The 115,343-nt window shown below is 55.2% G+C and carries 112 protein-coding genes, 1 tRNA gene, 1 pseudogene and 1 riboswitch (1 of these 115 cut by a window edge); of the genes and pseudogenes, 36 read left to right on the top strand and 78 right to left on the bottom strand.

Going from position 1 to position 115,343, the window contains the following annotated elements; translation table 11 throughout:
• The 10 genes from MID00_RS18480 to MID00_RS18525 form a co-directional block, all read right to left on the bottom strand.
• Positions 1-819, bottom strand: partial view of an N-carbamoyl-D-amino-acid hydrolase gene (locus MID00_RS18480; protein WP_060185009.1) — the 5' portion only. 117 nt of this gene lie to the left of the window's left edge; the window shows 819 of its 936 coding nt (coding positions 1-819); the start codon lies at positions 817-819; the stop codon falls past the left edge of the window.
• Between the two features lie 150 nt (positions 820-969).
• Complete coding sequence (locus tag MID00_RS18485) at positions 970-2,613, bottom strand: ABC transporter ATP-binding protein (protein WP_254499293.1); 1,644 nt, start codon at positions 2,611-2,613, stop codon at positions 970-972.
• Between the two features lie 24 nt (positions 2,614-2,637).
• Positions 2,638-3,477, bottom strand: a complete 840-nt coding sequence (locus tag MID00_RS18490; RefSeq protein ID WP_009454332.1) for an ABC transporter permease — start codon at positions 3,475-3,477, stop codon at positions 2,638-2,640.
• 27 nt (positions 3,478-3,504) lie between these two features.
• A complete protein-coding gene (locus MID00_RS18495; RefSeq protein ID WP_254499294.1) occupies positions 3,505-4,446 on the bottom strand; it encodes an ABC transporter permease in 942 nt (313 codons plus the stop codon).
• Entirely contained in the window at positions 4,443-6,041 is a 1,599-nt protein-coding gene (locus MID00_RS18500) for an ABC transporter substrate-binding protein (protein ID WP_254499295.1), read from the bottom strand. The genes MID00_RS18495 and MID00_RS18500 overlap by 4 nt, the downstream gene beginning before the upstream one ends.
• Before the next feature lie 77 nt (positions 6,042-6,118).
• On the bottom strand, positions 6,119-7,363 hold the full coding sequence (locus tag MID00_RS18505) for a Zn-dependent hydrolase (RefSeq protein WP_254499296.1): 1,245 nt from the start codon (positions 7,361-7,363) through the stop codon (positions 6,119-6,121).
• Entirely contained in the window at positions 7,360-8,607 is a 1,248-nt protein-coding gene (locus MID00_RS18510) for a diaminopropionate ammonia-lyase (RefSeq protein ID WP_083053577.1), read from the bottom strand. Before MID00_RS18510 ends, MID00_RS18505 begins: the two co-directional genes overlap by 4 nt.
• A 21-nt stretch (positions 8,608-8,628) precedes the next feature.
• Positions 8,629-9,474 carry a MurR/RpiR family transcriptional regulator gene (locus tag MID00_RS18515; protein ID WP_009454338.1) on the bottom strand — a complete coding sequence of 282 codons (846 nt, stop codon included), beginning with the start codon at positions 9,472-9,474 and terminating at the stop codon, positions 8,629-8,631.
• 526 nt (positions 9,475-10,000) lie between these two features.
• Positions 10,001-10,375 carry a hypothetical protein gene (locus MID00_RS18520; protein ID WP_254499298.1) on the bottom strand — a complete coding sequence of 125 codons (375 nt, stop codon included), beginning with the start codon at positions 10,373-10,375 and terminating at the stop codon, positions 10,001-10,003.
• A 328-nt stretch (positions 10,376-10,703) separates the two neighbouring features.
• Positions 10,704-10,871 carry a hypothetical protein gene (locus tag MID00_RS18525; protein ID WP_254499300.1) on the bottom strand — a complete coding sequence of 56 codons (168 nt, stop codon included), beginning with the start codon at positions 10,869-10,871 and terminating at the stop codon, positions 10,704-10,706.
• 990 nt (positions 10,872-11,861) lie between these two features.
• On the opposite strand from MID00_RS18525, the gene pgaA reads away from it, so the two are divergent.
• The 9 genes from pgaA (at position 11,862) to MID00_RS18570 (ending at position 22,621) form a co-directional block, all read left to right on the top strand.
• The gene (pgaA, locus tag MID00_RS18530; protein WP_250757207.1) at positions 11,862-14,345 is read left to right on the top strand and encodes a poly-beta-1,6 N-acetyl-D-glucosamine export porin PgaA; all 2,484 of its coding nucleotides are present in this window, start codon (positions 11,862-11,864) and stop codon (positions 14,343-14,345) included.
• Between the two features lie 12 nt (positions 14,346-14,357).
• On the top strand, positions 14,358-16,379 hold the full coding sequence (gene pgaB, locus MID00_RS18535; protein WP_254499302.1) for a poly-beta-1,6-N-acetyl-D-glucosamine N-deacetylase PgaB: 2,022 nt from the start codon (positions 14,358-14,360) through the stop codon (positions 16,377-16,379).
• Positions 16,372-17,700: a poly-beta-1,6-N-acetyl-D-glucosamine synthase gene (gene pgaC, locus MID00_RS18540; RefSeq protein WP_021446639.1), complete on the top strand. Its 1,329-nt coding sequence runs from the start codon at positions 16,372-16,374 to the stop codon at positions 17,698-17,700. The genes pgaB and pgaC overlap by 8 nt, the downstream gene beginning before the upstream one ends.
• The gene (pgaD, locus tag MID00_RS18545) at positions 17,697-18,230 is read left to right on the top strand and encodes a poly-beta-1,6-N-acetyl-D-glucosamine biosynthesis protein PgaD (RefSeq protein ID WP_254499304.1); all 534 of its coding nucleotides are present in this window, start codon (positions 17,697-17,699) and stop codon (positions 18,228-18,230) included. The genes pgaC and pgaD overlap by 4 nt, the downstream gene beginning before the upstream one ends.
• A gap of 137 nt (positions 18,231-18,367) precedes the next feature.
• Entirely contained in the window at positions 18,368-18,853 is a 486-nt protein-coding gene (locus MID00_RS18550; protein ID WP_009454353.1) for a curli production assembly/transport protein CsgE, read from the top strand.
• 15 nt (positions 18,854-18,868) lie between these two features.
• Positions 18,869-19,303, top strand: a complete 435-nt coding sequence (locus MID00_RS18555; protein WP_009454355.1) for a curli assembly protein CsgF — start codon at positions 18,869-18,871, stop codon at positions 19,301-19,303.
• Complete coding sequence (locus tag MID00_RS18560; protein WP_031232101.1) at positions 19,300-20,268, top strand: CsgG/HfaB family protein; 969 nt, start codon at positions 19,300-19,302, stop codon at positions 20,266-20,268. Before MID00_RS18555 ends, MID00_RS18560 begins: the two co-directional genes overlap by 4 nt.
• Positions 20,269-20,357: 89 nt before the next feature.
• Positions 20,358-21,467 carry a hypothetical protein gene (locus MID00_RS18565; RefSeq protein WP_009454359.1) on the top strand — a complete coding sequence of 370 codons (1,110 nt, stop codon included), beginning with the start codon at positions 20,358-20,360 and terminating at the stop codon, positions 21,465-21,467.
• A gap of 389 nt (positions 21,468-21,856) precedes the next feature.
• Positions 21,857-22,621, top strand: coding sequence for a response regulator transcription factor (locus MID00_RS18570; protein ID WP_254499305.1), 765 nt, complete (start codon positions 21,857-21,859; stop codon positions 22,619-22,621).
• A 15-nt stretch (positions 22,622-22,636) separates the two neighbouring features.
• On the opposite strand, the gene sufT is transcribed toward MID00_RS18570, so the two are convergent.
• The 9 genes from sufT to MID00_RS18615 all read right to left on the bottom strand — a co-directional run bounded on the left by sufT (position 22,637) and on the right by MID00_RS18615 (position 31,203).
• On the bottom strand, positions 22,637-23,197 hold the full coding sequence (sufT, locus tag MID00_RS18575; RefSeq protein WP_254499306.1) for a putative Fe-S cluster assembly protein SufT: 561 nt from the start codon (positions 23,195-23,197) through the stop codon (positions 22,637-22,639).
• Positions 23,198-23,212: 15 nt separating this feature from the next.
• Positions 23,213-23,665 carry a Fe-S cluster assembly sulfur transfer protein SufU gene (sufU, locus tag MID00_RS18580; protein ID WP_009454366.1) on the bottom strand — a complete coding sequence of 151 codons (453 nt, stop codon included), beginning with the start codon at positions 23,663-23,665 and terminating at the stop codon, positions 23,213-23,215.
• On the bottom strand, positions 23,666-24,913 hold the full coding sequence (locus MID00_RS18585) for a cysteine desulfurase (protein WP_009454368.1): 1,248 nt from the start codon (positions 24,911-24,913) through the stop codon (positions 23,666-23,668). It abuts the gene before it with no gap.
• On the bottom strand, positions 24,910-26,217 hold the full coding sequence (gene sufD, locus MID00_RS18590) for a Fe-S cluster assembly protein SufD (RefSeq protein WP_254499308.1): 1,308 nt from the start codon (positions 26,215-26,217) through the stop codon (positions 24,910-24,912). The genes MID00_RS18585 and sufD overlap by 4 nt, the downstream gene beginning before the upstream one ends.
• Positions 26,214-26,993, bottom strand: a complete 780-nt coding sequence (gene sufC, locus MID00_RS18595) for a Fe-S cluster assembly ATPase SufC (RefSeq protein WP_009454372.1) — start codon at positions 26,991-26,993, stop codon at positions 26,214-26,216. Before sufC ends, sufD begins: the two co-directional genes overlap by 4 nt.
• Before the next feature lie 13 nt (positions 26,994-27,006).
• The gene (sufB, locus tag MID00_RS18600) at positions 27,007-28,455 is read right to left on the bottom strand and encodes a Fe-S cluster assembly protein SufB (RefSeq protein ID WP_009454374.1); all 1,449 of its coding nucleotides are present in this window, start codon (positions 28,453-28,455) and stop codon (positions 27,007-27,009) included.
• Positions 28,452-28,946: an SUF system Fe-S cluster assembly regulator gene (locus MID00_RS18605; protein ID WP_003800349.1), complete on the bottom strand. Its 495-nt coding sequence runs from the start codon at positions 28,944-28,946 to the stop codon at positions 28,452-28,454. The genes sufB and MID00_RS18605 overlap by 4 nt, the downstream gene beginning before the upstream one ends.
• A gap of 60 nt (positions 28,947-29,006) precedes the next feature.
• Positions 29,007-30,788, bottom strand: a complete 1,782-nt coding sequence (locus tag MID00_RS18610; protein ID WP_254500312.1) for an ABC transporter ATP-binding protein/permease — start codon at positions 30,786-30,788, stop codon at positions 29,007-29,009.
• A 172-nt stretch (positions 30,789-30,960) separates the two neighbouring features.
• Positions 30,961-31,203, bottom strand: coding sequence for a hypothetical protein (locus MID00_RS18615; protein ID WP_128831580.1), 243 nt, complete (start codon positions 31,201-31,203; stop codon positions 30,961-30,963).
• Positions 31,204-31,272: 69 nt separating this feature from the next.
• Between MID00_RS18615 and MID00_RS18620 the strand changes: the two genes are divergently transcribed.
• Positions 31,273-32,985 carry an anti-sigma factor gene (locus tag MID00_RS18620; protein WP_254499310.1) on the top strand — a complete coding sequence of 571 codons (1,713 nt, stop codon included), beginning with the start codon at positions 31,273-31,275 and terminating at the stop codon, positions 32,983-32,985.
• Here the strand turns inward: MID00_RS18620 and MID00_RS18625 are convergent.
• The 7 genes from MID00_RS18625 to rpmI all read right to left on the bottom strand — a co-directional run bounded on the left by MID00_RS18625 (position 32,960) and on the right by rpmI (position 38,805).
• On the bottom strand, positions 32,960-33,772 hold the full coding sequence (locus MID00_RS18625) for a ferritin-like domain-containing protein (protein WP_254499311.1): 813 nt from the start codon (positions 33,770-33,772) through the stop codon (positions 32,960-32,962). The genes MID00_RS18620 and MID00_RS18625 overlap by 26 nt on opposite strands.
• A gap of 68 nt (positions 33,773-33,840) precedes the next feature.
• Positions 33,841-34,245, bottom strand: a complete 405-nt coding sequence (locus MID00_RS18630) for a MerR family transcriptional regulator (protein WP_021446644.1) — start codon at positions 34,243-34,245, stop codon at positions 33,841-33,843.
• A 77-nt stretch (positions 34,246-34,322) separates the two neighbouring features.
• On the bottom strand, positions 34,323-34,646 hold the full coding sequence (locus tag MID00_RS18635; protein ID WP_009454385.1) for an integration host factor subunit alpha: 324 nt from the start codon (positions 34,644-34,646) through the stop codon (positions 34,323-34,325).
• Positions 34,647-34,655: 9 nt separating this feature from the next.
• A complete protein-coding gene (pheT, locus tag MID00_RS18640) occupies positions 34,656-37,061 on the bottom strand; it encodes a phenylalanine--tRNA ligase subunit beta (protein ID WP_254499313.1) in 2,406 nt (801 codons plus the stop codon).
• A gap of 77 nt (positions 37,062-37,138) precedes the next feature.
• Positions 37,139-38,161: a phenylalanine--tRNA ligase subunit alpha gene (gene pheS / locus MID00_RS18645; protein ID WP_009454388.1), complete on the bottom strand. Its 1,023-nt coding sequence runs from the start codon at positions 38,159-38,161 to the stop codon at positions 37,139-37,141.
• A 70-nt stretch (positions 38,162-38,231) separates the two neighbouring features.
• A complete protein-coding gene (gene rplT, locus MID00_RS18650) occupies positions 38,232-38,591 on the bottom strand; it encodes a 50S ribosomal protein L20 (RefSeq protein ID WP_009454390.1) in 360 nt (119 codons plus the stop codon).
• A 16-nt stretch (positions 38,592-38,607) separates the two neighbouring features.
• Positions 38,608-38,805: a 50S ribosomal protein L35 gene (rpmI, locus tag MID00_RS18655; protein WP_003800367.1), complete on the bottom strand. Its 198-nt coding sequence runs from the start codon at positions 38,803-38,805 to the stop codon at positions 38,608-38,610.
• An 866-nt stretch (positions 38,806-39,671) separates the two neighbouring features.
• Between rpmI and MID00_RS18660 the strand changes: the two genes are divergently transcribed.
• Together MID00_RS18660 and MID00_RS18665 are read left to right on the top strand one after the other, a co-directional pair.
• Positions 39,672-40,439 (top strand): hypothetical protein, encoded by a 768-nt coding sequence (locus tag MID00_RS18660; RefSeq protein WP_254499314.1) that lies wholly within the window; start codon positions 39,672-39,674, stop codon positions 40,437-40,439.
• A 74-nt stretch (positions 40,440-40,513) separates the two neighbouring features.
• Positions 40,514-41,293 (top strand): hypothetical protein, encoded by a 780-nt coding sequence (locus MID00_RS18665; RefSeq protein ID WP_009454394.1) that lies wholly within the window; start codon positions 40,514-40,516, stop codon positions 41,291-41,293.
• Between the two features lie 111 nt (positions 41,294-41,404).
• On the opposite strand, the gene MID00_RS18670 is transcribed toward MID00_RS18665, so the two are convergent.
• The 12 genes from MID00_RS18670 to MID00_RS18725 form a co-directional block, all read right to left on the bottom strand.
• Positions 41,405-42,928, bottom strand: a complete 1,524-nt coding sequence (locus MID00_RS18670) for a YifB family Mg chelatase-like AAA ATPase (RefSeq protein WP_254499316.1) — start codon at positions 42,926-42,928, stop codon at positions 41,405-41,407.
• A 107-nt stretch (positions 42,929-43,035) separates the two neighbouring features.
• The gene (locus MID00_RS18675) at positions 43,036-43,713 is read right to left on the bottom strand and encodes a pentapeptide repeat-containing protein (RefSeq protein ID WP_254499318.1); all 678 of its coding nucleotides are present in this window, start codon (positions 43,711-43,713) and stop codon (positions 43,036-43,038) included.
• A 93-nt stretch (positions 43,714-43,806) separates the two neighbouring features.
• Positions 43,807-44,943: a CynX/NimT family MFS transporter gene (locus MID00_RS18680; protein WP_254499319.1), complete on the bottom strand. Its 1,137-nt coding sequence runs from the start codon at positions 44,941-44,943 to the stop codon at positions 43,807-43,809.
• 105 nt (positions 44,944-45,048) lie between these two features.
• Positions 45,049-45,336, bottom strand: coding sequence for an accessory factor UbiK family protein (locus MID00_RS18685; RefSeq protein ID WP_009454398.1), 288 nt, complete (start codon positions 45,334-45,336; stop codon positions 45,049-45,051).
• A gap of 107 nt (positions 45,337-45,443) precedes the next feature.
• Positions 45,444-45,929: a hypothetical protein gene (locus tag MID00_RS18690; RefSeq protein ID WP_254499320.1), complete on the bottom strand. Its 486-nt coding sequence runs from the start codon at positions 45,927-45,929 to the stop codon at positions 45,444-45,446.
• Positions 45,930-46,247: 318 nt separating this feature from the next.
• A complete protein-coding gene (ptsP, locus tag MID00_RS18695; protein WP_021446646.1) occupies positions 46,248-47,960 on the bottom strand; it encodes a phosphoenolpyruvate--protein phosphotransferase in 1,713 nt (570 codons plus the stop codon).
• A 60-nt stretch (positions 47,961-48,020) separates the two neighbouring features.
• Positions 48,021-48,290, bottom strand: a complete 270-nt coding sequence (locus tag MID00_RS18700) for an HPr family phosphocarrier protein (RefSeq protein WP_003800381.1) — start codon at positions 48,288-48,290, stop codon at positions 48,021-48,023.
• A 35-nt stretch (positions 48,291-48,325) separates the two neighbouring features.
• Positions 48,326-48,733 carry a PTS sugar transporter subunit IIA gene (locus MID00_RS18705; RefSeq protein ID WP_009454402.1) on the bottom strand — a complete coding sequence of 136 codons (408 nt, stop codon included), beginning with the start codon at positions 48,731-48,733 and terminating at the stop codon, positions 48,326-48,328.
• Positions 48,730-49,692, bottom strand: a complete 963-nt coding sequence (gshB, locus tag MID00_RS18710) for a glutathione synthase (RefSeq protein ID WP_009454403.1) — start codon at positions 49,690-49,692, stop codon at positions 48,730-48,732. The genes MID00_RS18705 and gshB overlap by 4 nt, the downstream gene beginning before the upstream one ends.
• A gap of 128 nt (positions 49,693-49,820) precedes the next feature.
• Entirely contained in the window at positions 49,821-50,345 is a 525-nt protein-coding gene (gene infC / locus MID00_RS18715) for a translation initiation factor IF-3 (protein WP_080584954.1), read from the bottom strand.
• Between the two features lie 46 nt (positions 50,346-50,391).
• A complete protein-coding gene (gene thrS / locus MID00_RS18720; protein WP_009454405.1) occupies positions 50,392-52,314 on the bottom strand; it encodes a threonine--tRNA ligase in 1,923 nt (640 codons plus the stop codon).
• A 231-nt stretch (positions 52,315-52,545) separates the two neighbouring features.
• Positions 52,546-52,791, bottom strand: coding sequence for a DUF333 domain-containing protein (locus tag MID00_RS18725; RefSeq protein ID WP_009454406.1), 246 nt, complete (start codon positions 52,789-52,791; stop codon positions 52,546-52,548).
• Positions 52,792-52,952: 161 nt separating this feature from the next.
• Here MID00_RS18725 and MID00_RS18730 point away from each other — a divergent pair, with 161 nt between their 5' ends.
• Positions 52,953-53,129 carry a hypothetical protein gene (locus tag MID00_RS18730; protein WP_250757196.1) on the top strand — a complete coding sequence of 59 codons (177 nt, stop codon included), beginning with the start codon at positions 52,953-52,955 and terminating at the stop codon, positions 53,127-53,129.
• A 253-nt stretch (positions 53,130-53,382) separates the two neighbouring features.
• On the opposite strand, the gene MID00_RS18735 is transcribed toward MID00_RS18730, so the two are convergent.
• Both MID00_RS18735 and MID00_RS18740 read right to left on the bottom strand, forming a co-directional pair.
• Positions 53,383-53,553: a hypothetical protein gene (locus MID00_RS18735; RefSeq protein ID WP_250757195.1), complete on the bottom strand. Its 171-nt coding sequence runs from the start codon at positions 53,551-53,553 to the stop codon at positions 53,383-53,385.
• Positions 53,554-53,595: 42 nt separating this feature from the next.
• Positions 53,596-54,534, bottom strand: coding sequence for a carbohydrate kinase family protein (locus MID00_RS18740; RefSeq protein ID WP_021446651.1), 939 nt, complete (start codon positions 54,532-54,534; stop codon positions 53,596-53,598).
• Between the two features lie 259 nt (positions 54,535-54,793).
• Between MID00_RS18740 and MID00_RS18745 the strand changes: the two genes are divergently transcribed.
• The gene (locus MID00_RS18745) at positions 54,794-55,087 is read left to right on the top strand and encodes a hypothetical protein (RefSeq protein ID WP_003800394.1); all 294 of its coding nucleotides are present in this window, start codon (positions 54,794-54,796) and stop codon (positions 55,085-55,087) included.
• Between the two features lie 39 nt (positions 55,088-55,126).
• Here the strand turns inward: MID00_RS18745 and MID00_RS18750 are convergent, their stop codons facing one another.
• From MID00_RS18750 to MID00_RS18780, 7 genes are all read right to left on the bottom strand, one after another.
• Positions 55,127-55,366 (bottom strand): DUF333 domain-containing protein, encoded by a 240-nt coding sequence (locus MID00_RS18750; protein ID WP_254499321.1) that lies wholly within the window; start codon positions 55,364-55,366, stop codon positions 55,127-55,129.
• Positions 55,367-55,411: 45 nt separating this feature from the next.
• On the bottom strand, positions 55,412-55,954 hold the full coding sequence (locus MID00_RS18755) for a WG repeat-containing protein (RefSeq protein WP_254499322.1): 543 nt from the start codon (positions 55,952-55,954) through the stop codon (positions 55,412-55,414).
• A 49-nt stretch (positions 55,955-56,003) separates the two neighbouring features.
• A complete protein-coding gene (locus MID00_RS18760) occupies positions 56,004-56,762 on the bottom strand; it encodes a bifunctional 2-polyprenyl-6-hydroxyphenol methylase/3-demethylubiquinol 3-O-methyltransferase UbiG (protein WP_009454410.1) in 759 nt (252 codons plus the stop codon).
• 23 nt (positions 56,763-56,785) lie between these two features.
• A complete protein-coding gene (locus tag MID00_RS18765) occupies positions 56,786-57,238 on the bottom strand; it encodes an NfeD family protein (protein WP_009454411.1) in 453 nt (150 codons plus the stop codon).
• Between the two features lie 14 nt (positions 57,239-57,252).
• Positions 57,253-58,179, bottom strand: a complete 927-nt coding sequence (locus MID00_RS18770) for an SPFH domain-containing protein (RefSeq protein WP_009454414.1) — start codon at positions 58,177-58,179, stop codon at positions 57,253-57,255.
• Between the two features lie 223 nt (positions 58,180-58,402).
• A complete protein-coding gene (locus MID00_RS18775) occupies positions 58,403-59,008 on the bottom strand; it encodes a hypothetical protein (protein WP_250757191.1) in 606 nt (201 codons plus the stop codon).
• A 146-nt stretch (positions 59,009-59,154) separates the two neighbouring features.
• Positions 59,155-59,949 carry a hypothetical protein gene (locus tag MID00_RS18780; protein ID WP_254499323.1) on the bottom strand — a complete coding sequence of 265 codons (795 nt, stop codon included), beginning with the start codon at positions 59,947-59,949 and terminating at the stop codon, positions 59,155-59,157.
• Positions 59,950-60,145: 196 nt separating this feature from the next.
• Between MID00_RS18780 and MID00_RS18785 the strand changes: the two genes are divergently transcribed.
• The 4 genes from MID00_RS18785 to MID00_RS18800 all read left to right on the top strand — a co-directional run bounded on the left by MID00_RS18785 (position 60,146) and on the right by MID00_RS18800 (position 64,411).
• Entirely contained in the window at positions 60,146-60,475 is a 330-nt protein-coding gene (locus MID00_RS18785) for a DHCW motif cupin fold protein (RefSeq protein WP_254499324.1), read from the top strand.
• Between the two features lie 467 nt (positions 60,476-60,942).
• Positions 60,943-62,280 (top strand): uracil-xanthine permease family protein, encoded by a 1,338-nt coding sequence (locus MID00_RS18790; protein ID WP_251197024.1) that lies wholly within the window; start codon positions 60,943-60,945, stop codon positions 62,278-62,280.
• An 11-nt stretch (positions 62,281-62,291) separates the two neighbouring features.
• Positions 62,292-63,710 (top strand): amidohydrolase family protein, encoded by a 1,419-nt coding sequence (locus MID00_RS18795; RefSeq protein WP_009454433.1) that lies wholly within the window; start codon positions 62,292-62,294, stop codon positions 63,708-63,710.
• On the top strand, positions 63,707-64,411 hold the full coding sequence (locus tag MID00_RS18800; protein WP_254499325.1) for a sulfite exporter TauE/SafE family protein: 705 nt from the start codon (positions 63,707-63,709) through the stop codon (positions 64,409-64,411). Before MID00_RS18795 ends, MID00_RS18800 begins: the two co-directional genes overlap by 4 nt.
• On the opposite strand, the gene MID00_RS18805 is transcribed toward MID00_RS18800, so the two are convergent.
• From MID00_RS18805 to MID00_RS18840, 8 genes are all read right to left on the bottom strand, one after another.
• Entirely contained in the window at positions 64,408-65,445 is a 1,038-nt protein-coding gene (locus MID00_RS18805; protein WP_031232111.1) for a LacI family DNA-binding transcriptional regulator, read from the bottom strand. The two genes, MID00_RS18800 and MID00_RS18805, sit on opposite strands and share 4 nt — an antisense overlap.
• A gap of 183 nt (positions 65,446-65,628) precedes the next feature.
• Complete coding sequence (locus tag MID00_RS18810; RefSeq protein WP_009454439.1) at positions 65,629-65,808, bottom strand: PEGA domain-containing protein; 180 nt, start codon at positions 65,806-65,808, stop codon at positions 65,629-65,631.
• A gap of 488 nt (positions 65,809-66,296) precedes the next feature.
• Positions 66,297-66,917 carry a LysE family translocator gene (locus tag MID00_RS18815; protein ID WP_031232112.1) on the bottom strand — a complete coding sequence of 207 codons (621 nt, stop codon included), beginning with the start codon at positions 66,915-66,917 and terminating at the stop codon, positions 66,297-66,299.
• A 114-nt stretch (positions 66,918-67,031) separates the two neighbouring features.
• Complete coding sequence (locus tag MID00_RS18820; RefSeq protein WP_254499326.1) at positions 67,032-68,366, bottom strand: MFS transporter; 1,335 nt, start codon at positions 68,364-68,366, stop codon at positions 67,032-67,034.
• Positions 68,367-68,436: 70 nt separating this feature from the next.
• The gene (locus tag MID00_RS18825) at positions 68,437-69,207 is read right to left on the bottom strand and encodes a 1,6-dihydroxycyclohexa-2,4-diene-1-carboxylate dehydrogenase (RefSeq protein ID WP_254499327.1); all 771 of its coding nucleotides are present in this window, start codon (positions 69,205-69,207) and stop codon (positions 68,437-68,439) included.
• 64 nt (positions 69,208-69,271) lie between these two features.
• Complete coding sequence (gene benC, locus MID00_RS18830; RefSeq protein ID WP_254499328.1) at positions 69,272-70,279, bottom strand: benzoate 1,2-dioxygenase electron transfer component BenC; 1,008 nt, start codon at positions 70,277-70,279, stop codon at positions 69,272-69,274.
• Between the two features lie 15 nt (positions 70,280-70,294).
• Positions 70,295-70,783, bottom strand: a complete 489-nt coding sequence (gene benB / locus MID00_RS18835; RefSeq protein ID WP_009454444.1) for a benzoate 1,2-dioxygenase small subunit — start codon at positions 70,781-70,783, stop codon at positions 70,295-70,297.
• A gap of 3 nt (positions 70,784-70,786) precedes the next feature.
• A complete protein-coding gene (locus MID00_RS18840) occupies positions 70,787-72,139 on the bottom strand; it encodes a Rieske 2Fe-2S domain-containing protein (protein WP_250757180.1) in 1,353 nt (450 codons plus the stop codon).
• A 453-nt stretch (positions 72,140-72,592) separates the two neighbouring features.
• Here MID00_RS18840 and MID00_RS18845 point away from each other — a divergent pair, with 453 nt between their 5' ends.
• Positions 72,593-73,531 (top strand): LysR family transcriptional regulator, encoded by a 939-nt coding sequence (locus tag MID00_RS18845; RefSeq protein ID WP_009454446.1) that lies wholly within the window; start codon positions 72,593-72,595, stop codon positions 73,529-73,531.
• A gap of 125 nt (positions 73,532-73,656) precedes the next feature.
• Here the strand turns inward: MID00_RS18845 and MID00_RS18850 are convergent, their stop codons facing one another.
• The 6 genes from MID00_RS18850 to MID00_RS18875 all read right to left on the bottom strand — a co-directional run bounded on the left by MID00_RS18850 (position 73,657) and on the right by MID00_RS18875 (position 78,261).
• Positions 73,657-74,718, bottom strand: a complete 1,062-nt coding sequence (locus tag MID00_RS18850; protein ID WP_009454447.1) for an NADH:ubiquinone reductase (Na(+)-transporting) subunit F — start codon at positions 74,716-74,718, stop codon at positions 73,657-73,659.
• A 15-nt stretch (positions 74,719-74,733) separates the two neighbouring features.
• On the bottom strand, positions 74,734-75,096 hold the full coding sequence (locus tag MID00_RS18855; RefSeq protein ID WP_009454448.1) for a phenol hydroxylase subunit P4: 363 nt from the start codon (positions 75,094-75,096) through the stop codon (positions 74,734-74,736).
• A 65-nt stretch (positions 75,097-75,161) separates the two neighbouring features.
• Entirely contained in the window at positions 75,162-76,667 is a 1,506-nt protein-coding gene (locus MID00_RS18860) for an aromatic/alkene/methane monooxygenase hydroxylase/oxygenase subunit alpha (protein ID WP_021446663.1), read from the bottom strand.
• An 18-nt stretch (positions 76,668-76,685) separates the two neighbouring features.
• A complete protein-coding gene (locus MID00_RS18865; protein ID WP_003800437.1) occupies positions 76,686-76,958 on the bottom strand; it encodes an MmoB/DmpM family protein in 273 nt (90 codons plus the stop codon).
• On the bottom strand, positions 76,958-77,965 hold the full coding sequence (locus tag MID00_RS18870) for an aromatic/alkene monooxygenase hydroxylase subunit beta (protein ID WP_026482706.1): 1,008 nt from the start codon (positions 77,963-77,965) through the stop codon (positions 76,958-76,960). The genes MID00_RS18865 and MID00_RS18870 overlap by 1 nt, the downstream gene beginning before the upstream one ends.
• A gap of 23 nt (positions 77,966-77,988) precedes the next feature.
• Entirely contained in the window at positions 77,989-78,261 is a 273-nt protein-coding gene (locus tag MID00_RS18875) for a phenol hydroxylase subunit (RefSeq protein ID WP_009454452.1), read from the bottom strand.
• A 351-nt stretch (positions 78,262-78,612) separates the two neighbouring features.
• Between MID00_RS18875 and MID00_RS18880 the strand changes: the two genes are divergently transcribed.
• Entirely contained in the window at positions 78,613-80,316 is a 1,704-nt protein-coding gene (locus tag MID00_RS18880; RefSeq protein ID WP_009454454.1) for a sigma-54-dependent Fis family transcriptional regulator, read from the top strand.
• 76 nt (positions 80,317-80,392) lie between these two features.
• On the opposite strand, the gene MID00_RS18885 is transcribed toward MID00_RS18880, so the two are convergent.
• Together MID00_RS18885 and MID00_RS18890 are read right to left on the bottom strand one after the other, a co-directional pair.
• Positions 80,393-80,755 carry a hypothetical protein gene (locus MID00_RS18885; protein WP_021446664.1) on the bottom strand — a complete coding sequence of 121 codons (363 nt, stop codon included), beginning with the start codon at positions 80,753-80,755 and terminating at the stop codon, positions 80,393-80,395.
• A gap of 47 nt (positions 80,756-80,802) precedes the next feature.
• Complete coding sequence (locus MID00_RS18890; RefSeq protein WP_250757179.1) at positions 80,803-81,294, bottom strand: hypothetical protein; 492 nt, start codon at positions 81,292-81,294, stop codon at positions 80,803-80,805.
• 156 nt (positions 81,295-81,450) lie between these two features.
• Here MID00_RS18890 and MID00_RS18895 point away from each other — a divergent pair, with 156 nt between their 5' ends.
• A complete protein-coding gene (locus MID00_RS18895; protein WP_009454468.1) occupies positions 81,451-81,729 on the top strand; it encodes a hypothetical protein in 279 nt (92 codons plus the stop codon).
• A gap of 252 nt (positions 81,730-81,981) precedes the next feature.
• Here MID00_RS18895 and MID00_RS18900 read toward each other — a convergent pair whose 3' ends face one another.
• The 7 genes from MID00_RS18900 to MID00_RS18930 form a co-directional block, all read right to left on the bottom strand.
• Positions 81,982-82,716 carry an amino acid ABC transporter ATP-binding protein gene (locus MID00_RS18900; protein WP_254499329.1) on the bottom strand — a complete coding sequence of 245 codons (735 nt, stop codon included), beginning with the start codon at positions 82,714-82,716 and terminating at the stop codon, positions 81,982-81,984.
• Entirely contained in the window at positions 82,713-83,411 is a 699-nt protein-coding gene (locus tag MID00_RS18905; protein WP_254499330.1) for an amino acid ABC transporter permease, read from the bottom strand. Before MID00_RS18905 ends, MID00_RS18900 begins: the two co-directional genes overlap by 4 nt.
• A complete protein-coding gene (locus MID00_RS18910) occupies positions 83,411-84,145 on the bottom strand; it encodes an amino acid ABC transporter permease (RefSeq protein WP_254499331.1) in 735 nt (244 codons plus the stop codon). The genes MID00_RS18905 and MID00_RS18910 overlap by 1 nt, the downstream gene beginning before the upstream one ends.
• Positions 84,146-84,247: 102 nt before the next feature.
• Entirely contained in the window at positions 84,248-85,057 is an 810-nt protein-coding gene (locus MID00_RS18915; protein WP_009454490.1) for an ABC transporter substrate-binding protein, read from the bottom strand.
• A 170-nt stretch (positions 85,058-85,227) separates the two neighbouring features.
• Positions 85,228-85,767, bottom strand: coding sequence for a lipocalin family protein (locus MID00_RS18920; RefSeq protein WP_009454491.1), 540 nt, complete (start codon positions 85,765-85,767; stop codon positions 85,228-85,230).
• 125 nt (positions 85,768-85,892) lie between these two features.
• Positions 85,893-86,312, bottom strand: a complete 420-nt coding sequence (locus MID00_RS18925) for a GFA family protein (RefSeq protein WP_009454492.1) — start codon at positions 86,310-86,312, stop codon at positions 85,893-85,895.
• Between the two features lie 176 nt (positions 86,313-86,488).
• Positions 86,489-86,974 (bottom strand): hypothetical protein, encoded by a 486-nt coding sequence (locus tag MID00_RS18930; protein ID WP_009454493.1) that lies wholly within the window; start codon positions 86,972-86,974, stop codon positions 86,489-86,491.
• A gap of 287 nt (positions 86,975-87,261) precedes the next feature.
• Between MID00_RS18930 and MID00_RS18935 the strand changes: the two genes are divergently transcribed.
• Complete coding sequence (locus tag MID00_RS18935) at positions 87,262-87,666, top strand: RidA family protein (RefSeq protein ID WP_254499332.1); 405 nt, start codon at positions 87,262-87,264, stop codon at positions 87,664-87,666.
• Positions 87,667-87,813: 147 nt separating this feature from the next.
• Here MID00_RS18935 and MID00_RS18940 read toward each other — a convergent pair whose 3' ends face one another.
• A complete protein-coding gene (locus tag MID00_RS18940) occupies positions 87,814-87,987 on the bottom strand; it encodes a DUF1508 domain-containing protein (protein ID WP_021446666.1) in 174 nt (57 codons plus the stop codon).
• Positions 87,988-88,359: 372 nt separating this feature from the next.
• Here MID00_RS18940 and MID00_RS18945 point away from each other — a divergent pair, with 372 nt between their 5' ends.
• Positions 88,360-88,980, top strand: coding sequence for a hemolysin III family protein (locus MID00_RS18945; protein ID WP_009454498.1), 621 nt, complete (start codon positions 88,360-88,362; stop codon positions 88,978-88,980).
• Between the two features lie 536 nt (positions 88,981-89,516).
• Here the strand turns inward: MID00_RS18945 and MID00_RS18950 are convergent.
• Positions 89,517-89,593 (bottom strand) — tRNA-Val (locus tag MID00_RS18950).
• A 381-nt stretch (positions 89,594-89,974) separates the two neighbouring features.
• Here MID00_RS18950 and MID00_RS18955 point away from each other — a divergent pair.
• From MID00_RS18955 to MID00_RS18980, 6 genes are all read left to right on the top strand, one after another.
• Positions 89,975-90,469, top strand: coding sequence for a YkgJ family cysteine cluster protein (locus MID00_RS18955; RefSeq protein ID WP_082453570.1), 495 nt, complete (start codon positions 89,975-89,977; stop codon positions 90,467-90,469).
• Between the two features lie 368 nt (positions 90,470-90,837).
• Positions 90,838-92,496, top strand: coding sequence for an amidohydrolase (locus MID00_RS18960; protein WP_254499333.1), 1,659 nt, complete (start codon positions 90,838-90,840; stop codon positions 92,494-92,496).
• Positions 92,497-92,578: 82 nt separating this feature from the next.
• A complete protein-coding gene (locus MID00_RS18965) occupies positions 92,579-93,625 on the top strand; it encodes an NADP(H)-dependent aldo-keto reductase (RefSeq protein WP_250757120.1) in 1,047 nt (348 codons plus the stop codon).
• Between the two features lie 204 nt (positions 93,626-93,829).
• Positions 93,830-94,969 (top strand): quinolinate synthase NadA, encoded by a 1,140-nt coding sequence (gene nadA, locus MID00_RS18970; protein WP_250757119.1) that lies wholly within the window; start codon positions 93,830-93,832, stop codon positions 94,967-94,969.
• Positions 94,969-96,729 (top strand): L-aspartate oxidase, encoded by a 1,761-nt coding sequence (nadB, locus tag MID00_RS18975; RefSeq protein WP_254499334.1) that lies wholly within the window; start codon positions 94,969-94,971, stop codon positions 96,727-96,729. The genes nadA and nadB overlap by 1 nt, the downstream gene beginning before the upstream one ends.
• Before the next feature lie 223 nt (positions 96,730-96,952).
• A riboswitch (glycine riboswitch) is annotated at positions 96,953-97,040 on the top strand.
• Between the two features lie 133 nt (positions 97,041-97,173).
• A complete protein-coding gene (locus tag MID00_RS18980) occupies positions 97,174-98,535 on the top strand; it encodes a D-amino acid dehydrogenase (RefSeq protein WP_031232121.1) in 1,362 nt (453 codons plus the stop codon).
• Here the strand turns inward: MID00_RS18980 and MID00_RS20705 are convergent.
• From MID00_RS20705 to MID00_RS18995, 3 genes and pseudogenes are all read right to left on the bottom strand, one after another.
• Positions 98,480-100,657, bottom strand: a pseudogene (locus MID00_RS20705) (ATP-dependent DNA helicase); the annotation flags it as partial. The gene MID00_RS18980 and the pseudogene MID00_RS20705 overlap by 56 nt on opposite strands.
• Positions 100,654-102,321: a VRR-NUC domain-containing protein gene (locus tag MID00_RS18990; RefSeq protein WP_254499335.1), complete on the bottom strand. Its 1,668-nt coding sequence runs from the start codon at positions 102,319-102,321 to the stop codon at positions 100,654-100,656. The pseudogene MID00_RS20705 and the gene MID00_RS18990, both read right to left, overlap by 4 nt.
• 39 nt (positions 102,322-102,360) lie before the next feature.
• Positions 102,361-102,870, bottom strand: a complete 510-nt coding sequence (locus MID00_RS18995) for a MarR family winged helix-turn-helix transcriptional regulator (RefSeq protein WP_026482726.1) — start codon at positions 102,868-102,870, stop codon at positions 102,361-102,363.
• Positions 102,871-102,955: 85 nt separating this feature from the next.
• Between MID00_RS18995 and MID00_RS19000 the strand changes: the two genes are divergently transcribed.
• Positions 102,956-103,825: a DMT family transporter gene (locus tag MID00_RS19000; RefSeq protein WP_083053673.1), complete on the top strand. Its 870-nt coding sequence runs from the start codon at positions 102,956-102,958 to the stop codon at positions 103,823-103,825.
• A 101-nt stretch (positions 103,826-103,926) separates the two neighbouring features.
• Here the strand turns inward: MID00_RS19000 and MID00_RS19005 are convergent, their stop codons facing one another.
• The gene (locus MID00_RS19005; protein ID WP_254499336.1) at positions 103,927-105,234 is read right to left on the bottom strand and encodes an aminotransferase class I/II-fold pyridoxal phosphate-dependent enzyme; all 1,308 of its coding nucleotides are present in this window, start codon (positions 105,232-105,234) and stop codon (positions 103,927-103,929) included.
• A 77-nt stretch (positions 105,235-105,311) separates the two neighbouring features.
• Between MID00_RS19005 and MID00_RS19010 the strand changes: the two genes are divergently transcribed.
• Complete coding sequence (locus tag MID00_RS19010) at positions 105,312-106,115, top strand: YggS family pyridoxal phosphate-dependent enzyme (RefSeq protein WP_009454526.1); 804 nt, start codon at positions 105,312-105,314, stop codon at positions 106,113-106,115.
• The gene (locus MID00_RS19015; protein ID WP_009454527.1) at positions 106,112-106,381 is read left to right on the top strand and encodes a hypothetical protein; all 270 of its coding nucleotides are present in this window, start codon (positions 106,112-106,114) and stop codon (positions 106,379-106,381) included. Before MID00_RS19010 ends, MID00_RS19015 begins: the two co-directional genes overlap by 4 nt.
• 140 nt (positions 106,382-106,521) lie before the next feature.
• Here MID00_RS19015 and MID00_RS19020 read toward each other — a convergent pair whose 3' ends face one another.
• Entirely contained in the window at positions 106,522-107,838 is a 1,317-nt protein-coding gene (locus tag MID00_RS19020; RefSeq protein WP_035274317.1) for an MFS transporter, read from the bottom strand.
• Between the two features lie 267 nt (positions 107,839-108,105).
• The gene (locus MID00_RS19025; RefSeq protein ID WP_254499337.1) at positions 108,106-109,245 is read right to left on the bottom strand and encodes an FAD-dependent monooxygenase; all 1,140 of its coding nucleotides are present in this window, start codon (positions 109,243-109,245) and stop codon (positions 108,106-108,108) included.
• A gap of 413 nt (positions 109,246-109,658) precedes the next feature.
• Between MID00_RS19025 and MID00_RS19030 the strand changes: the two genes are divergently transcribed.
• The 4 genes from MID00_RS19030 (at position 109,659) to MID00_RS19045 (ending at position 115,150) form a co-directional block, all read left to right on the top strand.
• Positions 109,659-110,138, top strand: a complete 480-nt coding sequence (locus MID00_RS19030; RefSeq protein ID WP_009454533.1) for a MarR family winged helix-turn-helix transcriptional regulator — start codon at positions 109,659-109,661, stop codon at positions 110,136-110,138.
• Between the two features lie 79 nt (positions 110,139-110,217).
• Entirely contained in the window at positions 110,218-111,381 is a 1,164-nt protein-coding gene (locus MID00_RS19035) for an NnrS family protein (protein WP_009454535.1), read from the top strand.
• Positions 111,382-111,548: 167 nt separating this feature from the next.
• Positions 111,549-113,471, top strand: a complete 1,923-nt coding sequence (locus tag MID00_RS19040) for a PIG-L family deacetylase (protein ID WP_254499338.1) — start codon at positions 111,549-111,551, stop codon at positions 113,469-113,471.
• A 245-nt stretch (positions 113,472-113,716) separates the two neighbouring features.
• Entirely contained in the window at positions 113,717-115,150 is a 1,434-nt protein-coding gene (locus MID00_RS19045; RefSeq protein WP_254499339.1) for a hypothetical protein, read from the top strand.
• The last annotated feature ends 193 nt before the right edge of the window (positions 115,151-115,343 follow it).

Consider the following 115,343-nt stretch of genomic DNA (forward strand, 5'->3'; position numbering starts at 1 on the left):
GCAGCGGGCAATGGCCAGCTCGTCACCCTTGGTCGAGCAAGCCGCAACAATCTCCCCAGACGGCGCAATGATGGCGCTGCCGCCAATCATCTCGATGCCCTCTTCGCTACCCGCCTTGGCCACGCCCACCACCCAGGTGCCGTTCTGATAGGCCCCTGCCTGCATCACCAGATGGTTGTGGAACATGGACAGATCGTCGTGCTCCGGGGCGGGCGGGTTGTGAACCGGCGTGTTGTAGCCCAGCATGACCATTTCCACGCCCTTCAAACCCATGACGCGGTAGGTTTCTGACCAGCGGCGGTCGTTGCACAAAGCCATGCCCATCACGCCCCCAAAGGCCGACCACACACCGAACTCGTGGCCGGGTTCAAAGTAATATTTCTCCAGATGCTGGAAAGCACGCCAGGGCTCGTCCTGGCCGTGACCGGGCAAATGCACCTTGCGATACTTGCCCACAATCGTGCCGGTTTTATCGACCAGAATGGATACGTTAAAGCGACGCTTTACGCCGTTTTCAATGACCAGCTCGGCATAGCCCAGGTAGAAACCTATCTGCAATTTGGCAGCGGCATCAAACAAGGGCTGGGTGTCCGGCCCCGGCATCTGGGTTTCGTAAAAACAATCAAAATCGGAAATATCCTCGCTGAACCAACGCGGGAAAAACGTGGTCAGTGCCAGCTCGGGAAACACCACCACATCAACATCCATTTTCTTGGCCTGATACAAATGGGCCAGCAAGCGGTCAACCACCTGCTTCTTGGTTTCGTTGCGCGCGATAGGACCCAGTTGGGCCGCAGCTACATTGACAAACCTGGACATGAAATATGAACTCCATCAACAATTAAGATCCGCCCTGGGCGGGATTCGGAACGCCCGGCCCCTCTCAATCAAGGGCCAGAAATCGAAAACAGACTGCGCGCCGGGCTGCGCACAAGGCTCAGCCCCCAGTTGCGCTGACACGCGCATCAATCAGGCATAAGCACAAAAATTCTGAAAATCCCAATGCACACCGGGTGCGGATTCCACCAGTTCACGGGTGTAAGCCTGACTAGGCTGGCTAATGACACGGCCTGGGTCCCCGGCCTCCACAATCCGGCCTTTTTGCATCACCACAATGCGATCGGAAATCTGGGCCGCCACCCTTAAATCGTGCGTAATAAACAGGATGGCCACACCAGTTTTGCGCTTGATATCGACCAGCAACTTGAGCACTTGCTCTTGCACCAGCACATCCAGCGCCGACACGGATTCGTCCGCAATCAGGACATCCGGCTCCATCACAATGGCGCGGGCCAGACAAAGCCGTTGCCGCTGACCACCCGAAAATTGATGCGGATAACGTTCGAGCACATCCGCATCCAGCCCCACAATGGACAAGACCTCGGTCACGCGCTCGATAGCGACTTTGGGATCGACGCCGATGTTGTGCATGCCCTCTGTCAAAGATTGGCCAATCGTTACGCGGGGATTCAGCGAGCGATACGGATCCTGAAACACGATCTGCACTTTGCGCCGCTGCGCCAGGCTGCGGTCCTTGCAGGCGGCTGGCAAGGTTTCACCGTTCAGGGTGATCTGCCCCGAGCTGGCCTCGACCAGGCCAATAATGCAGCGGGCCAAGGTGGACTTGCCCGAGCCGGACTCCCCCACGACGCCCAGCACTTCATCACGGCGTATATCCAGATTGATGTCGCTAAGCGCGTGCATCTTGCGACCTTTGGAGAACCAGCAGTCCGAGCCATAGACCTTGCCCAAACCACGGGCGCTCAGCACGACCTCATTTTGCACTTCCTCTTTTGCGGGCGGATGCACATTGGGAACAGAAGCAATCAGGGAGCGGGTATAGGCTTCTTTGGGATTGGACAGAATCTGCTGGCACGTCCCCATTTCCACACTATCGCCACGCTTCATGACCAGAATCCGGTCGGCAATATCCGCCACCACACCAAAGTCGTGCGTCACGAAAATGACCGAGGTACCGCATTCGCTTTGCAGTTCCTTGATCAGGCTTAGAATCTGCTTTTGCGTGGTCACGTCCAACGCCGTGGTAGGCTCATCCGCAATCAACAAACGTGGCTGCAAGATCAAGGCCATGGCAATCATGATGCGCTGGCGCTGACCGCCGGACAGCTCATGCGGATAGGCCATGAAGAGTTTTTCTGGCTCCGGCAAACGCACGCGCTCCAGCATATTGATCACACGCTGGCGACGCTCCTGCCGGGAACTGTTCTTTTCGTGGATACGGATCACTTCGTCGATCTGCTCGCCCACCCGCTGCACCGGATTCAGCGCGGTCATGGGCTCCTGAAACACCATGGACATGGCCGAAGCCCGCAAGGACAGCAAATGCTCCTTGTTCATGGTCAGCAGGTTCTCGCCCATCAGCTCGATACTGCCTTGGCTGACACGCAAGGTATCGGGCGGCAACAAGCCCATGATGGCAAAGGAACTCAAGGATTTGCCCGAGCCGGACTCGCCCACAATGCACAGGGTCTCGCCTGCATACACATCAAAGCTGAGCTTGTTCACCAACTGGCGGGGATTAGTCGCTTTAGTTTCGATGCACAAGTCCTTCACCGACAAAACACAGTGGGGCTTGGTCGTAGAGGTATTCATTGTTATGTCTCCTGCCCTCGTCATTTACAGCCGTGTGACCAGCTTGGGATCCAGAGCATCGCGCAAGGCGTCGCCCAGGACGTTGATACTGAGAATGGTGATGGACAGCACAATGCCGGGGTACAGCACGATGCCGGGAATCAGCTGAAAGTACAGGCGACCTTCGGCAATGATGTTGCCCCAGGAGGCCATCTCGGGAGGGATGCCCGCCCCCAGGAAACTCAAGATCGCTTCCAACAACACCGCCGAGGCAAACACATAAGTGCCCTGCACAATCAAGGGTGCGAAAGTATTGGGGAACATATGGCGCGACAAGATCACGTAGGCCGAGGTCCCTACCGTCATGGCCGCTTCCACATAGGGCTCGGAACGCACGCTAAGGATCACGCCCCGCACCAAGCGTGTCATGCGTGGGATCTCCGGGATGGCAATGGCGATCAGTACCGTGGTCAGGCTGGCTCCGGACACCGACACCAGCGCAATGGCCAGCAAGATGCCAGGGATGGCCATGACACCATCCATCACTCGCATGATGACGGCATCCAGACGGCGGAAGTAACCCGCCAGCGAACCCAGAATCACGCCAAAGAACACGCTGATGGCCAGGACACCGAACCCCACCATGAAGGACACTTGCGCCCCATACACCACGCGGGAATACAAATCCCGACCCAGTGCATCCGTCCCCAGCCAGAACTGCTCGGAAGGCGGTTGCAGACGCACGCTAGGGTCCAGTTGGGTAGGATCTTGCGTACCCAGAAACGGGGCAAAGATCGCCATGGCGGCCATCAGGATCAGGAACAGCAAGGCGGCACGGGCCGAATTGCTGGCGACCACTTTCTTCAATTTGTTGAGCTTTTGCATATTGTTCTACCTGTAAAAAGCGAGGGCTCAATAATCGATACGGGGATCGACCAGCATGTAGGAGATATCAATCAGCAGATTCACCCCTACATACACCAGCGAAAACAGCACGATCAGGCTCTGAATCACCGTAAAGTCGCGCGACAGCACCGCATCCAGCACCAAGCGCCCAAGCCCCGGAATGTTGAAGACCGATTCGGTCACCACCACCCCGCCGATCAGCATGGTGATGCTGATGCCGATAATCGTCAGGATGGGAACTGCCGCATTGCCCAGGGCATGACGTGTCAGGACACGACGCTCGTTCAAGCCTTTGGCACGGGCGGTGCGGATGTAGTCCTCGTTCAAGGTATCGATCACACTGGTGCGCACAATGCGGGTAATCAGGGCGATGTACACCGTACCCAGGGACACCGCCGGCAGAATCAAATGCCGCAGGTGTTCCCACAGGCCTTCACTCAAGGGCTTGTAGCCCTGTACCGGCAACCAGCGCAGCTCCAGCGAAAACAGCAGGATCAACAAATAAGCCACGATGAATACCGGCACGGAAAAGCCCGCCACCGACCCTGCCATCACAAAGCGATCCAGCGACTTGCCTCGATACCAGGCCGAGCACACCCCTAGCGGAATGGAAATGGCCAGGGTGTAGGCCAGGGTCAACAAGGTCAGCGAAGCCGTAGGCCCCAGACGATCCAGCACCAGATCCTTGACCGGGCGGCTGGAGATCAGGGACGTGCCAAAGTCCCCTTGCACCATGCTGCCCAGCCATTGCACAAACTGCACCGGCACTGGCTGGTCCAGCCCCATCTGATGACGGATTTCCGCGATCTGTGCATCCGTCGCGTTATCACCCGCCACCAGTACAGCGGCATCGCCATGTGTCATGCGCAGGACCACAAAGATCACCAGCGCCACAATCAGCAATACCGGGATGGTGGCCAGTACGCGCTTGAAAATAAGCCCAATCATCGCTTCTCCACATTCCAGAAGACCGGAACCGGCGTTTGCAGAAAGCCATTCAGGTTCTTGCGCACGGCGCTGACCATCTTGAACTCACCCAGAGGGACGATCACACCTTCATCCATGATGTGTTTTTGCAAGTCCGTGGCCAAACGCACCAGCTCGGACTCACCACTGGCGCGGGCAAATTCCATGCGTGTCTTTTCAATGGCAGGGACATCCGGCCAGCCAAACCAGGCCTTGTCGCCGTTGGAGGCCACCGCCATGAAGCTCAGCGGATTGCTGACATCCACCAGCCCGGAATAGGTGGTGATGATGCTCCAGCCCCCCTCTTGCACGGGACGCTTGGAGGTGCGGCGAGTCTGCACGGTTTGCCAGTCCATGGCTTCCACATTGACGGTGAACCCGGCATTGCGCAGTTGCTGGGCAATCACAGGCACCACGGGCGAAGTCAGGAAGTCGGTGGGATGCAGCAAGACCACGGGCTCGCCCTTGTAGCCGGCCTGCTCCAGCAGCTTTTTCGCACCGGCAGCATCCCCCTTGAAGTAGGCTTCAGAACCGGCTTGTGACGGGAAAACGCTGTGGCATCCAAACACGGCACCACACGTTTCAAAGTATTCCGGGTTGCCCACTTGCGCCTGCATCAAGGGCTTCTGGTTCAGCGCCATCAGGGCGGCCTGACGCACTTGCTTGTTATTGAATGGCGGCTGCAGGAAGTTAAAGCGCATCTCGGTCTGCGCGCCCCGAGCCGTAGAAGCATTCAGAACAATGTCCGACTCGTTTTGCAGCAGGGGCAAGAGGTCCAGCTGAACCTGATCGATCACATCAATCTCGCCACTGCGCAGCGCGTTCACCCCGGTCATGGCATCCGGCATGGCGACCCAACGCACACGGTCTACCTTGACCCGCTTACCACCGGCCAGGCCGCTGGCAGGCTCATTACGGGGTACGTAGTCCGGGTTTTTCTCGAACACGGCCTGCACACCTGGGCGGTATTCCTTCTCCACAAATCGGAATGGGCCCGAACCCACGGTAGAAGTAATCGCCTGGCTGACTGGCGTGCGTGCCACCTCCTTGGGCATGACGAACAACGGCAAGGAGCTGGGCTTGCCCATGGCGCGCAACGCGATGTCGGTCGGGAAAGAGAACTGCATCACAAAGGAGCGGTCATCCACGACCTCCATCTTGGTCAGGAACTCCGTCATGATCTGGCCCATCTTGTCCAGCTGAATCCAGCGCTTGATGGACTCGACCGCATCTTCAGCCGTCACGGGCGAGCCATCATGCCAGCGCAGGTTTTCACGCAAAGTCATGGTGTAGGTCTGACCGTCCTCGGACACTTTCCAGCCTTCCAGCATCTGGGGTTTGACCTGCCCCTGCGCATCTTCCGCCAGCAAGGTGTCGTACACCATATAGCCGTAGTTACGCACAATGTAGGAGGTAGTAATGACTGGATCCAGGGAGCGCAGTGGCGCTTCCATTACGGCGGTCAGCGTGGTTTGCGCACTGACGGCCGCAGGGGCAATCGCCGTGATGGCAAGGGCAGCCCAGACAGCGGCTAACGATTTGGCAGGACGCAAGCGGTCCTTAAGCAGGTTGCTCATGTTTTGTCTCTCCAGGTAGTTAAAAGCGGTCCGCCTTTGCTCTTGTGGCGGCGGTCCCGTCATCAGGGATTTACTGCTTATTCACGGGCCAGCTCCACCAAGGTCGATAGCAGAATCGAACATCCCGCTATCAGGTCTTTATCGCGGGTAAACTCTGCCGGGTTGTGGCTCAAACCACGTACACTCGGTACAAAAATCATGCCTGTGGGGCAGGAGCGAGCCAGCATCTGCGCATCGTGCCCGGCACCGCTGGGCATGCGCTTGACCGAGCAGCCCAGATCCTTGGCGTGTTGCTCGACCTTGCTGATCAAGCGTTCATCAAACTGCACAGGATCAAAGCGGGCCAAATGGCGATGCTTGATCTGCACACCCTCACGCTCGGCCGCCTGCCGGGCGAAATCCAGCACTTCCTGTTCGGCCTGATCCAGGCTGGCCTTGTCCACATTGCGCAAATCCACGGTAAATACGGCTTTGCTGGGGATCACATTGACCAGATTCGGAAACAGCTCGCAGCGCCCTACTGTGCCCAGTTGCGGCGGGCCGTAACGCTCAGTCAACTGGCGCACAAAACTACCAATTTGCTGCGCCACGACACCGGCATCATGACGCAGGTGCATGGGCGTGGTGCCCGCATGGTTGGAGACACCATGCACCTCAAACTCCAGCCAGCAAATCCCTTGCACGCCAGTCACGGCACCAATATCAATGCTTTCATGCTCCAGAACCGGGCCCTGCTCAATATGCAGTTCCATATAGGCATGCACATCAGGTTGGCCGCAAGGCACGGAACCGGCGTAGCCAATACGCTCCAGATTCTCGCGCACGGTGCTGCCATCAATGCCCACGGTGTCCAGTGCTTCCTGCAAGGACAAGCCACCTTGAAACACCAGACTGCCCATCATGTCCGGTGCAAAGCGCGCTCCTTCCTCATTGGTAAAGGCCACCACTTGCAAGGGACGATCCAGTTGCACATCGGCATCATTCAAGCTGGCCACCACTTCCAGCCCCGCCAGCACACCCAGATTGCCATCGTAGCGTCCGCCAGTACGCACGGTATCAATGTGCGAACCCGTCATGACCGGTGCCACATCCAGACGGCCAGCGCGTGTCCCGATAATGTTGCCGATCTGATCAATCTCTACACTCATGCCCAGATCACGCATCCAGCTGACCACCTGATCGCGGCCCGCCTTGTCCTCGTCCGTCAAGGCCAGGCGACAGACACCGCCCCCGTCGATTGCACCAATCTGCGCCAACTGCGCAATACGCTGCAGCAGGCGTTCGCCATTAATGGCTAAACATGTGCTGGCTGGGCTGTTCATACCGGCTCCTGAGCCAGCACTTCTTTGGCGCTCATACCGACAATGCGCTGATACAGCTCTGCATCGGTATCACCTTCGCTGGCAAAAAATAGGATTTGGCTGTTTTCATCAATACCCAATGCCTGACGCCAGTCCGCTTGCTCGCACGCAGCCATGCAAGCCGCCACACCGGCCACGGCAGACTCACCCGCCACAATCGGCGCATCACCTTTATCGGCACGGGCCAGACGGCGCATGGTTTGCAAGGCGGCATCGTCTTCCAGCGTCATATAGGCATAGGTGCCGGGATCCAGAATTTCCCAGGCCAGCAAGGAGATTTCGCCGCAAGCCAGACCGGCCATCACCGTATTCAAATCGCCGGTGACCGTGACGGGCTTACCTTGAACAGCACTTTGGAACAGGCAATCGGCCTTGTTGGGTTCCACCACAATCAAGCGAGGGCGCTGCGCACCCAGACGCTCCCACATATGGGCGCATACGGCCGCCGCCAAACCACCCACACCACCCTGAATAAAGACGTGAGTCACCGGCTTGCCCGAAGCAATCTGATCCAGCGCTTCCTGCACCATCACGGTGTAGCCCTGCATCACATCCTTGGGCACATCCATATAGCCCGGGTAGGACGTATCGGACACCACAAAATAGCCATGCTCTTTGGCATCTTCAGCAGCTTGGCGCACCGAATCATCGTAATTGCCGGGCACGCGTACTACCTTTGCCCCGTAAGAGGCAATGGCCTGCTCACGACCAGTACTGACATGCTCATGGATATAGATCACGCACTGACAACCGGCATTCTTCGCCCCCCAAGCCACCGAGCGGCCATGATTGCCATCGGTCGCGCAGGTCACGGTCAAACCCGCAATAAAGTCCTTGTAGGCAGGACTCTTCAGATCATCCAGCGTCAGGCTGGCATTGCCGGTATGGGCCTGTAGCTGGCGCAACAGCAAACGGTTGACGGCATAAGCACCGCCCAAGGCCTTGAAGCTGCCCAAACCAAAACGACCGGCCTCATCCTTGTAGTACACCCCGCCCACCTTCATCTGCGCAGCCAGACCGGGCAAATGACGCAAAGGGGTCGGCGCATAACCAGGCCACTGCACGATGCTGGCCTGAGCCTGCTCGAAGGCGGCTACCGACAAAATCGATTGCAAGGAAGCGTCGTATTCCTGACTATCCTGAACGCAACGGGGGTTCAGATACAGTTGCACCGCGCCTTGCTCCCGAACGGCATGTTTGTTCATGTCTGCTCCACTTTTATGGGTTTAATTATTGGACTTCAAGTCCTGAAAACTGCGATGAATGGATTCAATCTTCTGTAACTTGCGAGCCACCTGGGTCTCGGCCTGCAGGGCCACCCGGCTGACCAGGTAATTGATCAGGCTGAGCGTGCCGGTATGCGAGTCAAACAAGTACTCCCCGCGTGTCGCCACCGTGAACGCGATGTCTTGCGAACGCAGCAAGGAACTTTCCAGACCATCCGTCAAAAAAGCCATCTGTACCGACTCGCCCCGCAGATGCTCCACCAAGGAAGGCAAGAGCACCGAGCGGCGACGAAAATCCATCACCAGGGCCAGATCCCCTGCTTCCACATCGGCCAGTTGCTCGGTCAGATGGGCCACCGTGCCCACCGCCAGATGCACATCCGGGCGCAGCTGCTGCAGTAAAGAGTGGGCGTAGCACGCCAGGATCTGGCCATTGCGGAAACCAAACACCCAGATGCGTCGTGCTTTCAGGGCGGCTTGGGTGAAGTTGTCCAGATGCTGTTCAGTAATGTTCTGGAAGGTGGTGGAAATGTTCTGTACGTCTGCATTGATAAACGGCGTCATATCGGCCTGAATACCGCTGCTGGACATGGAGTGCAGACGCTTGAAGGGAGCGCCGTCACCCATTTGCTCGCGGGCCGTGACCCGGAATTCGTTAAAGCCGTTAAAACCCAGACGCCGGAAAAAGCGCACCGCGGTAGCCGCCGATACACCTGCTTTCTCGGCCAGTTCCTGGGCGGAGTAAGTCGCCAGCTGCCCCATATGAGACAGGACCACATCGGCCAACCGCCGCTCCGCGCTGGGCAGGACATCGAGAATATCCAGGATCGAATCTTTGATGACCATGACACAACCTAAAATTGAAATTTGTTTTTCATATAATACTTGATAAAATTTTAATTTCAATTATGGATGTAATGATTTGGCTCCGTATTTACCCTTGGGAGCAGAAAAAAAGAAAGAAGATCATGATCTCACGTCCACCAAGAGTGGCTTCAAATAAGGCCCACAGAGAAAAATAAGGGATAAACCCTTATTGGGAAAAATTTCTGTTTCCTGGCAATGAAAGCATAAAGCCCATGATGAAATTTAAATTTCATCATGGGCTTTGGTAAGACAAATTTCAGAACCAAGGCCGCTTGCAGAAGCCAGAAAAACCCCGTCAAGTGGGCCTATTGCGCTGGCAACAAAGACAAACAACGCGCAATCAGAATATCGGCCAAGGACAGACTTCTGGCCACACTCCGGGACCAGAGCGCATACATCTGGCAAGCCAGCATGGCATCCTCAACATCAAGCGCCAACAGTTCACATCGATACGCGGATGCCTCTTGCAAGGCTTGTCGCATCACGCCCCCATTTTTAACGATCGTTAGAAATGGGGGGGATTACCCGATGACAAGTACTGAGACAGCTCACGCCACTCCTTGGCAAAGTAATAGCGCAGGAAACGCTGTTGGGCATGCCAGCGCACCCGTCTGAACAGACCGGCACCGGCACGAGCCTGGCGATGCGCCACAATATCGCGCCAGAGTTGGTCGGGTTCAAACCCGGTCCAGATTGAAGGGATGGGGGCAAGCGCGTTGGAATAGCAAACCGGCGCCACCCACTCGAACAAAGCCCTTTCTACATGGTGGACCGAAAAGTACTTGGCCACGTTCGCAATAGCCTGGTAATTAACCGGCCTATCTACAAACAATTCCGACAAGGCTTCACACAACGCCTTATCGCTTGGCTGATCACTCAAGATGTAACTCCTTCTCTCCAGCCATTTCCCCCTTTGATAATGAAGGGAACTACCATAACATCCAGCGACACACCGTCCGGTGGTCCAGACGATACTGGGCAGCTAAGGATCACGCCCCTATCTGCGTTGATCAATATGTCTGTGCAACTTCTAGCTTGAATGCTTCTGTGTACATCGCCATATAAAACACCCCAAAGCTTGGATGGGTATCAAACTTTTGGGGTGCAGTTCAATTTTTCAACAGGCGGGCATTTTTGCGTGTGGAAATGCTTAATTCTTCCAGCATCCGCCGTTGAAGCCTTGCCAGGTACCAAGCTGTCTCCAGAAATTAACCCGAATGTGCACGCTTGCCGGGATTTTTCTTGCTGCGGGTATGCGCACCGCGCTCCTGGCTAACACGTTGCCCCCGGAATTTCGTGCTGAGGTTCACGCCCTTGGGGGGGGCAGGAGGGGGAGTACGCTTACGGTCGGCTTCAGTAACAATTTTGGTGCCCATGGAAATCTCTCCGGTTTGGTTAAATTTACTCTTGCTTCACATTCGCTCGGTTCATCTTGGCAGCAGGAACTAGGCAGGCGTATGCCCGACAATGCCTGAATGTACATAGGCACGCCTGACAGATCGAATCACCACGGATAACCTGTCAGCCACGCTAGCATAGCAGGCATTGGCCCAACCGACCCCATAACCACGAACGCTCTCGCAAGGCACGATGTATGGACGTACACGCACTTTGGTATGGTTGCAGCAGTAGCCCCTACCCTTTCAAGGCACGAGCCGTATGTGTTTTTCCATACAAGGGTGAACCCATAGCGAAATGGATGCCTCTGGTGGGCTGCCAAGTGACGAGCGGCCCAACCGTGAGAGGATTTGTACCAATGTCCAGCCAATGCCGGTTTCAGCGCAGTGCGAGTACATGACTTAAAGCACACATTTGGGCGACGGCTGCGTGCTGCGGGAATGCATTTGGCAAACAGGCAAGTTCTGCTAGATCCCACGAATGGGTCAATCACAACAGACTATTCAGCCGCTGATTTGTCCAAATTGCTGAACGAAGTTGAGAAGCTTGCCCACAATGCCGAAAAAGCGCCGGCGGTTACGCTTCTGAGAAGACGGGGTGATCGGTGAAAAACGAGTCCCCACAGAATCCCCACAGCAATGAACAAGGGCTTACAGCAATAATGCTGTAAGCCCTTGATAAATATGGTCGGAACGGAAGGATTAGCACCTTCGACCCATTGCACCCCATGCAAGTGCGCTACGCCCCGAAAGAATCAAGCCCCGACCCTGTTTGCTCTGTTGTGCAAGCTTTTTCTTAAGAAGCATCTAGCTTAGGCCGAGTGGCTTACTACAAAAAACCTGGTGGTTTACATCAAAAGGCCAATTACCGCCAGAGGCCCAGACTCCTAGGATACCCCTTAAGACCCTTCTGTTCGCTCAGTAACGAACAGTGGCAGGACGTACACACAAACAACAAGGGGAAGAGAAGTGTCCAGGCGATCAATAAAAAGACAAGCTCTGCAAAACGTCGGTCTCTTCCCAGCCAGAACCTCGTTTCTGCGCCGGTTCTGGCTGGATTCCTTTACCCTGCTGGTACTGACCGCGTGTAGCACCAGCCTGTATGCCGCCTCCTACGAGGATTGGATCAAACAGGCACGCCAAGGCCAATACCAATCCGCCATTGCCGGCTTGCAGCAGTACCGGCAACAGCATCCGCAAGAGACACGTGTCCAGCTTGATCTGATGCGCATTCATGCCTGGGCAGGCCAGCCGCAAGAGGTCATCCGCCTGTACCAAAGCTGGCCGACCAACCTGCCCTTGCCGGCCGATGTATTGCTGCTGACAGCACGCGCCTACAAAGATGCGCGCCAATGGACACCGGCCCAAAACCTGTATCGGGAAGGAATGCGGCGCTTTCCACAACAAGCCGCCTTCACCATGGGCCTGTGCATGAGCCTGGCCGATGCCGGACTGACTGCCCAGGCCTTGAGCTGCGCCCAGCAACTGCAGCCGGCCACACGCCAAAACACCATGTACCTGCTGACGCGCAGCTACATCTACCGCGCTGCCGGCCAGAACTACGAAGCCCTGCGCGTCAGCCAGGACGCTCTGGCTGTCCAGCCAGACAAAACCGATGTTATCCGGGATTATGACCAGTCCCTGCATGCCGCCGGACTGCACCGCCAGGCGATGGAATGGCAAACACAACATCCCGACATCTTCTCGAACGCAGACCTGGCTGACCGTCAAGCCGACTATGCCGCTGAATTGACACGGCTGTCGCCCCAGCCCACACGCACACTACCCGAACGTTTTCTGGTCGCCAATCGAGCCATCGCGTTGCAAGACAAACTGGCTGACAGCGCCAGCTTTCTGGGTAACCCCGCTTTCGCCCGCCGCATCCGTGGTGACCGTCTGATTGCGATGGACACACGCGAAGACGCACCCTCTACAGTAGACATTGCTCCCGAACGGGCGGCCCAATATCCAGGCTATGCCTACGCCTCGCTAGGAGCCCTGCAACTGCGCGCCCGTCACCCCGAACAAGCCGTATCCAGCTACGAGCGGGCGTTGGCCGAACCCTCGCTGGACGCAAAAACACGCACACGCTATCAAACCGGATTGGCCTTTTCCTTGCTGGAGTCTGGCCGCGAAGATCAGGCACTGGCATTGGCCGAGCGCATGGAAAAAGACATGCCCGCCACTCGCTGGCTACGCGGGAATCCAATCCCCCAGCCCAATCCAGGCTATACCGACGCCTTGATTTTGAAAAACTCGCTCTATACCTATACGGGTTTGCTCAAGGAGGCGCGCGAAAATCTGGGCAAGGCCAGCGCACAGGCACCGAGTAACGTCAACCTACGCGTGCCGCTGGCCGATGCCCAGCGCATGTCGGGCATGCCACGGGCGGCGGAACGCAATCTGAAGATCGCCGAAACCTACGCGCCGCGCCAAGAAGACGTCATCATCAGCCAGGCCCAGACCGCCCTGGATCTGCACGAATACCGCCAGGCCGAAGAACTATTGGCGTATGCCAAAGCGCACTACCCCACCAATATGCGGGTCGCGGAACTGGAAAAAGACTGGCAGTCCTACCGCAAGAACGAATTGATCCTGCGCAGCGGTTTTGAAACCAGCAACGGCGGCGATATCTCGGGCAATGACGGCATTCGCACCGAGGCGCAATGGTACAGCGCCCCCATCAACTACAACTGGCGCGCCACCGCCCTGGCCGGTCACCTTGATACCAGCGACGAGCTTGGTCACAACGTGAACTGGCAGGGAGCCGGCCTGGAGTACCGCGGCCGCGACTGGCAATCACAGTTGACAATCAACAACCAGAACTGGGGTCAGGGCAACAAGATGGGAGCCAGCCTGCAGCTTGATCACGAGCTGAGCGATCACTGGAGCATCGGCGGCACCCTGGACTATCGCACCCTGGATATTCCGAATCGCGCCCTGGCCGCAGGCATCACGGCCAACCAGGGACAAGTACGGCTGCGCTGGAAAAACGGCCCCGAACAATGGGTGCAAGCCGCCTATACCGGGACAAAATTCTCTGACAACAACGTACGTCAGAGTCTGCAGATCACAGGTAACCAACGCATCTACACCAGCCCGCGCATCAAGGCCGACGCCCAGCTGGAACTATGGGCTTCCGGCAACAAAGACGAAGACAGACCCTACTACAGCCCACGGCGCGAATACATGGCTGTGCCTGCCCTACGTCTGGAGCACCTGCTTTACCAACACTATGACGAGCGCCTGACCCAAGCCCTCACACTGGGTGTGGGCTTACATCACCAAAGCGGCTATGGCAATGGCACCGTAGGTTCCGTCGCCTACGAACTGAACTACCAGCACGACCGCAATCTGGAAGTCGGCCTGCGCCTGCAGGCCCTGTCCCGCCCCTATGACGGCCAGCGCGAACAGCAGTACAGCGGCATGGTTGAACTCAAGATCAAATTCTAAGCGGCCACGACAATGAGCACACGAATCCTGACCCTTCTGATAGTGGCCTTCAGCGCCCTTTTATCCGCCTGCAGCGCCAGCCCGCCGGCCCTGTATGTACCGCCCGAGCAGCGTCGCCTCGAACAACAAGAGCAGCCCTGGCGCAATGACGAGCTACTCATCATCGCCTACCACGACGTGGAGGACCACGATCCTAACCAGGCGTACCTGAGCGTCAGTACCGAGCACCTGCGCCAGCAGTTTTCCTGGCTACAGGAAAACAACTATGTGCCCGTCAGCGTAGAGCAGATTATGCGCGCCCGCCAAGGTGTGGAGCCTCTGCCTGAAAAGGCAGTGCTGCTGTCATTTGACGACGGGTATCAAAGTTTCTATACCCGCGTGTTCCCGCTGCTAAAAGCCTATCACTGGCCTGCGCTGCTGGCCCCGGTCGGCAAATGGTTGGACACCCCCGACAACGAAAAAGTGGACTTTGGCGGTCTTCCCACCGAACGTTCGCGCTTTTTGCACTGGGCACAAATCGACGAAATGGCCAAATCCGGTTTGGTGGAAATCGGCGCGCACACCCAAAACATGCATTACGGTGCCATCGCCAACCCACAAGGCAATATCCAGCCAGTGGCTGCCGCACATCGCTACCTGACCGATCAGAAACGCTACGAGACCGATGCCGAGTACACCGCCCGCTTTCGCGAGGATGTGCGCGCCATCAGTGCCCGCGTCAAACAGCACGCCGGTAAGCCGCCGCGCGTCTGGGTCTGGCCCTATGGCCGGATCAGCGGCCTGGGCCTGCAAATTCTGGAGCAAGAAGGCTATCAGATGGCCCTGACGCTGAGCGACGGCGTGGCCAATGTCCACGACCCGATGAATATGCCCCGCTATCTGGTGGATAACGACCCGGACATCAGCACCTTTGCAGGCTTTATCACCGCCCGTGAAGACCGTCAGGCCGAGCGCGTGGTGCATGTGGATCTGGATTATGTGTACGACCCCGATCCGGTGCAGATGGAACGCAACTTGAGCGCCCTGGTGCAACGCATCGCAGACCTGAAACCACGTAGTGTCTATCTGCAAGCCTTCGCCGACCCCACAGGCGATGGCCTGGTGCGCGCGGTCTACTTCCCCAACCGCCACCTGCCCATGCGCGCCGACCTGTTCAATCGCACGGCCTGGCAATTAAGTTCGCGCGCCCACGTCAATGTCTTTGCATGGATGCCCGTGCTGGCCATCGAGACGTCCGAGCCGGCGCAACGCGTGCTGCAATGGCATGCCGACGGCAGCCCACCTTCCCTGCCCACACAAGGCTACCGCCGCCTGTCCCCCTTTGACCCTCGCACTCGCCAGATCATGGGCGATCTGTACGAAGACCTGGGACGCAGCGCCATCTTCTTTGGTGTCGTATTCCATGACGATGCCACGCTGACCGACTTTGAAGATGCCTCGCCCGCCGCCCTGGACGCCTACGAAAACGCCGGCTTTGGCAGGGACATCAGAACGATACGAGCCAATCCCGAGCAGTTTGAGCGCTGGACGCGCTTTAAATCACAAACCCTGATCGACTTGACCCGGGAACTAGCTGATCGGGTACGCAAGCAGCGCGGCCCGCAGATCAGTACGGCCCGCAATATGTACGCTCTACCGGTTCTGAAGCCCCAGAGCGAACAGTGGTTTGCCCAGAACCTGAACGATTTTCTGCAAGCCTATGACTGGACTGCCGTGATGGCCATGCCCCGCATGGAAGACATCCTCGATCAGCATGCCGTGACCTGGCTGAACGAGCTGGTCGATAAGGTGGCCAGCCACCCAGAAGGCCTGCGCCGCACCGTGTTCGAAGTGCAATCGGTCGATTGGCCCGGCCAAGGTCAACCATCCCGTCCGCTGGACTCCCATCTAGTGGCCGACTGGCTCAATGCACTGACGGCAAGAGGGGCGCGACATGTCGGCTATTACCCCGACGACTTTGTCAACAATCAGCCCAAGATGAACGTGATTCGTCCGGAAATCACGATTGAATGGTATCCAACAAAAAATGATTGAACGACTGATCGCCCTATTGGCCCTGTGCCTGATCGTCGGAATTCCCCTGGGAATCACCGTCGCCCTGACCAGCCACCTACTGCTCTACTTCATCTTCATGTACCCGCTGTTCATGTCGGGCATATGGATAGGCGGCGGCTTGATCTTCTGGTTCCAGCATGAACGCCGCTGGACCTATAAACCACACGCCCCACCCGAACTGGAAGGCATGCCGCTGGTCAGCATCCTGATCCCCTGCTTTAACGAACAGGCCAACGCCCGCTCTACCATCCTGTCCGCGCTGAACCAGGTCTATCCCAACATCGAAGTCATCGCCATCAACGACGGCTCCAGCGACCGCACCGCCCAAGTGCTCAATGATCTGAGCGAGGAGTACGACAAGCTGCGCGTCATCCACCTGGCCCAGAACCAGGGCAAGGCACTGGCCCTGCGCATGGGAGCCCTGAGCGCCAGCGGCGATTACTTCGTGTGTATAGACGGGGATGCTTACCTGGACCCGGAAGGCGTCAATTATCTGGTCGCCCCCATGCTGCGTAACCCGGAAGTCGGTGCCACCACCGGTAATCCGCGCATCCGCACGCGCTCCACCCTGATCGGCCGCATCCAGGTTGGCGAGTTCTCCTCGATCATCGGGCTAATCAAGCGCACGCAGCGCGTCTACGGAAAAATCTTCACGATTTCCGGCGTGATCGCAGGCTTTCGTCGCCAGGCCTTGGACGAAGTGGACTACTGGAGTCTGGACATGATCACCGAGGACATCGATGTGACCTGGAAGTTGCAGCTGGCCGGCTGGCAGGTGTTCTATGAGCCGCGCGCCCTGTGCTGGGTGCTGATGCCCGAAACACTGAAAGGCCTGTTCAAGCAGCGTTTGCGCTGGGCTCAGGGCGGTGCGGAAACCTTCCTGAAATACACCCCGCAGGTGCTGCGCTGGGAAAACCGCGGCATGTGGCCCCTGACCCTGGAATACCTGTGTTCGACCTTATGGAGTTTCGCCCTGGGCGTAGCGATGCTGATCTGGTTGCTTGGACAAATGCTCCACTTGCCTGCCGCCACCCAGATCGACGGCCTGTTCCCGCCCTCGTTCACCGGTATGGTGCTGGCCGGCATGTGCCTGCTGCAGTTCGCCGTCAGTATCTGGATCGACCGTCGCTACGAGCCCGATCTGCCCCTGACGATGTTCTGGATCATCTGGTACCCATTTGCCTACTGGTTGATCAATTTTTTAACCACGCTGTGGAGTTTCCCCATGGTCATGCTGCGCCTGCGTCGCAAACGCGCCCGCTGGAGCAGCCCCGACCGGGGTATCAAGGAGCTGTCATGATCATCACGACCCAACGCCATCCCATCACTCGCTGGATAGACCGTCTACTGACCATCGCCGGCTGGTTCGTCTTCAGTTACCTGATCGCCAAAGGCTTGCTCCTATTGATCGGTCACACCATGGACAAAGCTGGCTACGAACAGATAGATCCGATCTTCCCAACCCTGACCACCTTTCTGTTCTACGGGGCGGTTCTGCTGACCAACGGCCTGCTGCTGTTGGCCTGGTCACGCTGGCGACGCCAGCAGCGCCAGCAGCGCCACCTGCGCCAGGCCCTGTACCGCCAACGCAGCCGCTCGCATCGCGTCAAGCAGCCCCCCCTGCCGCACTTTGATCGCGAGCAGATCGATACCGTGCGCCACAGCCGCATCGTCGTGCTCTACAACGCCCAGGACGGCGCGGTACAGCATGTAGAAGCAGCCAATCCGCTACCCATGCAGCAGGCAACCGGCCCACACGACGGAGAACCACTGACACCGCTGATCTTTCGTCCGCGCGCCTACCCCAAACAGCCTACGCCGAATCAGTAGCACCGACGCAAAAACAGCCCTGTGCAAGGGCAAACAGCCTAGGAAATGCGGCTCATGTAATTGCAGATGGCCGTCTCTACCATAGTCAGTAACGCCGATGTATCAAGCCGTAAGGCGAAGGAACAACAGGTGCTGCAATGACAAAACCATACCAACAAGGGGCCGTGCTCCTGGCAATGCTGTGTGTCATGAGCAGCGCCGCTGCACAACCAGGCAGAGATACCAGCAAGCCCAAACCGGCCAACTTCATGGAAGCCATCCGGCAGGCTGAAGTAGTTCGCAAGAACCTGTTTGACGATCCACTCGCGGGCATCGTCATCAACCGCACCGTAACGGTGCAAGGACAAGACTTTTACCGCTACTTCAGCAATCGCTGGCGCGAGCTGACCGGGGCCAGTCCCTTCACCCTGACGGTGGTGGAGCGCCCGTCGGCCCGCTGGGGCAGCGAAATTTGGGTCGAATACCGCCGCCAGCGCATGTATCACGCTTTTCTCACGCCCGCGCGTTCCGGCACAAAGAAGGCCAGTGAGCGGGCTGTGGATCTTGTTCTGGAAAACGTCAATAAAAGCGAGATCGAACGCGTACTCACCAACAACCCGGACCTTGCTCCGGACGAACTTTAACAAGAGAGACATAACGTGAAGACCTTCCTGCCCCTTGCCTCTGTTGTGCTGACCGGTGCGCTATTTGCTCCCGTCCACGCAACCGAACTGATATATACCCCCGTCAATCCCAATTTCGGCGGCAGCCCGCTCAATGGGCAATGGCTACTGAACTCGGCCCAGGTCACCAACAAGCACACGGACCCCGACGCCGAAGACCTGGGCTCATCCTTTGAGCAGCGCACGCCCTTCCAGGACTTCAACGATCAGTTGGAGCGCTCGGTACTCAGTCGCCTGGCCTCGGCCGCGTCCTCGCAGTTTGTGGACAGCAACGGCAAATTTGTACCCGGGACCTTCGAGACCGGCAGCTTTACTGTCAGCGTCGTCGATATCGGCGGCGGAGCACTGACGATCACCACTACGGACCGGATCACCGGCGCTTCCACTACTTTCCGAGTGATGCAACCATGATGAGCACAGTGACCGTCCTGAACGCGCGCCCAACACGCCTGTTAAGCGTGCTGGCCCTGACCTGGGCCCTGGCTGCCTGCGCCGTCCCCTCCACCCCGGCCGAAGTCAAAGGCTCTGCCTACCTGACGCCCGCCTCGCCAGCCACACACGATCTGCTGGAGCTCCCCGCGCCCGCCCAGCGCCTGACCGTGGCCGTCTACGGGTTTCGTGACCAGACCGGCCAATACAAGCCCAATCCGGACAGTTCCTTTTCCACCTCAGTCACCCAGGGAGCCGCCGCCCTGCTGGTCAAAGCCTTGCGTGACTCGCGCTGGTTCACTCCGGTCGAGCGCGAAAGCCTGCAGGAACTGCTGACCGAGCGGCGCATCGTGCGCGCCCTGGACGGCTCGCAGGAAAACGGCCAGCGCACCGCCATTAACATCCCGCCGCTAGCCCCGGCCGAAATCATGATGGACGGAGGCATCATCTCCTATGAAAGCAATGTGCGCACGGGCGGCGCGGGCGCACGCTTTCTGGGCGTAGGCCTGTCTACCCAGTATCGGGTGGACCAAGTCACGGTCAACCTGCGGGCCATCGACGTGCGCACCGGCAACATTTTGCAAAGCGTGTCCACGACCAAGACCATCTTTTCCTACGAAGTCCGGCCCAGCGTCTACAAGTTCGTGAACTTCAAAGACCTGCTGGAAATCGAGGCTGGCGTAACTAACAACGAACCGGCCCAGCTCTCGGTCAAAGAGGCCATTGAATCGGCGGTGGTGCATCTGATCGTGCAAGGCATGAAGGAAGGCCAATGGCGACTGCAAAACGAGGCCGACCGTAACAACCCCATCGTGCAGAACTACATGAAGCAAAACGAAACCTATCGCAGCATGCGCACCCAGACCGCTGTGGCCGCTCCTGAGGCCACGCAAGCCAATGAGGCCACAAGCGATGAGGTGCAGACAGCTCCAGTCACCGGCAGTTGAACACGAGCAGACAGCGCGGTGGTTCCGAGAAGACCGGCCACCGCTCTCTTTCCTAACAACGGTCTTCGACATGCACTGAGGAGAAGTATATGAACGGCAAACTGTCCACATTAGCTATTGCCCTGGGCACCGCGCTGGCCCTGCCCACACTGGCGCTGGCTGACAACGCCACCGTGACGCAGACCGGCAATTTCAACAAAGGCGTAGTTCTTCAAAACCACAACGCCAACGCCAACGCGACCATCGACGTGAAGGGAGACCGCAACGACGATTACATCAACCAGTGGGATAACGGTACGGTTCGCACCACCGTGAAGGTCATCAACGGCAACGACAACAAGGCCGTGGTGGAACAAAGCCGCAGCGGCGGCAACTCCACGATCACCATCACCCAGTCACGCAACCGCAACGACGCCTTTGCCAGCCAATGGCAGGCCAACGGATCGCAAATCGGCATCAAGCAATTACGCTCGGACAACAAGGCGGTTGTGGAACAAGTCCGCAGCACTGGTGACCAGGCCTGGGTAAACCAGACGGGACAAGCGGGCGATGCCTATGTCAATCAATACCGAACCCGTGACGCACTGGCTGTCATCAACGACAGCGGCGCGCGCAACGACTCAGTCATTGAGCAAGACAACAGCAGCCATGTCAACGCCTTCATTACCCAATCGGGGTACAAAGGAGATGCGTACATCAATCAATACAAAAGCATGAGCTCGACCGCCAGCATCACCGACAGGGGCAAGTACGACAAAGGCGTGATCGATCAGTGGAATGTCTCCAACTCGAACGCCTCCATCGTCCAGGGCGGTGGCCACAAAAATGATGCCACTATCAGCCAAACCGGCACGTGGTGGGGCAATTCGGATCGCCTGCACGCCAGTATTGTCCAGATCGGCTCGCATAACAAAGCCGTTACTGAACAGACCGGCTACAGCAACGACAGCAACATCATCCAAAGTGGCCTGGGCAATGACGCCTATAACTCCCAAGCAGGCATCGGCAACGATTCCTACATCAGCCAGAGCGGCGGCTATAACAAGGCCGTGGTTACCCAGGTCGGTTTCAACCTGGATTCGTCGGTTATGCAGAACGGTTGGGGCAACCGTGCCCAAGTGGTGCAAAGCGGCCTGAACCACAACAGTACCGTCACCCAGACGGGTAATTTCAACAATGCGTATGTCAACCAACATTAACCGGCTGACGTAAGCCAAATGTCAGCGGCAATATGTTATATAGTAGGCGCCGCTGACAACACTCAAGCTATTGATATGTAAGCGGTTTAGGGATTATGGAGCATAGGAGTAACCCGAGTTTATAAGGCTTTCCAGATACCTGATCCGCGCTTTTGGGCACGGTATGGCGTTTAAAACATCAAAATTTAACCAAAACAAACAATGATTAACAATTTCACATGATTCGCCCGTTCTGAATGCGGCTAGCCATCTGAAAATTAGGCTGCCAATAGGAATGAAAAAAGAAAATACCCATAACTACCAAAGACAATGACACATGCAATCGAACCAACAAAAGGCTTATTCAACGTAATGACATAGAGCCCATGACGCAGCGAGGGAGACATAAAATGACAACAATTATCATCGTAGAGCCACACACCTTATACAGGTTGGGTATCGTACGGCTGCTGGCAGACACCCTGCCCAGCGCGGAACTGCTCAGCATGGACTACGAATCTATGGAAACCGGTCTGCAGACACGATGTTGTGAGCTGCTGCTATTGTCGGTGCCATCGGCCAAGGCCTGTTTGAAGCTGCTGGCTGATGCGTACCGCAGCCTGCAACCCAGCGCCGTACTCCTGATAGCCGACTCCCACTACTCCTTGCCTGCGCTTCAAGACATGCCTGCCGGCGTTATGGGACATTTGCTCAAGACCGCCACACCGGAATTAATGGCGGCTTCGATCAATCTGGTGTTGGCCGGCGGCTCCTGTTTTCCATCGCCTGCGCCCCAGCGTCAAACGATGGCAATGACCACGACTGTAACCCAGCCATCGAGTCCATCGCCGTCCCAAGCTCATTCCGACAAGCTGATTACGTCCTACGAGCCCATACGCTGGCCACCCGCCGATCCTGAGACAGACCATCTTGACGAAGCGCGGCTGCTGGGCCTGACACCGCGCCAGTATGAAGTGCTGGTGTTATTGGCACGCGGCATGACCATCAAGGGCGTGGCCCGGCAGTTGAATATTTCATCGGCTACAGCCAAGGCGCATGCTGAAACCCTGTATATGCGGATGAACGTACACAACCGTAACGAGGCCGTCTATCACGCGGTCTCCAAAGGAGCCAGGCTAGGGATGCCCAACACCCACATCGAAAAAGCCTGCTAACCGCAGGCTTTTCTATTACAGCATTCCTAGTTGCAAGCGAGCTGATTCACTCATACGTTCCCGGCTCCACGGTGGATCCCAAACCAGATCCACTACGGCCTTCTCTACGCCCTGGATAGTCTCCAGCTTGTAGCGGGCCTCATCGGCAATCATGGCGCCCATACCGCAACCCGGAGCCGTCAGCGTCATTTCCATGGTGATGGAGAACGCTTCTGGACCAGTCTGCTTCACGTGACAAGCGTACACCAAGCCCAGATTAACGATATCGACCGGAATCTCCGGATCATAAACGCTAGCCAGCACAATCCAGGCGGCGTCTTCAATGGTTTTTTCGCTCAGGGGCAGCTCGGGTACAAAAACCTCGGGCTTGTCCTGGGCCTCAAAACCCAGCGCATCGGCATCGACACCTTCAATTCGGTACAGGTTGCCCTCTACCATCACGGTATAGCTGCCACCCAGCTTCTGGGTAATCGTTGCTGTACAACCCGCCTCGATCGTAACGGGAGCACCGTAAGGGATACTGACAGCCGGACAATCCCGGCTGACCAGCACATCATGTCGTTCAAAGTAGCTCATGGCTTGTTTGCGCCTTTATTCGGTTTGCGCGGTTTCTTTGGCCTGATTGATGGCGTTATGCAGGGTATGCCAGGCCAGAGTGGCACATTTAACCCGTGCGGGGAATTCACGCACACCAGATAACACTTCCAGCTTGCCCAGATCTCGATCGGGATGGGCCTCTGTCAACATGGCGTGCATATCTTGAAATAGAGACTCAAACTCGGCCAGACTCAGGCCTTTTACGGCTTCGGTCATTAAGGATGCCGAAGCCTTGGAAATAGCGCAGCCATGCCCCACAAAGCTGACTTTCTGCACAATGCCGTCTTCAACCACGGCGTACACAGCCAGTTGATCCCCACACAGCGGATTGTGGCCATTGGCAAAATGACTGGCGTTTTCTATTACTTCAAAGTTACGCGGGCTACGGTTATGGTCAAAAATGACCTCTTGGTAGAGCTCGCGCAGCCCGTTGAAATCCTGGCTCATTTAGCCAACTCCAAATAGTTTTTGAGCTTTGCGCAGGCTGCCCAGCAAAGCATCAATATCAGCGTAATCGTTGTACAAGGCAAAGGAGGCACGAGCCGTACCGGGAATGCCAAAGCGCGTCATCAAGGGCATGGCACAGTGGTGACCGGCACGCACAGCAACGCCGTCCATGTCCAGAATCGTGCCCAGATCATGCGGGTGAATACCGTCGACCAGGAAGGACACAATGCCTGCCTTGTGTGCGGCCGTACCAATAATGCGAATGCCAGGCATGGCCAGCAAGGCTTCGGTGGCGTAGTCCAGCAACAGCGCTTCATGGTCGGCAATACGCTGCATGCCTATACCCATCAAATAATCGATAGCGGCAGCCATGGTAATGGCACCAGCGATATTGGGCGTACCTGCCTCAAAGCGCTGTGGCACAGGGGCGTAATTACTTTGCTCGAAACTGACGGTGGTGATCATGTCACCGCCGCCCATCCAGGGCGACATGCTGTCCAGAATCTCGTAGCGCACGTACAAGGCGCCCATGCCGGTAGGACCGTACAGTTTATGGGCCGAAAACGTGTAAAAATCCGCATCCAGGGCTTGTACGTCCACCACACCGTGGGGAACGGATTGGGCACCATCCACCAGCACCTTGGCGCCGACGGCATGCGCCTGACGGGTCATTTCAGCGATGGGGTTGATCGTGCCCAAGGCATTGGACACATGGCCCACAGCCAGCAGGCGGGTTCTCTCGTTGAGCAGTTGCTTGAAGGCTTCCTGATCCAGCTCACCGTTATCCAGCACAGGCACCACGCGAATAACGGCACCGGTACGCTGGGCAACCAACTGCCAAGGCACGATATTGGAGTGATGCTCCAGACCGGTCAGCAGAATCTCGTCGCCTGCTTTCAGGTTGTCCATGCCCCAGCTATAGGCCACCAGGTTGATGGATTCTGTGGTGCCACGCGTAAACACAATTTCTTCGTCGCGCGCGGCATTCAGAAATGCCCGCACTGTACTTCTGGCCTGATCGTACAGCTCAGTAGCATGCTGAGACAGCCAATGCACACCACGGTGGATGTTGGCATTGGACTGCTCATAGAATCGCGCCTCGGCTTCAATGACCGAGCGCGGCTTTTGCGTCGTCGCGCCATTGTCCAGATAGGACAGGCGTTGGCCCCGGATGGGGCGAGCCAGGATAGGAAAATCCTCGCGGTGATTTAGCAAACCAGCAGCAGTTACGGGCATAGGCGCATTCATGCAAGATCTCCAAGGGCAAGACCGCCAGGCAACAAAGCATTAATACCGACTGTGGCACGGCTACGCAGGCTCTCGGACGCAATGCGCTCCAGAGACTGAGCGGCAAATGCGTAAATCAGCATATTGCGTGCATCTTCCATGGTCATGCCACGCGAGCGCAGGTAGAACAGGCTATCTGCATCCAGCTGACCCACAGTGGCACCGTGTGCACACTTGACGTCGTCGGCGTAGATTTCCAACTCAGGGCGGGAGTCTGCACGTGCCATCTTGGACAAGAGCAAGCTGTCCGAACGCTGTACCGAATCCGTACCATCCGCGCCCTTGCCTACCAATACGCGACCACTGAACACACCGCGGGCGGTGTCGGCCAAAATGCCACGGTAGAACTCACGGCTTTGGCAGTTAGGCTGAGCGTGATCAATGATGGTGTTGTGGTCCACGTGACGGCGGCCATCCACAAAATACAAACCATTGAACAAGGTTTCGCAGCGCTCGCCATTGAAGACGGTAGCAATGTCGTTGCGGGCAATACGGGCACCGAAGGACAGGGAGTGCGAATTGAATACCGAGCCACGACCTTGCTGCACATCGATTGCAGCCAGGTGAAAGTCTTGCAGCGCTTCCTGCTGCAACTTCATGTGTGTCAGCTTGGCATCAGGCGCCACGTTCAGGCGAGTCACGACGCTGCTCAAGGAAGCATCCGTTCCTTCCTGACCTACATAGTGTTCAACCACCGTTGCACTGGCACCGGATTCCAGAGAAATCAGGTTACGCGTGAAGCTGGCGCTGCCACCTTGGGTGCGCACAAAAACCAGATGAACAGGCTGCTCCAGGTGCTTGCCCGCAGCGATGTGCAAGGCCGCGCCATCCTGGGCCAAAGCCAGGTTCAAGGCCGCGGTCGAGGCGCCCAGGGACTCGTCCCCATAAGCCTGCTGCAACCAGTCTGCATCCTGTTCCAGACAGGTGCTGAGCGAGGACAAACGCACGCCTGCTGGCAACTCGTTCAGGTGCGACAAGGCCGCATCGTAGTGACCATCCACAAAGACCAGGAAGTACCCGTCTTCTTGCTGGCGCACCGACGCCACCAGTTCTGCGGCCGAAGCCGACTTCTGAGGCGCAAAACTTTGTTGTTCCAGCAAAGCCAAGGAGGTGTGATGCCAGGCTTCAATACGCGTGGTTGGCCAGCCTTCTTGTGCGAAACGATCCAGCGCGCGCTGACGCACGGCGCTTAGCCATGGCAGGCCGGCTCCAGGTGCTTGTGCAGCCTGAGCGGCAAAGCTGTTGACCCAATCCGGCAGACTCATACCGCAGCTCCCTTGGCTTTTTGTTCGGCGGCTGCTTGTTCCAGCACCCAACCGTAGCCACGCTCTTCCAGTTCCAGAGCCAATTCACGGCCACCGGAACGAATGATCTTGCCACCGGCCAATACGTGCACAAAGTCAGGCACGATGTAGTCCAGCAGACGTTGGTAGTGAGTAATCACCAGCAAGGAACGCTCGGGGGAACGCAGACGGTTCACGCCGTCAGCCACCACACGCAAAGCGTCAATATCCAGTCCGGAGTCGGTTTCGTCCAGAATGGCCAGCTTGGGTTCCAGCAGGCTCATTTGCAGAACTTCGTTGCGTTTCTTTTCGCCGCCGGAAAAACCTTCGTTCACGGAGCGGTACAGAAACTCTTCGCGCATGCCAACCGTCTTCATTTCTTCTTTGACGCGCTTGAGGAAGTCCATGGCGTCCAGCTCAGGCAAGCCCTGATGACGGCGCACGGCGTTCACGGAAGCGCGCAGGAAGTAGGCGTTGGACACACCGGGAATTTCGATGGGGTACTGGAAGGCCAGGAACAGACCGGAACGGGCACGGTCTTCAATCTTCATTTCCAGCAGGTCTTGACCCAGCCAATCAACCGAACCGCCTTCCACGGTGTAGTCTTCACGACCGGCCAGAACTTGGGACAAGGTGCTCTTGCCCGAGCCGTTCGGGCCCATGATGGCGTGGACTTCACCGGGCTTGATTTCCAGGTTCAGACCTTTAAGGATAGGTTTATCTTCAACCGAAGCGCGCAAATCTTTAATCGTCAGCATTTCATTATTCTCCTTAACCTACACTGCCTTCCAAGCTGACGCCGAGCAAATTCTGTGCTTCGACCGCAAACTCCATGGGCAATTCTTTAATCACTTCTTTACAAAAGCCGTTCACGATCATGGAGACGGCATCTTCGGCAGTCAGGCCGCGCTGCATGGCGTAAAAGAGCTGGTCCTCGCCAATGCGCGAAGCGGTTGCTTCGTGTTCCACACTGGCGCTGGGGTTCTGCACTTCCATAGTTGGGAAGGTGTGTGCAGCGCAGCGCTTGCCGATCAGCAGCGAATCACACTGGGTGTAATTGCGGGCGTTTTCTGCCTTGGGGGTAATACGAACCAGACCGCGATAGGTATTGATACCTTGGCCAGCCGAAATCCCCTTGGAGATAATCGTGCTGCGGGTATTGCGACCCATATGAATCATTTTGGTGCCGGTATCGGCTTGCTGGCGGTGGTTGCTCAGGGCGACCGAGTAGAACTCGCCTTGGGAATCATCGCCGCGCAGCACCACGCTGGGGTATTTCCAGGTGATGGCCGAGCCAGTTTCAACCTGCGTCCAGGAGATGTGCGAACGTGCGCCACGGCATTCGCCACGCTTGGTGACGAAGTTGTAAATACCGCCTACGCCGTCTTTATCGCCGGGGTACCAGTTTTGCACGGTGGAGTACTTGATCTTGGCGTCGTCCAAGGCGACCAGTTCCACGACCGCTGCGTGCAACTGGTTTTCATCGCGCATCGGCGCCGTACAGCCTTCCAGATAGCTGACCGAAGCGCCCTCTTCCGCAATGATCAAGGTGCGCTCGAACTGACCAGTGTCGCGGGCATTGATGCGGAAGTAGGTGGACAGCTCCATCGGGCAGCGTACGCCTTTGGGGATGAACACAAAGGAGCCATCGGAGAATACGGCCGAGTTCAAGGCGGCGTAGAAGTTGTCGCTAGGAGGGACAACCGTACCCAGATACTTTTTCACCAGTTCCGGATATTCACGCACAGCCTCGGAAAAGGAACAGAAGATCACGCCCACTTCTTCCAGCTCTTTGCGGAAGGTGGTGGCCACCGAGACTGAGTCAAACACGGCGTCAACTGCCACACCGGCCAGACGCGCGCGCTCGTGCAAGGGCACACCCAGTTTTTCATAGGTGCGCAGCAATTCAGGATCCACCTCGTCCAGGCTCTTGGGGCCGTCGGCCTTGCTCTTGGGCGCGGAGTAGTAGCTGATGTCCTGGAAGTCGATAGGTGGATACTCCACAATCGACCACTTGGGATACTTCATGGTCAGCCACTGGCGGTAAGCAGCCAGGCGCCATTCCAGCATGAACTCCGGTTCGCGTTTTTTCGCGGACAGGAAACGGATGACGTCTTCGTTCAGACCTTTCGGTATGGTTTCAGACTCGATGTCGGTGACAAAGCCTGCCTCGTAATCACGATCGAGGAAGGTGTCCAGATGTTCGTTGACGGTACTCATTCGGTTAACTCCACGTTGGAGGTGTTCGCCTTGTTTCTGTTTTTCAATTCGGGACCCGGCTTGTGTGTCAGGGGAAATTCGTTAACGGGCACGCGTATCATGTCTGCAACACTGACCTCTTCCAAGGTGCGTCGGACAATATCGTTGATACGCTGCCAATTACTGCGTATATGGCAATCTGACTCCACGGAACAGGCTCCAGGAGTAGCTACACATTCAGTCAAGCCAAAGGGCTGATCTTCCAGTGCATCAATAATCTGCGCTACACTTATCTGTTTGGCGGGGCGGCCTAACACATACCCTCCGCGTGCGCCTCGGCTGCTGATGACCAGCTCGTGCTGGCCCAGCAGTTTAAGCACCTTGCTGACAGTCGGTTGGCCCAAACCCAGGATGGCGGCCAAGTCAGACGCACTGAACACACGATCTGGATCGCCAGCCATGTGTGTCAGCACCAAAGTGCCGTAATCAATGATTTTACTGATTCGCAGCATTCCTTCTCTCTGAACAGGTCGTAGAGCCATATAGTACCGCTTTGGTACTATATGGTCAAATTATCCCTCCAGACTTTGCTGGATATTCCACATCCGGGCATAGGCGCCATCCAGGGCTAAAAGCTCGCTGTGCGTGCCCTGCTCCACGATCTGTCCGCGCTCCAGAACCAGAATCAAATCCGCGTCCGTAATCGTGGATAGACGGTGAGCAATGATCAAGGTAGTGCGGTCGCGGGCAATCTCGTTCAACTCCGCCTGAATCGCCCGTTCCGTGCGCGTGTCCAGCGCACTGGTGGCTTCGTCCAGAATCAGCACCGGTGGGTTCTTCAGCAAGGTGCGGGCAATGGCCACGCGCTGCTTTTCGCCCCCGGACAACTTCAAACCACGTTCACCCACGATGGTCTCGTAACCATCGGGCAGGCTTTCGATGAAGTCGTGGATACTGGCGGCCCGTGCTGCTGCCACGATCTGCTCTTTGCTGGCATCAGGACGGCCATACGCAATATTGTGCAAAATCGTATCGTTGAACAGGACCGTATCCTGGGGAACGATACCGATATGACGACGCAAGCTCTCTTGCGTCCATTCGCGCAACTCGCGATTGTTGAACAGGATGCGACCTTCCGTCACATCGTAGAAACGGAACAAAAGACGCGACAAGGTGGATTTACCTGCGCCCGAAGACCCTACCACCGCTACCGTCTTGCCGGCGGGAATCTCGAAACTCAGGTTTTGAATGACTTTGCGACGGCTGTCATAGGCAAAGCTGACGTTCTCGAAACGCACACCCGCCTGCTCACAGGACAAGACCTGGGCATCCGGCGCATCTTTCACCTCTTGCTTGCGACGCAGCAAGGAGAACAGGCGCTCCATATCAGCCAGTGAATTCTTGATTTCGCGGTAAACAAAACCCAGAAAGTTCAAAGGCGCATAAAGCTGGGTCAGGAAGGCAGACACCAGCACAACGTCACCCACCGTCATGGTTCCGGCCAGCACACCTTGCGCCGACATGAACAGCAAGGCCGTCACCCCAACACTGATAATCGAGGCCTGACCAATATTGAGCAGGTTCAGCGATACCTGATTACGCACGGCAGCCTGGACCCACTGGCCCATATTCTGATCGTAGCGATTGATCTCGTAATCCTCGTTACCGAAGTATTTGACTGTCTCGTAATTGAGCAAGGCATCAATCGCGCGAGAGTTGGCACGACTGTCCAAGTCGTTCATGGCTCGCCGATAACGCATGCGCCGCTCAGTCACCAGCAAGGTGAACACAATATAGGCCGCAATCGTCCCCAAGGTCACCGCCGCGAAGGCCCAGTCGTATCGCCAGAGCAAGATGCCACAGACCAGAGCTATTTCCAGCAAGGTTGGCAAAATATTGAAGACCAGGAAATTCAGCAGAAAGCTAACGCCTTTGGTGCCCCGTTCAATATCCCGGCTCAAGCCACCTGTCTGGCGTTCAGTATGAAAGCGCAAGGACAGATCCAGCAGGTGCCGAAAGACGTGGTTCGCAATCAGCCGCACCGACCCTTGCGTGACTCGCGCAAACAGGGCATCCCGTATTTCACCAAAAGCGCTGGAGGCCAGACGTACGGCGCCATATCCCAACAAGGCGGCCACCGGCAGCATCAAAGCCGTAGCGGGCAGGCTCAACGCATCGATTACCTGCTTCAGGTAGATCGGCATCATCACGGTGGCGACTTTTGCCAGCAGCAAACAGGACAAAGCCAAGACCACGCGAGTCTTGAATCGCCAAACGTAAGGAAATAAGGATTTCAGGGTGCTCAGACCACCGGAGACACCATCAAGCACTTCAGGACGAGGAGGCACACGCAATAGGTCCGTGTTCAACAGCACAAAGCCGAAAAACCGCGGACAGCTTAAAAATAAGTTGCAGCACAACGCTGAAATCAAGGCAGGACAAGCAGACTACGCTTTCCACTGGCAGGCAGGCCCTGCCATGTCCTTGATGCGAATACAGAAATGAGGTTCTACGCCTGGGTAATTATCAAAACTGCCAGGTAGCACATAACGAATAAGTATAGCCTTTTGAACTGCTTATCCTTGCCAAGACCCTGCCGACGGCATGCTTGTTTGGCTGATTATTGACCTGCAAACCACAGTCACACGAATAAGGGACCTGACCAGCAAGCATCCAGTGCTGAAAATCAGGAAATTCAAGGCTTGTCACTGCAAAGAAAATGCTGGCAATCCAGCACTTTGTTACCTTCAAGCCTTCAACGAAAGGCATACAATACCTGCTTGTCTGAAACTGGCGCAGACACAGTAAAAATAGCGCCCGATACCAGACATCTGGCTCATGAATCCCTTTACCGTGCAAAATCCATCCATGCCGTCTTCTTCTTTTTCGTATTCTTCTTCCCTGGACCAGTTAGCCGCACAGGACAGCCAGGCGCTGGATGTGCTGTACGACCAGGAAGCCCCCTTGATGCTGGCTTTGGGCCAGGCCGTGTTGGGCCGCCGCATTGATGCCGAAGAGGTTCTGCGCGATAGCTTTGTTTTGTTATGGAAAAACGCTGCCGGCTATGACCCCGATTTAGGCGAAGGGCGCGCCTGGATTTACAGCATTCTGCGGTTCAGGCTACTGGCTCGCCTGCGTCAACGCGCGCAAAGCGGCGATAACAATTACGCCCTGCCTGCCATCAAGCCGCAAGCCGGACAGCGTTTCATCCCTGCCATGGGCAAGCTGGATGGCACCAGCCAACGCGCCATGATCCATGCCTATCTGCACGGCAATAGTTACGAACAGTTGGGCCCTCAGTTGAACCGCTCCCCCGCACAATTGCGTGCTGTGGTCCAGCATGGCTTGCAACAGCTCACTCCCCTGATTAATGAGGGCAACGCCAACGATCCACGCCATGCAGTGATGATTGGCGAATATACCTTGGGGCTGCTCAGCCAGCATGAATTGGCCCAAGCCCACACCCTGATGCAGCAAAATGATCAGGCAGCGCGTCTGGCATTGGCTTGGGAGCAAGCGTGGCTGGAGCTAGTGGACTGCCTGACCCCAACAGTGCCTGCCCCCACTAGTCTGGCTCACATTCACCATACCTTGGGCTTGCCTCCACCTGCCGCACGTCGTCAGGCTGGGAGCACAAGCAGTCCGGCTGCTGAAGCTCCCAAATCGGAAAGCACTGGCAACGCCAGCACAAGCGCTCCAGCTATCAAAGCAGTGCGCCAGGAACCTAGTATCAAGATCAGTATTTCGGCAGACCAAAGCACTAAAGCGGAAGCTGCCACTCGCACTGAACCTCGCTGGTCCGCCAACAGCTCGAACGACAAGGCTGACGATCACACACCGCCCTTCCCCACCTTGCTGCGTGCAGAGTCCGACCCAGCCACCAAAGCAGCTGCTGTCACAGCCGAAGCAGCGCCCACAGCACCAGCCAAGGTCGCCGACAAGAAAAAGCCCATCAAAAGCGAGCCTGAGTCAGTCACCGTAGAGAAAAAACGCAAACCCGAACCTGTTGATGGCGAACGCAAGTCCCGTGGCTTTGCCATGCCCATGCCTGTTTTGTGGGGCGGCTTGGCTGCGGTCGTGATTCTGGGCCTGGTGATTGCCCTGCTCATGAACATGAACTCGGAACCCCCTGTCAATGTTATTGAGATGAAGCCACGTCAGGCGGCTATCCTGCAGGCCCCTGGCCAATCCTCTACTCCGGCCTGGATTGCAACAGTAGACCCACAAGGCAATGTCCTGCTGGTGCCCAAGGTCAGCACTGAAGTCAAAGCAACGCAGTCGGTGCAGCTATGGACACACACCCCACGCGGCACACAAATTCGTTCATTGGGTTTGATTGATCCCAATCGCCCCATCACCGTTCCTGCGGCCTTGATTGGCACCGTAGAAGATGAGCAGATTTTTGAGATGACACTGGAAACCGAAGGCGGTTCCAATAGTGGTGCACCGGAAGGCCCCGTTCTGTATATTGGCCGCATCGTAAGCTTTGGGCAGCTGGATAACCTGCCCAAGCCCAACACGGAAGCTAGCTCGTCGGCAACCCGCTCTTAAAAGCGGCATCCAGCCGTTCCAGCTCGTCGATTTCCTCGACAGTGAAGCCCGCCTCCAGGCGGGCTTCGCGATTAAAGGGGCCGCGCAAACGCGGTGCGCGATAGCGCTGCGCCAACTCGCCATACGTAGCAAAATCAGGCAAGCCTTGTTCCCGGCAGACTTTGCGATACCAGTAATTTCCCAACGCTACATGCCCGACCTCATCGCGCAAAATGATGGCAATAATCGCGGCGGCTTTTTCATCGCCAGCATCCAGCAACTTCTTATGCACCAGGGGGCAGGCATCCAGCCCCCGTGCTTCCAGAGTACGCGGCACCAAAGCCATACGCGCCAGCAGATCAAAGCGTGTTCGCTCTGCCATCTCCCACAAGCCGTCATGGACAGGCAAATCCCCATAGCGGACACCCATCGTTTGAAGATGATCGCTCAGCAGCTCAAAATGCAAAGCCTCCTCCACCGCCACCTGTAACCAGCCCGCATAGAATGCGTCGGGCAAACCGGGATAACGCCACAAGACATCCAAGGCCAGATTGATGGCATTGAACTCAATATGCGCCAAGGAATGCAATAAGGCTGCTCGCCCCTGGATCGTACGCACGGACCGCTTGGAAACATGCTGAGGGCTCACAAAACGCAAACCCTCGGGCCGTCCCGGTACGCCGGGCGGCTCTTCCAAATGCTCATCTGCCCCTACGGGCAAGCCATGGGCAATTGCTCGTACTGCTGCCAGCTTGGCAGCCGGCTCTTGTACTAACAAAGCCTTTAGAGCCTGACTACGTAAGTTCACTGCTAATCCCTTCCATGAAAAAAGGCCGGCACCAAGGCCGACCTTCGTTCCTGCTTAGCAACCCCGGATTACTGAGCCGAGCCAGGATCCGTGATTGCCAAGGCTTGATCCAGCATTGCCTGGATCTGACCCAAGTTGGTGCGCAAGGCCTGCATTTCCTGACCGGTCAGACGCACAGCGGCTTCCTGGTCAAAAGGCATATCCGGACCATCGCCCAGACGATTGCGCGCACCACTGATCGTAAAGCCTTCGTCGTACAGCAAACCGCGAATCCGGCGTATCAGCAGCACCTCATGGTGCTGGTAATAACGTCGGTTACCGCGTCGCTTGACGGGCTTTAACTGCGTAAACTCCTGCTCCCAATAACGCAGGACGTGGGGCTTGACCAAGCAAAGCTCGCTGACTTCACCGATGGTGAAATACCGCTTGGCAGGGATAGGTGGCAAGGTCGCCGTCTTTTCGTTTGTGCTCATAGCCACTGATGCTCATCGACAATAGGAGTGATTTTACACGTTCAGTCAGGCAAAACTGTACGCAAACGTACCAGGCTTCAGTCCTGGTCATCCTCGGGCGCCACTGGCGCCCCTTCGACTACACTTTTGAGCTTCTGACTGGCGTGGAATGTCACCACGCGTCGCGCCGAAATCGGGATGACTTCACCCGTTTTGGGGTTGCGACCAGGACGCGGGGGTTTGTCCCGAACCTGGAAATTACCGAAACCGGACAACTTGACCTCGACACCATCGGCCAGGGAGTCGCGGATTTCGGCAAAGAAAGTATCCACAATATCTTTGGCTTCGCGTTTATTCAAGCCAACACGTTCAAACAAGAGTTCGGCCAGATCCGCCTTGGTCAGAGTACGCTCTACGTTCATTGTGTCTCCTTATGCTCGTGCCCGTGCGCCATGCGCAGACACCAGTGCCGCCAACAATGCATCCAGGCATTGCTCGACGCGTTCATCGTCCAGCGTGCTTGCGCTGTCTTGCAGCCAGAATCGAATCGCCAGACTCTTTTCCGATGCATCGTTCTTGTCGCGCCAGACGTCAAACAACTGAATATCTTTGACGATAGCCGCTTGCGGTGCCGTGCTGCGCACCTGGTTCAGTGTATCCAGCACAGCTTGATAGGATACGTCCTTATCCAGCCAAACCGCTAGATCTCGTTGCACAACGGGTTGCTTGGATACTTCCTGAGCGTGTACCACTTCGTCGTGAGAGATGGCATCAACGTCCACCTCAAAGACGACCGGCGCTTGATTCAAACCAAATTCGCTCAACCACTGAGGATGGATTTCACCGATCCAGCCTATGGTTTTACCATCCAGTTTCACACTGGCGCTACGGCCTGGGTGCAAGGCCGGGTGAGCTTCAGGCTCGAAACGGACTTGAGCAGCACGCTGACCCAGCAAAGTTTCCAGATCGCGCTTGACGTCAAAGAAGTCGACAAGACGATCGGGCTGTCCCCACTGCTCGGTCACAACAGGGCCCCAGGCTGCGGCCGCAATGCGGTTGGGCTGATGGATACCGGCCACGGTCAACGGACCATTTTCTTGAGAGGCATCGCGCATGAAGACGCGGCCAAACTCGAACACACGCACGCGCGACTGACGGCGGTTGGCGTTGCGTTCAATATTGGCCAGCAGACCAGGAATCAGGCTGGTACGCATCACCGCCAACTGGCTGGCAATGGGGTTCAACAAACGGATAGGGTCAGCCTGTCCGTTAATATCTTTTTCCCAAGACTCTTGCACAAAGGAGAAGTTGATCACTTCCTGGTAGTCCTGGGCGGCCAATACAGCGCGCAAGACGTGCGGACCACGCAAGGACTCGACTGGCACACGCATTTGTGCAGCAGCGACCGGAGGCAGATCAGGAATATTTTCAAAACCGTAGATACGGGCAACTTCCTCGATCAGGTCTTCTTCAATCGTCAAATCGAAACGGAAGCTGGGAGGATTGACCGTAAAGACTTCGTCAGCCACCGAGAAGTCCAGGCCCAACAAGGTGAAGATGCTCTCCACCTGCTTTTGATCCAGAGGAATACCCAGAACACGGCGGCAACGCTCCAGGCGCATGGCAACGGGCTTGCGCTCGGGCAAGGCCACAACCTGGTCATCCATAGGTCCCGCTTGGCCGCCGCAGATTTCCAGGATCAGCGCTGTGGTGCGTTCCAAATGCTGGGTAATGGAGTCGAAGTCCACGCCACGCTCGAAACGGTGGCTGGCGTCGGAAGAAAACTTGTAGCGACGGGCACGGCCCATGATGGCTTCTGGCCACCAGAAAGCGCCTTCCAGATACACATCCGTCGTATCCAGTGTGACAGCGCTTTGTTCGCCGCCCATGATACCGGCCATGCTTTGCGGCACATCGTTAACCGCAATCACACCCACATCGGTATCCAGCTCGACATTCAAACCGCTCAGCAGCTCCAGCGTCTCGCCTTTACGTGCCCAACGCACTTCCAGACCAGCCTGTACGTGCTGCAAATCGAACACGTGCGTAGGACGGCCCAGTTCCAGCATGACGTAATTGGAGATGTCCACCAATGCGGAGATTGAACGCTGGCCACTGCGCTCCAGACGAGTTTTCATCCAGTCCGGGGTTTTGGCACGCGCATTGACGCCACGAATCACACGGCCGGCAAAACGGCCGCATAAATCAGCGTCTTTCACGTTAACGGAAACGCGATCCTCAATAGTGACAGGAACAGGAGTGAAGTCTGGCAGTGTCAGTGGCTCGCCAGTCAGGGCGGCTACTTCGCGTGCCACGCCCAGCACGGACAGGCAGTCCGCACGGTTAGGCGTCAATTTCAATTCGATGATCTGGTCGTCCAGATCCAGCAGTTCACGCAGGCTTTGGCCCACTGGCGCGTCTGCATCCAGTACCAGCAAACCATCGTGATCTTGCGACAGACCCAGCTCGCGACCCGAGCACAACATGCCGGCGGACTCCACGCCACGCATTTTGACCGGGCCGATTTTCATGCCACCGGGCAGCTCTGCACCAACACGGGCGACCGGGATCTTGATGCCTTGAGCCGCATTGGGCGCACCGCACACAATCTGCAGCAGCTTGCCCGAGCCGTCATCAACCTGGCAAACGCGCAGGCGGTCAGCGTCGGGATGGGGGGCAATTTCAGCGATGAAGCCAACGACAACATGCTCAAAAGCAGGCGCAGCAGCTTGAATTTCTTCAACCTCCAAGCCAGCCATCGTCAGTTGATGACCCAGTTCTTCAGTTCCCAGTTTGGGATTCACAAAGCGGCGCAGCCACGATTCGGAAAATAACATGATGCAAAGATGGAGACGTAAAACGGCGTATACCGGAACCGACCGGGCCTAAAAGGCCCAGCGGCGCGAAGTAGGAATCAACGATTGAACTGCTTCAGAAAGCGCAGATCGCCTTCAAAGAACTGGCGCAAATCGTTAACACCATAGCGCAACATAGTCAGGCGCTCCAGTCCGGAACCAAAGGCGAAACCGATGTAACGCTCTGGGTCCAAACCGAAATTGCGCACCACTTGCGGGTGAACCTGCCCGGAGCCGGAGATCTCCAGCCAACGGCCCTTGTTGGGGCCGGAGGAGAACATCATGTCAATCTCGGCGGATGGCTCGGTAAAGGGGAAGAAAGAAGGTCGAAAGCGCACGACCAGATCGTCGCTTTCAAAAAAGGCGCGCAGAAAGTTCGTGTAAACGCCTTTCAGATCGGCAAAGGAAATATCCTCGGCAATCCACAGCCCTTCCACCTGGTGGAACATGGGCGAGTGGGTGGCATCACTATCGACACGATAGGTGCGGCCGGGAGCAATAACCTTGATAGGGGCCTTGTTCATGCGTGCATAACGCACCTGCATGGGACTGGTGTGCGTGCGCAGCAAATAGGGCAAACCCTGCTCGTCGTTCATATCGATATAGAACGTGTCTTGCATGGAACGAGCGGGGTGATTCTCTGGATTATTCAGAGCGGTAAAATTTGTCCAGTCATTTTCGATTTCAGGGCCGTCAGCCACATCGAAACCGATAGAGCGGAAAATGGCTTCAACACGCTGCCAGGTCTGGATCACCGGGTGGATACCACCGGTGCCACGACCACGGCCGGGCAACGTCACATCAATTTGTTCTTGAGCCAGTCGCTGGTTCAATTGTTCTGCCGCCAGGGCAGCACGACGATCGTTCAGCAGATCTTCAATTTCGCGCTTGAGCACGTTGATGCTGGCACCGGCTGCTTTTTTCTGCTCCGGCTCCATCTGGGCAAGGCCTTTCATCAAGGCAGTGATGGCACCTTGTTTGCCCAAAAATCGAGCTTTAGCGTTTTCCAGCGAAGCGGCGTCCTGAGACTGCTCAAATAAGGCCCGAGCCTGGGCAATCAGATCGTCGTGGGAGGAAGTCATGGCGTGTTACTTTCCAAAAACAAACGGAGCCCCAAAGGCCCCGTTTGTGAACTATACAGTCAGATACCGCTTAAGCAGCCAGAGCGTTCTTAGCCTGTGCAACAACAGCAGCAAAACCTGCCTTGTCTTTAACAGCCAAGTCAGCCAGAACCTTACGGTCCAAAGCGATGGAGGCTTTGTTCAGGCCGGCGATAAACTGGCTGTAGCTCATATCCAGTTCGCGGCAAGCTGCGTTGATACGGGTAATCCACAGCGAGCGGAATACGCGTTTCTTGTTACGGCGGTCACGGTAGGCGTACTGACCTGCCTTCATGACAGCCTGTTTGGCTATACGGAATACATTACCGCGACGGCCGCGAAAACCTTTGGCCTGGGCAATTACTTTCTTGTGGCGTGCGCGTGCGTTAACACCGCGTTTTACTCGTGACATGTTCGATTCTCCCTAATCAAGCGAAAGGCATCATTGCTTTTACGGAAGCGACGTCGGCTTTATGAACCTCGACGGCACCGCGCAACTGACGTTTGTTCTTGGTCGTCTTCTTGGTCAGAATGTGACGCTTGAACGCTTGGCCCCGCTTGATGGAACCGCTACCACGAACCACAAAGCGCTTGGAGGCGCTTTTTTTGGTTTTCATTTTAGGCATGAAATTACTCGACTAATTTGTGTCTGCGGGTGGTCGCCTAGGAAGCTGGCTGACACTTGTATGACCCAAAACAGGCACTTATTTTTTTCTTTGTCCGCTGCCAGAACAGATCCAAACAGGGGAAAAGCTCTTGATTATAGGGTGATCCCTGAAGGATTGTCCAGATATCAAAGGGATTTTTTGTAGGAGGGCCGTTGTCGGCAGGCCATAAAGGAAAACCAGAAACAATGACCCAGCCGGATGCGCGTCAGCACACGCGATCCGCTCAATCCTTGCGGAAGACTCCACCCGCCTCTAAGCATTTCACAAGCCCTCATTACTACGGGTGATCCCAAGGCATGGATCAGCCCACGCTTTACAACACCTTGTTGTCAGTGCTTCCCCACCATCACCACCGTTCGACCTTTGATCAAACAGTCGCTGCGCAGCTGTTTATTGCATGCATCGCATGCGTGGTATCTATTTTCCAAAAATCCATTCCATACCTAAAAACGAACTTTAAATATAAATAAATAACGCACAGATCGTTAATAAAATCAAAATACAACCAAACAAAAAAATAATCGTCGATTAAATAAAAAATCAATTATCTTGAAAACCAAAGCAGCCAGCACACCATAGGCAGCCAAAGCAATTCAAGTAAGATCACATATTGCAAGCCAACTCATAACTGGTAACGCTTGCAACCTTTTCATATATTTCGGAAACGTCTTTGACAATAATTTTGCAATCAACTTAACTAATAAATAACCAAAAATAAAACCAAATTAAAAGTTAAGGTCTTTTAAAATTCGATTATCTCAAAAGGAAAATCGAAAAAGACTTTTTGATGCAGTAAAAACCCTTTTTAATTTCGGAGTATTACCATGAGCACGATTACTGACCACAAGCAGGTATTGGCATGGATTAACGCCCTGGACATTCCCGACGCCCCGGCCGGCGGCAACCGTGTAACCGCACGAGCGACCAGCAGTGCCGACGAAGATGGTGCCGTCGTTGCCAAAGCCAGCATCCCTTGCTTTGTCAGCGGACTGAACGAACAATCCCGCGCCGACGTGCAAAACAGCACCTTGTTGATGCAACTGGCCGCTGACAAGAAATACCCCAACGAAAATGATCGCGAAAAATGGTTCAAGTTTTACTCGGATGGGCTGACCAACCTGGGCTGGGGTAGCAGCAGTAGCTTCTTTGAACGCTTCCAACCCAAGAATACGGACGTCACCATGGACCAGGTCGTACTGGAGGTGATACTGACAGTGGTTAACAACGTCAATAATCCGCTATACAAAATCGCCCAGGAAACATTCGGCGCCTTGAACAAGCCTGCCAATCAAAAACCCATGAAGCTGTTTGACCACAGCAGCACCAAAGAAGACCGCGGCAAATTCCAGATTCTGCCTGCTGGCCAGGACCAGCACGGCACCGTCAGCATGGTGCTGACCGCCATCAATGCACGGACCGACATCCAATCCGGCAGCTTCCTGTTCTGGAAATGGAGCAAATCCACCGCTTGGCTCTACCGCGCAGCCAACCTGATTGTGCTCAATGAATCGGTGTACTCGAAAGTACGCCAGGCAGTCATCGACAAGCTCGGCGATAACGCCGTGAACTTTGTGCTGGATCTGGATATTTAAGCACTGAATCAAGCCCGGCCTGTAAAGCCGGGCAGTGCGCTTGCAGACACTGGATTCAACAAAGGAGAATCAAGATGGCTTTTTCTACTGAGCAAACCTATGTGGTGTCAGGCAATCTGATTTCTGCCACCACGGAAGACACCAATACGCTGAGCTATGAAGACTTTATCCATTCCAACCTTTTGGCCCAGATGGGCGCCGATAAAAAACTGGGCTCCCGCTTTGTTGACCCCGCAGGCTGGCTGAGTTTTTTCAAGAATACAGTAGGCAATCTGTTCTGGAACCTGAGCGAGCAGGGAACCAGCACGCTGAAAATCTCAGCCGGTACCGCAAGCATCACCGTGCTGCAAATACTGGAGCAGAGTTTTTTCAAACGGCTCAACCAAGCGCAAATCGATAGCGCCACGGCAAGTGTTGATCTGTTTAGTCAACTCTCTGAAGATGATCCTGCCTTCATCCTCTATAACGCGAAATCACATGCCCAGATCTCTGCGGCTACCAAGGTGATCAAACCGCCCCAAAAAGAGACTTATAGCGTCAACTTGCAAATCAGTATTGCCCATACAGGGTCGGAAATCGCACTGTGCAATATTTTCTTCCAAACCAGCCAGGCAGTCAGCGACGAATTATTCACACAGAAATTCGCAATCAAAAATCTGATTGGAAACATTAATGTGTTTTATTTAAAGGCTCTACTCTCCGAGACCAATTACGGCCACATCAGGCAACAAGTTATCGAAAAGCTGGGTGAGAACATCAACACCAATATTGTGCTGGTAGCCGATAACAGCGATAAGCCCTCCCCCCCTTCCCCCACAGAGGCGCGCAGTTTCATACGCAGCCTGAAAATCTAAACAAGCAACGCACAGGCCAACCATGGAAGTCATGGCGCCTGTCGCCCTCAGACCGGAGCTTGCCCGATCCTGCCCCTCCCTAACGAGATCCGCTTTTTTGTTGTCTCGGCCTCATGGCAACTCAGGCCTGAACTGCAGTGCTTCGGCAATATGCGGTCTAGCAATCTGATCTACTCCGGCCAGATCCGCAATTGTTCTCGCCACCCGCAAGACTCTACCCTGCACGCGCTCAGACCAATACCAGCGTTTGCGTGCACTGGCCAGCAGTTGCAAGGCCTCCGCAGACAAACGCCCATACTCCTTCAAACCCGCTACCGATAAACGAGCGTTACGTACCGTCTGACGTGCCAACTGCCTCTCGATCGCCTCCTGTACCCGCAACCTGACCTGGCTGGACGCTTGCGCTGCTTGATCACGCTCCGGTTCGGACTCGCTTAAGGTCACCAAAAGATCAATCCTGTCCAGCATCGGTCCCGACAGGCGCTGCCGATACAGCTCCCGTTGAGCAGGAGAACACCGACACGCCCGATGACGGCTCGCCGCCCAGCCACAGGGACATGGGTTCATGGCAGCCACAAACTGAAACTGCGCCGGAAAAACCGCTTGCTTCTGGGCACGAGAAATATGCACGCAGCCCTGCTCCAGCGGTTCGCGCAACGCCTCCAGTGAACGCCGACTGAACTCAGGCAACTCATCCAGAAACAGTACGCCATGATGAGCCAGCGAAACCTCCCCCGGTCTTGGGCGGCTACCACCTCCAATCAAGGCAGGAGTAGACACACTATGATGTGGGGCACGAAAAGGGGGTCGCCTGCTGAAAAAATCCTGTTCCTGCACAAAGGAATACAAGGCGGCTACTTCCAGCTGAGCGTATCGCTCCAGGTCTGGCAATAGACCCGGCAGACGTTGAGCCAGCATGGTCTTGCCCACACCCGGCGAGCCATTCAACAAAAGGCTATGGCCACCCGCAGCGGCCACTTCCAAAGCACGGCAAGCCAAAGGCTGCCCCAGCACGTCCGACAAGCAAAGTTGTTGGCCATCATTCCACTCTTCTGACCACGGCCTGGCCAATGCGGGTTCCAGCTCCTTGTCCCCTCGCAGATACCTCGCCGCCTCTGCCAAACTGGCAACCCCGTAGACCTGCAGGTCAGGAACATGGGCCGCCATTTCTGCACTCTGCGCAGGCAAAAGCAAACAAAGCTCCGGATGCCGACGCGCCATACCCAGGGCAATCGTTAGCGCACTCTGCACAGGAACCACGGCCCCTGTCAAAGACAACTCCCCGGCCATGACATAGCGCTCCAGACCGGTGATCGCTTGCTCACGCTGCTTGTCATCCGGGCGGCTCAGCTGGCCGCTGGCCAATAAAATCGCCAAAGCCACGGGTAAATCAAAGCGCCCCGAATCCTTGGGCAAATCAGCAGGCGCCAGATTGATAGTCAGTCGGGCTGCAGGAAAGTCAAAGCCACTGGCCTGCAAGGCGGCCCGTATGCGCTCCCGGCTTTCGCGAATACCGGCATCGGGCAAACCAACAATATGGAAGGCGGGTAATCCTGGAGCGACATGCGCCTCGACACGCACGTCGATAAAATCCAGGCCCGACAAGGCACAACTGTTCAACACGGCCAAGGACATATGCCCTTCTCCCTTTCCAAGGCAAACATTCAGTCTGCCCGTCGGGAGAAATAAGCTCCAGATGCCTGCCTTAAAACATCACTGCGTACTTGTACGGTCCCAGGATCCTACTGAACCTGCACCCCCATGGAACTGACCAACTGGACGGCCTGCTCTACGGACAAACATGCGCCTTGGAAAGAGTTATTCAAGTCGTACAAGGTGATGCTGCCCAGTTCCACACTGCGCAGGTCTGCTCCCTTGAAGTTCACCCCTCTCAAGCTGGCGCCCCTCAAGCTGCCGCCTTCAAATACGGCATCCTGAAAATTGCAGCCGCCCAAGTCCGCATCGGAGAAATCCAGTTGCACCAGATTTTGCTTACGGAAATTAATGGCGCGCAAAGTTGCACCCACCAGCTTGCACTCGCGCAGGCTCAGGTCCAAACCACGGGTTTCGTTGAAAACAGCACCGCTTAGCTTGGAATCCTCGATCTGCAAGGAAGCGATCTGGGTGCGCACCCACTTGCTCAAGTGCAGATCACAAACCCTAAAACACGCCGAACTGAGATCAGCCAAGCTGAAATCCGCTTGACCCAGCTTGCAACGCTGCCAGACCGTGTCTTGCAAATGCGCCCGTGTAAAGCGGGCATTCAAAAAGCTGCAGCCCGAAAACTGCGCACCATCCAGCTCCAGACCCGACAGATCCTCATCATCAAAAGTGCAGTTCTCGAAACTCAAAGACTCATGGGAGACGGCCAAAAGATCAGCCAACTCATCTCTTGTGATCTGGACATTACTGACGAGCATGCTGCTTTCCCTTCCAAAAAAACTGAGCCAGCTTTATTGAGCTGGCTCTTTCATGATCTCTTTCATCTAATCCGGCGCTGATCTGAGCAAGGCCTAACGGCCATTGGGCAGACCCAAATGCGACAAGCGCCAGGCAATGATCAAACCCAAAACGGCAAAACTAACCGTCGCGACCCAAGCCCACTGCCATCCACCCAACGCATGTACAACCGACGCCACAACAGGGGGGCCCACAAACTGACCCAGTGAAGAACATTGCTGTACCCAGCCCACCGAGGTCGAGGTGGTCTCCGGCGAAGGTGCTGCCGTGACCGACAGGAAGAACAAGGTAGCTGGAATCAAGCCGCCCAGAATCGAAAACAACAGGATGGCGACAAACTGAACCACCAAGTTTTGTGTCAGCCCGAACGCAACGATGGCACATGCGATCATACCCAAGTAGCCTGCTTGCAGCAGTCTATGAGGTGGGATACCGGCATGCAAACAGCGCCCTGCCCCCAGATTACCCACGACATTCCCAGCAGCAATCAAGGCTGTCAGCAAACCGGCGGTGCCAACTGCTATCTGCGCCTGATTGTAAATAGTGGGCATGAAGCCCACGACTGCCGCCCATTGCGCCGCATACACACCAAAGGCCAAAGCCAGCAACCAAACCCGGCCGGAGCTTAAAGTCGTGCGCAGCAGTCTGGTCCAGCGATGAGCAGAGGTATGCTGCGCCGCACTTCTGGTTTGAGTCTGAGAATCCGGTGGCACCAGAAGGAAGGTCAAAATCATGAAGATGGCTGTCAATACACCGAGAACCACCCACAAGGTACGCCAGGAGCCAACTGCCAACCAGGCAGCGCCAGCCCACAGCATCAAGACCGCCCCCGCGGGCATGTAACAGCCCCACAAACCCATGACTCGGCTCAACCGCGCCGCATCAGTAATACGTTTGATCAAGGCGGGAATGGGCAGTACCACCATCAGAAAGCCGCAGCCTTCTATCATCCGCCCGAACAAAACCAGAGCGCTATGTTCAAACAAGGAGCCGATTAACGAGGCCAGACTCAAAATACCCAGCCCCGTCAAAATGCAGCGACGCAGACCAATTTTCTCGGAGATCAGGCCTATGCATAGCCCCAGCAACATCCCGGCCATTTGCACGCTGGCCAGCAGAAAACCTGCCTGCACCAGATCCATGCCCAGTTCGCGCTGCATAAAAGGCAAGGCCGGGGGTACTTTCCACACATGTTGTGCGGCGCACACCCCGGTCAAGACCAGAAAAACAGCAATAAAAAAGGGGCTGGCCGATTGTTTGCCCCCAGGCCTGGTGACTGTATTCAAATGAAGTGATCAGCCTTGGCTGCCCTCTTGAGCAGAGGTGTCACCATCTTGAGGAACAGGAGTTTGCCGCCCTTCCAAGGCTTGCAAACGTGTTTCCAGAGCCGCCACACGAGCCAGTGCGCGTTCCAGCATCAGCTTGTAGGTATCAAACTCTTCACGAGTAACCAGGTCCATACGGTTGAAGGCCTGACCCATAAAGGCTTTTACATTGCGCTCAATATCGGCAGCCGGACTTTTGGCGATCAGCTCCGAGACGTTTTTTTGCAGATCTTCCAGCCATTCGCTACGATTAATCATGGTCCCTCTCCTTAAAATATTGACACTACCAGCAGTATAGAAAAAGCGGGTGCCAAAGGCACCCGCTTTTTGCATTTGGCCAGACAATCAGCCGAATTATTCAAGCCTTAAGGTTTGGCTTGTTCCGAAGGCACGGAAGACGGCGAGGAGTCAACACCATTACCCAGCCTGTCCTGGATGGCTTTGTCAGCCTTGGCAGCGCCGTCTTTAATGGCATCGCCCGTACGGCTGGCAGCATCGGCTACTGCATCCTTGGCTTCACCAGCTTTTTCAGCGACTTTATCGCCAGCAGCCTTGGCATCTTCCTTCAAGGAGTGGGTATTTTCCTTGGCGTTCTCTTTCTGTTCCTCTGCTTCTTTTTTGACGTCGTCAGCAACTTTAGCGGCGTCCTGCTTCAGTTCTTCCGTTTTTTGCTCCAGGGACTTGTCAGCCTCTGGTGCGGGTGGAGTGGCAGGTGCTGTCGATTGTGGAGCAGCGACAGGAGCAGGTGGCGCGCTCGTAGCGGCTTTGTCGTCCTCTTTGGAACACGCAGCCAAAAGAGTCATCGAAGCAGCAGCGGCCATGACAGCAAAATGAGCACGAGTCAGTTTCATAAGATTTCCTTCCTACTATTCCAAGGTCGCTAGATAGAATGGGCCGATGCCTGGTGCGACTTCCGGCTCGGCCTTGGGTCTGTTACAACTCCCCTAGAAGCCATTCTATCGGTGCTGAGCACACAGACCAATCTATTAGTGTAAATCCTGATTTCAATTATTCTGACGATATAGCTCAAGCTTCATGACAAACCCTTTAACAACAAGCATCTAGAGAGCGAACAGGTCCAGATACGTTGTTACAAATGGAATCCCTCGTAGGACTACAGCTGGGCTTTGTTACATATTTGCCAACTAAATTGGCCTGTTTTCAATTACTTAGGCGGCTAAGGTAGCCAGATCGATGCGCTCGGCACGGTTCAAGGCACTGGCCACTTTCACGCGCAAGGCATTGGAATGCGATAGGCGCACTTCTTTTTTCACATCCAGCAGTTGCTGCGGATGCATGGAAAATTCTTTCAGGCCCAGCCCCAGCAACATGCGAGTCACCGAAGCATCCCCCGCCATTTCCCCACAGACCGCCACCGGTTTGCCAGCACGATCAGCCGCATTGATCGTGTGTGCAATCAAACGCAAGACGGCTGGGTGCATGGGGTCGTACAGGCTGGCAACCTCAGCATCGCCCCGGTCTACAGCCAGAACATATTGAATCAAGTCATTGGTGCCGATGGACAGAAAATCCAGTTCCTGTACAAAGGGCTCAATGGCGATGGCTATGGCGGGCACTTCCACCATAGCCCCCAATAAATAGTTGCGTGCGAATGGGGTACCGGATTTTTCCAGTTCCCGAGCTGCCGACTCAATAGCCTGACGACTGGCATGCACCTCGTTCATGGAGGAAATCATGGGGATCAAAATACGGATTTGTCCATGCAAGCTGGCACGCAACAAGGCGCGTAGCTGGGTGGCAAACATCTCGGGCCTGTCCAGACAGTAGCGAATTGCACGCAAGCCCAAGGCCGGGTTAGTCGCTACCGTGGCATCTCCATCCAGGGTTTTATCGGCCCCAATATCCAGTGTACGGATAGTGACGACCTTGCCCTTCATGGCTTTTACTACACGGGAGTACGCTTCGTACTGTTCCTGCTCGGAAGGCAAATCCGTGCGTCCCATGAACAAAAACTCGCTGCGGAACAAGCCAATGCCATCGGCGCCCGCTTTCAAAGCCAGCTCCGCCTCCTCGGGAAGCTCGATATTGGCTTCCAGGCGGACGTTAATCCCATCCAGCGTCATCGCTGGCGCATCCAGCAACTCTTCCAGTTCAGCCCGTTCGCGACGATAAGCTTCCTGACGCTCCCGGTATTCGGCCAACACTTGCTCCGACGGATTCACAATTACCGCACCCGAGAAGCCGTCCACAATCAGAAAGTCGCCATCGCGTATCAGACTGCGAAAGCTGCCCAAACCCACTACAGCAGGAACACTCAAGCTGCGAGCCACAATCGCTGTATGTGAGGTGGGCCCACCCAAATCCGTCAGAAAACCGGCGAAATGACCACCGCGCAAGCGCAGCATATCTGCCGGGGAAATATCGCGTGCTACCACAATCAGCGGCTCTTCCTGAGCGGCTGAAAAACCAGGCAGCAAAGCAGGCTTGCCTGCCAGAACGCGCAATACGCGCTCGATAACCTGGCGCACATCAGCACCACGCTCGCGCAGGTATTCGTCTTCCATTTGGGAGAACTGCTCAACCAGCATCTGACCTTGCGAGGTCAGAGCCCATTCTGCGTTGTAGTGACGCTCGGCAATGATGGCGCAGGTTTGCTGCGTCAGCATGGGATCGTCCAGAAGCAGACTGTGCACTGTCAGGATAGGCGCAAGCTCGCGTGGTGCATCCACAGGCAACTGGTCCACCATGGCACGAAGCTCGTCACGGGTACTGGCCATGGCGCTAAGCAGGCGCTGGCTTTCAGAATCGACGTCTTCGGCGGCAATCCGGTAATGAGGGACTTCCAGTGCTGCTGCGCTCATTACCACGGCCTTGGCAATGGCGTACCCCTTACCGACTGCTTGACCTTGAGCGGTAAACATCGCGGACAAATCAGACGCCGGGGTTCGAGCTGCAGCACTATTCATGACCAGATTTCTTCCTTATTCGTTTTCACCAAACTTGGCGTCAAACAACGCCTGAATATCATTGAGGGCCTGATCGGCATCGTCACCCTGGGCATCGACAACCACAGTGACCCCCATTCCGGCGGCCAGCATCATGACACCCATGATACTTTTTGCATTCACGCGCTGAGAGCCACGCGCGATAAAAATCTCACTGCTATAACGGCCGGCCAACTGGGTAAGCTTGGCTGCTGCCCGTGCATGAAGACCTAATTTATTACTGATCGTGATGGATACGCTAGGCATAGGGGCAACTGGAAAAATGAAAGTGAAAATTCAAATTAGCAATGGCAGTCGGCGTGAACAATGCCACGCAATGCGCCTGCCATGACATCCTGAGCGAACTGCTCGGGATTGTCACGTCGCTCGGTCAAGGCTTTCAACACCATGCACATATTGGTGCCGGTCAATAAATAAGCGCCCTGCCCTTGATCTTGCAAAGCTTGCTGGACTCGACGTGCCACGTTAAAGGGGGTGGCACCGTAAAGATCACACAGTATCAGTGTGGCGGGCGAGTCCGGCGCTTGCGTTTGCAACTGCCCCAGCAAGCGGTCCACCGCCGTATCCGTGCATTCGTCGGCCTGAATGTCAAAGACAAACAGATCTGGCTTTTCGCCCAGGACGTGCTCGGCACAGCTGGCAAACGCGCTGGCCAGGGGCTCGTGCATGATCAAGGCAAGGCGAATCACGCGCGTCCCGTCGCTTTTTCGACGGCCTCGGCAAAACGCTGTGCAACATCAAAGCCGGTCTGTTCAGTAATTTCAACGAAACAGGTTGGGCTGGTCACATTGATTTCCGTGACGTAGTCACCAATCACATCCAAACCAATCAGCAGCAAGCCACGTGCGGCCAGCACAGGGCCCAGGGTACGGGCAATGTGCCAGTCGTGTTCGGACAAGGGCTGAGCAACCCCGCGACCACCTGCGGCCAGATTGCCGCGTGTCTCGCCGGCCAGGGGAATGCGAGCCAGGGCGTAAGGTACAGGTTCGCCGTCAATGATCAGGATGCGCTTGTCACCCTTGACGATTTCAGGGATGTAGCGCTGCGCCATAATGGTTTGCGTACCATTGGCTGTCAGCGTTTCCAGAATCGCACCCAGGTTGGGTTCGGGATCTTGCAGACGGAAAATACCCATGCCGCCCATGCCATCCAGCGGCTTGACGATCACATCCTTGTATTCCTGGTGAAAGGCGCGCAAGCGGGCCATGTCACGGGTGACCAAGGTGGGTGGGGTAAATTCCGGAAATTCGGTAATAGCGAGTTTTTCAGGGTGATTGCGAATAGCCTCGCCTGAATTGAATACCTTGGCCCCCTGCTCCTGCGCAAAACTGAGCAAGTGCGTGGAATAGGAGTATTCCATATCGAAAGGCGGGTCTTTGCGCATGATGACTGCATCAAAGACATTCAATTCCTGCTCGGTGGCAGGCTCGGGATGTGTCCACCACGAAGGCGCACGCAAATCGGCATCGGCAGCAATACTGACAGCCTGACTGCGCGTACGAACCCGACTTTGGGAAATGTACAAATCAGACTGCAAGGTCACGCTGACGCGATGACCACGCGCCAGAAATGCACGCATCATGGCAACGGAGGAATCCTTGTAAGCCGACAGGCTGGGCAAGGGATCAATGATGAATAAAACGTGCATATGACACCTAGAGAAAAACGCCTTTGCAGCCGGGCTGCAAAGGCGATTGTGCCCGACCCGCTACTTGGGAGCGAGTCGAGCGACGCATAATGCTCCTGGGCGGATCCAGGCAGTATCGTGCAAGAGTATCAGGACGCTTTCTTGCGAGGCGCCAAGACCATGACCATTTGACGGCCTTCCAGCTTGGGCATGGCTTCAACCTGACAGATTTCGCTGACTTCGTCGCGAATCCGTTCCAGTACGCGCATACCCAGTTCCTGGTGAGCCATTTCACGACCACGGAAACGCAAGGTCACTTTGACCTTATCGCCATCATCAATAAAACGCTTCACATTACGCAGCTTGACCTGGTAGTCGCCTTCGTCCGTACCAGGACGGAATTTGACTTCCTTGATCTGAATAATTTTTTGCTTGGCCTTGGCTTCTTGTTGGCGTTTCTGTTCCTGATAGCGGAATTTGCCGTAATCCATCAAACGGCACACCGGTGGTACAGCCGCAGGGGCGATTTCCACCAGATCCACATCATGCTGTTCTGCCATTGCCAAGGCGTCAGGCACCTTGACGATACCTAGCTGCTCACCCTCGACTCCAATGAGTCGCACCTCTGGAATACGAATTTCACCATTGATGCGATGTTTTTTCTCGGTTGCGATGTCGAAAACTCCTAAAAATGTCGATAAAAACGATAGCGTTCCTGTTTTACTGACGGCTATCGATCTCTTGCTTCAATCGTGCTGAAAAATCGGCTATTGGCATGACGCCCAAGTCCACGCCACCACGCGCACGCACGGCGACTGCGCCGTTTTCACGCTCTTTTTCACCCACGACCAGAATATAGGGCACTTTTTGCATACTGTGCTCACGGATTTTACGAGTGATTTTTTCACCACGCAAATCAGAGGAGGCACGGAATCCCATTTTCTTCAGGTTTTGCGCCACGGATTGAGCATAATCGGCTGAACTTTCGGAAATGCAGCATACCACCACATGCTCAGGAGCCAACCAGGCAGGCAAGGCACCGGCGTGGTTTTCGATCAGCATGCCGATAAAGCGCTCGAAGGAACCCAAAATAGCACGGTGCAACATGACAGGCACACGACGCTGATCCTGGGCATCCACATACTCGGCGCCCAAACGGGCTGGCATGGAAAAGTCCACCTGGATGGTGCCACACTGCCAATGACGACCAATGGCGTCTTTCAGCGTGTACTCAATCTTCGGACCGTAGAAAGCACCCTCGCCTTCCGAGATCTCGAACTCGCAGCCGGTACGGCGCAAGCTTTCGATCAGGGCTTGTTCAGCCTTGTCCCAGACCGCATCGTCACCGATGCGCTTTTCTGGGCGAGTAGCCACTTTGTACAGAATTTCGGTAAAGCCAAAGTCCGCGTAGACGGCTTGCAACTGAGCAGTAAAGGCAGCGCACTCGTCTTGCAGTTGGTCTTCGGTACAGAAAATATGGCCATCGTCTTGGGTAAAGCCGCGTACGCGCATCATGCCGTGCAAGGCACCCGAGGGTTCGTTACGATGGCACTGACCGAACTCGCCGTAACGGATAGGCAGTTCACGGTAGGAATGCAGACCGGAATTGAAGATTTGCACGTGACCGGGGCAGTTCATGGGCTTCAAGCCATAAACACGATTCTCCGACTCAGTCGTGAACATGTTTTCAGCGTAGTTGTCCCAGTGGCCAGTTTTCTTCCACAACGACAAATCCAGAATTTGCGGTGCTTTCACTTCCTGGTAGCCATTGTCCTGATAGACACGGCGAATGTATTGTTCGACCTGTTGCCAGATCACCCAACCTTTGGGATGCCAGAAAATCAGACCAGGGGCCTCTTCCTGGAAGTGGAACAGATCCAGCTCACGGCCCAGTTTGCGGTGGTCGCGGCGCTCGGCCTCTTCCAGCATGGTCAGATAAGCTTGTTGATCTTCCTTGGTCGCCCAGGCAGTCCCGTAAATGCGTTGCAGCATTTCGTTATTGCTGTCGCCACGCCAGTAAGCCCCGGCTACTTTCATCAGCTTGAATACTTTCAGCTTGCCAGTAGATGGCACGTGAGGGCCACGACACAAGTCAATGAAATCGCCTTCGCGATACAGGCTGATCGGCTCGTTGGACGGAATGGAGGCAATGATCTCTGCCTTGTAGTCCTCGCCAATGCTCTTGAAGAACTCGACGGCATCGTCGCGCAACCACTCTTCGCGGGTAACCACTTCGTCTTTCTTGGCCAGTTCCGCCATTTTCTTTTCAATGGCTTCCAGATCCTCGGGCGTAAAGGCACGCTTGTAGGAAAAGTCGTAATAAAAGCCGTTGTCAATCACCGGGCCGATGGTAACTTGGGCATCCGGAAACAAGCTCTTGACCGCGTAAGCCAGCAAGTGAGCAGTGGAGTGACGAATCAAATCCAGACCGTCAGCGTCCTTGGCGGTAATGATGGCCAAATTGCTGTCCTGGTCGATCACATACGAGGTGTCCACCAGACGCGACTCGGTGCCGGGCGTGCCGACACGGCCAGCCAGGGCGGCGCGGCCCAAGCCAGTACCAATCGAGTTCGCCACTTCGCTGACGGAAACCGGGCCCTGAAACTCTCGCTGGGAGCCATCGGGCAGTGTGATTCGGACCATAACACTTCCTGAAATAAAAAACGCGGCCTTGAAAAAGCCGCGCTTTTGAATTGAACGTTCTTGGAAAGCAAACGAAACGCTACGCGGCCACGGCTAGATTTGCCGACGGGTAGTTCGCGTTGAGTTCATAAGATTCTGCTTCCCAAATAACACATTTGATTGGATAAGTTTATCACCTTCGCCCGCTATCGCGGCGTTGTATCGCCACAAAAACCACATTTGGCAAAGAATTCAGTCCATCCGGGGATACCAGCTACGGTAAAAGGCCCATTCTTCGGATTCCGAACCATCTTTCATCAAGCAGGTTCCATAGGCACCACGTCCACTTTCATGAACAATGGTTTGCCCGCCCATGCGCTGACAAAAACTGGAAGCCAGATTGGCCTGCCCGACTGGTTTGGTGGCCGTTTGGGGGGAGCTGGCGCATGCCGACAACATCAAAGAACCTGCACAGGCAGAAACTAAGCGGAAAAACATGATTTCCTTCTCCTTGACCTGATGTTTGCTGATGCCTGACAAATCATTCGAGATGAAGACTGTCCAGGCCGCGTCTGCTGTTAGCGCAGGGTTAAAACCCTCAAGCGCTGGTCGCGAAACAGATCGTGGAAGTAGCTTACTACACTTGTTTGATATGAAAAGTGTACGAAGGCAAGCGTGCAGCAAAAGCAACACGTCAGGTAAAAGAAGCTGCTGAAATCAAGCGTAAATATCGGTGCTTTATTGCAAAGCACGACAAGGCTGGGTGTAGATCAAGAGCGATGCAGCCAAAAAGACAACAAAATAAAGCCCAAAATACCGCAGCCAGCCAGCATTAATACCATAGGTACATAATCGATCAGATTCGAGGCATTAATCATGGCATACATCCCAAAGTCCCAACTAAAACAAGCTTGAGAATATGGTAGCGGGCCACCTTCAAAACATGAAGTCAACGATTGTCAAGATCCGACACAGAGACAACACAAAGACTAGGATTAGACTACATAAGCTTACTTTTGCGGCAAAAATCTTCGCAAAAGCGCATAACATGCAACAAAATGCCAGGAAGAGACGTTTTGTGCCTGCCCCCTATCCATTGAGCATTGTGAAAATGGCGTAAACCACAGGGACAGCCAAGGGGGTAATCATTAATAAAGCCGTATCACGCTTCCATGTCCTGGGACGGGTATGACAGAGTGTGACTCCCAGCAGGACTGTCACCAGCAGATACAAGCCAATAATAATGATAGTGGCTGCCATATCCTCTCCCCTTTGTGATTTGTTTTGCTGTGCTTTTGGTACTTACAAAGTCAGAGCTTGCGCTGCGTCTTGTCCGAACATGGGCGGAAAGGTATTGGCCGCCCACTGCCCTAATCGTGCCGCCGCTGCCTGGCTAGCCAACTTTAGGGCTTCTGATGGCTCCAGCCCCCTTTTCCAGGCCAGGGCAAAGCTGGATAAAAAGGCGTCTCCTGCCCCCACCGTTGAGCACACCGCCACCTTGCACGCAGGTTCCACATACTGCTGACCATTAACAGCCAACACCGCCCCCTGGACACCCAAAGTGATCAGCAAGGCTTGTTGAGAATGGTGTTGCAGACGCGTAGCCAGCTCGCACGCTTCCTGAATCGATAGCTCCAGCTGAATATCGGCACCCTGAACGCCTGCCAGCATTTGGGCCTCTACTGCATTCAAGCCCAGCACATCTGCGCGTGCGTAGACCTGCTTGAATCCCTGACCTTGATGCTGCAAACACGCCACGCTGGGATTCACTACCAGGCAGGCCGAAGTATCATTTCTGTCTGCCAAGGCCTGCGCTAAACTTTCCATAGGCTGCAAGGCCAAGGGAGCCACATAAATCAGGTCCGCTTGCAGATCTTGAGCCTGAACACGCAGGCAGGCATTTGCCCCACGTCGTGCCAGCACCGAAGCACTCCCGGACGGTTCAACCAGAACGATGGCTTTACCGGTGGGCTGATCAGAACAGACCTGCATGCTGCTGACATCAATCCCCAACTGCTCGATATGTGCACGCAAACGATCACCCAGGCCGTCTCGACCCAGTGCCCCAAGCAGGCGAACCGATTCTCCTTGCTCCATGAAGCTCGCTGTCGCATTAAGCGCCCCACCACCTGGATACAAGTCGATCGAGCCCACTTCCTGTTTGTCACCACGCGCCAGCTCGGCTGGCATGCCTGAGACCACAATATCAACGGTAATACTGCCAATCGCTACAAGCTGCACCCTGAACCTCGGCCATGAAAAAAGAGAGCATGAATCTGCTTGGAGCAGTATACCCACGGGCGCAAGCAGATAGTCTATGCTGGAAAATCAGGGCTGGGCGAGCCGTGCAAAGCCGAACAAGCGCACACATCTTTTCAGCCTGTTTGGGAGCCCATAAGAAGCCGACTAATAGTTGATGCAACAGACATCACAAAAAGTCTGGCTCAAGATAAAAAGACATGCTAAATTACTGTTTATCCATACAGCAAAAAGAAGCATCATGTCCTATACCATCACTTTGCACGACGCTCCTTCCGATATCACCGAACGCGGCCGCCGCGAGGCTGAGGAGCGTTTTCGCCGCAGCTTAGAAAAAGTCATGCAAGGCCCGGAGGCCGTGGTCCAGGCCTATCGAGCGTGGCAACTGGCCGAAGAAACGGCAGAGACGGAATTGTCCGGGGAAGACATTGCCCTGGCCAAAAAATGGATTGCCGCCGCCACGCGCGCCATGAGTGATGGCTTTCGTGATCTGGGCGAGTCCGAAGCTTACTTTGAGGTCCGTATCGAACGCTAATATAAAAGCCAGCAAATAGCTGGCTTTTATGATCTGGCATCAGGACTTTGCCGAAGGGTGGTCACGGCGCATCAGCTCCCACTCCTCGATCACCGTGCCATCCGGCAAGGTGCACATGCCCACTTGCCCTGCTGGTGTGTTGACGATATCCAAACGCCCGCCCTTCTCCACGCAATAAGCCGAGGCCGGATTGGCAATACCCACGGGTGGCTGTGTCGAGGCTTGATTGGCGCAAGCAGACAAGACGCCGACCAGTCCCAGGATTCCCCATTTCTTCATCGTGTTCTCCGGATAAATTCTGTACTGCTGTGTACTGTGCACGGACTAGTTTTCGGGCTGATCTTTTGGTGCTGTCAAAGGATTGGAAATATTTTCCCAGTGCTGGCAGTGAACTGAATGGTGTTCACCGTGTGGAATGAGCTTGCAATCCATGCCGACCTTGGCTTTGCCATCCACAAAAGGAAAGGCAAAATCGTAACGGGCCGGAATCCAGATTTTCAGTGACTGGTCGTGAAAGCCCATCTTCCCCTTGGCGACGAAACGGGCCAGACCTTCTTCAAAGTAATCAGGGCCGTTGTCGTAAATAAAGGGACGCAGAACTGCTTCGCCCCTTTCATTCACATAAACCCAGCCTTGTTCATCCTGTATCAGGCTTTGCCCTTGTGCGATGGGGCTGAATACAGGTAGTAGAACCAATATAAAAGCAGATAGGGCTGAAAGAATCCGTCGTCCGGATCCAAGCCCAGCAGCTTGCAATCCTGCAATTGCGGTTGCGGTTGCGGTTGCGGTTGCGGTTGCGGTTGCGGTTGCGGTACCAGTATCCACGCATGAACCTATGCCATTGCTCATATCGCGTACGGTTTCCACCTTAGCCACCACACTGATACGATTACTGGCTCCAAGCCCAGTCCCAGTCTTACAACTTGCGCGCTTCAAACGAAATAATCCCGTCAGTATCCTGAGGCGTCTTGCCATACTGATACCCGCCAGAAATGACGATCTCGCCAAACCCCAACTGCTCCAGTGCCATTCTCAGTTCCTGAACGCCCCACCACCGCAGCGAGAACTGTTCCAGCTGGGTTTCCAACAAGACACCATGCTCCCACAGCTCGTAGCGATGCATTTCGCGAGTCACCTGGGCGCAGTAGTCTTTTTCCAGGGCGGTGGCATTCAGGGTAATCAGTCCATGCGGAGGAGCTGACCAGGTCCGCATACCAGACTGCACACTCACAATCGCCGCCACCGGGTCCAGATCCAGCAACAACCGCCCACCTGGTTTCAAGCTGGCGTGAAAACGGCTTAACGCAGCAATGCCCTGCTCAAACGAATCCAGAAGCTGAAAAGAGCCAGCTGGCACCACAATCGCCTCCAAAGGACGATCTGCGATGAAATCCGTAAAACCTGCCAACTGAAGCGTGGTCTTCAGGGATCTCAATTCCAGTTCACGCTGGCAATAATCCAGCATTTCCTGAGACAGGTCAAAGCCATTCACATCCAGCCCCGCCTGCAGCAAGGGAATCAGAATGCGCCCTGTACCTACTGCGGGCTCCAGAATGGGCCCACTTGTGCCCTGCAAGCGCTCCAGGTAGTACTCCACATCACCGAAAGAGCGTCCTACCGGCTTGTCCAGGTGATATACCAAAGAAGCCAGCTTGCCATAGCGATTGTTCATCATTGTTCCATACCCTACTATTTCTCTTACTCAACAGCCTGAACACGCATTTCAGCGCCTTCCACCGCCAAGACCACAACCGCAGTGCCCTGCTCCAGATTTTGGGTCGCTGTGGCACTGTAATAACTATCGTTAAGCCGAATACGCCCCCGGCCGTTCACAAAACTTTCGCTGACCTGCGCGCGAGCCCCCACATAGGCGCTCAAGCCGGTATTCAAAATATCAGGCTGATTGGCCCGGCTGCGCCGTTGCCAACGCACACCAACGACCACCCACCCCAACATGGCCACGGCCAGAATCAGCCATTGCAACCAGGAGGGAGCATCCGGCCAGGCGGCGGCAAACAAGCCCACCGTCAAAGCCCCCAAGCCCAGCCACAGCAGATAGACGCCAGAGATGACGACCTCGGCAGCGATCAGCACGACGCCAGACACCAGCCAGTACCAAAAGGAATCAAAAATGAATGACAAGATCAGCACCTCCAGCTATCCGCTTAGCCTTGTCCCAACTTGCTGCCGGTGGTCTTGAGCAGCTCGGTCACACCTGCCACCGCACCGGTAATGCCGCTGGCCTCCAAAGGCATCAGCACCAGCTTGCTATTGGGGCCCGTACCCACATCGCGCAAGGCTTCCACATACTTCAGGCCCACAAAGTATTGCAGGGCTTGTACATCACCGCTCTTGATGGCTTCGGACACTTCGCGGGTTGCACGGGCTTCGGCCTCGGCTTCACGCTCACGCGCTTCAGCACGCAAGATAGCGGATTGCTTTTCACCCTCGGCACGCAACACAGCCGCTTGCTTCTCCCCTTCGGCTTGCAGCACTTCGGCTTCTTTCTGGCCGCTGGCCTTGGTCACGGCAGCACGACGATGACGCTCAGCCGTCATCTGCAGATTCATGGCTTCCTGTAACTCGGGAGCCATATTCAAATCACGGATTTCCACGCGGGTAACTTTCACCCCCCAAGGTGTCGTCGCTGCATCCACCGCTGCCAGCAGGCGATCGTTAATCACTTCGCGATTGGACAGCATGTGATCCAGTTCCATCGAACCCAGGACCGAACGCAGGTTGGTGGTAGTCAGGTTCACAATCGCCATTTCCAGGTGATCAATTTCATAGGCAGCCTGGGCAGCATTGTCGATGCGATAAAACACGACACCGTCAGCCGTCACGGCCACGTTGTCGCGGGAAATCACATTTTGCGAGGGAACATCCAGCACGGATTCCATCATTTTGAGCTTGCGGCCCACGCGGTCCATAAAAGGCACCAGCAAGGACAAGCCGGGTGTCAGGGTGCGGGTGTAGCGACCAAAGCGCTCGACCGTCCATTGCTGGCCCTGAGGCACAACTTTGACCCCAGCCATCACCACGACCACAGCCAAGAACGCCAACATCACTACAAAAGTAAAGGAGCCACTCATGTCGTCACCATCTCCAAGAACACAACTAAAAAAGCGATTCTAGCCCAGCCTTAATGACAGATCTGCTAAAGCGGATGTTTGACCGCCCCATAGCCTATCCATGTCCCATTTGACCGGGCAGGAGCTAAAGAGAAATGCGGACAAGCTAGACGAAAGGGGCGCAGCCGGAGAAAACCGTTGTGCCTTTAAGGACAGATAGAACCCGAAAAAACGAGCGGCTGACTCAATTCAAAATATCGTACAAACGGAAAATCCACAGCCCTTTATAGACTATCGTCAGCACCACCAAGGCCGCCTGATAGCGCTTGCTGGGCACCAGCATGGCGATCAGGCCCATGACAATGAACACGGCTTGCTGCAAGGGGTATTCCACACCCAGCGACAAGAAATACTCTTTTCCTTTAATGGCTGTATCGACCAGGTCCATAAGCTGAATCAGCACAAAAAAGCCGTAAAGCGAGCGCCGCCGGGTCTGGAAATAATCCTCGAAACCGCGGTATTCCTCCATATTGGACGGAAACAACAAGGACGCCATGATGGCAAACACACAGGTATACAAAATCAGGAAAAAATACAGCTGAAAGGACCAGACCTGCACTTTCACCAGACTGAATTCATACCACCAAAAATGGATAATCGTCAGGAACAGATACAGCACCCACCCCAAGTGAATGGGATAGATACGCTTGGCTTTGGGGTGTTGGATGAATTCAGAGACGCCTACGATCAGTCTGGAAATGCTGATACCCAGCACCATGCCAATGATGATGCGTACGTGGACAAAATGCTCTGGATGGATCAACTCTGGCGGCACGCGCTGTCCTTGCAAAGTGGCTAATCCTGGCACACCTTAACAGAGTCATTGCAGGGCTCCAAGCGCGTAATTTCCCGCTAAGAGCCCTGTTATTTGAGTGAATATCTTGCGTCCCTTCGTCAAAATCCATCTACTCTTTTGCCAAAGAGAGCGGTCAAGCCTTAATAACGCGGCGCAGGCGCGTATTGCCCATTGCCTTTGTCAGCAGGAAAAGGATTGGGCGACGGCACGGCAGCTTGAGCCGGAGTCACCGGGCGCACTTCGTAAAGCACCGTACCAATCACACCGATATTGCGTTTGTCACCCGCCAGAGTGTTCGCCGCGTAAGCCCGGTCCTTGCCCGAGAAACGGAAAGCGGCCACTTCATCAGCACTTTTACGAAAGCCCTCGATACGCAATACGGCCCCGGCCTGCAAGAGATAGCCGTTATAGCTGCGGCTGCCCGGTTTGCCCGACAAGACATCCAGACCATCTACCGTGGTGATGATTTCATAAGGCGTAGCGCTGCGATTGGTATAGACCAGAACGTAACGTTCCCCTGCTTTACCCGCCAGCTGATAGTTTTTCTGCCCGATGCTGCTGAAAATTGTCAAAGGTGCGTCGCGCCCATCATGCACAGACAATTCCACCTTGCCTTGATCCAGCAAAATACTGCGCTGGGCATCCAGGTTTTGGCCCAAAGCCTGGCGAATACTGCGTTCATCGGAATAGGCTAATTGCAGCTCATCACGCAAAGGCTCGACGCGCTGAGCCTGAACCGAATAGGCCCGTGACTCACGCCCTTCTCCCCATTGCGTACCCAAAGTCGAGGCCGTTTGTGGGGCTGCCGCTGAGACCGCCTCACGCTGTGCCGATTGTTGAGGCACACTGCTGCAAGCTGATAGCAACAAGGCAACGGCCAGCACGCCCCACCGTCCACGGTGCCGTGCGAATAATGTTGATTGAGACAGACTCATGCGCTTCCCCTTTTTGTCAGTACAAGTGCCATGACAAGCCCCTGTTGAGCGCGAGTATTCCTGATCTCTCTGCGTTTGTGACGTCAGCAAATTTCTAAATTGAAATTGCCTGTATCAGGAAGAATCAGTAAGGCAACAAACCAAGCCTCGCAAAGAGGCCTACTATAAACGTCATTCCTCCTCACGAGCCGCAAGCATGGATATTCAGAACCTACCCTTTTGCACCGTTAACTGGTCCGACATTACTCCTACAGAACACAAAGGCGAAACAGGTATGGCCCTGTGGCGCACCCAGCAATTTGGCCCCATTCGCGTACGCATGGTGGAATACAGCCCCGACTATCTGGCCGACCACTGGTGCGTAAAGGGCCATATGTTGCTGTGTCTGGAAGGCCGGCTGGATACCGAACTGGAAGACGGCCGCCGCTTCACCCTGGAACCGGGACAGTCTTACCATGTGGCTGACAATGCCGAGCCGCACCGTTCCTCCACTCAGACGGGCGCCAAACTCTACATCGTGGATTAAAGCCTGTTACGTAAAAACACCCTTTAGATGATCGGAACTGGCTATCTAAAGGGTAAACAATCCCTCTGTGCTGACGTTCATTTTTGTCATCTCCGCCTCATAGTTTGCCCCTCCCGCTTTTTTAAACCAGCGATCGCCTCACTCCCCGCAACGGTGGCCCTCACCATGCCGCGTCCTGCATCTGCATAAGATCGCCAGGCAAACTGCCCAATGCCCCGCTCTGCCTCTGCCTCTGCCTCTGCCTCTGCCTCTGCCTCTGCCTCTGCCTCCAACAGGCTAGTTCAGCCTGCAGAAATAATCCTTATTTGATTTGCGCATCGACTTTTCAGCTAAGCATAAATACACTACCAAAACGTTTTGGTTGAGCATAAAATCAAAACCAAATCGTTTTACTCATAAATTCGATAAAAACCTAAAGGACTGCAGCAGGCTCTTTAGCACCTGACAATGCAGCACAGGAGACACTGATGAAAGACACCCCCACTGCGCAAGTGGATGAGCTGTATTCCCCTCAGCGCATGATTGCCTTCGGGCTACAACACGTACTGGTCATGGCCGCCTCCCCTATCGCCGCCGTGTTCTTGATGAGCAAGGCCCTGGGCTTTGATGCTGCCCTGACCACTCAGCTGCTGAGCGCCACCTTTCTGGTCTGTGGCATAGGCACCTTGATCCAATCCTTCGGCCCAGCCGGTATAGGCGCCAAACTACCTTTTGTGATGCTGCCCGGTGGTGCGCCCATCATCCTGTTCATTCTGATCGCGCAACAAACCGATCTGCCCACCGCCTCCGGGGCGGTGATTCTGTCTGCCCTGCTGTACTTTCTGATCGTCCCCATCTTCAAACGCTTTTTGCGTTACTTCCCTTCGCTGGTCATCGGCATCATGCTCTTGCTGGTTGCCATCAACCTGGCGCAGATATCCGGCAAATTAATTGCCGGCACACCCGGCTCGGCCAATTTCGGTAATACCGACAATTTGCTGCTGGCCCTGATCACCATTGCGTCTACGGTGCTGTTTGCCCGTTTGCTCAAGGGCATGTGCCGCCAGTTGGCTATCTTGCTGGGCTTGATTGTGGGTGCCTTGTCCGCTGCCTTGATGGGCGACATCAGCTTGAGCGGCGTGGGCAGTGGCCCACTGCTGGCCCTGCCATCGCCTTTCCCCTTTGGCCCGCCCAACTTTGATCTGATCGCCGCTTTGCCGCTGCTGCTGTTCACCTTGATTTCCATGGTGGAAGCCACTGGCCAGACCATTGCCTTGAATGAGGTTCTGGGCAAGGAAAACGAGGCCGAACAACAGGCACAAGTGCCCAATACGATCCGTGGCGACGGGCTGGCTTCTTTGCTGGGCGGTATTTTCGGGACCTCGCTAATCATTACCAGTGGTGAAAACATCGGCATCATTCGCGCGACCCAAGTGCGCTCCCGCTATGTCACGGCCGTCGGTGGACTGTTCCTGATTCTGTTTGGCGTGTTCTCGCCGCTCTCCGCGCTGATCAGCGTCATTCCTGCCTCTGTCATTGGCGCAACTGGGCTGGTGGTCTTTGCCATCGTCGGCACCATGGGCATAGACATGTTGCGCAAGGTAGACCTGCGCGGCCATGCCGCCATGTATGTGGTTGCCACGGCTCTGGCGATCGGTTTGCTGCCCATCGTCGTTCCCGGCATTTACGACCAACTTCCCTCCCAAGTGCGATTGCTCTTGTCCAACGGCGTTGCTATGGGTGCGCTGACGGCGGCTGTTTTGAACTACCTGTTCATTCACCTCGGCCAGCGCTCGCCCAAACCCGCTCCCCTTCAACATTCTTGATGAGCTGTGCCATGAATCACGCATCTTTATTTCAATCCCACGACCTGGCTCAGGCCCGCATTCTGGAACCCGAACACCTTTTGCTGCCGCAAGGCCCTGTCAGCGGACACGCTGTCCTGATTGAAGAAGGTCGCTTCAGCGATATTGGCAGGGTAGAAGAGATTGCCGCCCGTCACCCTGGGCTGCCACGTCTGAGCTTGCCCGGTCATTTGTTGATGCCCGGTTTTGTGGATGCACACCATCACGTCACCCAGTCATATGGAAAGTCGCTGGTGTATGGCGAGCCCTCGGAGATTTTCCGCCGGGTCTGGGTGCCGCTGGAAAGCACCTTGAACGCTCGCCATCTGTATGCCTCCAGCAAGCTGTCGGCACTGGAAGCCTTGCGGGGCGGGTTCACGACGGTTTGCGACGCTGGCACGCGATCGTCCGAGGATCTGGACGCGATTGTGCAAGCCACCACAGACGTAGGTATACGCTGCGTTCTGGGCCTGATCTGCAACGACAAGCACGGCGCGGTACTATTGGACGCCGAGCCTATTGTGGCTCGCGCCCAGGCCCACCTTCAGCAATGGGAACACCATGTCTTGATCAGCCCTTCACTGGCTATCTCTATTCCCGAAGCCGCCAGTGATGCGATGTTGCATCGTATCTATTCCATGAGCGAAGAAGCGGGCCGTGTGTTCCAGACCCATGCCAACGAGCATTTGGTCGCGGTGGAGCGTTCCTTGAATGCCCATGGTCGTCGCCCGATCGAGCATCTTGCCCATATTGGTGCCCTAGGTTCGGCTTCCTTGCTGGCCCATGCCACCTTGGTTACCCCCAGCGAAATCCGGCTGATGGCTGATTTGAACGCTGCCGTTTCCTACAACCCGGTTGCCAGCGCCTGGAAAGGCAATGCCGTCGCTCCTGCCGAAGCCATGCGCGTTCAAGGCATACGTTTGGGCATGGGGACGGACGGCACTCGCAGCGATGCCTTTCGCATGATGGATTATGGCGAGGCGGCACAACGCTTTGCCTTCGGCATGATGGTGGGCGACTCCTCTTGCGGTGCGGGTTGGACCTGGCTGGATATGGCGACCCGAGGGGGGGCCGAAGTCATAGGCCTGGGAGCTCAAACCGGGCAGATTCGGGTGGGCGCCCAAGCCGACTTCCTCGTGGTCGATCTGCAAGTGCCCGAGATGACGCCCTCCTGGGATCTGCCTTGGGAACTGGTTCGGATTGCTGCTCGCGATCAGATTCGGGCTGTCGTTGTCCAAGGCAAGCTGCGTCTGTGGGAAGGCCAGCCTGTGGATTGGGATCCCCTGCCCTTGCTGGAAGAAGTGCGTGAGCTGGCTCGCCATGCGGTCGCGCAATCGGATATCCGCAAGCTGCATGCCCCATCCACCGAGCACCTGGCTCGTCACGCCGAGCAGGAAAAGGCCTTGGCATGACAGTGGGTTTGCTGATTGCTTTTGCCGCCGTGCTGGCGGGTGCCTTTATTCAGGGTGCCAGCGGGATGGGTTTTGCCCTGATCGTAGTCCCGGTACTGGCTTTGGTTCATCCCGAGGCCATACCAGGAGCGCTCCTGTTTCTGATGCTGCCGCTGAACGCCTATGTTGCCTGGCGTGAACGTGGAGCGATCGACCGCAGCGGAGCGGGCTGGATCACCGTCGGACGTTTTGCAGGGACTTTTGCCGGTTTGGGGATTTTGCTGGTGCTGTCGACTTACTGGTTAAACCAGTTTGTCGGTATCAGTACCTTGCTGGCTGTACTGGCGTCGGTGCTGGCTCCCAGCTTCACGCCCGGCAAGAAGGCCTTTATTGCCACAGGTCTGGTCACCGGCATCACTGAAACCGCCACCGGCATTGGTGGCCCGCCTTTGGCTATGGTGTACCAGCACGCCCCTGTCGCCACCTTGCGCTCGACAGTTGCCTTGTGCTTTCTGGTGGGGGAAGTGATTTCGCTGGCCGTGCTGGGTATCTCCGGCGCGCTAAAGTGGTCCCACCTGAGCTACGCCGTGCTGTGCCTGCCCGCATTGCTGCTGGGGATGGGCTTGAGCAGCCTGGTACATCACAAGCTGGATCAACGCCGTTTGCGCATTGGAGTTCTGGTGTTTGCGACCGTCTCCGGTCTGGCCGTCATGCTGACTTAATCGTCCAGCTGTGTAGAGGCACGGGCCCGAAGTTCCGGCTTTGGGCCCAAAGCCGACAGGCGGCTCTTATCACCCGATAGATGCTCGAACAGCAGTTCTACCGCCAGGGTGGCCACTTGTTCCAGATGAAGATCCACAGCTGTCAACGCCGGTTCTGCGGTACGGGCACGCAAGCCATCGTAACGGGTGGCGATCATTACATCCTGCGGGACACGCAAACCGGCCTGCTGCACAGCCGCCAAGGCGCCCACTGCAAAGGCATCCACAGGCACACATAAGGCATCCGTATCAGGATACTGTGTTAAAAGCCGGGCGCAGGCATCAAATCCACCGGCTTCACCCAAGCTTTCCTCTACCTGCATATAGCGCACTGGCATGGCGTGCGCTGCAGCGAAATTCTCGTAGGCTTTTTTATGGCTGGCGTAAGAGTCACGTGCGGCACTGCTTTGCACCAGAGCGATACGTCGCCGTCCTTGCTCCCACAAGTGATTCAATAACAAATGCGCGGTTGCGGTCGATTGCAGATCAATAAAGGGAATGCTGTCTACGCTACCGCCTTGACGCCCAATCGACACCAAGGCCACGCCACGCTCTTGCAACAAGCGCACATTGGGATCATCCGTCATGGGCTCCAACAGAATCGCCCCATCAATATCCAGACCTTCCAGAAAGGCCTGGGCATTTTCCAAGGGCGGCACGAACACCAGAGCCAGGCCGCGCCGCATGGCCGCCTCGGCCGCAATGCCCGCCACTTCCATCATGAAGCCCAGACGCGAAACGCCACCCGACACGGCAAAAGGCATGGACGATACCAGGGCAATGCTGTTGGCCGCCCCCGAGCGCAAGCGCTGCGCTCGTACATTGGGCCTATAGCCCATATCAGCCGCGATCTGTTTGACCTTGGCACGCGTTAACGGGTCCACCACCCCTCTGTCATTCAAGGCGTGTGAAACCGTAGTCAAAGACACCCCTGCCGCCTTGGCGACATCGCGGATGGTGATACGACGAGGGGGGGTAGCAGAGGAACGTGGCAAGGCTGGATCAATCAGAAAAGGGAGAGAGAGGAAAATAGCATAGCGCTGGGAGCTTGTTTACGCAGAGCAAAACAGTGAATCAGCCAAGATCAGCCAAATTTAAAAACAAAGAATCTTAGCTAGAGTGTTTGGCCAAGCTCGTTCAGGAGCCATATTACAAGTTAATACCTACTCAAGGGGACACTAACATTTCGACGCCCCCTCCAGCAGACTGTTAATTGTCAGTGGCGTCTCGCCATAGGCACTGCCATTGCAAACGGCAGTGGCTCCTTCGGGATCGCCAGGATAAGTGACGGCGATACAGGAACAAGCAGCAGGAAGCAGGGAAAAACACAAAGCAAACAAGGCCTTGATGTCATTCATTCTTTTCCTGCTCCGTATTTTTCCAAGCCATTCCATGCATTAAAATGCAATAAAACCCAATTTAAGGTAGCCCAGTGAAACTTTCTAATCCTGAGCAATTCAGAATTTGAATCTTATCAATAAACGGGCAGCTCAATCTCAAGACATATAGATCTAAAAATCATAACAGTAAGGCGCCAATGAAAAAGCCGCCCATAGGGCGGCCTGGCTAGTTAACGGTCTCCGTTTTTTTTGAGGTTTTATATTGAATCGTGTTTGCTCGGAAAATCACTGGGCCAGTTCATGGGCGTGTCATTCATATCCAAACCTCCTGCTGTTTATTTAATCGAGAAAGCCTAGAACGAATTTTTATCCTAACAAAAAATTTACAAACTTCAAGCACTAAATAGCATATTCAGTGTTTACCCTGTACAAATAGAAACATCAAAAAGGCTCTCGCAAGGAGAGCCTTTTATTTTCCAACTTGTGCCCCCAGATCGGGGCTTACATCAGGAGCGTCGAGCCATGGCCAGGATCACGCCAAAACCTATCATCATGCTGCCGCTAATGCGGTTCACCCAACGCAGACCACGCGCATTTTGCATCACGCCGGACAAACGAGTGCCTACATAGGCATACGCCGCAATCGCGATCACTTCCAGCAGCAGGAAAATCACACCCTGTGTCATGAAGCTAACCCAATAGTTGTTCATATCTACAAACTGCGGGAAGAAAGCGGTGAAGATCAGAATGGCTTTAGGATTGCCGATAGCCACAAAGAACTCCTGGCGCACCAAGCCCCAGATATCTTTTTTGCTCACCTCGGTTTGCTCTGCTGATGTTTTGCTACTGGCACGCAGCACCTTGATACCCAACCAGATCAGATACGCCGCTCCCGCAAGCTTGACCACGGTAAAGGCCGTCTCCGAAACCATCAACAAGGTTCCCATCCCCAAGGCCGCCACCACAATCATGATGGCAAAGGCGACCAGACGCCCCATGGCCGCTACCATGGCAGTCGACACCCCCTGCTTGGCCCCTACCGTCATGGACAGCAGATTATTAGGTCCGAAGGCCATATTCAGGGCAAAACAGGCGGGCAGAAACAGCAAAAGACTACTAGCGGTCATGATTCCGGCAGGCTCCATAGATAATGCCAGCCATTCAATTTGAAAGGCTGGCATTCGTCGATTGAAAACAGTGTGTATGAACTTTACTCCAGCCAGCTTTAAAATTCAGCTCTCTCAACCGGCCACGGCATTCAGCGCCACTTTGGGCGATGAACGCAAAGACACCATAAACATCAGGAAAGCCAGCATTGCCACGACACCCGGCACGGCAAAGGCCATGAAGTTCATCTGCAAGGGCAACTTGGCCGCCATTAGCGTGCCGCCCAGGAAAGGCCCGGCAATCGCACCGATCCGCCCCACTCCCGACGCCCAGCCCAAGCCCGAGGAACGCATGGACAAGGGATAGAACTGCGCCGTATTGGCGTACAGCAGGATCTGCGTGCCAATGGTGGTGGCACCGGCAATCACGATCAACACGTACAGCACCAGAGTCGGGCTCTTGAAACCCAGCAAGGTAATGGACACGGCCGACACCAGAAAGAACCAGGCCACCACTTTAGGCAAGCTGAAACGATCCCCCAGCCAACCACCCAGAATCGCACCAAACATGCCGCCCAGGTTCAAGGCCACCAGGAAGGACAGGCTGGAACCCAGGCTATAGCCCGCGTTGGCCATCAATTTTGGCAACCAGGAACCCAGGGCATAAACCATCAAGAGGCAGCAGAAAAACGCCACCCAAATCATCAAGGTGCCTAGCAAGCGCCCTTCCTTGACCAGATCCAGCATGGGCACTCCCGTCTTTTTCTGCTCATGCAAGGTCAAGACGGTCTCTGGTGACACACCCATTTCAGGGGCCAAGGTCTGCACAATGCGGCGTGCTTTTTCCTCTTGCCCTTGGCGCATCAGAAACGCTAGCGACTCTGGCAGTTTCCAGACAATAAACGGCAGCAGCAACAACGGAATGGCTGCACAGAAAAACATGGACTGCCAGCCAAAGCGAGGCAGCATGTAGATGCCAATCGCTGCCGACAACAAACCACCCAATGAATAGCCGCTGAACATGATGGCGACCAAGGTGCTACGCGAGCGCTTGGGCGAATACTCGTTCATCAAAGCCACAGCGTTGGGCATCAAGCCGCCACAGCCCAAGCCGGCCAGAAAGCGGTAGACACCAAACTCGGTCGGTGAGCTCGCAAAGCCATTCAGGAAGGTAGCCAGACTGAACAAGGCAAAGCAGATCGTCACGCCCTTTTTACGGCCAATCTTGTCTGCCAGCGGCCCAAATACAAACGCGCCAAACATCATGCCGAACAAGGCGTAACTACCCAAGGCCCCGGCTTGCACCGGCGTCAAATTCCACTCGTCCATCAGCACCGGCAAAACCACACCGTAAATAAACAAGTCATAGCCATCGAATATCAACAACAAGGCGCACAGGCTCATCACCATCCAGTGAAAGCGCCCGAAGCGCGCCTGCTCAATCACTTCATTAACGTCTAGTGTTTTCATGATTTGTCTCCCCCAAATGGAGTTTTTTGTCTTGATGCCCTTCGCTCTACACGCCGCCTGCATCGTTTGTTCAGCCCTGGTCGCCGCCTCCTACTGGCAAGACAGTGCCGGTGATATACGAAGCCTCATCCGAGGCCAAAAACAAAATGCTGGCGGCCTGTTCATCCAGGCTGCCGTAACGCTTCATCAAACTGCTGGCCACGGTCTGATCCACAATTTGCTGATACCAGATGGCTTCTTGGGGATCATCGTGACTCTGGGTATTGCGGGGAATACGCCGTGGCGGAGCCTCGGTCCCGCCAGGCGAGACAGCATTGACCCGAATGCCGCGCTGGGCATTCTCAAAAGCCAATGAGGCGGTCAAGGCATTAACGCCCCCTTTAGCCGCTGCATACGGCACGCGGTTAATGCTGCGAGTGGCAATCGAGGACACGTTCACAATGGCACCACTACCCTGCTCCTGCATGCTGGGTAAAACGGCATGACAGGACCACAGGGTTGGAAACAGGGAACGGCGTATCTCGGCCTCGATCTGTGCCGGTGTGTAGTGCTCGTAAGGGCGCGTCCAGATCGTTCCCCCGACGTTATTGATCAAAATATCAATACGTCCCCATTTATCCAGCGCCGCCTGGGCCGCAGCCTGAGCACCTTCAACGGTTTCCAGATCCACTTCCAGTGTCAGGACCGCCTCGCTGGCCAGTTCCCGCACCAGCTCGGATCGGTCTACGGCCAGTACCCAGGCTCCTTCAGCCTGCAAGCGCTCGGCAACACGACGGCCAATGCCTTGGGCCGCGCCCGTCACAATGGCCACTTTTTGATGAAAACGCAGAGGCGCAGTCATGATCTTTCCTTGTAGGAGTCATCCAGCACAGGACGCCCCACAAAGGGGCGTTGCTTGAATGCATTTACTGGCTGGTGACGAATTTTTCGTAGTAGAAATTCGCAGGAGCATGGGCTTGCGCATCAATGAACTGGCTGACGGCATCCACCATGGGTGGCGGCCCGCACAGGTACACATCCACCTGCCCTTCATGCCAATGCGCCGGATCCAGATGCTGGGTCACGTAGCCTTTGCGCTCGTGGCTGGATTGCGGGTCCACCACGCAGGTGGTGTAGCTAAAGCCGGGCAAACGCTGGGTAAAGGACTCCAACTCTGCCAGCATCACCAGATCCTGATCACGGGTGACGCCATAGACCAGATGCACAGGCTGCGTACAGCCTTGCTTGACCAGGACTTCCAGCATGGACAAGAACGGCGCCAGGCCCGTGCCACCAGCCAGGAACAACAAGGGGCGCGTCACCTGTCGCAGATAAAAACTACCCAAAGGCCCCGTCATTTCCACCTGCTGGCCTAGCGGCTGCGCTGCCAGCCAGGAGCTCATCAGACCGCCCGGAACCTGCTTGATCAAAAAGCTCAAGCGTGACTCGCCCGGTGCAGAGCTGAAGGAATAGGAACGATGCGCCTGCCCGCCGGGCACCGTAATGTTCACGTACTGCCCAGGCAGAAAAGGCAAAGCTTCATCGGCCGCATCAATCTTCAGCTCGTACGCCGCGTCCTCATACTGACGGCATTCCGACACTTGCCCCTGCCACTTGGCCACGGCCGTCTTGCACACGCCCGATGAAATCGGCACAGCAATCACGCAGTCAGACTTGGGGATCATCTGGCAGGTCAGAACCAAACCCTTGTCCGCTTCCTCTTGCGTCAGGGCATCCTCGATGTAGTCATCGCCCTGCTCATACTGACCACTTTCAGCCTGACATTTACAGGTGCCGCACACGCCGTCCGAGCAATCCATGGGTAGATTGATCTGATGGCGATACGCGGCATCCAGCACTTTCTCATGTTCACCACAATCCACGAAACGGGTGACACCGTCCTCAAAATTCAGCGCAATACGATAGCTGTTCACGACTAACCCCCGGCTTTAAATGTGATACACATCAATCACTTGACGGATGTAGTCATTCTTGAGCACTACCTTTTTTTGCTCGATCAACCAGCCCTGCTCCTGAGGCGACAAGGTCAGGTAAATCGTGCCGAAGAACTGGTCCGTCACCCGGTAGCGATGGTTAAGCGTCAAAAAGTTGTAGCGGACGTCCACCTGCCCATCGCGCTCGGCCAGAATCTCGATATTGCTGAGCATGTGAGCGGTACGTGGCTCTGGTGTGGAGGCACCGGAGCGCTCGGTCTTGATGCGGAACACCCGATCCTCCAGACCGTTACGGTTGGGATAGAAGATCAAGGAAATCTCACTATGCGGATCTTCGGTCAACTGATCATCATCATCCCAGCAAGGCATCCAGTACTGGGCGTTGGGGCTATAGCATTCCAGCCATTCATCCCACTGACGGTCATCTAGCAAGCGGGCTTCGCGATACAGGAAAGCGCAAATAGAGTGATACGTTGCGTTCATGGCTTAGGCCTCCCCGTTTTCTGCTTTTAACGCCTGGCTCATGGTCTTGGCCCAGTACTCGTGCTGGCAGACAAACAAGCCTTCATCTTCACTACGCCCGCCACTGATCAAGGGCTTCATGCCCATGGCTTTGGCATTCTCGTCCGGCCCGTGCACCCACAAAGGCGCACCTCGGCTCAAATCATTCCAGGGCGCCGCAATACCCGCATAGCCTTCCTGACAGGCACGGAACTCCTCCAGATCGTCTGCCGTTCCCATGCCGGACACATTGAAAAAGTCTTCGTATTGACGGATACGGATGGCACGCTGCTCAGCGCTTTCCCCTTTGGGACCAAAGCAGTAGATCGTGACTTCAGTCTTGTCCACACTGATAGGACGCGTTACCCGAATCTGGGTAGAGAACTGATCCATCAGATACACATTCGGGTACAGGCACAGATTGCGAGTCTGATTCACGATGAACTCGGCACGGTCCTCGCCCAAACGCTGCTTCAGCTCCTCGCGATGCTCGTAGACCGGACGCACGCTTGGATTCATGGTTTTGGTCCACAGCAAGATATGACCGTAATCAAAGCCATATACGCCACCCAGGCTCTTGCTCCAGCCGTTCGCATCCACCGCTTGCGTGCCGCCCTCTTTTCGGCGACCCATGGTGGCGGAGTAATTCCAGTGCACGCTGCTGACGTGGTAGCCGTCCGCCCCGTTTTCCATCTGCAGCTTCCAGTTGCCATCGTAGATATAGGAAGAATTGCCACGCAGCACTTCCAGACCTTCAGGGGCTTGATCCACGATCTGATCGATGATGACCTTGGTTTCACCCAGATACTCGTCCAGAGACACCACATCCGGATTCAGGCTGCCAAATAGAAAGCCGCGATAGTTCTCAAAGCGCGCGACACGCTTCAAGTCATGCGAGCCTTCGGTATTGAACTGCTCGGGATACTGAGTGTTTTTCTCGTCCTTGACCTTGAGCAACTTGCCCGCGTTATTGAAGGTCCAGCCATGGAAAGGACAGGTAAAGCTGCCCTTATTGCCATGCTTGCGGCGGCACAACATGGCGCCGCGGTGAGCACAGGCATTGATAAAGGCATTCAAACCACCGTCCTTACCACGCGTCAAAAACACGGGCTGACGACCGATATACGTAGTGAAGTAATCATTCACATTGGGCAGTTGGCTTTCATGCGCCAGGTAGACCCAATTGCCTTCAAAAATATGCTTCATCTCCAGCTCGAACAGATCCGGATTCGTGAAGATGTCACGACGGCAGCGATACACGCCTGTTTCTTTATTTTCTTCCAGGGCGGTATCAAGCAAGTGCCTGATATCTTTAGTTTTATCCATAAGGACTGACATAATGTGGCCTTTATGAGAGTTGCAGCCGTCCCTGCCCATGCCCATGAAGGCATAGCAAGTACGCGTGATAGAAAAGAAAAATCGCTCCGGATTGAGACCGGACTGACTCGTGGCAGCGTATTGCTGGCTTAGCCTTGAGCCTGACTCAAACCCGATAGGGACACCGTCGGGCCGATATTGCCCAGCCCACTTTCGCAAGGAAATTCGGGGCTGCTCTGCATGACGTTCATTACAGTCTTTGCTCCAGCAGGCTTCCAATACAATATCGGTCCCGCTCTATAGCAAAATGCTATAGTTTGTTTTTTTTCCAATAAAATCAGAATCTTGCAGGGCATGAAAAACAAAACCTATCGTTAACCCTAGAGCTTGTCAGGTATATGCTTGAAGCTTGGATGGTCGAGATAGGTGATATATTGGTCCGGATTTTCTGGACCTGGACCACGGGCAAAGCATATGGACTTGAAACAAATCCGCTACTTTGTTGCGGTCGCCAAAGCGCGCAATTTCACTCGCGCTGCCGAGCAGTTGCACATTGCCCAACCTGCACTCAGCAGACAGATTCAGTTGCTGGAACAAGAGCTCAATGTTTTGCTGCTGTCACGGGAGAGCCGCCCCCTGCAGCTAACCGAAGCGGGCCGCATTTTTTACGAGCAATCCCTGCAATTGCTCAATCGTGTGGAGGTCATGAAAGCGGCGACCACTGAAGTCGGCCTGAACCAGCGCCCGCAATTGTCGATTGGCTTTGTAGCTTCCACCTTGTACGGCGGTCTGCCTATCCTGATTCAGAAGTTCCGCCACGCCTACCCGGATATCCGCTTTCACTTTCTGGAACTCACCAGCAGCCAGCAGATCGCCGCCTTGCGCGCCGGACGCATTGATATTGCCTTTGGACGTGTGCGTATTCATGACAGCGCGGTGTGCCGTACTGTCTTGCGTGAAGAGCGCCTGGTGCTGGCGATTCCGCCGAAAATTGATTTGGCCAAGGATCGGGGGCCGGTGTCCTTGCAGGTCATCGCCGATCACGCCTTTATTGTGTATCCCAAGTCCCCACGCCCCAGCTTTGCCGATCATGTGCTGAATATCCTGCATGACAACGCCATCTTTCCCACCGAAGTGCATGAAGTACTGGAGTTGCAGACGGCCATGGGACTGGTCGCCGGCGGCGTGGGCTTGTGCCTGATTCCTTCAGCCGCACAGATACGCAGTGATCTGGTGTACCGGCTGATTGACGACGAGAAAGTAACGTCGCCGATTATTTTCAGCCACAGGAAAAACGACAACTCCTGGTACATCGCCCAGATGCATGCCTTTATTGAGGAAATGTATGCGGAGAAACCGCCCTGGCTGATTCCGGGACACAGCGCCTTGAGTAACGGGCTGCCACCCGTCTAATACAAAAAGGCCCTGCAAAGCGTCGTTAACACTTCTTGCAAGGCCTGAAAGATGCGGCGTTCACGACCACCAGCCGCAGACCTTTTCACTGAAAAAAGGTCTGCTCGGCAGTCAGTTAGAACCACTTAGATACGCTTGAACAGCGCTGAACGTACCTTGCCGGTTGCGCCATCCGCGGCTGTCAGGAATTGTTCCATGTGAATATCGCGCTCGAAGAGGCGGCTTTGCATCAGGGTGGAAATCGCCGCTTCAATCATGGGGGGCGGGCCACACAAGTAGGCCTTGTTACCCGAGCAACGCTGCTCAAAGAACTGCCCCACGGCTTCATGCACAAAGCCCACAAAGCCTTCCCAGGCATCATCCGGCAAAGGCGCATTCAAGGCCGGAATGTAGTGGAAATTGTCGTGCTTTTCAGCTAGTTGATAGAAATGATCCGCGTGATACAGCTCGGCTTTATTGCGCGCACCCTGGAACAGATAAATAGGACGGGTATCGCCCTCTTCCAGCAAGTCCATAATCATGGATTCAGGGCTGGACAGGCCCGAGCCACCTGCGATGAAAATGGCGCCTTGCGGGTCGGACTTGCGCACAAAGAATTGGCCGTAAGGGCCGGACACGTCCAAAGACTGCCCCACTTCCAGTTCCTCGTGTAGCCACGTCGTACCTGCGCCCCCCTCCACCTTGCGTACATGCAAATCAATAATGCCGCTCATGGACGGCGGATTCGCGATGGAAAAGGCACGGGTGCTGTCAATGGACGGCACATGAAGGTTGATGTATTGCCCGGCCTGGAACGCCATTGGGCGATCCAGTTCCAGACGGATGTGCTTGATCGTGGGCGACAAGTCTTCAATCAGGACGACCTTGCCCTGATAGTCCTCCACCGGCAGGCCCTGGAAGTCCGGGTCTACGTCGATATCGGCCTCGATGACCATATCGGATTCGGGCAGGCAACAGCAAGCCAGCAGCTTGCCTTCGTCCCGCTCCGAATCCATCAGGGCAAAGCTGGACGCATCACCTGCGTCTGCATAGCCTTCCAGCACCTGCACCTTGCAGGTGCCGCACGTGCCATGTCCACAGGCAAAAGGCAACCAAACCCCTTGTCGCAACGCAGCGTCCAACAAGGTTTGTCCATCTTCCACCTCTACCACATCACCTGTGGGTTCTACGGTTACCTGATACGTCATTGCTGCCTCCGCCTCTTATACGCCCGTACCCTTGTAGCCATTCAGGCCAGGGGTCTTGAAACGCAACAAGGATTTGTGATCAAAGCCCTTGGAACCCAAGGTGTCGTCAGGATTCAGTTCAACCGCCTCGCCGTTCAAATTCCATTGCACCTTGCTCCATTCGATCTGCTCGAAGTCAGGATGCTGGGCAAAGCCGGCAGGCAACAGTTGCTGGATCATCTGGGACACGGTCATCTCGGGCTGAACCAGAAAGGCCTTGGCCGAGCAGAACAAAAGGTGCTCGTCCCAGCCGATATACAGCAACATGCTGTCGCCATAGTGCGACTGCTGGTCGCGCGCATAGCCTTGGTAGTCCGGGGTAATTGCAGTAACTGCCATATTGATCTCCAATTTTTATAGGTAGTGGCAGTGCCCACCAAGGCACTGCTTTTTTTCTCGTGTGACTAGGCCGTCACTCCTTTCCATTCGTTCCAGCGCGCTTCGTCCACCGAACCCTTGAAGTCCATATTGTCGACACCTACGTTTAACTGGTAGTAGTCGCTCAGGATTTTCTCCAGCTCGGGACCACCGCAGCCACCTTGCAGGATCTGGTTCACTGGCAGCCAGGCCTGGATGTACTTTTCAGGCTCGTGCTCGAAAATGTCGCGGCAACCGTCCGAGCAGGTGTGATAGCGCTCGCCCTTGTACTGGCTTTGGCGGTAGGTGATTTCGTCGGGTTTTTCCATGTCGGTAAAGGTCATGGGCACCTGACATACCTGACACAGCTGCGGCAGTCCGCTGGAGTAAAAGCGCTTGCCTTCGGCTTCCATCTTCTTGGCCATTTCCCAGCGTGGGCGGTAGTACTTGTCGAAAGTATCGGGGTACTTGGCGCTCAACCAATCCAATTCCTCGTCGCTAGGGATCCAGGTGTGGAAACCGGCAGCGTGACCGAAGTTGTAGAAGATCCACCAGGCCTGGTGCGAGATGTGCTCTTTCTCTTTTTCGATCACTTCGCTGTACTTGGGCATGCGGATGCCGTAGCGGGCCAGATCCTTGAACAGTGCACCACCAGCCTGTTCGAAATAGACCTCCCAGGCTTCTTTCCAGGACATGACCTTGTTGGGCAGCATGTAGTCCATCATCATGCCGACCACGGACAGCAGGCGGGTGCCGCGCCAGAACCATTTGTCGATCCACTGCTGAACGATAGGCACGTTGTCCTCGTGCTGCTCCAGCAGGAACTTGATCACTTCCAGGCCCAGTGTCATGTGGCGTGCTTCGTCAGACTGCGAGCTGAAACCGAAAGTCACCGTGGCCATGTCGCCGTTGTAGGCTGCACCCGACATGAAGGGCACGAACAGCAGGTTGGTCAGCACGTACTCGAAGGAGAAGCTGATTGCCAGCAGGAACTCGAAGGGGCCGGCAGCGCGGGCATCTTCAAAAAAGGACTTGGGCACCGACAGGTACCAGACCCGGTCGTGCATATGGCTCCAGTCCTGGAAGCCATTGAAAAACTTGTTGTAATGGCTCATGGCGTGAACCTGCGTCTGGACGTGACGCAGCTCGTCAATCGACTGCATCTGACACGCAATACGTGCGCCGATGCCGCTGAATTGACGGCCCACATGGGAGTAGCCCTGGTAAGCCTGGTATTCCAGCGGGGTCACCGCGGTCAGAAACACCTTGATCGCGTTCAAGTAACGCGGGTCGGAAATATTCATCTGGCCATTGTTCTGCGCGAAGGCATCAAAAATGGCGTACAGCTTCTTTTCTTTTTCGGCCTGGTATTTCCAGTACGCGTCCATTGTCAGACGGAACGGATCTTCCCATTTGGACCAATCGGTAATCTTGATGCCCTCAAACTCCTCGTAGGGGAAGGCGTCCTTGCGATCCTGGTAGCTGAATTCCCAGTCCAGATCACGAGTCAGATAGCGATATTTGTCTTTGATATTTAGTTTTTTCGTGGCCATGTTGCCCCCTTTTCTGATTTAGCTGTTCCAGTGCAAAAACAAGCGGTCTTCATCTTCATCCACGTTGCCACCCAAGGTGATCAGATTCAGATGCAGCTCCTGCATGTCCCACTGCTGCCCATACTTTTCTTCCACGGTCTCGCGCTTGACGGTCAGCTGGCCCACGCACTCAATGCGAATCATGGCTGGCTGATAAATCACCGTGGCGTCCGGGTTGTCTTCTTCGATGGCCTCGACGATGTAGCGCGACATGTCGTTGTCTTGCAGACCGATATAAACCTTGGATGTCATCAGGCTTCTCCACCCAGGCTCAAGCCTGATTTAGTGACGCGTTTGGCAATGGTTTCCTGCGCTTGCTCCCAGACCTGATCCGCCTGGTCGGCAAAGGCAGCCTGGATGTACGGCATGAAGGCGGCTTGCACTTGTGGCAGCCACTGATTCAGCCAGCTTTGCAGTTGCTGCTTGTTTTCCTCACTTTCAGCCGCCGCGATCTTGAAGACGCTATCGCTCCAGTTGGACAGGTCTTTATGGCACTCCAGCATGAACTCCAGCAGCATATCCAGATCGCGGCCGCCTTCCTTGGCCAGATCCGCGACCAGACCCTGATACACCACTTGATGCACCACGGTATTGATCAGCAAGGACTGCACCAACAGCAGTTCAAACCAGTCTTTCTGGACCAGCGTTTTTTCGCACAAGGCGCGCAGACCTTGCCAGGCCGCATCCTGCATCCAGGCCTCTTTGGCTTGGCTCAGGGAATCGGCGCTATTGCCATCAATCAGCAGCCCAATACGGGAGACGTATTGCGCCATACCCAGCGAGTCCATCCCGGCATAGAGACAGGCTTGGGTAATGGTGGTGCCATACCCGTAAGCCGAGCCGGACATGAAATTCAGGTTGGCGGTTTGCTCGATGTGACGCAAAGGCAGCAGCAAGCGGGTGACCTTGGCTTTGACGTCCTCGCTCAGATACTGGGCCAGTTCCCGCTTTTCAAAAAAGCCGTAATTGGTTTCAGCCGATTCCTGCATGCGGGCACGGTTTTGCACGTAAGCACCGTAGTAGAACTGACGAGGGTCACGGAACACATACCAGTCCTTCATTTGAATGGCGGTGTGTGTGGGGTCGTTCAGGGTCTTGTCCGGCATCCACAGGGGTCGGTAATGGAAGTTGGCCGTCGCCTGGGCGTCGTATGTAGCTTCCTGGTAGCGCGTGGCCGGTTTTTCGCCAAAGCGGCGGGCCACGTTGGCAAAGGTTTGCCGCACGGGCTGCAAACTGGCCGTTTTAATTTCTAATGTCATCCTCTTGTTCTCCTGAATAAAACCTACTGGGCTTCAGCCTGACGACTGTTGCCGACCAAAGTGTCATAACCAAAACGCCATTTCTCTTCGTTCTCGTCATTGACCCGCATTTGCTCATCGCTCATGGGCTGGACATTGTTTTGCAGACAAAACTGCTCAAACGCCGCCGGGGGCATGACCAGTTCCACAAACAGGTCCGGCTGGCCGATGGCAAAATCAAACTCCACAAAACGGGCGTTGGCCGGACTGCGTACGCGTACGTACTTTGTCAAAGTGGGCAAGCTCGTGTCTGACATCTGTTCTCCTCCTGATCAAGCTGTTGCATGAGTGTCCACAGCCTGTTCATAGCAAACCGCGTGCCAACTTTAAATTTGAAGGATTTAACCCTTTAGGATTAAAGAGATAGCTGAAACCCGGCCTAGAAGGAATGCGGCCTGCGAAGGGGTGGCGGCAGGAAAATTGATCATTTGATCAAGTGCTTAGCGCCGTTTTCATCAAATGCTGAGTTAGGGTAAAACCTTAGAAAAATCCCTTTTATCCGTCCTCTGGACACTATTATGTTTTCCTTGAGTCACTGGAAAGACAGGCGGCATACTGGTTTTAGAACACTCAAAACCACAATAAGAAATCACAGGATGGAGACAGCCATGGGGGCTACTGAACTCACACTGCCATTAAGTCAGGACCTGATCGACGCCATTCGTTTTGATGCGCGGGAAGGCAAAATATGGTTTGGCGAGCAACGCATGCTCTTGCTGCACGCCAGCGGTTTTGGCCAGCTACGCAAGGAGCTGATTGCCTCTTTGGGCAGCGAGCGCGCCAAATACTTTCTGATGCGCTTTGGCTACCACGCGGGCATGAAAGATGCCGAGGTCTCACAAAAAGTGCGCCCGGACCTGTCACTGAAAGAGACCTTTTTGGCTGGCCCGCAAATGCACACCATCCGCGGCATGGTCAAAGTCGTCCCTACCGCCCTGACCTTTGACCGCGACGCAGGCCAGTACTACGGCGAATTTGACTGGTTTGACTCCTATGAAGTCAGCAATCACCAGAAAGAACATGGCCAGTCCAGCGAGCCGGTCTGTTGGAGCTTGCTGGGCTATGCCAGCGGCTACACCAGCTTCTATATGGGCAAGAGCATCATTTACAAAGAAACCCAATGCGGCGCCATGGGCCATAGCCACTGCAAGATCGTGGGCAAGCCAGCCGAGGAATGGGAAGATGATGACCCCGAGATTGACCGTTTCATGCTGCCCGATCCAGTCCAGGACGAACTGTTTGCCTTGCGATGTGAGCTGGTGAAGTTGCGCGAACAGGAGTTCAAGCACTCCAGCGCCAACTTCACCTTGCCCAACTCCATTGGTCAGTCCGCCGCTTACCAGGCCGCCTGTCATCTGCTGGAAAAGGCGGCGCAAAGCAAAGTCTCCGTGCTGCTGCTGGGGGAAACCGGCGTAGGGAAGGAAGCTTTCGCACGCGGCCTGCACGCCGCCAGCGACCGGGCTGATCAACCCTTTGTTGCAGTGAACTGTGCATCCATTCCCCCGGAGCTGATTGAGTCAGAGCTGTTTGGTGTCGAGAAAGGCGCTTATACCGGCGCACATAAATCCCGCCCCGGACGCTTTGAGCGTGCCCAGAGCGGCACCATCTTTCTGGATGAAATCGTGGAGCTATCGCCACGGTCCCAAGCCGCCCTGCTGCGTGTATTGCAAGAACAGGAACTGGAACGCGTGGGTGATGAGAACACTCGCCATATCGACGTGCGCGTGGTGGCGGCCACCAACGAGGATTTGGCCGAAGCCGTACAGAAAGGCACCTTCCGTGCCGACCTGTACTACCGCCTGAATGTCTTTCCCATTCACATTCCGCCGCTGCGCGAGCGTAAAGAAGACATTCCGCTGCTGACCGAATACTTTCTGAACAAATACTCCAGCATGTACAAAAAGCACGTGCTGGGAGTCAGCGACCGCAGCCGTGAATTACTGATGCAATACGACTGGCCAGGCAATATCCGCGAATTTGAAAACATGATCGAACGTGGCGTCATCCTGACCGAGCACAATCACGAAATCGAAACTCACCACCTGTTCCCGCAACAGAAAAGTGCCTTGCAGTATTTGAGCAGTTTGAATACGCAAGGCTTTATGGCGAAAGAGTCCTGTTTCAGCGCAAACCAGACGCAATATCTGGAGAACCTGCTGGAAACGCCCTTCAACCTGGACGACCTGGAAGAACAGATCATCCAGCTGACGCTGAAGAAAACGAACGGGAATATTTCAGAAGCTGCGCGACGACTGGGGCTGACACGCCCTGCTTTGGCATACAGGCTGAAGAAGGTAGCGATACCGACATAGGGACACCAGCGCTGCCCAGGCTATCGGCTAAGCCCGACCAAACCTTGCCTCTGCAACAATTTCCCAGTTTTGGCACTTAACCAAAAATATGCTGACCTTGCAGCAACCTGGCACCTATGCCGAAGGCCCCCAGCATGAACAAACCAATCAAAACGGCATAGAGGATACTTAAGGACCAGCCCAGAAGCCGGGCGTCACGCCTTGCACCCATCGATAAGGATCGACAAACCCTGCCGTAATACCTGTTCACCACAAAGATCAGCCAAGAAAAACCGACACCGATACTGGCAAATATATAATTGATTGCCCCATACTGGACTTGTGGATTGGCCAACCCATCAATTAAAAAGATCAGAGCCAGAATAAATACGAGCGAAGAGAGAGCTGTTGCCAGCACAGAGGCCACTTGATGAAACGACGACTCCCACTTAATGCCCATGCCCTCTCCTTACAGCCGCATACATCCTTAACCAAGCCAGACCAGACCTAACTCCCGCTGCATGCCTCGGCCCCCACTTTTTTAACATCACTGTAGCGCCCTTGGCTAGTTTTAACAGTGATACATGTCTGGTTTGAATCATTCCACCACATGGCACTTAAACCCTGCACTCTCACTGGCACGTACCCTTCTTTTTGCAACCGCATTTCCCCGCCTGCCGCACGAGCATCTTGCAAGCTAAGCGGATTGAACTCAGAAGAAGGCCTAGAGCTTGGCTCAAACTGCACCAACTCTTGTGCCAGCACTTCAATCACAGGGCCCCGTCTACGAATAACAGCCTCCTGAGCATGTATGACGCTCTCCTTGCCGGTTACTGTCACATCACCCGAAGCTTTCAGCTCATGCGTGCTCAACACGTCAACCTGGTCCGCCTGTATGTGTATCCGTCCTAGTTGAGCACTCTCTTGCATACTTGAAGCGAAGGCTGGTACAGAGGCAAAGGTCAGGCCCAAAACCAAATTAGAAAATAACTTATGCACTGTTTATCCTCGACATTTTCAAAATAACACTTGATTACCCCCAATCCCAAGACTATTTATACTCCAGCAGCCAAACATCAACCGAACACCGTGCTACGCCCAACACTGGCATGATTCACCCCACCTACTACAATGGGGGCTTATCTAAGGAGTCTTATGTTGGAATTTCAGCCCCGTGAACGGGCGTATTTATCTGGTATCCGTGCCCTGTCCCAAGATCAGGACGACAATGACGTGTTTGTGGGTATGACCGTAGCCGAGTCCATCTGGTACGCAAACTACGTAGCGCAGTCATACAACGGGGATGTAGCGCGAGGCGATGAGGCCGAAGCACGTTACCTGGCCCTACATGATCAGCACGAGCAGGCACGCCGTGCCGTACTGGCATCAGAAGCTCTGCTGCAATCGTTCGACACAGCCACTCAGTCATCCTGAGCACATAGCGACACTCTCCAGGCCGGGCAAGCATGTCAGTAGCCCAGTTTCATCAAGCCTGGTTTGCTCGCCCATAAAAGAAGCTCGCCCATTTTTAAACAGGCGGGCTTTTTTTATGGATGCGGACTCCAGCTTCTGCTACGCGCAGCTTGGCTTGGCTTGGCTTGGCTTGGCTTGGCTTGGCTTGGCTTGGCTTGGCTTGGCTTGGCTTGGCTTGGCAACATCAAACTAGCTGCCGTACAAAGAAACAAGCTACAGCCGCAACTCCTTGGACAAAAAGGTTTGCACCCGCTGCGGCCTGCCATCCAGATGACCAAAGAACACATCCGTGGGCACATCTTCCAGAATCTGACCCTGATCCATGAAAACCATCCGATCCGCCACCTTGCGGGCAAAGCCCATCTCATGGGTCACGCACATCATGGTCATCCCCTCTTCCGCCAAACTAATCATTACGTCCAGCACCTCGTTGACCATTTCCGGGTCCAAGGCCGAGGTAGGCTCATCAAACAGCATGCAGACCGGATCCATGCACAAGGCCCGCGCAATGGCGACACGTTGTTGCTGCCCGCCCGACAAACTGGCTGGATAACGATCCGCCAGCGCTTTCAGGCCCACCCTGTCCAGGTACAGCAAGGCCCGATCATTCGCTTCGTCCCGCTCCCTGCCCAGCACTTTACGCTGCGCCAAGGTCAGATTGGCCAAGACGTTCAGATGTGGAAACAGCTCGAAGTTCTGAAAAACCATCCCGACCCGACTGCGCAAGTCGGGCAGATTCGTTGCCGGATCACCGACAGAAATCCCATCCACAACAATCGTGCCCTGCTGAAACGGTTCCAGACCATTGACGGTTTTCAACAAGGTGGACTTGCCCGAGCCCGAAGGCCCGCACACCACCACGACTTCCTGACGGTCCACCTGGGCCGTGCAGTTCTTGAGCACCTGAAACGTGCCATACCACTTGGAAACACTATCGATACGGATCATTTGCCATCCAGTCGCAGATGTTTGTCATAACGTCGAGCCACACGATTCGCCATCAACTCCAGCGTTGCGCAGATCACGTAGTACATCAGCCCGACAAACAAGAAGATTTCAGTGGGGTGCACCATAACCCGGTTGCTGACCTGGGTGGCCACAAAAGACAGTTCCGCCACGCCAATAACGTAGGCCAGCGACGTATCCTTGATCAAGGCAACCCACTGATTAATAAAAGAAGGCAGCATCACCGGCAAAGCTTGCGGCAGGATGATGGACTTCATGATTTGGGCAGTTTTCAGGCCCAGGGCCTTGCCCGCTTGCCATTGCCCCGCCGGCAAGCTGCTGATGCCCGCAAATACCGAGTGCGCCAGATAGGCGCCACCAATCAAGGACAAGGCGCAGACGACGGTAAACAGGCCCGGCACATCCACCTTGAACAGAATGGGCAGCAGAAAATACACCCAGAAAATCAGCATGATGACGGGGATAGCGCGGAAAAAGCCCAGAAACAGCAGCAAAGCGGTATGCGCCACACCACGCGTCAAGACCAGGGCTATACCAAAAGCCAGCCCCAGAACGGCCGACAAGCTTGCCGAGAGCACGCTTAGCAAGAGCGTCAACGCAGCACCGCCTAAAGGGCCATGCGGATACGCCCCCACCAGGAAGTACAGCAGATTGTCATGAATTACGTCGAAGTTCATTACAGCCCACCTCGCACTTGCAGACGGTGGCGTTGTAACCACTGCCCAGCCACTTCAACCAGCATGACCAGCAAGACATACAACAGCGTTGCAATCCCAAAGGACTGGAAGGTCTTGAAAGTTTCAGTCTCCACCTGACGAGACGCATAAGACAGCTCTGCCAAGCCAATGGCCATGGTCAACGAGGTGTTCTTGATGACATTCATGTACTGCCCGATCAGCGAGGGAAAGGTATTGCGCAAGGCCTGCGGCATCACCACATAGCGCCAGACCTGCATGGAAGACATGCCCAAGGAGGCTGCTGCGGCCCACTGCCCTTTGCGAACTGCCCGCACACCAGAACGAAATTCTTCTGCAACAAAAGCCGTGGTGTAGATCGTCAAACCTGCAAAAGCGGCCAGCATCTCGAAACTGGGCCAATGCACATCGAACAAGACCAGTTGCAAGACATGCTGGGTGTTCAACCATTGAACCAGCTCCGGCGGCATCAACGCCGAGGCACCGAAATACCAGAAAAACAGTTGCACCAACAAGGGCGTATTACGGAACAGACTCAGGTAAGCACGTACCGGCCAGGCCAGCCAGGCAAACGGCGAGAGCCTGGCAATACAAACCAGAAAACCCAAAACAGTTGCAGCGAAGGAGACGACTAAAGAGAGCTGGATCGTGACCCAGAACCCTTGCAGCAACCAACCCACATAGTGGGGTGCCAGCCAGAAATCAGAAGACGGCATAGCAAACACCAAAAAGCAGGATCAAGTGATCCCGCTGTTAAAAACACAAACAGGAAAAGGCCAGCCTGAACATTCAAGGCTGGCTTGCAAGCAAGTGATGACTTACTGTTGCTGACCGATGCGGTACAAGCGCTCCAGCGGTGTTTTGGACTGAGGGCCAAACCAGACGTCATAAATGGCTTGTGCCTTGCCCTGGCTTTCCAGCTCCAGCAAAGTTTCATCCACAAAAGACTTCAGTGCTGTCTCGCCTTTGGGGATACCAATGCCGATCAAGTCCTCGGAAATGCTGAAGGCCGGGATTTCATAGTTTTCCTTGTCCGGCACGTTCGCCAGCAAACCGATCAGCTTGGGACCATCCTGAGTGATGGCCTGCACATTGCCGTTACGCAAAGCGGTGAAGGCGAAGGGCGTATCGTCATAGGCAAGCAGCTTGGCCTGGGGGTATTTTTCACGCAGAACGATCTCATTGACCGTTCCTTTATCCACACCAATACGCAGCGAGTTCAACTGCTCGGGCGAGGACAAGACGCCTTTTTTAGCCAGGAACTGCTGGCCCGATGCAAAGTACGGAATGCTGAAATCTACCTGTTTGGCGCGCTCTTCCGTGATGGTGAAGTTGGCCAAAACCAGATCTACTTTATTGGACGTCAACAGCGGCACACGATTGGCCGGGTTGGTTGGCAAGACTTCCAGCTTCACGCCCAGCTTGTCAGCCAGAGCCTGAGCAAAATCCACATCCAGACCGGTGATCTGGCGGGACTTCTGATCCACAAAACCAAAAGGTGGATTGCTGTCGAAAGACGCTACTTTCAAGACACCCGTTTTCTTGATGTCATCCAGACGATCAGCCTGGGCCACTCCAGCCACCAACGCCAGGGTAAGGGTCGCGGCAATGCTTAAAAACGACTTCATAGTAAAAACATTCCGATAAAAAAATGGCACGTCCGATACATACCGTCGTGCCATTCGACCACAGCCGCAAGCTCTTCAAAACGATCTAATTTCCCCATGCTTATAACTAAAAACGCTAAGAGGATATGCTGTTTTATGCAGGCGCAGAAGCCTCGATCATCGAATGCACGCTACTGCTTGGTGGAAATCACCTTTTGGACCGCAAAGCCTTGGGATGCCGCGTAATCCAGCAAGTCACTGACAAGCTGCGGATCAGCCTGTTTTTGTCGGGACAAGACCCAGAGATATTTTCGATCCGGCGTACCGACCAAAGAATACTGGTAGTCCCCTTCCAGCTTCATGATCCAGTAGTCACCCCACACCATAGGGAACCAGGACAGCCATTTCGGAGCAAAACGCACTTCTAGTATCGCCGGATCAACAGGCTCCACACTCGTCGACAAGCGCCCCTGCCCGATGGCTTCCTTCACCTCACCGTCCGTACCCTGACAACGATTGGTAACGGTAATCGTCTTGTCCGCTTCCATCACGTAATTAGCTTGCACATCTCCGGCACATTCACGCTGAAAGTTATTGGGTAGACGCGCCTGCTCGTACCAGGTGCCCATGTACTTACCCAGGTCTACATCTTCCTGGGTCGCCAGATCGGCATTGGAAGAAGCGCAAGCGACCAATAACGTAGACAGCGACAGGAAAAAAATTCTTTTCATCACGGAGTTCTCCTTATAGATGACCCAAGATCGAGTTTATGGAATCGTCCTTTGATAGTTCGACCAGTCCAGTTTTCAGCAAGCACTGCCCTGGCCCCTGCATATGCATCTGGCCAGTCATAGCATCACGAAAACAGCTTAACCACCTCTTCGCCCGTCATCTCTCGCGTTTTGTTAGCGAATGCGTAGTTGTCAGGCTTGTCATCAATAAAGACCTGCAGCTCGAACGGCCAGCTCGCGCTGTCCTTGAACAAGCCAGCAGAAACAGCATGGAAACCACCGGCCTTGAGCTTGTAAAACAAGTGCGTACCGCATACATCACAGAAACTGCGCTCCGCCCACTCCGAAGAAGCATAGGAACGCACATGCTCCGCGCCTTCAATTACTGGGGCCTCATGGGACTCCAGCGACAAGAAGGGGCCACCGGACCAGCTGCGGCAGATGCCGCAATGGCAAGCGCTGATCGAAGGTTTTTGCTGCTGAAAACTGATCGAGACGGCACCGCACAGACAGTTGCCGTGAATCGTGGATTTATTGTTTGCCATACGAGCCTCTGTAGGTAGATGGATAAGCAATTCTAACGGCTGAATCGTCCCGTAATGGAAATTCGATATGAGGCTTTCCCAAGGCCAGGTGCAACAAAACCTGGGCCCCAGAAACAACATTGCCCGCTACAAAGCGGGCTTATTCGTGCAGTCCGCCATAACGGACCCTTACTCATTTACTGCTGCTTGATGCTCATGTTTTCTTCAAGGCTAATGGTGCAAGACTTCCCTTTGCCAATCGTCCTGATACGGCCTTTAATGGTCACCGTGTCACCCATATTGAACACATTCAGTTGCTCGGTGCGGCGGTTGATCAAGGAAGAAAAGACGATAGGCCCACTGCTGACTCGAACGTCAAACTGTTTGGCACTGCCCCATACTTTTGAGTTCATGCCACTCATGGCCTCAGCCAATGTGTTTTGCTCCATGGCCACCAATTTGCCAGTTACCTCAACGGTTTTCCCACTGTACTTGTTCACAGCACGCGCATGATTGGAACGCATCTCTGAACAAATCTGTGCCGGAGTGTCAGCAATCGGGCCCGCCCCCATCGCTTCATTGACACTGGCAAACGCATCATCAATGCCTTTAGTCATGGAGTTCATCGTTTCACATCCCGCCAAGCCCACTGACAGGGCAGCTATAAATACGATCTTCTTCATTTCCCGCTTCCTTTATTACCAAAAAAAATAAGCGGCGAGTATAGCAGGAAGGGTCGGCCTATTACGGACAAAAAAGCATAAAGCCAGACGATGGACACTTTACATAAAACTTAATTAATTTTGAAGAATTTTTCCTACCTTTTTCCGTTGGAAACCAGGCTCAACACTCCCTTATCAAACCCACAAAAAACCTCCTCAAAGACAAGCCCTTGCTTTCCAGCGTAACGCCCCAAAGTAGGAGTGTGGTGTGTAAATACACCCACTCAACTTTTAATGAATTTATCAAGATGACAAAAAGCGCTATTAATCCCTCCACCGTATTCAATTCCCTGCAATACGGTTTCAGCCAGGGCCTGGTGGTCACTGGCAACCGCCGTGTCATGCTGTCTGGCCAAGTAGGCGTAAATGCTCAGGAGCAAACCGTAGCTGGCGGAATGCGCGAGCAAACAGAAGCCGCCTTGGACAATATTGAACTGGTCCTGGCCGAGGTTGGCGGCAAGATTGATCAGGTAATCATGCTGCGGATTTTTATCCGGGAAGATGCAAGCTCACCACAAGAGCAGGACGACATAGCCGCTGCGCTGCTGAAACGATTTCCCGTCAATCCACCACCCTCTTCCTGGATCTTGATCAGTGGATTGGCCAAGCCTGAGTGGCTGATCGAGATTGAGGCTGAAGCGATGCTGGATTGATCGCTGCTGTTGAGTCGCCTCCCGTACGGAGTCGACATAAAAAAGACCTCGGATCTTGACGAGGTCTTTGGGCTCCCTTTTCGCTGGGGAGCTTTTTTTATTCATAAGTCTACAAGCTGTGCGTAAAAACTTAAGGAAAGTCTCTGCTTACTCCTCGACAACCGGAGCATCAGCCATCCCTTTTTTCACAGACTCAATACTGTGTTGTGCGCTCTGCTTACTGCTGTAGCCCTCGGAGCTAACGCAAATAATGTTCCCATTCGCGGCCTTGAATCGCCACCGCCATTCACCACTTTTGTCCTTGTAAAGCACAAATTTCATGATGACCCTCTTTAGGTATGAGCGCACGTCGCGCAAACCGTATCCTAAAACTGGAGTTGGTCAGCAGGTATTGGGGTTTACGTGGCAGGCCAACAAGTGACTGAATTTCCATCAAACCACACCTCTTTTACTGACAACGCAAGAGATATGACATCAAGTCAGGCAAGAACCCAAGCAAGGAAAAAAGTGCAACTCATCAGGTTTTGTGTAGTGGACACTTCGACCGGCATTCCTCATCCAAAGCGGCGAACGAATGTCCCGCATTGACCTAACAGAGATCAATACGAGAGCTTGATTTATGCGCTAAGCTTTTCCGACCACGTCGACGGTCTTGCAATCGGCGTGCCGAATGTTCGGAGAGAATAAAGCATCATGTATTACGGTGAACGTTTCAATGCCTGGTCACATCTGATCGGTGCAGTTCTGGCTGTAGGCGGCGTATCCTGGTTAATTGTCATGGCGAGCTTTACCGGGGACCCCTGGCGCATCACCAGCACGGCCATTTACGGCGCCACACTTATCCTGCTGTACCTGATTTCCACCTTGTACCACTGCTTCAAGGGGCGGGCCAAAAACGTCTTCCGCAAGCTGGATCACTTTTCCATCTACCTGTTGATTGCTGGCAGCTACACGCCCTTCTGCCTGGTAACGCTGCGAGGCCCTTGGGGATGGAGTCTGTTCGGCGTGGTCTGGGGTTTGGCACTGATTGGCATTCTTCAAGATATCCGACCACGTTCGCCGGCACGCATACTATCGCTGGTGATCTATGCCGTTATGGGATGGATTGTATTGCTAGCACTGGGCCCGCTGGCAGACAACCTGGGCTCGGAAGGTTTTTCCTGGCTGGCGGCTGGGGGAGCAATTTATACCGCCGGGATCGTGTTCTTTGTGTTTGACGAACGCTTCCGACATTGGCACGGCATTTGGCATTTATTTGTACTGGCCGGCAGCGCTGCGCATTTTCTGGCCATCTCCCAGTATGTTGTCATGTAAGACAAAGCACCCCGGGCGCGAACACACAAAAAAGCCTCTACCGAGGCTTTTTTGTCGACTGCCATAAGCTCTGTTATATCTGATGAAGTCTTATTACACCTAAAGGTACGGACCTGTGGCGAAGATCTTTTCCTGCTCCTAGAATAAAGCAACGCAACTAGAAGCGAGGCTTGCATGATCACACTAGAGACGGGACTATATCTTCGTGTTCAAGAGCTGAAGGATGGGCCCAAGCCCTCCCCGCTTCAAAGCGGATTCAATATGCAGACTGCTTACCGTGCCCTGGGGATGTTCAACCCGTCAGAGACATCGGATGCCTTCTTTATTTTGGCTAACGACAGGGACGAAATCTGGTTTATCTGTAATCGCCATTTACGGGCCGTTGGGGTCAGCCCTGAGCCTAGAGAGCTTAGACGCGCGCTGGATTCAATATAGGCATTAATAGTGCAGGCTATAGTTGTAGAAAACAAAAAAGCCCCAAAGCATTGATCTTTGGGGCTTTTCTTGGCACAGCTTGGAGCTGTGTGCATGTATTCTGGTAGGCAGTACTGGATTCGAACCAGCGACCTCTACGATGTCAACGTAGCGCTCTAACCAACTGAGCTAACCGCCTGCGGTGAAGAAATGAAATAATAGATCTTCCCTATGGGGCTGTCAACACTATTTTGCGTTTTTCTATAAAAAAGATGATCTTTTTTATATGTCTTAGCTGGAAAAATAGCTCCCCAAGACTGGGAAATCTTGTAATCCATTGATTTATAAGAATTAAACAAAAAACTGACGAATTTCCATAAATTTATGTGCTTCCTGGCAAGGCAGAGCCATGAAACATACAGATACACACAATCTGTCTCCAGCCAGCATCAAGCCACCCCACTGTCGCACGATTTTTCTATTCAAGTTCTTCGGGCAAAAATAAAATAATTGCTTTACGCCTGCAGATCATCAATCTCGTCCGAAACAGATCTGCGGCTGCTACGGGACACCTACGCACATGACTTGCTCTTCTCTCCCGCCCACCCCGACTCCACTACTGGATTTACCCGGCGTTCAGGAAACTACGCTGGAAGCGGTGCTTTATACGCCACCCAATGACGAGATTTTTGATGAAAACCCCTGTTTAAGCTGCGGCGTGTGCTGTTCGCACTTTCGGGTGTCTTTCTATAGTGGTGAGTTAAGTGGCGAGACTGGCGGTACGGTACCGGTCGAGTTGACCACCAAGGTTGGGCCGTTGCGCGCCTGTATGAAAGGAACCGAGCAAGGGGAAGGTCGTTGTATTGCCTTGCGTGGCACCTTGGGCCAGCCTGGGATTCATTGCGCTATTTATCCGGATCGCCCTACTCCCTGTCGTGACTACCAAATCTGGGAACTGGATGGCAGCCCAAATGTGGATTGCCAGCGTTTGCGCAGCAAACACGGTTTGCCTTTACTGCCTACCCGCCCGCTGCCTGCTCCACCCGCCCTGCCGGAGCATGATGAGGCGGCCTGATACCCGTAGCTGAGCCTCTCTCGGAAAGCCTTCACTGCTGATGCGTGAAGGCTTTTTTGTTGGCTACCAATTGACACATAAAGCTTCTTTCACACGTTCAGAGGTATTTTATTGCTTGAATAACTTTGGGCATATTCGTAGATCTCTCATTGTGTTTTTACCTATAGAAACCCCTGCTCCAGAGCTGTAGCCTTGAGGTGTTGGCTATCGCTTTTTTGAACTCTCAAAAACACAAGAAAGCTATATCCAACACCTCAAACATCGTCATAACAATACTGGAGCAAAGAGACATGCCTTTTAGTCGTTCACGTTTAGCAGTTGCCTCATTGGCATGCCTGGCTGGGATCAGTACTATCAGCCCAATAATATTGGCAGCCTCACCTGCGGCCGACCTGCTAGTCGTGAATGGGCGTATTTATACGCAAAACCCGGAACAGGCTTGGGTTGAAGCCATTGCGATACGTGATGGAAAAATTGAAGCCGTGGGCAGTACAGAGCAACTGCAATCCAGACGTGAAGACAAGACTCAGCTGATTGATCTTGGCGGGAAAATGGCTATGCCCGGTATCAATGAAGCACACTCCCATCCTGTATGGGGTGGCTTGAAGCATCTGTTCCAGTGCAACTTCCCTTTCACGGTAACGCCGGATGTATTGGCAAACACCTTGAAAGCCTGCGTGGCGCGTAACGAAACGCTGTGGATTCAGGGAGGCCAATGGGACAGTGATTTCTTCAAGACTCACAAAATTGCTTCGCCGCGCGCATGGCTGGATGCCGTCTCTGGCGACAAGGCTATTGTGTTGACCGACGACACGGGTCACAACGCCTGGGTCAACTCCAAGGCTTTGGGCCTCTTGCAGATTGATGCCAACTTTACGCCTCCTAGCGGCATGACCGTCAAGCACGAGCTTGATAGCCGCGAACCCAACGGGGTTTTAGTCGAGGCCAATAGCTATATCCGTTCTTTTGTACCGGATTGGACGGATGATCAATATCTGAAAGCAGCGCGCTATGCCATCCAGGAGTCCAACCAGTTCGGGATTACGGGTTTAAAGGATGCCGATGCCAGCGAGGCTGTTGTGCGCTCGTATTACAACCTGGCCAAGCAAGAGGGTTTGAATGCCCATATCGCCACCGCCATCCGTATCTCGGGCAAGAACAGCAAGCATGTTTTTGATTTTGCTGAAATTGACCGCATCAGCAAGCAGTATGCCCTCCCTGACCTGAAGACCAACTACGTCAAGATCTATACCGACGGGGTTCCTACCGCGGCACATACAGCCGCCATGCTGGAGCCCTACGCGGATACTCACCAGGATGATCCTCTGTCCTTGGGGGCCTTGGTCGTTCCTGAAAATGAACTGGATCGCGTCGTCTCTCACCTGGATGCAGCCGGTTATGGTTTGAAGATGCATACCGCGGGTGATCGGGCTATTCGCGTGGCGTTGAACGCTATTGAAAAAGCACGCAACGCCAATGGTCCTCAAGGTTTGATGCACGAGCTTGCACACTCGGAGTTTGTAGACGATCAGGACAAACCGCGCTTCAAGGCTCTGAATGTAGCCGCCGACTTTTCTCCCTATATCTGGTACCCCTCCGGTTTGACTGACGCCATCAGCTCGGTAGTGGGTGAGCGCAGCAGGAACATGTTCCAGGCCCGTATGTTGTTGGATCATGACGCCACCATTATTGCCGGCTCGGACTGGCCCTCTGGTGTGAAGGACAACAACCCTTGGCCCGCGATTGAGTCTCTGATGACGCGCGCCAATCCCTTCGGGCAGCGGCAGGGTGAGCAACTGGGCGCTGAACAAGCCTTGAATCTGACCGAAGCACTGCAGATTTTTACGCAAAACGGTGCCAAGGCTTTGGGCCGCGAAACAGAAACGGGGTCTTTGGAAACAGGGAAATCTGCTGATCTGATTGTGCTGGATCGGGACTTATTCAAGATTGAGCCTAGCGAAATCAGCGGCACCAAGGTGTTGATGACTATTTTCCAAGGTCGTCTGGTGTACACAGCTGCACAATAAGCTGCCCGGCAGGCTGGCTAAATACGCTACCATGCACGGTTTGTAGGGCCGCCCGGCCCTGCGCTTTCGGGAGTCGAAGCAAATGAAATACCGCAAGCTGGGCAATACAGACCTGGATGTCAGCCTGATTGGCTTGGGCACCATGACATACGGGGAACAGAACAGCGAGGCCGATGCGCACGCTCAACTGGACCTTGCTTTGGAACTGGGTGTGAATCTGGTGGATACCGCCGAGATGTACCCTGTGCCCCCTATGGCGGCTACGCAAGGTTTGACCGAGCAATATATCGGCACCTGGCTGGCTAAAACCGGCCGCCGCAAGGACATTGTTCTGGCCAGCAAAATTGCTGGCCCCCAACGTGACCCCAAACGCCCTGGTCATATCCGCAATGGCGGTACCAGCCTGGATCGCAAGAATCTGGAACAAGCCCTGCATGACAGCCTGCGTCGACTGCAAACGGACTATCTGGACCTGTATCAACTGCACTGGCCGGATCGCAGCACGGTGACATTTGGGCAGCGCAGCTACCCGTGGAAAGAAGAAGACACTATCCCAATCGAGGAAACCTTGTCGGTACTGGATGACTTTGTGCGTCAAGGCAAGATACGTCACATAGGTGTCTCCAATGAAACGCCTTGGGGTGTTTCGCGCTTTCTGGAGCTGTCGCGCTCCCGCTCTCTGCCTTTGATTGCCACGATCCAGAACCCCTACAACCTGCTGAACCGCGTGTTTGAAGAAGGGCTGTCCGAATTCTGCCGTTATGAAGGCCTGGGTCTGCTGGCCTATTCACCTTTGGCGATGGGTGTGTTGACGGGCAAATATGACAACGGAGCTCGTCCCGAGAAAGGACGGCTGACGCTGTACGACCGTTTCACGCGCTACGATGCTCCCCGCGCTCGTGAGGCCGCGGTGGCCTACAACGAACTGGCTCGCGAATACGGTTTGACGCCTACCCAATTGGCCTTGGCCTGGGTAAACCAGCAAGCCTTTACCAGCAGCAACCTGATCGGTGCGACTACGCTGGAACAACTGCGCGAGAACATCGCCAGTGCAGATGTTCAATTAAGTGATGAGTTAATCGCCAAGATCAACGCTATTCATCACCACACCCCGAACCCTGCGCCTTAATTGGCTTTCACCCCGCCTTGGGCACAGGCGTCCAAGGCGGGGCACCCCTCTTTTTTCTTTCCCTACCCTGCTCTTGTGCTTGCAGTGTGCTGTTTTTTTATTTATGCTCAAAAAAAGCATAACAATAGAGACGCGCTTCTTTCGAATCAGAAATTCATATTCCCCATTTTTTTATTCTATTTATGCTCAAAATGAGCATCAAGGATGAACATGATTCAGCATTTCCCCGTGGATGTCTGTCAGCCCGACGCCAAGGACACTTTGAGCCGTCAGATTACCTGGCATGAAGTTCCTTCCAAACTCAATCTGCAAAGCGATAAGGCCGCCTTGAAGCAAGCTCTGGCCAAGCAGTTGAAAGAGCAAGACGCTGTACTGGTGGCCCACTACTACACAGACCCGGATATTCAAGACCTGGCCTTGGAAACCGGTGGCTGCGTGGGCGACTCATTAGAAATGGCGCGCTTTGGGCAGGAACATGAGGCCAGCACGGTCTTGGTAGCCGGCGTGGGCTTTATGGCTGAATCCGCCAAAATTCTGAGCCCTGAAAAGCGCGTACTGGCCGTACATGACGAGGCGACGTGTTCTCTGGATCTAGGTTGCGCCCCCGAGGATTTCAAGCAATTCTGTGCTGCGCATCCGGATCGGGAGGTGGTGGTGTATGCCAATACCAGCGCGGCTGTCAAAGCCCAGGCGGATTGGGTGGTGACGTCCTCCATCGCCCTGGACATCGTGCGGCATTTACATGCCCAAGGGAAAAAAATTCTGTGGGCACCGGATCGTCATTTGGGCTCTTATATCCAAAAAAAAACCGGCGCAGACATGCTGCTTTGGCAAGGCTCCTGTCTGGTCCATGACGAATTCAAGGCCGATGGCTTGAAAGCCTTGATGAGCGAGCACCCCGATGCCCAGGTGCTGGTGCATCCTGAATCACCCGCTTCTGTTGTTGCGCTGGCGGATGTGGTTGGCTCGACAACGCAGCTACTGCGCGCTGCCATCAATCGTTCTGCCGACACCTTTATCGTCGCCACCGATCAAGGAATCTTGCATGCCATGCGCCAGCAAGCGCCGGGCAAAACCTTTTTGGCCGCCCCTACCGCGGGCGAAAGTGCTACCTGCAAAAGCTGCGCCTTTTGCCCCTGGATGGCCTTGAACAGTCTGGAAGCACTGCATCAACGATTAAGTCAACCAGGCCCTGGCATTCAAGTAGATCCTGACCTGCGTGAAGGCGCCCGACGTTCTTTGCAACGCATGATGGATTTTGCTGCCGCTCAGCAGAACAATTTGCGCGTTAGTGCTGACCTGGCCGAGCACAGTCAGCAGTTCCAGCATGTAGGAGCTGCTTGATGCAATCAGGCTCGACACAGACGGAGGTGTTAATCATCGGTGCGGGGCTGGCTGGCACCAGTCTGGCTCTATCCTTGCCCTCCACCATGAAAGTGACTCTGCTCAGCAGCGCCCCCGCTCCCTGTGGGGCCAGCCCGATGGCCTTGGGAGGTCTGGCCGCCGTACTCAGTGCCCAGGACAGTCTGGAACAACACATTGAAGACACGCTGGAAGCGGGTGCTCGGCACTCGGATAAAGAAGCGGTGCGCGGGATCTTGCAAGCCGCGCCAGAAGCGGTGCATTGGCTACTGAAAAAGCAGGTTCCTCTGGACAGAACGGAAGATGGCCAATTGCACCTGACTCGCGAGGGTGGGCACAGCCAGCGACGCATCGTACACGCGGCCGATGCCAGTGGTTATGCCATCATGCAGGCTCTCCTGCCCCAATTGACTCAAGCCTCTCATATCCAGCAGCGTACAGACTGCCTGGCATTAGACCTGCGCCACAATGAGCAAGGCGCGGTGGCTGGCGTGGATATCTACGACAAGCACACTCGTCGCTACGAAACTATGTTGGCGGATCATGTCGTGTTGGCAACTGGTGGGCTAGGTAGCCTGTACGCGCACAGCACCAATCCCGACAGCGCCTTGGGAGAGGGCATTGCCCTGGCCTGGCGCGCTGGTGCGGCGATACGCGATCTGGAGTTTGTGCAGTTTCATCCGACCTGCTTGCATGCGGAGGGTCCCACCTTCTTGCTAACCGAAGCCTTGCGTGGTGAGGGTGGACATCTGCTGGACAAGCAAGGTCGCCGCTTCATGCCGGATTACGACGCCAGAGCGGAACTGGCTCCACGCGATATTGTGTCGCGTGCGATTGCCGCACAGATGCGGCAAGAAGGTAGCAGCCATGTCTGGCTGGATGTACGCCATCTTGGTGCGGACACTTTGCAGCAGCATTTCCCGAAAGCATTGGAAGAAGGTTTGCGGCGAGGATTGGATTTACGTCAGGATTGGGTGCCGGTAGCACCTGCCGCGCACTACAGCTGCGGAGGGATTGAAACAGACTTGTCAGGCCGCACAACGGTAGCTGGTTTGTACGCCGTGGGTGAAGTAGCCTGCACAGGTTTGCATGGGGCAAATCGATTGGCCAGCAACTCCTTGCTGGAGTGTGTCGTCATGGGGCGGGCGGCTGCCGAGGCGATTGCTGGAAGCAAGAGAATCCAGCGTTCAGCTTTGGTCCCTGAGACAGATGTTGCAAATACAAGTTCGATGTCACGTTCATGTTCATACAAGAACTCCAATCCAAACTCCAGTTCCAGTTCCAGTTCCAGTTCCAGTTCCAGTTCCCAGGCTAGTGTCGGCCAGAATTGGGGTTTGAGTTTGAACGCTAGTTCGCGCTCGACCCCAAACCCAAGACATTCCCTTATGACTGCGGCGGCAGCCAATGCAATGGAAAACATAATCAACGACAAAGGACGTCACTATGGCAAAAACAATAGCTATAGCAACGGCAACAGTAAAAACCGCAGCCCATCCACAAACCCCCCCCCCTCCCTGCCCGCCTTGCGCAACTTGATGCAAGAGCATGTCGGCCTGTTGCGCAATCGCCAAGGACTGATGCAAGCCTTGCACACCCTGGACCGGTGGCGCAGGCAAATTAGCCTTCTCCCCCCCAGCCTCGACCAACGGACCCTCAGCCTGCAACTGGACACTGCCTGGCTGCTAACCCAGGCAGCCTTGGACCGACCACACAGTCTGGGTGCGCATTACCGCTTGGACTAAGTCCATAAAGAAACGAGCCCCGCTCCGGAATCAACGAAATATCGGGCGCAAATTAGACGAAAAGTAAGTAATAACTCGGCATCAAGGACGGGCAGTCTCAACAACTTCCCGGGCTTAGCCGACAATCGCATCTATCCATGGAAATCCCCCAAGCGCTGCATGCAGCTCCCGGTTTACCCTGATTGCAAACTTTTGTAAGCACAGCTACTGTAGTCGCGTCACTACAGGCGGTATGAAAGAGACCTGTTCAGTCAGGCGCCGACGGAGCAACCACCCCGGAATCTCTCAGGCAAAAGGATCGTACCAGCCCGACACTCTGGAGAGCGGCGTTTGACGCCCACCGAAGGAGCCCAGCCAGACACACAGGTTGGATAAACTCTCAGGTCACAGGACAGATGGGGTATTGCCACTACTCGGTGGTAATTCACCTGTCAGGAGCCTGTTATGTCGCATATTGCCGTCATTGGCGCCGGTATTTCCGGAATCACCACCGCCTACGCCCTCAGCCTGAAAGGCTATCAAGTTACCGTTATTGACCGTCTGCGCTACCCCGCGATGGAAACCTCCTTCGCGAACGGTGGACAGCTGTCTGCGTGCAACGCCGAAGTCTGGAACAGCCGCAGCACCATTCTCAAGGGCTTGAAGTGGATGATGCGCAAAGACGCCCCACTGCTGTTCAACCCAAAACCAAGCTGGCATAAATACAGCTGGATGGCGCAATTTGTGGGCGCGATTTCCGGTTACGAGCGCAACACCGTGGACACCGTCAAGCTGGCCATCAGCGCCCGCGAGAATCTGTACCAGTGGGCCAAGGACGAAAACATTGATTTCGACCTGGAACAGCGCGGCATTCTGCACATCTACCACACCCCCGGCGGCTTTGAATCTGGCAAGAAAGTCAGCCAACTGCTGCACAAAGGCGGCTTGGAACGCCGCACGGTTACCAACGAAGAAATCCACCAGATCGAACCTGCTCTGCAAGGCACCTACTACGGCGGTTTCTTTACGCCTTCGGACGCCACAGGCGATATTCATAAATACACACGCGGTCTGGCCGATGCCTGCGCCAAGCGCGGCGTGAAGTTCCTGCAAGATACGGAAGTCCTGGGTATTGATTGCGGCCCACCACACCGCATCCAGTTGCGTACCGGTGAAGGCGCTGAAGCCCACACCCATACACTGTCTGTGGATTCCTTGGTAGTTTGCGCTGGCGTGGGTAGCCGTCACTTGGCCCATATGCTGGGCGACTACATCAACATCTACCCGGTCAAAGGCTATTCGATCTCGGTGTACCTGGATACGCCGGAAGCCCAACATGCCGCCCCTTGGGTCAGTTTGCTGGACGAAGAAGCCAAGATTGTGACCAGCCGTCTGGGCAAGGACCGCCTGCGTGTGGCCGGTACGGCGGAATACAACGGCGCCAACAAGGACATTCGCGCCGACCGTATCGCCCCGCTGACCAACTGGACCCGTCGCAACTTCCACGACGCAGCTACCGACCGTGTTGTACCGTGGGCTGGCTTGCGCCCCATGATGCCGGACATGATGCCGCGCGTAAAAGCAGGCAGCCGCCCTGGCGTCTACTACAACACCGGCCACGGTCACCTGGGCTGGACGCTGTCGGCCGCCACCGCCCAAATCATTACCGAAGTGATTGCCCAGAACGAGCGTCAGTCCGCACCTGCTCAATTTGCCACCAGTCCGGCAGCAACTGCTGCACCCGCCGCTGCCCATAGCGCTCGTCCAGCAGATACACAAAGCCTTGATCCTGTTCATCGCGAATCACACGACCCGCGGCCTGTGTAATCTTGCGTAGTCCCGGATACAGATAGGTATAGTCATAGGCCCGCCGCTCCCCAAAGAGCCGGGCCATGACTTGTTTGACGGACTCATTGGCCGGATTGAACTGCGGCAAACCCAGGGTGGCAATAAAAGCACCGATCAAGCGTTTACCGGGTAAATCCACCCCTTCTGAAAACGCCCCACCCAGCACCGCTAAACCCACTCCCTTCCCATCCAGCGTAAAGCGGTCCAGAAACTGCGTTCTTTGCAGATCGCTCATGCCCGGTTGCTGATGCCAAAGCAGCATATCCGGCCAGCGCTCCTGCAAGGCCTGACTGACCTGCTGCAGATAATCAAAGCTGCTCAAAAACAAGAGATAGTTGCCCGGCTGCTCCTGATACGCCTGCCCGACAATATCGCAAACACCGCTCAGGCTCTGGGCCCGGTCGGCATAGCGCGTGGACAGACCGGCATATTGACGTACCCGTAACTGCTCGGCCCGATAAGGAGATGCCACGCTCAACTCTGCTGTGCTGGGCGGCAGACCCAAGACATCACGATAAAACTGCGAAGGGTTCATGGTGCCGGAGAACAGCACCACACCGTGTGCGTCGCCATAGCGTTCGGCCAGAAACGGAGCAGGCACGATATTGCGCAAGTTCAGGAGCACGCCATCGCGCTGCGCCAAAATATCGAATAAGGAATGCGAGCCGAACTGTCCGGCCAGGTCCACAAAGTACAGCAGCTCGAAATAGAACTGCAGCAAGGGGCTGTCTTGCGGCATGGGATTCTCGGCCACATAAGCGCCTAAACGGGCCGCCAGATAGTCGCACTGCTCCAGCAAATCCTCCGGGATCTTTTCCAGCCCCCATTGGTCACCGCCTTCCTCAGGTATCAAGTTCTCCATCAAGCGAGTCAAGGGGGCGAAATGACGCTTCAAGGCCGAAGGCGAGGCTTTACGCGCCATGCGCAACTGCACTTGCGAGAAAGACGCGGAATACATGGAACGGGCTCGTTCAACCAGATTGTGAGCCTCGTCCACCAGAACCGCGCTGCGCCATTGCTGGGCCAGGGTCTGGCTATACAGCACCGCATGCGTGTCGAAAAAGTAGTTGTAGTCGCCCACAATAGCGTCTGCCCAACGCAGCATTTCCTGGCTCAAATAATAGGGGCAGACCTGATGCTCGCTAGCCACTTGCTGCAAGCGCTGGCTAGTCAGCATGGGTTGTTCCAGAGCTTGCTGACGAGCAGCGGGAAGGCGATCGTAAAAACCTTCGGCCAAAGGACAGGACTGACCATGACAGGCCTTATCCGGATGGGGGCACTGCTTGTCACGGGCCACCATTTCCAGCACCCGCCACGCACCCTCGCCTTCCGGGCTTAAGCGCTGCAAGGCGTCCAGCGCCATTTGCCGACCGGAGTTCTTGGCCGTCAGATAAAACAGCTTGTCCAAACCCGCCTCTGGCATGGCCTTCAGGCCCGGAAATACGACGGCCAAGGTTTTGCCAATACCGGTGGGCGCTTGGGCTAAGAGGCACTGTGCGTCACGTTGGGCCCGGAACGCGGCCACGGCTAGCTGTCGCTGACCGGCACGAAATTGTTCATAGGGAAACTGCAACGCTGTACAAGCTTGATCGCGCGCCAGCCTGTGTTTTTGCTCCTGCCGCCCCCACTCTACATAAGCGCGGCATTGCTCCTCGAAAAAGGCCCACAGCGCTGCGCGCTCCATATACTCGGAGATGCTGGTCTCTTTGTGCTTGTCCACGTGGTAATACACCACGCTAACCGTCATCCCCGGCAAATCACGCTCCTGGCACAAGATGGCGGCATAGACCTTGGCTTGTGCCTGATGCAGACGTCTATGGTGCTCGGGGATAGCATCAAAGGCCCCACGATAGGTTTTCAGCTCCTCCAGGCAGTTGCTGACAGGATCAAACCCATCGGCTCGACCACGCACCAGCAGTCCTTCCATCTCGTACGACAGGGGCACCTCGACTTCATAGTGCTCGGGGCGACGCAGCTTTAGCTGCTGGTGGCCAAGGATACCTTCCTGTGCTGTGGCCGCAGGCGTAAAGCGCAGGTCCAGATCCCCGCTACGTGCAGTAAATTCGCATAAGGCTCGTACACCTACCGTCCAGGCTTTCATGGTGATTCAGGCCGGGTCACATAGCAAACACGCGCAGGGATGGCATGTTGCTCGAAATAACTTAACCAACGCCGCTGGTTGTCTTGCAAGCGGTCTCCGGGGCCTTTTACCTCAATCAATTCATAGCTTTGCTGAGCCGGCATGAAGCGCACCAAATCCGGCAAACCGGAACGGTTGTCCCGCCAATCCTGCAAGATACGCTTGAACACCAGCTGCAAATGCTGGGCGGGGATGCAATGCAAGGCCTGTTCGATCAAGGATTCATCCAAGGCGGGCCAGATCAGCAAGGGGCACTGTATGCCGCGCTTTTGCTGCCAGCGTTGCCAGATCACGGTTTTATAGTCTGCACCGTCCAGCACACTTAAGGATTGATCAAACAAGTTTTGTCTGCGCGACACAAAGTCCGGGTTACCCCAATCGGCCGGACAGGCTTGATAAGGGTGGAAAAATGCACCGGGCAAGGGAGCGAAAATGGCATCCCAGCTCAACAATCCCAATAAGGCCGGAAACAAGGCGTTTTCTACGTAAAAAACCGGAGCCAAGGGACTATCCCAATGGGCCAACACCTGGGACTCGACCCGATTGCCGTCATCAAACAAAACCAGATCACTACGTTGCGTGCGGCTTGTAGGTTTAGTGGATGGCGGGCTGGGCGGAGCTTCTACCGCCAGTTTTCGACGCAGCCGGGGCAGCATACGCAGCAGCTTCTGGGTTTCACTCTCATTTTCGGGCTGCTCCCACGCCTGACAAAACAAGGGCCAAGCCCCTTGATGCTTGTCCTGACGCTCCAGCACCCGCAATTGACGGTAACGGGCGCCCGGCCAGTTGGTCTGCACATAGGCTTGCTCGGCCAACGGCCACCAATGTTGGCGCTCGGCTTGCTGGCCTAGCTGAAACAGGGTTTTCGCCTTGCGTCGTTGAAGCCAATCACTGTCGGTCTCAACAGCCTGAACAGCGGCAAAGCGTTGGGCCCACAGATCTGGATCGGCCTCGTCTTGCGCATCACGCAGCTCGGACAAGGCTTCATACAGGCGCACGTCCTCATTATGTCGAAACGCCCGACTAGACTGATCCAGAATCACAGTTTCGTATCTATACAAGCCAAGATCGCTGAGCACGAACTCGGACCAGTCCTGGTAATGATTGCCAAAGAACAACAGTTGCAAACGCTGCGCCCAATGCATGACTTGTGGTGAGAGACGAAGCGTCGGAGCGTGCAGGCCGGGATCTGCACACCACTGCGTAAAAGGCCGGGCCTGTTCACCCTGCGTCTGGCCAATCCATTCCAGATAGTCTGACTTGCGCCCGGTGGCTGGCAGCTCACTGAACAAGCGGCGCAGCTCGGGAACGGTATGGACAGCAAACAACGTTTCCAGATCAAGCTCAGGATCGGTTTCTATCAGCTCGCAGGCCGCTAGCTCTTGCACTGCCTCTTCCAAATTTTCGATCTCGGCATAACGCAGCTTGTCGATACGGAACACCGGGCCTTTACGCATCAGCAAGCGTACCAGCAAGGCTTGCGCAGGCTGGGAAGCATGTCCAAAACGATGGCCACATTGGACGTGTTCAGGCTCCAGCAGGTCGGAACTGGCGTGCTGTACCCACTGCAAAACCTGGTGGAAATTGTGCAGATAATAAAAAGGAGGAAGCTCGGGCGGAATCATAAGCAGGCTGTGTATATATCCAGCTACTTTAGCACTCCTTCAAGCCGGGCGCGACTCCAACAAGCGCATCCAGTCCCGTAACAAGGTATTCAGGTTCTGGCGCTGCGTGGCATCCAGCCCTTCCAACAAATTTTCTTCATTGGCCAAATGATCCACCACGACCGCATCCACACAGGCCAGACCCGCAGGGCTCAAACGCACCAGAATACGGCGGGCGTCTTCCGGGTCAGCAATGCGTTCGATCAAGCCCTGCTTTTCCAGGCCCTGCAAGCGATGCGTCATGGTGCCGGAGCTAACCATCAAGGTGGAAAACAAGGCGGTAGGCGCCAAGGTATACGGCGGGCCGGAGCGGCGCAGACTGGCCAGCACATCAAATTCGCCCAGTTGCAGGCCGTGACGCCTGAAGTTCTCGCTCATTTGTTTTTGGACCAGTTGAAAGCAGCGTGTCATGCGGCCCAACAAGGCCATGGCGTCCAGGTTCTGCAAGTCTGGCCGCTGCTCGCGCCATTGATTAATGATCAGGTCAACCGCGTCGTGTTCTTCGCTCATGATTTCTCGATTTCGATATTTATCTTGATATTAAGATAAATCATCCCTACACTGGCATTTATCTCGACATCAAGATACTTTCATCATGAACCGACTTTCTCTTTGGCTGGTGACGGCCTTGACCGCACTAGGCCCCGCCATCTGGGGTTCCACTTACATTGTGACCACAGAAATTCTGCCCCCCGACCGCCCTTTTATCGCGGCCTTTTTGCGCTGCTTTCCCGCTGGCGTGATGCTGCTCTTGTGGAGCCGACGCATGCCCGCCCCAGGCGACTGGGGCAAGACACTGATTCTGGCAGCCTTGAACATCGGGGCATTTCAAGCCTTGCTATTCGTTGCGGCCTACCGTCTGCCGGGTGGATTGGCTGCCGTTGTGGGTGCGGCTCAACCCTTGGTGGTGATTGGCCTGGCCTGGGCTTTGGAAGGCAAACGTCCGGTCACCATGGCACTGGTCGCCTGCGTGATCGGTATTATCGGCATGGGTATTTTGCTGCTATCGCCAGAGAGCCAATGGGATACCTGGGGCATGGTCGCGGCCATTGTCGGGGCCCTGTGCATGGCCTTGGGCACGTACCTGTCGCATCGCTGGCGCAGTGGCATGCCCATTCTGGCCTTCACGGCCTGGCAGTTGATGCTGGGTGGACTGATGCTGGCCCCTCTGGCCTTGTGGCTGGACCCACCGCTGGACAGTTCCTTGAGCGGCGTGCAAATCGGTGGCTATCTCTACCTGTGTCTGGTCGGTGCACTCCTGGCCTATACCCTGTGGTTCCGAGGGATTGCCGTTTTACCCTCTGTGGCCGTGTCTTCGCTGGGTCTGCTTAGCCCTTTGACCGCTGTAATTCTGGGGTGGCTGATTTTGGGTCAGGCCATGACAGGCTCCAGCCTGCTGGGCATTATTCTGGTGATGGGCAGTGTGCTGGCGGTGCAGTGGATCAGCAATCGGCCCGCCAAATAAGCATCTTGCGCCCATAAAAATAGCGCCCCTATTAACTATCTGGATGGGCGCGTAAGAGAGTTCACTATCTTGCTACTCCGCTAGAAGCAGCAAGATAGTGACTAATAGCGTTCTTGCAGAACTTGAGCTAAATCGCTTGCAAAGCGTTGAGCGTCTTTGGCATTCAGATTCGCAAAACTGACACGCAAGCCTTGAGCGGGGTTGCTCACCCCAAAGACTTGGCCGGATCGAACCAGCCAGCCACGTGCGGCTAAGCCTGCCAGTACCGGCTCGGCTTCCCGATCCAGCGGAATCCACAGATTGAAGCCTTCCTCGCTATCCCAAAAAGGAATGCCCTGCTTTTTCAGGGCTTGCATCAGATCGATGCGAGCCTGTACGTAAGCGGCTTGTGCAACACGAGTCTGCGCCTTGATGTCGGCATCGGTCAGCCCATGAACCACCATTTGCTGCAACAGATGGCTGACCCACTGAGCCCCCGAAGCCAGACGTTGCGACAAGCGCTCGCTGGTTTGCAGGTCTGACGCGACCAGAGCCACGCGCAAATCCGGGCCCAGGCCCTTGGACACGGAACGGATCAAGGCCCAGCGCAAATGATCGGCAGGAATCACATTTCGATAAGGGCTGCTGGCCAGCATCCAGAAGTGGTCATCAATCATCAGCAACAATTCGGGATACTGCTTCAGAATTTGCTCAATCTGCTTGGCACGGGCACGGCTTAAGGAACATCCCGTAGGGTTGTGCGCACGCGGGGTCAGAATCAAGGCGCGCAGACCATCTTCCAAAGCCGCCTCCAGCGAGGCCGGCACAATCCCTTCGCTATCAACAGCAATACCCACTGGCTTGTAGCCCAGCGTATGCACGGAGTTGATACTGTTCAGGTAGCCGGGATCCTCAATCCCGACCTTATCGCCCGCCAGCAAAAAGGCTTGCAGCAAGCGCTCGATCGCGTCGACTGCGCCGTAACTGACGTGGTAATCGGTATCGGGGGGGGTGTCTTTATGGAACACCTGCTGACATACGGCGCGCAATTCGGGCACCAACGGGTCGGCGCCGTACAAAGCCTGGGTTTGACCGCGCACCCCAGCTATCAATTGGGTAGGTGCAGGCAAATAGCCCGGCGCCGGATTGCCACTGGCCAGATCCTGCAAGGCCGAGCTGGCCCCATGCCCTTCCCGCGCCAGCTCCCGGATCGCTTCACGAATCCGTGTACCGCGACGGCCTTGTGCATCGGCCACCCCGGCGGAGACCAGGCGCTTGTATGCCAGGGCAACCGTATTGCGGTTCAAGCCCAGTGTTTGAGCCAGTTCGCGTACCGGCGGCAAAATCTGGCCCGGAGCGATTCGCCCCAGTGCCACTTGCTGTCGGATATCATCGAAAAGTTCCTTCGCATTGCTTCCCTGGATATTCATTTTGACCTATGACATAATAGTTTATGCGCGACCCGCAGGGTCGAGTTTATCTTTTTTTTCTTCCTTACTGGTGCGCCATGTCCGAATCCGCCCCTGATCTACTTCACACCGAGCATTATCCCACCTCCACCAGTGTAGAGGCATTTCGGGAACGCATTGCCCTGGTACAACAACGAATTGATGCCGCCTGCGTGCGCTACGGGCGTGCCGCTGGCGATGTACGTTTGCTCACCGTCAGCAAAACCTTCGGAATTGACCGCATCCGCCTGGCTTACCAGGCCGGTTGCCGCCTGCTGGGCGAGAACAAGGTGCAGGAAGCCGAAGGCAAGTACGAAGCCCTGCGCGAAGAACTGCCGGATTTGGAATGGGCTGTTATTGGACACCTGCAAAGCAATAAAGCCAAGTCCGTTGCACGCTTTGCTTCTGAATTTCATGCACTGGACAAGCTCAAGACCGCAGAAGCCCTGGACCGCCGCTTGCAAATTGAAGGCCGCAGTCTGGACGTTTTCGTGCAGGTAAACACCTCCAACGAGGACAGCAAGTTCGGTTTACCCCCGGAAGAAGTCCATGCTTTTGTGCGCGAATTACCACAGTTTTCTGCTTTGAAAGTCAAAGGCCTGATGACCTTGGCCTTGATGGACGCTGACCCGGAACGGGTACGGCCTTGTTTTGCCCTGCTGCGCAATTTGCGCGATCAATTGCGCAATGACATTGCCCACGCGGAAAACATCCGTGAGCTGTCCATGGGTATGTCGGGTGACTATGAAGTCGCTATTTCCGAAGGCTCCACGATTGTGCGCGTTGGACAAGCCATTTTTGGTGCACGCGCCACGCCCAATAACTTTTACTGGCCCGTCTCCGATACGGCAACAACATCATGAATCCACTACGCCTGATCATCCGCCAAAACGGTAAAGAAATCGGACACTTTGAGTCCAGCCCGTGCTGCCCACCCGAGCAGCTGTTTACCGTGGCCCGCCACCTGATGACGCTGCCTGACAGCGAACTGGAACTGCAACAAGCCAAAGGCGAACACCGCATTCTGGATAGCGGCCCGCACGGCATACGTGTTCTAAGCGCACAGGTTTTGTACGAAACTGTTGATTTGCAAGCCTGGTTGCAACAGGGCAGCAAAGTTACTGCCTGAACCTGATTGGTGTTCGGTCACAAGCCTGACACCGTGGTTCGGCAAAGCGGCGTACCCAAGACGCCGCAACCATAAAAAAACATACCCGGCTAACAGCCGGGTATGTTTTTGTGTTTCAGACGACAGGAGCAAACAGCAACTTAGCGGTTCACCTGTTTGGCTGGCAAGGCGAAAGCCAGCAAGCAGCTCACCATCAAGCTACCGGCAAACAGCCACAGAGCAGCGCTGCCCGAACCTGTCAGATCGGTCACCCAACCAATCAGGGAGTTGCTGACCAGACCGGCGATATTAGCCAAGGAACATGCCAGAGCAAAACCGGTCGCTGCGGCAGTGCCTTTCAAGAACGTCGCTGGCAAGCTGAAGAACACAGGCACAGCACCCATAATCACAGCCGAAGCCACGGTGAAGGCCAGAACGGTCAACCAGGCGTGATGCGCCACAAAGGTACTGGCAACCAGCGCAATTGCACCGATGGTCAGCGGCACGATCAAGTGCCAACGGCGTTCACGGCAGCGGTCCGAGCTGGCACCAATCATCAGCATGCCCACCACACCGGCTATCGATGGAATCGCCGTCATCAGGCCAATCTGGAAAGGATCCTGCACACCCGCCGCACGGATAAAGGACGGCATCCAGAAACTGATGGAGTAGGTGCCCAATAGAATAGAGAAGTCGATCCCGCCCAGCATCCACACTTTCAGGTTGAAGAAACCATCTTTAAAGCTGTGCTTGACGCCCTTGCCTTCGGCATCGTCGGCAGCCAGGTCAGCGGCCAGACGAGATTTTTCGTCATTACTCAGCCATTTCGCAGACTGATAGTTGTTTGGCAAGGCCCAGAAAGTCAGGAAACCGAGCAGCACGCTAGGAATCGCCTCCAGAAGGAACAGCCACTGCCAACCACGCCAGCCATTCATGTGATCAAAGTGACCAATAATCCAGCCGGACAAAGGACCACCAATCACGCTGGACAAAGGCAGGCCAATCATGAACAGGGCAATGATCTTGCCGCGTCGGTATGTGGGAAACCACAGGGTCAAGTAGTACAAGACACCTGGCAGGAAGCCGGCCTCTGCCGCACCCAGCACGAAACGCAGGATGTAGAACTGCGTGGGTGTGGTGACAAACATGGTCAGGCCAGACAAGATGCCCCAGGTAATCATGATGCGGGCAATCCACAGCTTGGCACCCACACGTTCCAGGATCAGGTTGCTGGGCACTTCAAACAGGATGTAGCCCAGAAAGAACAGGCCTGCACCCAGACCGTAGGCCGTTTCACTCCACTGCAAATGATCGAGCATCTGCAGCTTGGCAAAACCCACGTTGATGCGGTCCAGATAAGCAGCCAAATAACAAAAGCACAGAAAGGGGATCAGACGCCAGACGATCTTCTTATAGAGATCTCCGTTTCCGTCCCGACCTGCAGGCACAGCCGTGGGACTTTGGATGGATGAATGCACCTTGTATATCTCCAGATAATTATTGGTATGCCTGGTGAACCAGAAAACTGCCTAAGAACAGCGCCTGACAGAACACAGCAGGGCCCTGAACGCGTCCGCACTCCCCCATTGGGCTGCAGACCGTTTACAGATGAAGAATGATGTATCAACGGTGACTCCCTGCTGGACATGCCTGCTCTATCTATAAAGGCAGGCCAGACACAGCGGGACCCGATCAGATTGATGCGCTGAGCCCGGATCGCTCCCGGACTCAGCACCGTGCACTGCTTAGCTGGACTTCAGGTCCTGGCCGTACAGGTCGTAGCCGTAAACCCAGGCCGGATCTTCTTGCGTGCGCAAGAAGGTATTGGCGTTGGAGACAGACTGAACACGAGTCGCACGCTCTTTGCGGTTGAGCTCGTACAGATCAAAAGCCGTACGGAAATCCGACAAGCCGGTCTCTTGCAAGCAGCGCGTCAACATGGCGGCATCTTCAATCGCCATGCAAGCACCTTGAGCCATGTGAGGCTTCATGGGGTGACATGCATCGCCCAACATGACCAAACGACCACGGCTCCACAAAGGCAACGGATTACGGTTACGCAATGGCCACTTGGTAATGCTTTCAGTCGATTTGATCAGATTCTGAACCGTGGAATGATAGCCTTCAAATGCGGCCAGCATCTCTTCTTGCGAGCTGTCTACGTACGCACCCTGGAAATCCCAGGCAGGATGTGGCACGCCAGTCACAAAATAGTATTCATCACGTTTGCCAGTGGTGTAGTACACCATCATGTGACGGTCGTCTGTCCACCATTTCACACAGTCCTCGAACTCGTCGGCAAAGCGAGCCAGGTTTTCGCCACGGATCAGGGCACGGTGTGCCACCCAGCCGCTGTAAATCGGGTCTTCTACACCCAGCAGGGTTTCACGGATCTTGGAGTGGATGCCATCGGCACCAATCACAATGTCAGCCGTTACGCTGGTGCCATCGGCAAATTCCAGCAAAACGTCGTCACCACGGTCCACCAGATTTTGCAAACGCTTGCCAAAGTGCACGGTGCCCGGCTTGATGCTGTCAATTTGCAAAGCGTGCATATCGCCACGGTGCACGGTGATGTACGACGCACCGTATTCTTTCTTGGCAAATTCACCCAAAGGGATACGGGACAGGTAGTCACCCGTTTCGCCATCACGACTGAACCAGAACTCCGGGTGCGAACCCATATCGTCCAGCGCTTTTTCCAGACCCATGCGGCGGAAAATCTTCATCACGTTGGGGCCCACGTGGATGCCGGCACCCAAACGCGAGAATTCTGGCGCCTGTTCAAATACTTCTACCTCAAAGCCAGCTTGCTGCAACAGAGTCGCCGCAGCGGCTCCGCCAAGACCGGCCCCTACAATCGCAATCTTGACTGTTTTTTCCATCGTTAGCTCCAAATCACGGCACTCATCAAAAGTGCTCACCACATGTTTTTTAGTAGTGTACACACTAAGTTTAAGCATGAAAACAGGTGATTTAGCTAGGGTTTACACCTATCCAAAGGAGATTTAAACAGCCCATAAAGAAGCTTTAAACAAGCTATTAAAACAATAATATCAAGAAGTTAATTAAAAAATCAAAAACAAAAACGAGCCTTGAATATCCATACCTCAAATTTATTTAATTTTCCGATTTAACAGTGTGTAGACTAATTTATTGCGGTGCACACCCTGAAATAACAGATGCTTTAAACGCGAAATAACTGATCTGGATCAGACGTGAACCGGTCCTCAGGAAGGTATACTTGCTCAGTTGTTCTTTAACTGGCCTGCCCATTCCACAACAAGACAGAAAGACTATGCAGCCTACCTCCCCCGTTTCTGAGCCTCAAACCTTGTCCTACGATGTCACCGAACAAATCGGCCACCTGCTGCGCAAGGCGGGCCAGCGGCATACGGCCATCTTTCAGCATTACGTGGGCGACAGCCAACTAACTGCGATTCAGTTCGTGACGCTCTGCGCTCTGCGCGACCATGGACCCAGCTCGCAAACCGAGCTGGTCGAAGCGACGGCGGTCGACCAGGCCACCATACGGGGCATTATTCAGCGCCTGAAATCACGCAACCTGATTGAACTGGCACCGGACAAGGACGACAGACGCAAGGTCATTGTGGAGCTGACCCAGGAAGGGCTGGACCTGCTCGATCGTGTCATCCCTCGCGCCCATACCATCAGCGAACTGACCATGGGCAATCTGAACCCCGCAGAACGCGTGGCCATCGTCTATCTGCTGCGCAAGATGATAGACAGCACCCTGGATATGAGCGACAAAGAATAAGGCTGAACATCACTTGAAGAGACTATGTTTTATTCGGCCTTTAAGATATATTTAAAATACATCTTATAACTGATCTGCCATGACTCCTTTGACTGCCTCCCCCGCCTCTACCCGCCCAGAATGGCGCGCATTCCTGGAACTGGGATTTCGTCCCCTCTATCTTTTAGCCACGCTTTGGGGCGCTGCCAGCATTGCGCTCTGGCTCTATACGCCCGGATGGCTGGCCAATGCGGCCATCCCTTCCCTGTACTGGCACGCCCATGAAATGCTCTGGGCCTTTATCGGCACCATTGCCGTGGGATTCTTGCTGACTGCCAGCGCCACCTGGACGGGGCAACCCACCTTGCGTGGCCCCTCTTTAGGGGCCTTGTGTCTGATCTGGATTCTGGCGCGCTTCAGCCTGCTACTTCCCCATGGCATGATGGCGGCATTGCTGCTCGATGCCCTCTTTTTTGCCATTGCCGCAGCTGAACTGGGGCGCGTCATCCTGATCGCCCGCAACAAGCGCAATTACGGTATTCCGCTCGCCATGCTGGCTTTGGGTCTTAGCCATGCTCTGTTCATGTACAGCCTGATGCAAGGGCAAGACCCCATGCCCTACTTCTACAGCGGCTTCTGGACCATGGGCTTGATCACCTTGCTGATTGCCCGTCGCATCATCCCCTTCTTTGCCATGCGCGCCTTGCCGGGCCTGAGCCTGCCTGCTCAAACTCGTAGCGGCCATTGGCAAATGGGCTTGAGTGCCATCGCCATTGCCTTGTCGCTAAGCCCCTGGCGTTTGCCTTTAGCCCTGGTTCTGGCCGCTTTGGGCTTGATCGCCTGCTTTCAATGGGTACGCTGGAAACCCTGGGCCAGCCGCAATACGCCGCTGCTGTGGATCCTGTACCTGGGCTATGCCGGTCTGGCACTGGGTCTGTTAAGTGCTGCGGCGTATGAGGCAGGCTGGATTCTGCGCGCAGCCTGGCCGGTACATATTGTGGGTCTGGCAGGTTTCAGCGTGATGATTATTGGCATGCTGACCCGTACTGCCCTGGGTCATTTAGGCCGCCCCTTGCGTGCCACACCCAAAGTGGTGCTGGGTTACGGTTTCCTGATTGCCGCCTGCGTCTTGCGCTTGCTGGCCCTGATCCCAAGCAGTTGGAGCCTGCCCTTGCTGCATGCGGCTGGCCTATGCTGGATTCTGGCCATGCTCAATTACCTGCATCAGTTTGCCCCCATGTTGATTCGCCCCAGATTGAACTGATCGCAGCGTCGGCGCCACACTTTAAAAAGCAAAGTCCCTGGCACCGTTTATCTTTATTTTCTGCCTGACCGTGCCTGCTTATACTAAGCAGGCACGTTGTTTGCACCCTCTGCAAGCAACGCGGGACGGATCGTTCTGATCCTTGTTTTTTCCGCGCTCTCATCCTCATGTATCTCGCCTTTTCGGCTGGTCCTTCCCTGAAACACAGGCTGCTTGGCGGACTGTGTGCTTTGCTCTTGTCGTTTTCTGCCCAGGCCGCCGACGCTTGTCACGGCAGCCGGGATCTGGTCGTCGTGGGCCATATGGATGACGATCTGCTGTTCATGAACCCGGACCTGTCCAGCAATATCCAGGCAGGTGGCTGCATGCAGGTTCTGTATCTGACCGCCAGTGAACGCAAAGGCGGGCTGGAATATATGTACAGCCGCGAGCAAGGTGTGCGCGCCGCCTATGCCTATATGGCCGGGCTGGTCAATGAATGGCAGCAAACCCGCTTGATGGTCGGCAGTGCCTCGATCGCGCAATTTACCTTGCGAGCCAGGCCAGGCATTCAGCTTAGTCATTTGCGTCTGCAAGACCCTTGGCTGGGCCCCGGCTGGGGAAGCCTGACTCCCTTGAGCCGTGCAGAATCCGTACCCGGCCAAACCGTACAAACACTGGATAGTCCTCAACAAACATTGAACCGCGAGCAGCTGGTTCAAACGCTGGCGGCCTTGATACGACTGTATCGGCCTACCAGCGTTCGCTATCTGGATGACACCAATCCCGTGCCTTACACCCAGCTGTGCTGGCGTTGTAGCGGACACGGGCACCCGGACCATATCGCCAGCGCCCGCCTGGTCCGTGAAGCCATGCTGGCCGCCCCCGGCAATTACGCGCAAATTGGCTATGTGGACTACCCGATTCAAGAACAGGCCCGCAATCTGACCTTGAATGAAATTCACAGCAAAACCGAGATTTTCCGGCGCTACGCCTGGCATGATCAACACGCCTGCAAAGGCCCCGCTGTGTGCCAGGAACCCGCTGGTCCTGCCGCCGCCTGGGTACAACGTAGTTACTACACCAGCCGTGCCGACTATCCGGCCAGCCTGTTAAGTGACAAGGAAGGCAGGCTCAGCTTTTTCGTCTCGGGCGAGCAAAACGACGCCATCAATCAATGGGATGTGCAAGAACAGCGCTGGACCACCCTGGGCGGACGTACAGCGGATGCCTTGAACGCCTTCCAGTATGCAGACGGCAGCCCCGGCCTGTTTGCACGCGATGCAAGCGGACAAGTCTGGTTCAGCCGTGCCCCAGATGAGGATGACTGGTTGGCCTGGCAAAAAATACCCGGCCCACGCGTACTGCACACACCGATGGTCAGCCGCCGTGACAGCCAGGCTTTGACCATGGGCACCGATGGCCGCTTTTACTGGAGCGCCGCCCGCCAGCCTGATTACGGCTGGAGTGCCTGGAAAGCCCTCCCTGCACTGGATCAGGCCGCCTACCCCGCCACTCTAAGCCTGGATAAACAGGGACGCACCCATGTCTTTGCCAGCAATCTGCAAGGCCAGCTTTTCCAGACCTCTCAGCAAAATGATTCGAAATGGCAGGCCTGGCAAGCGATTCCGGTCCCTCCCATCAGCGGCGGACTGGCTTCTATCCTGAATGCGCAAGGTCAGATTGAGCTGTATATGCGCGATCGCCAGAGCCAGCACTTGCAGCGCCTGAGCCAAGACAGCCAGCAGCGCTGGTCTCATCCGCAAGATCTGGGTTTGAACTACGTAGGCACGCCCGCTCTTAGCCTGGGCGAAAAAGAACAGGTTGTTGTGGCGATTCAAAAGAGTCCGGGTGGTGCCATTGTGCTGCTTGATCAAGGGCAGGAACAGGAAGTGGACAAGCAATCCGCGTCCCAGCCCGTTCTGTACAAACAAAACGGCACCCTTTACCTGGCCAGTCGTCCGATTGGTCCCGAGCAGCGCTATCGATTATTGGAACGCCGTCACGGCAAATGGGTGCAAGTAGCACTGACCCAGGCTCCACCACCAGGAGGTGGACAGTCCTTTAGCGAGGCCCCTGCCTTCATCAGCCAAGACTATGTGCAGCCTTGAGGAGCGAAGCATCCGCTTAAAACGTAACAAAGTACGCAGGCATGCGCCGGGCTTTCAAGACAAAGCCGGGCCAGGAAACGAATCCAGTTATTGATCCAAGCCCCAACCATAAACCCGGAATCCAGGGCCATATCGTAGTATCTTGTTGCAACAGTGTGCGCTGGCTCTCTCAGCTCCAGTACAATCGCCCGCTAACGGCTGCCGGCTTATCGGTGCCTTACTCTTTTAGCTACTCTTCAGAGATCATGAAGCCAACTACCTTATTTGCAGCCCTGTTGGGCGTCGTCATCGGCGCCGGTGGCGCGATTTATTACGCCAAAAACGTACCCGTACCGGCCAGCGGCCCGGTCAGCAGCGCCCCCAGCAGCATAGGTGCTGCTCAAACCCTGGTATTGGGCCAATCCGTCTCCGGCGAATTGACCAGCAAGAGCTTCTTGAACCTGAGCGATGGCGTACGCAGCAGCCTGTTTGATGTGAAGGCTGAAGCCGGCCAGATCATCAAGATCAGCGTAAGTGGCCCCCTGCGCCCGCAAATCAGCGTGCTGCGCAACGGCGAACTGGTCACTCGTACTCAGCGCTGCGAAGACTGCCCCGATAGCGAAACCAAAGGCCAGGCCACCACACTGGGCTTCAAGGCGGATTTCAACGACACCTACCAAGTGGTTGTCAGCGGCTTCAACACCAGTTCCTACGGTCCGTTCCAGGTCGTCGTCGATACCCTGAAAGCCTACACCGGCGAGCCTTTGACTCAAGACCAGACCATTCATGACTGGGCACTGGGCGGCCAGAAGCGTTACCGCTTGAATATCGACAAGGACGGCTTGTACAGCCTGGCCATGAAGGCCGAGCAAAACAGCATGGACGCCTATCTGAAGCTGATGGATCGTCGCGGCATGGAATTGGCCTCGGACGATGACAGCGGTGGCGGCACCGATGCACGTCTGCAGGTTTATCTGAAAGCCGGCGAATACATCGTGCAGGCCAGCTCGGCCATGGGCGCACAAAACTTCCAGGGCGGTTTCTCGCTGGAGATCAAACCTGAAGAAATGTCTGGCGAGATCGAGCTGAAAAACGGCGACAGTCTGACTCTGGACGGCGATGGCAAAACCGGCCTGTTCACGGGTGAAACCCAAACCTACAGCTTCACCTTGTCCGAACCCAAACTGGTCACCGTGCAAATGGACGCCCAGGGCTTCCAGGCCACGATGGAAGTAGACTCCACCAGTGCCAACCAATACGGTGATGAAGCCGGCCAACAACGCGTCCGCGGCGTACTGGCTGCAGGCGAACACCAGGTGAAGATTTCTGGCTCCAACCAGGCTGGTCTGTTTGCCCTGTCCGCCTCGGCTGATGAAGTCCCTGCCAATGCCGGCGGCGGAACCATCCGTGTGGGTGAGCCTCGCCAGGCTCTGATGCTGCAAGGCATCACCAGCGACAGCTACCAGTTGACCGTACGTCAACCTGGCAGCTACGTCATTGACATGACCTCGCCTATCTTCGATACCTACCTGGTGCTGCGTAAAGACGGTCAAACCATTGCTGAAGACGATGATAGCGGCGGCGACATGAACGCACGTCTGGAAGTCCAGCTGGAAGCGGGCGAATACGAAGTCAAAGCCATGTCCTTGGGCAGTTACGACCAGGATATGGAATATGAGCTGTCGGTAAAACGTCGTTAAGACCATTCAGACAAGCTGATATCAAGGCTGAAAGCTCCCGGGCTTTCAGCCTTTTTTCTTGCCTGGCGGCCATCCTGGCCTTGATCTGAGGCAAGAGTCTTCACGCTACAGGGTATACACCTAAGCACGCTCACCCTGCCCGCAAAGCCGCACTGATATTGGCTTTAAGAAGTGCTCCCCCTCCTTTTTTGCC

It is taken from the genome of Alcaligenes sp. NLF5-7, from assembly GCF_024266725.1.
Lineage (GTDB): Bacteria > Pseudomonadota > Gammaproteobacteria > Burkholderiales > Burkholderiaceae_B > Alcaligenes > Alcaligenes phenolicus.

What these genes read in the sequence shown, in the direction of transcription:
- MID00_RS18485 (WP_254499293.1), bottom strand. Translation starts at nt 2,613, where the DNA reads ATGAATACCTCTACGACCAAGCCCCACTGTGTTTTGTCGGTGAAGGAC.
- MID00_RS18490 (WP_009454332.1), bottom strand. Translation starts at nt 3,477, where the DNA reads ATGCAAAAGCTCAACAAATTGAAGAAAGTGGTCGCCAGCAATTCGGCC.
- MID00_RS18495 (WP_254499294.1), bottom strand. Translation starts at nt 4,446, where the DNA reads ATGATTGGGCTTATTTTCAAGCGCGTACTGGCCACCATCCCGGTATTG.
- MID00_RS18500 (WP_254499295.1), bottom strand. Translation starts at nt 6,041, where the DNA reads ATGAGCAACCTGCTTAAGGACCGCTTGCGTCCTGCCAAATCGTTAGCC.
- MID00_RS18505 (WP_254499296.1), bottom strand. Translation starts at nt 7,363, where the DNA reads ATGAACAGCCCAGCCAGCACATGTTTAGCCATTAATGGCGAACGCCTG.
- MID00_RS18510 (WP_083053577.1), bottom strand. Translation starts at nt 8,607, where the DNA reads ATGAACAAACATGCCGTTCGGGAGCAAGGCGCGGTGCAACTGTATCTG.
- MID00_RS18515 (WP_009454338.1), bottom strand. Translation starts at nt 9,474, where the DNA reads ATGGTCATCAAAGATTCGATCCTGGATATTCTCGATGTCCTGCCCAGC.
- MID00_RS18525 (WP_254499300.1), bottom strand. Translation starts at nt 10,871, where the DNA reads ATGGGCACCAAAATTGTTACTGAAGCCGACCGTAAGCGTACTCCCCCT.
- pgaB (WP_254499302.1), top strand. Translation starts at nt 14,358, where the DNA reads ATGAGCACACGAATCCTGACCCTTCTGATAGTGGCCTTCAGCGCCCTT.
- pgaC (WP_021446639.1), top strand. Translation starts at nt 16,372, where the DNA reads ATGATTGAACGACTGATCGCCCTATTGGCCCTGTGCCTGATCGTCGGA.
- pgaD (WP_254499304.1), top strand. Translation starts at nt 17,697, where the DNA reads ATGATCATCACGACCCAACGCCATCCCATCACTCGCTGGATAGACCGT.
- MID00_RS18550 (WP_009454353.1), top strand. Translation starts at nt 18,368, where the DNA reads ATGACAAAACCATACCAACAAGGGGCCGTGCTCCTGGCAATGCTGTGT.
- MID00_RS18560 (WP_031232101.1), top strand. Translation starts at nt 19,300, where the DNA reads ATGATGAGCACAGTGACCGTCCTGAACGCGCGCCCAACACGCCTGTTA.
- MID00_RS18565 (WP_009454359.1), top strand. Translation starts at nt 20,358, where the DNA reads ATGAACGGCAAACTGTCCACATTAGCTATTGCCCTGGGCACCGCGCTG.
- MID00_RS18570 (WP_254499305.1), top strand. Translation starts at nt 21,857, where the DNA reads ATGACAACAATTATCATCGTAGAGCCACACACCTTATACAGGTTGGGT.
- sufT (WP_254499306.1), bottom strand. Translation starts at nt 23,197, where the DNA reads ATGAGCTACTTTGAACGACATGATGTGCTGGTCAGCCGGGATTGTCCG.
- sufU (WP_009454366.1), bottom strand. Translation starts at nt 23,665, where the DNA reads ATGAGCCAGGATTTCAACGGGCTGCGCGAGCTCTACCAAGAGGTCATT.
- MID00_RS18585 (WP_009454368.1), bottom strand. Translation starts at nt 24,913, where the DNA reads ATGAATGCGCCTATGCCCGTAACTGCTGCTGGTTTGCTAAATCACCGC.
- sufD (WP_254499308.1), bottom strand. Translation starts at nt 26,217, where the DNA reads ATGAGTCTGCCGGATTGGGTCAACAGCTTTGCCGCTCAGGCTGCACAA.
- sufC (WP_009454372.1), bottom strand. Translation starts at nt 26,993, where the DNA reads ATGCTGACGATTAAAGATTTGCGCGCTTCGGTTGAAGATAAACCTATC.
- sufB (WP_009454374.1), bottom strand. Translation starts at nt 28,455, where the DNA reads ATGAGTACCGTCAACGAACATCTGGACACCTTCCTCGATCGTGATTAC.
- MID00_RS18605 (WP_003800349.1), bottom strand. Translation starts at nt 28,946, where the DNA reads ATGCTGCGAATCAGTAAAATCATTGATTACGGCACTTTGGTGCTGACA.
- MID00_RS18615 (WP_128831580.1), bottom strand. Translation starts at nt 31,203, where the DNA reads ATGCCTTTCGTTGAAGGCTTGAAGGTAACAAAGTGCTGGATTGCCAGC.
- MID00_RS18620 (WP_254499310.1), top strand. Translation starts at nt 31,273, where the DNA reads ATGAATCCCTTTACCGTGCAAAATCCATCCATGCCGTCTTCTTCTTTT.
- MID00_RS18630 (WP_021446644.1), bottom strand. Translation starts at nt 34,245, where the DNA reads ATGAGCACAAACGAAAAGACGGCGACCTTGCCACCTATCCCTGCCAAG.
- MID00_RS18635 (WP_009454385.1), bottom strand. Translation starts at nt 34,646, where the DNA reads ATGAACGTAGAGCGTACTCTGACCAAGGCGGATCTGGCCGAACTCTTG.
- pheT (WP_254499313.1), bottom strand. Translation starts at nt 37,061, where the DNA reads ATGTTATTTTCCGAATCGTGGCTGCGCCGCTTTGTGAATCCCAAACTG.
- pheS (WP_009454388.1), bottom strand. Translation starts at nt 38,161, where the DNA reads ATGACTTCCTCCCACGACGATCTGATTGCCCAGGCTCGGGCCTTATTT.
- rplT (WP_009454390.1), bottom strand. Translation starts at nt 38,591, where the DNA reads ATGTCACGAGTAAAACGCGGTGTTAACGCACGCGCACGCCACAAGAAA.
- rpmI (WP_003800367.1), bottom strand. Translation starts at nt 38,805, where the DNA reads ATGCCTAAAATGAAAACCAAAAAAAGCGCCTCCAAGCGCTTTGTGGTT.
- MID00_RS18660 (WP_254499314.1), top strand. Translation starts at nt 39,672, where the DNA reads ATGAGCACGATTACTGACCACAAGCAGGTATTGGCATGGATTAACGCC.
- MID00_RS18665 (WP_009454394.1), top strand. Translation starts at nt 40,514, where the DNA reads ATGGCTTTTTCTACTGAGCAAACCTATGTGGTGTCAGGCAATCTGATT.
- MID00_RS18670 (WP_254499316.1), bottom strand. Translation starts at nt 42,928, where the DNA reads ATGTCCTTGGCCGTGTTGAACAGTTGTGCCTTGTCGGGCCTGGATTTT.
- MID00_RS18675 (WP_254499318.1), bottom strand. Translation starts at nt 43,713, where the DNA reads ATGCTCGTCAGTAATGTCCAGATCACAAGAGATGAGTTGGCTGATCTT.
- MID00_RS18685 (WP_009454398.1), bottom strand. Translation starts at nt 45,336, where the DNA reads ATGATTAATCGTAGCGAATGGCTGGAAGATCTGCAAAAAAACGTCTCG.
- MID00_RS18690 (WP_254499320.1), bottom strand. Translation starts at nt 45,929, where the DNA reads ATGAAACTGACTCGTGCTCATTTTGCTGTCATGGCCGCTGCTGCTTCG.
- ptsP (WP_021446646.1), bottom strand. Translation starts at nt 47,960, where the DNA reads ATGTTTACCGCTCAAGGTCAAGCAGTCGGTAAGGGGTACGCCATTGCC.
- MID00_RS18700 (WP_003800381.1), bottom strand. Translation starts at nt 48,290, where the DNA reads ATGCCTAGCGTATCCATCACGATCAGTAATAAATTAGGTCTTCATGCA.
- gshB (WP_009454403.1), bottom strand. Translation starts at nt 49,692, where the DNA reads ATGCACGTTTTATTCATCATTGATCCCTTGCCCAGCCTGTCGGCTTAC.
- thrS (WP_009454405.1), bottom strand. Translation starts at nt 52,314, where the DNA reads ATGGTCCGAATCACACTGCCCGATGGCTCCCAGCGAGAGTTTCAGGGC.
- MID00_RS18725 (WP_009454406.1), bottom strand. Translation starts at nt 52,791, where the DNA reads ATGTTTTTCCGCTTAGTTTCTGCCTGTGCAGGTTCTTTGATGTTGTCG.
- MID00_RS18735 (WP_250757195.1), bottom strand. Translation starts at nt 53,553, where the DNA reads ATGGCAGCCACTATCATTATTATTGGCTTGTATCTGCTGGTGACAGTC.
- MID00_RS18745 (WP_003800394.1), top strand. Translation starts at nt 54,794, where the DNA reads ATGTCCTATACCATCACTTTGCACGACGCTCCTTCCGATATCACCGAA.
- MID00_RS18750 (WP_254499321.1), bottom strand. Translation starts at nt 55,366, where the DNA reads ATGAAGAAATGGGGAATCCTGGGACTGGTCGGCGTCTTGTCTGCTTGC.
- MID00_RS18760 (WP_009454410.1), bottom strand. Translation starts at nt 56,762, where the DNA reads ATGATGAACAATCGCTATGGCAAGCTGGCTTCTTTGGTATATCACCTG.
- MID00_RS18770 (WP_009454414.1), bottom strand. Translation starts at nt 58,179, where the DNA reads ATGAGTGGCTCCTTTACTTTTGTAGTGATGTTGGCGTTCTTGGCTGTG.
- MID00_RS18780 (WP_254499323.1), bottom strand. Translation starts at nt 59,949, where the DNA reads ATGAGTCTGTCTCAATCAACATTATTCGCACGGCACCGTGGACGGTGG.
- MID00_RS18785 (WP_254499324.1), top strand. Translation starts at nt 60,146, where the DNA reads ATGGATATTCAGAACCTACCCTTTTGCACCGTTAACTGGTCCGACATT.
- MID00_RS18790 (WP_251197024.1), top strand. Translation starts at nt 60,943, where the DNA reads ATGAAAGACACCCCCACTGCGCAAGTGGATGAGCTGTATTCCCCTCAG.
- MID00_RS18795 (WP_009454433.1), top strand. Translation starts at nt 62,292, where the DNA reads ATGAATCACGCATCTTTATTTCAATCCCACGACCTGGCTCAGGCCCGC.
- MID00_RS18800 (WP_254499325.1), top strand. Translation starts at nt 63,707, where the DNA reads ATGACAGTGGGTTTGCTGATTGCTTTTGCCGCCGTGCTGGCGGGTGCC.
- MID00_RS18810 (WP_009454439.1), bottom strand. Translation starts at nt 65,808, where the DNA reads ATGAATGACATCAAGGCCTTGTTTGCTTTGTGTTTTTCCCTGCTTCCT.
- MID00_RS18815 (WP_031232112.1), bottom strand. Translation starts at nt 66,917, where the DNA reads ATGACCGCTAGTAGTCTTTTGCTGTTTCTGCCCGCCTGTTTTGCCCTG.
- MID00_RS18820 (WP_254499326.1), bottom strand. Translation starts at nt 68,366, where the DNA reads ATGAAAACACTAGACGTTAATGAAGTGATTGAGCAGGCGCGCTTCGGG.
- MID00_RS18825 (WP_254499327.1), bottom strand. Translation starts at nt 69,207, where the DNA reads ATGACTGCGCCTCTGCGTTTTCATCAAAAAGTGGCCATTGTGACGGGC.
- benB (WP_009454444.1), bottom strand. Translation starts at nt 70,783, where the DNA reads ATGAACGCAACGTATCACTCTATTTGCGCTTTCCTGTATCGCGAAGCC.
- MID00_RS18840 (WP_250757180.1), bottom strand. Translation starts at nt 72,139, where the DNA reads ATGTCAGTCCTTATGGATAAAACTAAAGATATCAGGCACTTGCTTGAT.
- MID00_RS18845 (WP_009454446.1), top strand. Translation starts at nt 72,593, where the DNA reads ATGGACTTGAAACAAATCCGCTACTTTGTTGCGGTCGCCAAAGCGCGC.
- MID00_RS18850 (WP_009454447.1), bottom strand. Translation starts at nt 74,718, where the DNA reads ATGACGTATCAGGTAACCGTAGAACCCACAGGTGATGTGGTAGAGGTG.
- MID00_RS18855 (WP_009454448.1), bottom strand. Translation starts at nt 75,096, where the DNA reads ATGGCAGTTACTGCAATTACCCCGGACTACCAAGGCTATGCGCGCGAC.
- MID00_RS18860 (WP_021446663.1), bottom strand. Translation starts at nt 76,667, where the DNA reads ATGGCCACGAAAAAACTAAATATCAAAGACAAATATCGCTATCTGACT.
- MID00_RS18865 (WP_003800437.1), bottom strand. Translation starts at nt 76,958, where the DNA reads ATGACATCCAAGGTTTATATCGGTCTGCAAGACAACGACATGTCGCGC.
- MID00_RS18870 (WP_026482706.1), bottom strand. Translation starts at nt 77,965, where the DNA reads ATGACATTAGAAATTAAAACGGCCAGTTTGCAGCCCGTGCGGCAAACC.
- MID00_RS18875 (WP_009454452.1), bottom strand. Translation starts at nt 78,261, where the DNA reads ATGTCAGACACGAGCTTGCCCACTTTGACAAAGTACGTACGCGTACGC.
- MID00_RS18880 (WP_009454454.1), top strand. Translation starts at nt 78,613, where the DNA reads ATGGGGGCTACTGAACTCACACTGCCATTAAGTCAGGACCTGATCGAC.
- MID00_RS18885 (WP_021446664.1), bottom strand. Translation starts at nt 80,755, where the DNA reads ATGGGCATTAAGTGGGAGTCGTCGTTTCATCAAGTGGCCTCTGTGCTG.
- MID00_RS18895 (WP_009454468.1), top strand. Translation starts at nt 81,451, where the DNA reads ATGTTGGAATTTCAGCCCCGTGAACGGGCGTATTTATCTGGTATCCGT.
- MID00_RS18900 (WP_254499329.1), bottom strand. Translation starts at nt 82,716, where the DNA reads ATGATCCGTATCGATAGTGTTTCCAAGTGGTATGGCACGTTTCAGGTG.
- MID00_RS18905 (WP_254499330.1), bottom strand. Translation starts at nt 83,411, where the DNA reads ATGAACTTCGACGTAATTCATGACAATCTGCTGTACTTCCTGGTGGGG.
- MID00_RS18910 (WP_254499331.1), bottom strand. Translation starts at nt 84,145, where the DNA reads ATGCCGTCTTCTGATTTCTGGCTGGCACCCCACTATGTGGGTTGGTTG.
- MID00_RS18915 (WP_009454490.1), bottom strand. Translation starts at nt 85,057, where the DNA reads ATGAAGTCGTTTTTAAGCATTGCCGCGACCCTTACCCTGGCGTTGGTG.
- MID00_RS18920 (WP_009454491.1), bottom strand. Translation starts at nt 85,767, where the DNA reads ATGAAAAGAATTTTTTTCCTGTCGCTGTCTACGTTATTGGTCGCTTGC.
- MID00_RS18925 (WP_009454492.1), bottom strand. Translation starts at nt 86,312, where the DNA reads ATGGCAAACAATAAATCCACGATTCACGGCAACTGTCTGTGCGGTGCC.
- MID00_RS18930 (WP_009454493.1), bottom strand. Translation starts at nt 86,974, where the DNA reads ATGAAGAAGATCGTATTTATAGCTGCCCTGTCAGTGGGCTTGGCGGGA.
- MID00_RS18935 (WP_254499332.1), top strand. Translation starts at nt 87,262, where the DNA reads ATGACAAAAAGCGCTATTAATCCCTCCACCGTATTCAATTCCCTGCAA.
- MID00_RS18940 (WP_021446666.1), bottom strand. Translation starts at nt 87,987, where the DNA reads ATGAAATTTGTGCTTTACAAGGACAAAAGTGGTGAATGGCGGTGGCGA.
- MID00_RS18945 (WP_009454498.1), top strand. Translation starts at nt 88,360, where the DNA reads ATGTATTACGGTGAACGTTTCAATGCCTGGTCACATCTGATCGGTGCA.
- MID00_RS18955 (WP_082453570.1), top strand. Translation starts at nt 89,975, where the DNA reads ATGACTTGCTCTTCTCTCCCGCCCACCCCGACTCCACTACTGGATTTA.
- MID00_RS18965 (WP_250757120.1), top strand. Translation starts at nt 92,579, where the DNA reads ATGAAATACCGCAAGCTGGGCAATACAGACCTGGATGTCAGCCTGATT.
- nadA (WP_250757119.1), top strand. Translation starts at nt 93,830, where the DNA reads ATGAACATGATTCAGCATTTCCCCGTGGATGTCTGTCAGCCCGACGCC.
- nadB (WP_254499334.1), top strand. Translation starts at nt 94,969, where the DNA reads ATGCAATCAGGCTCGACACAGACGGAGGTGTTAATCATCGGTGCGGGG.
- MID00_RS18980 (WP_031232121.1), top strand. Translation starts at nt 97,174, where the DNA reads ATGTCGCATATTGCCGTCATTGGCGCCGGTATTTCCGGAATCACCACC.
- MID00_RS18990 (WP_254499335.1), bottom strand. Translation starts at nt 102,321, where the DNA reads ATGATTCCGCCCGAGCTTCCTCCTTTTTATTATCTGCACAATTTCCAC.
- MID00_RS18995 (WP_026482726.1), bottom strand. Translation starts at nt 102,870, where the DNA reads ATGAGCGAAGAACACGACGCGGTTGACCTGATCATTAATCAATGGCGC.
- MID00_RS19000 (WP_083053673.1), top strand. Translation starts at nt 102,956, where the DNA reads ATGAACCGACTTTCTCTTTGGCTGGTGACGGCCTTGACCGCACTAGGC.
- MID00_RS19005 (WP_254499336.1), bottom strand. Translation starts at nt 105,234, where the DNA reads ATGAATATCCAGGGAAGCAATGCGAAGGAACTTTTCGATGATATCCGA.
- MID00_RS19010 (WP_009454526.1), top strand. Translation starts at nt 105,312, where the DNA reads ATGTCCGAATCCGCCCCTGATCTACTTCACACCGAGCATTATCCCACC.
- MID00_RS19015 (WP_009454527.1), top strand. Translation starts at nt 106,112, where the DNA reads ATGAATCCACTACGCCTGATCATCCGCCAAAACGGTAAAGAAATCGGA.
- MID00_RS19025 (WP_254499337.1), bottom strand. Translation starts at nt 109,245, where the DNA reads ATGGAAAAAACAGTCAAGATTGCGATTGTAGGGGCCGGTCTTGGCGGA.
- MID00_RS19030 (WP_009454533.1), top strand. Translation starts at nt 109,659, where the DNA reads ATGCAGCCTACCTCCCCCGTTTCTGAGCCTCAAACCTTGTCCTACGAT.
- MID00_RS19035 (WP_009454535.1), top strand. Translation starts at nt 110,218, where the DNA reads ATGACTCCTTTGACTGCCTCCCCCGCCTCTACCCGCCCAGAATGGCGC.
- MID00_RS19040 (WP_254499338.1), top strand. Translation starts at nt 111,549, where the DNA reads ATGTATCTCGCCTTTTCGGCTGGTCCTTCCCTGAAACACAGGCTGCTT.
- MID00_RS19045 (WP_254499339.1), top strand. Translation starts at nt 113,717, where the DNA reads ATGAAGCCAACTACCTTATTTGCAGCCCTGTTGGGCGTCGTCATCGGC.